General features: G+C 68.7%; 103 protein-coding genes, 3 tRNA genes and 3 pseudogenes (2 of these 109 running past the window's edge). 55 read left to right on the top strand and 54 right to left on the bottom strand.

Annotated elements, in window-relative coordinates; all coding sequences use genetic code 11:
* Positions 1-791 carry the 5' portion of an ABC transporter permease gene (locus tag SNA_RS02530; RefSeq protein ID WP_241779516.1) on the bottom strand. Its footprint begins 511 nt before the window's first position, so only the first 791 of its 1302 coding nucleotides appear in the window; the start codon lies at positions 789-791; its stop codon lies off the left edge, out of view.
* Between the two features lie 242 nt (positions 792-1033).
* Between SNA_RS02530 and SNA_RS02525 the strand changes: the two genes are divergently transcribed.
* Entirely contained in the window at positions 1034-1468 is a 435-nt protein-coding gene (locus tag SNA_RS02525) for a MarR family winged helix-turn-helix transcriptional regulator (RefSeq protein ID WP_030073773.1), read from the top strand.
* A gap of 193 nt (positions 1469-1661) precedes the next feature.
* On the opposite strand, the gene SNA_RS02520 is transcribed toward SNA_RS02525, so the two are convergent.
* On the bottom strand, positions 1662-2024 hold the full coding sequence (locus SNA_RS02520) for a winged helix-turn-helix transcriptional regulator (RefSeq protein ID WP_044362878.1): 363 nt from the start codon (positions 2022-2024) through the stop codon (positions 1662-1664).
* 133 nt (positions 2025-2157) lie between these two features.
* Between SNA_RS02520 and SNA_RS02515 the strand changes: the two genes are divergently transcribed.
* On the top strand, positions 2158-2808 hold the full coding sequence (locus SNA_RS02515; RefSeq protein WP_030073775.1) for an FMN-dependent NADH-azoreductase: 651 nt from the start codon (positions 2158-2160) through the stop codon (positions 2806-2808).
* Positions 2809-2973: 165 nt separating this feature from the next.
* Here the strand turns inward: SNA_RS02515 and SNA_RS02510 are convergent.
* Positions 2974-3348, bottom strand: a pseudogene (locus SNA_RS02510) (MFS transporter); the annotation flags it as partial.
* Between SNA_RS02510 and SNA_RS02505 the strand changes: the two are divergent.
* Positions 3324-4142 (top strand): annotated as a pseudogene (locus SNA_RS02505) (LysR family transcriptional regulator); the annotation flags it as partial. The pseudogenes SNA_RS02510 and SNA_RS02505 overlap by 25 nt on opposite strands.
* Positions 4143-4400: 258 nt before the next feature.
* On the opposite strand, the gene SNA_RS02500 reads toward SNA_RS02505, so the two are convergent.
* Positions 4401-4484, bottom strand: a tRNA-Leu gene (locus tag SNA_RS02500).
* Between the two features lie 565 nt (positions 4485-5049).
* Between SNA_RS02500 and SNA_RS02495 the strand changes: the two genes are divergently transcribed.
* The 6 genes from SNA_RS02495 (at position 5050) to pknB (ending at position 13111) form a co-directional block, all read left to right on the top strand.
* Positions 5050-5874, top strand: coding sequence for an FhaA domain-containing protein (locus tag SNA_RS02495; protein WP_030064411.1), 825 nt, complete (start codon positions 5050-5052; stop codon positions 5872-5874).
* A 10-nt stretch (positions 5875-5884) separates the two neighbouring features.
* Positions 5885-6409, top strand: a complete 525-nt coding sequence (locus SNA_RS02490) for an FHA domain-containing protein FhaB/FipA (protein ID WP_030064412.1) — start codon at positions 5885-5887, stop codon at positions 6407-6409.
* Between the two features lie 132 nt (positions 6410-6541).
* A complete protein-coding gene (locus SNA_RS02485) occupies positions 6542-8113 on the top strand; it encodes a PP2C family protein-serine/threonine phosphatase (RefSeq protein WP_030064413.1) in 1572 nt (523 codons plus the stop codon).
* A gap of 23 nt (positions 8114-8136) precedes the next feature.
* The gene (locus SNA_RS02480; RefSeq protein ID WP_030064414.1) at positions 8137-9534 is read left to right on the top strand and encodes an FtsW/RodA/SpoVE family cell cycle protein; all 1398 of its coding nucleotides are present in this window, start codon (positions 8137-8139) and stop codon (positions 9532-9534) included.
* On the top strand, positions 9531-11000 hold the full coding sequence (locus SNA_RS02475; RefSeq protein ID WP_044362874.1) for a peptidoglycan D,D-transpeptidase FtsI family protein: 1470 nt from the start codon (positions 9531-9533) through the stop codon (positions 10998-11000). The genes SNA_RS02480 and SNA_RS02475 overlap by 4 nt, the downstream gene beginning before the upstream one ends.
* A gap of 146 nt (positions 11001-11146) precedes the next feature.
* The gene (pknB, locus tag SNA_RS02470) at positions 11147-13111 is read left to right on the top strand and encodes a Stk1 family PASTA domain-containing Ser/Thr kinase (protein WP_030064415.1); all 1965 of its coding nucleotides are present in this window, start codon (positions 11147-11149) and stop codon (positions 13109-13111) included.
* Between the two features lie 117 nt (positions 13112-13228).
* On the opposite strand, the gene SNA_RS02465 is transcribed toward pknB, so the two are convergent.
* From SNA_RS02465 to SNA_RS02440, 6 genes are all read right to left on the bottom strand, one after another.
* Positions 13229-13978 carry a class E sortase gene (locus tag SNA_RS02465; protein WP_030064416.1) on the bottom strand — a complete coding sequence of 250 codons (750 nt, stop codon included), beginning with the start codon at positions 13976-13978 and terminating at the stop codon, positions 13229-13231.
* Positions 13979-14003: 25 nt separating this feature from the next.
* Positions 14004-15461, bottom strand: a complete 1458-nt coding sequence (locus SNA_RS02460; RefSeq protein ID WP_030064417.1) for a class E sortase — start codon at positions 15459-15461, stop codon at positions 14004-14006.
* A complete protein-coding gene (locus SNA_RS02455; protein WP_030064418.1) occupies positions 15458-16114 on the bottom strand; it encodes an aminodeoxychorismate/anthranilate synthase component II in 657 nt (218 codons plus the stop codon). Before SNA_RS02455 ends, SNA_RS02460 begins: the two co-directional genes overlap by 4 nt.
* A complete protein-coding gene (locus SNA_RS43080; protein WP_030064419.1) occupies positions 16111-16287 on the bottom strand; it encodes a hypothetical protein in 177 nt (58 codons plus the stop codon). The genes SNA_RS02455 and SNA_RS43080 overlap by 4 nt, the downstream gene beginning before the upstream one ends.
* An 81-nt stretch (positions 16288-16368) precedes the next feature.
* A complete protein-coding gene (locus SNA_RS02445; protein ID WP_030064420.1) occupies positions 16369-17079 on the bottom strand; it encodes a class E sortase in 711 nt (236 codons plus the stop codon).
* Positions 17080-17116: 37 nt separating this feature from the next.
* Positions 17117-17887, bottom strand: a complete 771-nt coding sequence (locus SNA_RS02440) for a DUF881 domain-containing protein (protein WP_030064421.1) — start codon at positions 17885-17887, stop codon at positions 17117-17119.
* Positions 17888-18068: 181 nt separating this feature from the next.
* Between SNA_RS02440 and crgA the strand changes: the two genes are divergently transcribed.
* On the top strand, positions 18069-18323 hold the full coding sequence (crgA, locus tag SNA_RS02435) for a cell division protein CrgA (RefSeq protein WP_030064422.1): 255 nt from the start codon (positions 18069-18071) through the stop codon (positions 18321-18323).
* A 308-nt stretch (positions 18324-18631) separates the two neighbouring features.
* On the opposite strand, the gene SNA_RS02430 is transcribed toward crgA, so the two are convergent.
* Together SNA_RS02430 and SNA_RS02425 are read right to left on the bottom strand one after the other, a co-directional pair.
* Complete coding sequence (locus SNA_RS02430) at positions 18632-19534, bottom strand: rhomboid family intramembrane serine protease (RefSeq protein WP_030064423.1); 903 nt, start codon at positions 19532-19534, stop codon at positions 18632-18634.
* 173 nt (positions 19535-19707) lie between these two features.
* The gene (locus SNA_RS02425) at positions 19708-20241 is read right to left on the bottom strand and encodes a peptidylprolyl isomerase (RefSeq protein WP_030064424.1); all 534 of its coding nucleotides are present in this window, start codon (positions 20239-20241) and stop codon (positions 19708-19710) included.
* A 338-nt stretch (positions 20242-20579) separates the two neighbouring features.
* On the opposite strand from SNA_RS02425, the gene SNA_RS02420 reads away from it, so the two are divergent.
* Positions 20580-21299: a DUF5324 family protein gene (locus SNA_RS02420; RefSeq protein ID WP_044362871.1), complete on the top strand. Its 720-nt coding sequence runs from the start codon at positions 20580-20582 to the stop codon at positions 21297-21299.
* Positions 21300-21615: 316 nt separating this feature from the next.
* Positions 21616-22227 carry a LysM peptidoglycan-binding domain-containing protein gene (locus SNA_RS02415; protein WP_030064427.1) on the top strand — a complete coding sequence of 204 codons (612 nt, stop codon included), beginning with the start codon at positions 21616-21618 and terminating at the stop codon, positions 22225-22227.
* A gap of 82 nt (positions 22228-22309) precedes the next feature.
* Here SNA_RS02415 and SNA_RS02410 read toward each other — a convergent pair.
* Positions 22310-22382 (bottom strand) — tRNA-Ala (locus tag SNA_RS02410).
* Positions 22383-22511: 129 nt separating this feature from the next.
* On the opposite strand from SNA_RS02410, the gene SNA_RS02405 reads away from it, so the two are divergent.
* Positions 22512-23060 carry a helix-turn-helix domain-containing protein gene (locus SNA_RS02405; RefSeq protein WP_030064428.1) on the top strand — a complete coding sequence of 183 codons (549 nt, stop codon included), beginning with the start codon at positions 22512-22514 and terminating at the stop codon, positions 23058-23060.
* 33 nt (positions 23061-23093) lie between these two features.
* Complete coding sequence (locus tag SNA_RS02400) at positions 23094-24485, top strand: serine/threonine-protein kinase (RefSeq protein ID WP_030064429.1); 1392 nt, start codon at positions 23094-23096, stop codon at positions 24483-24485.
* Positions 24486-24519: 34 nt separating this feature from the next.
* Here the strand turns inward: SNA_RS02400 and SNA_RS02395 are convergent, their stop codons facing one another.
* The 12 genes from SNA_RS02395 to dnaA all read right to left on the bottom strand — a co-directional run bounded on the left by SNA_RS02395 (position 24520) and on the right by dnaA (position 41260).
* Entirely contained in the window at positions 24520-25923 is a 1404-nt protein-coding gene (locus SNA_RS02395; protein WP_030064430.1) for a hypothetical protein, read from the bottom strand.
* The gene (locus SNA_RS02390) at positions 25917-27842 is read right to left on the bottom strand and encodes a vWA domain-containing protein (protein WP_052808862.1); all 1926 of its coding nucleotides are present in this window, start codon (positions 27840-27842) and stop codon (positions 25917-25919) included. Before SNA_RS02390 ends, SNA_RS02395 begins: the two co-directional genes overlap by 7 nt.
* Before the next feature lie 264 nt (positions 27843-28106).
* Positions 28107-28241, bottom strand: a complete 135-nt coding sequence (locus SNA_RS39080; protein WP_003958712.1) for a DLW-39 family protein — start codon at positions 28239-28241, stop codon at positions 28107-28109.
* A gap of 231 nt (positions 28242-28472) precedes the next feature.
* Positions 28473-28546 (bottom strand) — tRNA-Ile (locus tag SNA_RS02385).
* An 89-nt stretch (positions 28547-28635) separates the two neighbouring features.
* Positions 28636-29298, bottom strand: coding sequence for a DUF3566 domain-containing protein (locus SNA_RS02380; RefSeq protein WP_030064432.1), 663 nt, complete (start codon positions 29296-29298; stop codon positions 28636-28638).
* 15 nt (positions 29299-29313) lie between these two features.
* Positions 29314-31938 (bottom strand): DNA gyrase subunit A, encoded by a 2625-nt coding sequence (gyrA, locus tag SNA_RS02375; RefSeq protein ID WP_030064433.1) that lies wholly within the window; start codon positions 31936-31938, stop codon positions 29314-29316.
* 50 nt (positions 31939-31988) lie between these two features.
* Complete coding sequence (gene gyrB / locus SNA_RS02370; protein ID WP_420823451.1) at positions 31989-34019, bottom strand: DNA topoisomerase (ATP-hydrolyzing) subunit B; 2031 nt, start codon at positions 34017-34019, stop codon at positions 31989-31991.
* Positions 34020-34487: 468 nt separating this feature from the next.
* Entirely contained in the window at positions 34488-35021 is a 534-nt protein-coding gene (locus tag SNA_RS02365) for a DciA family protein (RefSeq protein WP_030064435.1), read from the bottom strand.
* Positions 35018-36154, bottom strand: coding sequence for a DNA replication/repair protein RecF (recF, locus tag SNA_RS02360; protein ID WP_030064436.1), 1137 nt, complete (start codon positions 36152-36154; stop codon positions 35018-35020). Before recF ends, SNA_RS02365 begins: the two co-directional genes overlap by 4 nt.
* Positions 36155-36195: 41 nt before the next feature.
* Complete coding sequence (gene gnd / locus SNA_RS02355; protein WP_030064437.1) at positions 36196-37074, bottom strand: phosphogluconate dehydrogenase (NAD(+)-dependent, decarboxylating); 879 nt, start codon at positions 37072-37074, stop codon at positions 36196-36198.
* Between the two features lie 180 nt (positions 37075-37254).
* Positions 37255-38385, bottom strand: a complete 1131-nt coding sequence (gene dnaN, locus SNA_RS02350) for a DNA polymerase III subunit beta (protein WP_030064438.1) — start codon at positions 38383-38385, stop codon at positions 37255-37257.
* A gap of 1012 nt (positions 38386-39397) precedes the next feature.
* Positions 39398-41260: a chromosomal replication initiator protein DnaA gene (gene dnaA / locus SNA_RS02345; protein WP_078969615.1), complete on the bottom strand. Its 1863-nt coding sequence runs from the start codon at positions 41258-41260 to the stop codon at positions 39398-39400.
* Between the two features lie 378 nt (positions 41261-41638).
* Here dnaA and rpmH point away from each other — a divergent pair, with 378 nt between their 5' ends.
* From rpmH to SNA_RS02300, 9 genes and pseudogenes are all read left to right on the top strand, one after another.
* Entirely contained in the window at positions 41639-41776 is a 138-nt protein-coding gene (gene rpmH / locus SNA_RS02340) for a 50S ribosomal protein L34 (RefSeq protein ID WP_003949374.1), read from the top strand.
* Between the two features lie 23 nt (positions 41777-41799).
* Positions 41800-42159 (top strand): annotated as a pseudogene (gene rnpA, locus SNA_RS02335) (ribonuclease P protein component); the annotation flags it as partial.
* 95 nt (positions 42160-42254) lie between these two features.
* Positions 42255-42572 (top strand): membrane protein insertion efficiency factor YidD, encoded by a 318-nt coding sequence (yidD, locus tag SNA_RS02330; protein ID WP_030064442.1) that lies wholly within the window; start codon positions 42255-42257, stop codon positions 42570-42572.
* 3 nt (positions 42573-42575) lie between these two features.
* Entirely contained in the window at positions 42576-43736 is a 1161-nt protein-coding gene (yidC, locus tag SNA_RS02325) for a membrane protein insertase YidC (protein ID WP_030064443.1), read from the top strand.
* A 14-nt stretch (positions 43737-43750) separates the two neighbouring features.
* Positions 43751-44257, top strand: a complete 507-nt coding sequence (locus tag SNA_RS02320; RefSeq protein WP_030064444.1) for a Jag family protein — start codon at positions 43751-43753, stop codon at positions 44255-44257.
* A gap of 140 nt (positions 44258-44397) precedes the next feature.
* Positions 44398-45114 carry a 16S rRNA (guanine(527)-N(7))-methyltransferase RsmG gene (gene rsmG, locus SNA_RS02315; protein ID WP_044362858.1) on the top strand — a complete coding sequence of 239 codons (717 nt, stop codon included), beginning with the start codon at positions 44398-44400 and terminating at the stop codon, positions 45112-45114.
* Between the two features lie 304 nt (positions 45115-45418).
* Positions 45419-46486: an AAA family ATPase gene (locus tag SNA_RS02310; RefSeq protein WP_078969614.1), complete on the top strand. Its 1068-nt coding sequence runs from the start codon at positions 45419-45421 to the stop codon at positions 46484-46486.
* Positions 46483-47583, top strand: coding sequence for a ParB/RepB/Spo0J family partition protein (locus SNA_RS02305; protein ID WP_078969613.1), 1101 nt, complete (start codon positions 46483-46485; stop codon positions 47581-47583). The genes SNA_RS02310 and SNA_RS02305 overlap by 4 nt, the downstream gene beginning before the upstream one ends.
* A 307-nt stretch (positions 47584-47890) precedes the next feature.
* Positions 47891-48508 (top strand): GNAT family N-acetyltransferase, encoded by a 618-nt coding sequence (locus SNA_RS02300; protein ID WP_030064448.1) that lies wholly within the window; start codon positions 47891-47893, stop codon positions 48506-48508.
* Between the two features lie 75 nt (positions 48509-48583).
* Here the strand turns inward: SNA_RS02300 and trxA are convergent, their stop codons facing one another.
* The 7 genes from trxA to SNA_RS02265 form a co-directional block, all read right to left on the bottom strand.
* On the bottom strand, positions 48584-48916 hold the full coding sequence (gene trxA / locus SNA_RS02295; protein ID WP_030064449.1) for a thioredoxin: 333 nt from the start codon (positions 48914-48916) through the stop codon (positions 48584-48586).
* Between the two features lie 49 nt (positions 48917-48965).
* Positions 48966-49940 (bottom strand): thioredoxin-disulfide reductase, encoded by a 975-nt coding sequence (gene trxB, locus SNA_RS02290; protein ID WP_030064450.1) that lies wholly within the window; start codon positions 49938-49940, stop codon positions 48966-48968.
* Between the two features lie 112 nt (positions 49941-50052).
* Positions 50053-51003 (bottom strand): anti-sigma factor family protein, encoded by a 951-nt coding sequence (locus SNA_RS02285; protein ID WP_044362841.1) that lies wholly within the window; start codon positions 51001-51003, stop codon positions 50053-50055.
* Positions 51000-51695 (bottom strand): RNA polymerase sigma factor SigM, encoded by a 696-nt coding sequence (gene sigM, locus SNA_RS02280; RefSeq protein WP_030064452.1) that lies wholly within the window; start codon positions 51693-51695, stop codon positions 51000-51002. Before sigM ends, SNA_RS02285 begins: the two co-directional genes overlap by 4 nt.
* 148 nt (positions 51696-51843) lie before the next feature.
* On the bottom strand, positions 51844-53565 hold the full coding sequence (locus SNA_RS02275) for a protein kinase family protein (protein WP_044362839.1): 1722 nt from the start codon (positions 53563-53565) through the stop codon (positions 51844-51846).
* Between the two features lie 107 nt (positions 53566-53672).
* Entirely contained in the window at positions 53673-55901 is a 2229-nt protein-coding gene (gene murJ / locus SNA_RS02270; RefSeq protein ID WP_030064454.1) for a murein biosynthesis integral membrane protein MurJ, read from the bottom strand.
* A 46-nt stretch (positions 55902-55947) separates the two neighbouring features.
* Entirely contained in the window at positions 55948-58260 is a 2313-nt protein-coding gene (locus tag SNA_RS02265) for a DUF6049 family protein (protein WP_030064455.1), read from the bottom strand.
* Between the two features lie 182 nt (positions 58261-58442).
* Here SNA_RS02265 and SNA_RS02260 point away from each other — a divergent pair, with 182 nt between their 5' ends.
* Positions 58443-59918 carry a CCA tRNA nucleotidyltransferase gene (locus SNA_RS02260; RefSeq protein ID WP_030064456.1) on the top strand — a complete coding sequence of 492 codons (1476 nt, stop codon included), beginning with the start codon at positions 58443-58445 and terminating at the stop codon, positions 59916-59918.
* Positions 59919-60050: 132 nt separating this feature from the next.
* On the opposite strand, the gene SNA_RS02255 is transcribed toward SNA_RS02260, so the two are convergent.
* From SNA_RS02255 to SNA_RS02245, 3 genes are all read right to left on the bottom strand, one after another.
* Positions 60051-61331: an MFS transporter gene (locus tag SNA_RS02255; RefSeq protein ID WP_030064457.1), complete on the bottom strand. Its 1281-nt coding sequence runs from the start codon at positions 61329-61331 to the stop codon at positions 60051-60053.
* Positions 61332-61408: 77 nt separating this feature from the next.
* A complete protein-coding gene (locus SNA_RS02250) occupies positions 61409-62491 on the bottom strand; it encodes an inositol-3-phosphate synthase (protein ID WP_030064458.1) in 1083 nt (360 codons plus the stop codon).
* Between the two features lie 47 nt (positions 62492-62538).
* Positions 62539-63213 (bottom strand): PadR family transcriptional regulator, encoded by a 675-nt coding sequence (locus SNA_RS02245; RefSeq protein WP_030064459.1) that lies wholly within the window; start codon positions 63211-63213, stop codon positions 62539-62541.
* Positions 63214-63574: 361 nt separating this feature from the next.
* On the opposite strand from SNA_RS02245, the gene SNA_RS02240 reads away from it, so the two are divergent.
* Together SNA_RS02240 and SNA_RS02235 are read left to right on the top strand one after the other, a co-directional pair.
* The gene (locus tag SNA_RS02240; protein ID WP_030064460.1) at positions 63575-66232 is read left to right on the top strand and encodes a transglycosylase domain-containing protein; all 2658 of its coding nucleotides are present in this window, start codon (positions 63575-63577) and stop codon (positions 66230-66232) included.
* Positions 66233-66362: 130 nt separating this feature from the next.
* A complete protein-coding gene (locus SNA_RS02235) occupies positions 66363-67853 on the top strand; it encodes a glycosyltransferase family 87 protein (protein ID WP_030064461.1) in 1491 nt (496 codons plus the stop codon).
* A 76-nt stretch (positions 67854-67929) separates the two neighbouring features.
* Here the strand turns inward: SNA_RS02235 and SNA_RS02230 are convergent, their stop codons facing one another.
* From SNA_RS02230 to SNA_RS02220, 3 genes are all read right to left on the bottom strand, one after another.
* Entirely contained in the window at positions 67930-68961 is a 1032-nt protein-coding gene (locus SNA_RS02230; protein ID WP_030064462.1) for an alanine racemase, read from the bottom strand.
* 77 nt (positions 68962-69038) lie between these two features.
* Complete coding sequence (locus SNA_RS02225; protein WP_030064463.1) at positions 69039-70160, bottom strand: lipid II:glycine glycyltransferase FemX; 1122 nt, start codon at positions 70158-70160, stop codon at positions 69039-69041.
* A gap of 138 nt (positions 70161-70298) precedes the next feature.
* Positions 70299-70616 (bottom strand): hypothetical protein, encoded by a 318-nt coding sequence (locus SNA_RS02220; protein ID WP_030064464.1) that lies wholly within the window; start codon positions 70614-70616, stop codon positions 70299-70301.
* A gap of 230 nt (positions 70617-70846) precedes the next feature.
* On the opposite strand from SNA_RS02220, the gene rpsF reads away from it, so the two are divergent.
* The 4 genes from rpsF to rplI all read left to right on the top strand — a co-directional run bounded on the left by rpsF (position 70847) and on the right by rplI (position 72639).
* Positions 70847-71137 (top strand): 30S ribosomal protein S6, encoded by a 291-nt coding sequence (rpsF, locus tag SNA_RS02215; RefSeq protein ID WP_003978891.1) that lies wholly within the window; start codon positions 70847-70849, stop codon positions 71135-71137.
* A gap of 82 nt (positions 71138-71219) precedes the next feature.
* Positions 71220-71810 (top strand): single-stranded DNA-binding protein, encoded by a 591-nt coding sequence (locus SNA_RS02210; RefSeq protein ID WP_044362836.1) that lies wholly within the window; start codon positions 71220-71222, stop codon positions 71808-71810.
* A gap of 127 nt (positions 71811-71937) precedes the next feature.
* Positions 71938-72174 carry a 30S ribosomal protein S18 gene (gene rpsR, locus SNA_RS02205; RefSeq protein WP_003978893.1) on the top strand — a complete coding sequence of 79 codons (237 nt, stop codon included), beginning with the start codon at positions 71938-71940 and terminating at the stop codon, positions 72172-72174.
* Positions 72175-72192: 18 nt separating this feature from the next.
* A complete protein-coding gene (gene rplI, locus SNA_RS02200; protein ID WP_030064466.1) occupies positions 72193-72639 on the top strand; it encodes a 50S ribosomal protein L9 in 447 nt (148 codons plus the stop codon).
* Positions 72640-72812: 173 nt separating this feature from the next.
* On the opposite strand, the gene SNA_RS02195 is transcribed toward rplI, so the two are convergent.
* Entirely contained in the window at positions 72813-73679 is an 867-nt protein-coding gene (locus SNA_RS02195) for a trypsin-like serine peptidase (RefSeq protein ID WP_044362822.1), read from the bottom strand.
* Between the two features lie 39 nt (positions 73680-73718).
* The gene (locus SNA_RS02190) at positions 73719-75056 is read right to left on the bottom strand and encodes an MATE family efflux transporter (RefSeq protein ID WP_030064467.1); all 1338 of its coding nucleotides are present in this window, start codon (positions 75054-75056) and stop codon (positions 73719-73721) included.
* A gap of 466 nt (positions 75057-75522) precedes the next feature.
* Between SNA_RS02190 and dnaB the strand changes: the two genes are divergently transcribed.
* Positions 75523-77973, top strand: a complete 2451-nt coding sequence (gene dnaB, locus SNA_RS02185) for a replicative DNA helicase (protein WP_044362820.1) — start codon at positions 75523-75525, stop codon at positions 77971-77973.
* A gap of 16 nt (positions 77974-77989) precedes the next feature.
* On the opposite strand, the gene def is transcribed toward dnaB, so the two are convergent.
* On the bottom strand, positions 77990-78652 hold the full coding sequence (gene def / locus SNA_RS02180; RefSeq protein WP_030064469.1) for a peptide deformylase: 663 nt from the start codon (positions 78650-78652) through the stop codon (positions 77990-77992).
* 115 nt (positions 78653-78767) lie between these two features.
* Between def and SNA_RS02175 the strand changes: the two genes are divergently transcribed.
* The 3 genes from SNA_RS02175 (at position 78768) to SNA_RS44940 (ending at position 80048) form a co-directional block, all read left to right on the top strand.
* Positions 78768-79349, top strand: coding sequence for a winged helix-turn-helix domain-containing protein (locus SNA_RS02175; protein WP_030064470.1), 582 nt, complete (start codon positions 78768-78770; stop codon positions 79347-79349).
* Positions 79350-79445: 96 nt separating this feature from the next.
* Positions 79446-79604: an alpha/beta fold hydrolase gene (locus SNA_RS44945; protein WP_338059796.1), complete on the top strand. Its 159-nt coding sequence runs from the start codon at positions 79446-79448 to the stop codon at positions 79602-79604.
* Positions 79605-79751: 147 nt separating this feature from the next.
* Positions 79752-80048, top strand: a complete 297-nt coding sequence (locus tag SNA_RS44940) for an alpha/beta fold hydrolase (RefSeq protein ID WP_051877180.1) — start codon at positions 79752-79754, stop codon at positions 80046-80048.
* Positions 80049-80199: 151 nt separating this feature from the next.
* Here the strand turns inward: SNA_RS44940 and SNA_RS02165 are convergent, their stop codons facing one another.
* Positions 80200-80493, bottom strand: a complete 294-nt coding sequence (locus SNA_RS02165) for a hypothetical protein (protein ID WP_420823450.1) — start codon at positions 80491-80493, stop codon at positions 80200-80202.
* Between the two features lie 817 nt (positions 80494-81310).
* On the opposite strand from SNA_RS02165, the gene SNA_RS02160 reads away from it, so the two are divergent.
* From SNA_RS02160 to SNA_RS02130, 7 genes are all read left to right on the top strand, one after another.
* Positions 81311-82597: a sensor histidine kinase gene (locus tag SNA_RS02160; RefSeq protein ID WP_044363116.1), complete on the top strand. Its 1287-nt coding sequence runs from the start codon at positions 81311-81313 to the stop codon at positions 82595-82597.
* Entirely contained in the window at positions 82594-83310 is a 717-nt protein-coding gene (locus SNA_RS02155; RefSeq protein ID WP_078969612.1) for a response regulator transcription factor, read from the top strand. Before SNA_RS02160 ends, SNA_RS02155 begins: the two co-directional genes overlap by 4 nt.
* An 82-nt stretch (positions 83311-83392) precedes the next feature.
* Positions 83393-84613: a DNA polymerase III subunit beta family protein gene (locus SNA_RS02150; protein ID WP_030064475.1), complete on the top strand. Its 1221-nt coding sequence runs from the start codon at positions 83393-83395 to the stop codon at positions 84611-84613.
* Positions 84606-85319, top strand: a complete 714-nt coding sequence (locus SNA_RS02145) for a tetratricopeptide repeat protein (protein ID WP_030064476.1) — start codon at positions 84606-84608, stop codon at positions 85317-85319. Before SNA_RS02150 ends, SNA_RS02145 begins: the two co-directional genes overlap by 8 nt.
* A gap of 323 nt (positions 85320-85642) precedes the next feature.
* Complete coding sequence (locus tag SNA_RS02140; protein ID WP_044363113.1) at positions 85643-87085, top strand: serine hydrolase domain-containing protein; 1443 nt, start codon at positions 85643-85645, stop codon at positions 87083-87085.
* Positions 87086-87224: 139 nt separating this feature from the next.
* Positions 87225-88364, top strand: coding sequence for a pyridoxal-phosphate-dependent aminotransferase family protein (locus SNA_RS02135; protein ID WP_037788899.1), 1140 nt, complete (start codon positions 87225-87227; stop codon positions 88362-88364).
* 225 nt (positions 88365-88589) lie between these two features.
* Positions 88590-89378, top strand: coding sequence for a TetR/AcrR family transcriptional regulator (locus tag SNA_RS02130; RefSeq protein WP_030064479.1), 789 nt, complete (start codon positions 88590-88592; stop codon positions 89376-89378).
* Positions 89379-89393: 15 nt separating this feature from the next.
* Here the strand turns inward: SNA_RS02130 and SNA_RS02125 are convergent, their stop codons facing one another.
* Both SNA_RS02125 and SNA_RS02120 read right to left on the bottom strand, forming a co-directional pair.
* The gene (locus SNA_RS02125) at positions 89394-89846 is read right to left on the bottom strand and encodes a GNAT family N-acetyltransferase (protein ID WP_030064480.1); all 453 of its coding nucleotides are present in this window, start codon (positions 89844-89846) and stop codon (positions 89394-89396) included.
* A 47-nt stretch (positions 89847-89893) separates the two neighbouring features.
* Positions 89894-90382, bottom strand: coding sequence for a MarR family winged helix-turn-helix transcriptional regulator (locus tag SNA_RS02120; protein WP_030064481.1), 489 nt, complete (start codon positions 90380-90382; stop codon positions 89894-89896).
* Between the two features lie 133 nt (positions 90383-90515).
* Here SNA_RS02120 and SNA_RS02115 point away from each other — a divergent pair, with 133 nt between their 5' ends.
* On the top strand, positions 90516-91751 hold the full coding sequence (locus SNA_RS02115; protein WP_044362800.1) for an MFS transporter: 1236 nt from the start codon (positions 90516-90518) through the stop codon (positions 91749-91751).
* A 93-nt stretch (positions 91752-91844) separates the two neighbouring features.
* Positions 91845-92294: a GlcG/HbpS family heme-binding protein gene (locus SNA_RS02110; protein WP_030064483.1), complete on the top strand. Its 450-nt coding sequence runs from the start codon at positions 91845-91847 to the stop codon at positions 92292-92294.
* Between the two features lie 12 nt (positions 92295-92306).
* Here SNA_RS02110 and SNA_RS02105 read toward each other — a convergent pair whose 3' ends face one another.
* The gene (locus SNA_RS02105) at positions 92307-92837 is read right to left on the bottom strand and encodes a hypothetical protein (RefSeq protein WP_044363110.1); all 531 of its coding nucleotides are present in this window, start codon (positions 92835-92837) and stop codon (positions 92307-92309) included.
* 155 nt (positions 92838-92992) lie between these two features.
* Here SNA_RS02105 and SNA_RS02100 point away from each other — a divergent pair, with 155 nt between their 5' ends.
* From SNA_RS02100 to SNA_RS02090, 3 genes are all read left to right on the top strand, one after another.
* Positions 92993-93628, top strand: coding sequence for an HAD family hydrolase (locus tag SNA_RS02100; RefSeq protein WP_030064486.1), 636 nt, complete (start codon positions 92993-92995; stop codon positions 93626-93628).
* A gap of 449 nt (positions 93629-94077) precedes the next feature.
* Positions 94078-95877 carry a globin domain-containing protein gene (locus SNA_RS02095; protein WP_044362798.1) on the top strand — a complete coding sequence of 600 codons (1800 nt, stop codon included), beginning with the start codon at positions 94078-94080 and terminating at the stop codon, positions 95875-95877.
* Positions 95878-95979: 102 nt separating this feature from the next.
* Entirely contained in the window at positions 95980-96801 is an 822-nt protein-coding gene (locus tag SNA_RS02090; protein ID WP_030064488.1) for a pyridoxamine 5'-phosphate oxidase family protein, read from the top strand.
* A 64-nt stretch (positions 96802-96865) separates the two neighbouring features.
* Here the strand turns inward: SNA_RS02090 and SNA_RS02085 are convergent, their stop codons facing one another.
* From SNA_RS02085 to SNA_RS02070, 4 genes are all read right to left on the bottom strand, one after another.
* Entirely contained in the window at positions 96866-97345 is a 480-nt protein-coding gene (locus SNA_RS02085) for an NUDIX domain-containing protein (RefSeq protein ID WP_030064489.1), read from the bottom strand.
* A 214-nt stretch (positions 97346-97559) separates the two neighbouring features.
* Complete coding sequence (locus SNA_RS02080; protein ID WP_030064490.1) at positions 97560-98687, bottom strand: cystathionine gamma-lyase; 1128 nt, start codon at positions 98685-98687, stop codon at positions 97560-97562.
* Complete coding sequence (locus SNA_RS02075; protein ID WP_044363108.1) at positions 98684-99181, bottom strand: low molecular weight protein-tyrosine-phosphatase; 498 nt, start codon at positions 99179-99181, stop codon at positions 98684-98686. The genes SNA_RS02080 and SNA_RS02075 overlap by 4 nt, the downstream gene beginning before the upstream one ends.
* Before the next feature lie 120 nt (positions 99182-99301).
* The gene (locus SNA_RS02070; RefSeq protein WP_030064492.1) at positions 99302-99679 is read right to left on the bottom strand and encodes a phage holin family protein; all 378 of its coding nucleotides are present in this window, start codon (positions 99677-99679) and stop codon (positions 99302-99304) included.
* Positions 99680-99728: 49 nt separating this feature from the next.
* On the opposite strand from SNA_RS02070, the gene SNA_RS02065 reads away from it, so the two are divergent.
* From SNA_RS02065 to SNA_RS02050, 4 genes are all read left to right on the top strand, one after another.
* Complete coding sequence (locus SNA_RS02065) at positions 99729-100046, top strand: cupin domain-containing protein (RefSeq protein ID WP_030064493.1); 318 nt, start codon at positions 99729-99731, stop codon at positions 100044-100046.
* A gap of 220 nt (positions 100047-100266) precedes the next feature.
* Complete coding sequence (locus tag SNA_RS02060) at positions 100267-100491, top strand: DUF5326 family protein (protein ID WP_030064494.1); 225 nt, start codon at positions 100267-100269, stop codon at positions 100489-100491.
* 295 nt (positions 100492-100786) lie between these two features.
* Positions 100787-101566, top strand: coding sequence for an IclR family transcriptional regulator (locus SNA_RS02055; RefSeq protein ID WP_030064495.1), 780 nt, complete (start codon positions 100787-100789; stop codon positions 101564-101566).
* A 104-nt stretch (positions 101567-101670) separates the two neighbouring features.
* Positions 101671-102093, top strand: coding sequence for an SsgA family sporulation/cell division regulator (locus SNA_RS02050; protein WP_030064496.1), 423 nt, complete (start codon positions 101671-101673; stop codon positions 102091-102093).
* Positions 102094-102186: 93 nt separating this feature from the next.
* Here the strand turns inward: SNA_RS02050 and SNA_RS02045 are convergent, their stop codons facing one another.
* Positions 102187-103539, bottom strand: coding sequence for a YibE/F family protein (locus tag SNA_RS02045; protein ID WP_030064497.1), 1353 nt, complete (start codon positions 103537-103539; stop codon positions 102187-102189).
* A gap of 264 nt (positions 103540-103803) precedes the next feature.
* Between SNA_RS02045 and thiC the strand changes: the two genes are divergently transcribed.
* On the top strand, positions 103804-105612 hold the full coding sequence (gene thiC, locus SNA_RS02040) for a phosphomethylpyrimidine synthase ThiC (RefSeq protein ID WP_030064498.1): 1809 nt from the start codon (positions 103804-103806) through the stop codon (positions 105610-105612).
* Positions 105613-105757: 145 nt separating this feature from the next.
* Here the strand turns inward: thiC and SNA_RS02035 are convergent, their stop codons facing one another.
* The 3 genes from SNA_RS02035 to SNA_RS02025 form a co-directional block, all read right to left on the bottom strand.
* On the bottom strand, positions 105758-106762 hold the full coding sequence (locus SNA_RS02035; protein ID WP_063752451.1) for a hypothetical protein: 1005 nt from the start codon (positions 106760-106762) through the stop codon (positions 105758-105760).
* 203 nt (positions 106763-106965) lie between these two features.
* A complete protein-coding gene (locus tag SNA_RS02030) occupies positions 106966-108006 on the bottom strand; it encodes a metallophosphoesterase (RefSeq protein ID WP_063752453.1) in 1041 nt (346 codons plus the stop codon).
* Positions 108007-108359: 353 nt separating this feature from the next.
* On the bottom strand, positions 108360-109460 hold the full coding sequence (locus tag SNA_RS02025; protein WP_044362795.1) for a LacI family DNA-binding transcriptional regulator: 1101 nt from the start codon (positions 109458-109460) through the stop codon (positions 108360-108362).
* A gap of 372 nt (positions 109461-109832) precedes the next feature.
* On the opposite strand from SNA_RS02025, the gene hisC reads away from it, so the two are divergent.
* Entirely contained in the window at positions 109833-110912 is a 1080-nt protein-coding gene (gene hisC, locus SNA_RS02020; RefSeq protein WP_030064502.1) for a histidinol-phosphate transaminase, read from the top strand.
* Positions 110913-111013: 101 nt separating this feature from the next.
* Here the strand turns inward: hisC and SNA_RS02015 are convergent, their stop codons facing one another.
* On the bottom strand, positions 111014-111382 hold the full coding sequence (locus tag SNA_RS02015; protein WP_030064503.1) for a cyclophilin-like fold protein: 369 nt from the start codon (positions 111380-111382) through the stop codon (positions 111014-111016).
* Between the two features lie 244 nt (positions 111383-111626).
* On the opposite strand from SNA_RS02015, the gene SNA_RS02010 reads away from it, so the two are divergent.
* The 3 genes in view from SNA_RS02010 to cydD are tightly spaced (at most 13 nt apart) and all read left to right on the top strand, a layout consistent with a single transcriptional unit that may run on beyond the window.
* The gene (locus SNA_RS02010; RefSeq protein ID WP_030064504.1) at positions 111627-113135 is read left to right on the top strand and encodes a cytochrome ubiquinol oxidase subunit I; all 1509 of its coding nucleotides are present in this window, start codon (positions 111627-111629) and stop codon (positions 113133-113135) included.
* Positions 113136-113144: 9 nt separating this feature from the next.
* Positions 113145-114194 carry a cytochrome d ubiquinol oxidase subunit II gene (cydB, locus tag SNA_RS02005; RefSeq protein WP_044362792.1) on the top strand — a complete coding sequence of 350 codons (1050 nt, stop codon included), beginning with the start codon at positions 113145-113147 and terminating at the stop codon, positions 114192-114194.
* A gap of 13 nt (positions 114195-114207) precedes the next feature.
* Positions 114208-114449 carry the 5' portion of a thiol reductant ABC exporter subunit CydD gene (gene cydD / locus SNA_RS02000; protein WP_037788889.1) on the top strand. The gene runs 3385 nt beyond the window's last position, so 242 of the gene's 3627 nt are visible here — the first part of the coding sequence; the start codon lies at positions 114208-114210; its stop codon lies beyond the right edge, outside the window.

Below are 114449 nucleotides of genomic sequence, written 5' to 3'. Positions count from 1 at the left end.
CCGATGGCACTGACCACGAACGACGTACCGACGGCCAGCGCTGCCCGCAGCCGCAGCGGCAGTACGGCCCCGGCACCGCCGATCACCGCGACCGAAGCGTACGAGCCGATGCTGATCGCGACCAGCAGAAAGAAGATGCCCTGCCCCGTCGGGTCGTCGTCAGCGGTCGGCGCCACGTCCGTGACCTTGAGCGGAAAGCCGTGCTGCGCCGCGATCGGGGTGAAGATCTTCTGCACCACGGACGCGCTGGTGTCGGAACCCGCAGTCGCCACCAGCAACTCGGGCCCCGACGCCCGCACATCACCGGCCCGGCCACCCGACTTGCCACCAGGTACACCGCTGGACGCGCCGCCGCCCGCCGCGCCCCCGGCATCCCCCGTCGCCTTGATCACATACGCACCGAAGATGTCCTGATGCTTGAGCTGGTCGACCGCGGCGGACCGGTCGCCGACCGTCCGTACCTCCAGATCGCCGCCCGCCTTGTCATTGATCGACTGCGCCAGCAGCTGCACACTCTGGCCCGACCCGACGATCGCGACGGGCAGATGATGCGGCGCAGGATCGGCGAACGCGCCCAGGTACGCCAGACCCATGCCGATGCACATCAGCAGCGGGGTGATCAGGTGCGTCAGGACGTGCCGCAGCCCGGCGGAATGGCCGGAGCGATGGGCACCGTGCCGCTCCGTACGGGCCGTACTGGCCGTACTGGCCGTACTGGCCGTACTGGCCGTACGAAGATCGGCGCTGCCAGGATCGCCGCGGCGGTGGTCGGGACGGGGGACCGGGCTCATGATGCAGGCCTTCTCAGCTGGTCGGTTGGGGTGATCGGCTCGTTGGTTCGTCGGCTCGTTGGTCAGTCGGGGCGGCTACGCAAACGGCGCGCATCGCTCCGCCGCACATCGCAGAACGCGCTCCAACGAGGGGGCGGCATCGCGCCTCAGAGAACCGGTCGCCGTACGCAACCCACACGAGTTGCTAAATACAACCATCGATTCACGTTGTACTATACAACTACTTCAGGAAAGGCAACCCCGTGCCCCATCGCGACACCTCCATCGAGACGATCCAGCAGGAGATGACCGCATTCGCCAGACGGGCCCGCGCGAGCGCCGCGCGGATGCACCCCGAGCTGTCGCTGGTCTCCTACACCCTGCTCGCACACCTCGACGACCAGCACGGATGCCGCGCCACGGACCTTGCCGCGCATTACCTCCTGGACAAATCCACGGTCAGCCGACAGATCGCCGCCCTGGAGAAGCTCGGCTTCGTCGAGCGCCGCGTGGATCCGGACGATCAACGCGTCCAGGTACTGCACCCGACGAAGAAAGGCGCCGAAGTACTCGCCAACGTCACCGCGAGCCGCCGCCAGGCATTTCACGAGCGACTGGCCGACTGGGACGGGGGCGACCTCGACCGCTTCGCCATGTACCTACAGCGCTACAACGCCGCCCAGGACCGCCTCGACTGAACAACGAAACCGGGGCGCACGGAGTACCGGAGCACACCGGAACACCCGAGAGCGCAGAACACCGGGGAGAGGGAAGCGGAAGACCGAGGAGAGGAAAACGCCACCAGCCAACCACCCACCAACCCACCGCGGACCAACCGCCGGCCCACCGGCAAACGCCCGCCCCCGCGCCAGCCCACCCGCACCCCACCCGCTACTTCCGAAACCGCTCCGGACACTGCCCGCCATCAGCGAGATACGTCTCCGCCCACCGGGACAGCTCCTTGAGCGCGGGCTCGATCCCCCGTCCGGCCTCCGTCAGCCGGTAGGACACGCGCAGCGGCGGGCCCTCGTCGACCTCGCGAACGACCAGGCCGGCGGCTGCCAGTTCCATGAGGCGGTCGGAGAGCATGCGCTCGCTGATCCCGGGGATCGCGCGCCGTAGATCGGCGAAATGGACCGGCCCGGGCATCAGGGTGGCGACGATCAGCCCCGTCCACCGCTTCCCGAACAGCTCGAAGACGCGCGTCATGCCGACGTCGACCTGTCTGCACATCGTCTCGCCGTGGTCCGCCATGCACCCAGGGTACCTTCCTCTTGTTGGCTGCTGCAGAAAAGTAAGCTCCTGTGCTATGAATAGTGACGTACGGAATTCAACGACCGTCACCGTGCCGGGCTTCATCCGGCCACGACCCGAAGGACCGATCCCCATGGCCACCCTTCTGCACATCGACACCTCCGTCTTCCCCGAGGGCGGCTCCGCCTCCCGCGCGGTCACCGCCGCCTTCCGCAAGACCTGGGAGGAGCAGCATCCCGATGGCACGGTCATCTACCGCGATCTGGGCACCGACCCGCTGCCGCACCTCGACGGCGTCGCCGCCTCCGCGGCCTTCTCCGACCCCGCGACGCACTCCCCCGAGCAGCAGACCGCCTTCGCGCTGCGCACCGGCCTCGCCGAGGAGCTGGAGCGCGCCGACGCGATCCTGATAGGCGCGCCGATGTACAACTTCACGATCCCCTCCACCCTGAAGGCATGGCTGGACCAGGTGATCATCATGGGCCGTACGTCGGGCGCCGAACCGTCCGCCAAGGGCACCCCGGTGACCGTCGTCGCCAGCCGCGGCGGTTCGTACGCGCCGGGCACGCCCCGTGAGGACTTCGAGTACGTGCAGAACTACCTGGAGGCCGTCCTGGGCGGTGGGCTCGGCCTGGAGGTCGACTTCATCGTGCCCGAGCTGACCATGGCTCCCGTGAACGAGGCGATGGCCGACCTGATCCCGAAGTACGAGGCCTCCCGCGACAAGGCCCTCGAGGACGCGTCGGCCAAGGCGAAGGCCCTCGTCGACCGCTTCACCGCCTGACGCCGCACCGGCCGCACCGGCCGCCCCGGCCGCCCCGGCCGCCCCGGGGTGAGGGCAAAGGCATCAGGCATGGCGCCTCCCGCCCTCACCCCACCCCCAGCACTTCCACACACAACGCATCCCACCACCCCTCAAACAGCAACCCGTCACCCCTCTCCGTCCCCCTCACCCCGGCGCTCTCCCCACCCCCACGGTCACCAGCGCCCCCACCGCAAGCACGCCGCCCAGCCCCATCACGCCGACGACGCCCCAGCCGTCCGCGGCCCGGCCGCCGGTCAGCGCGCCCAGGGCGATGGCCCCGTTGAACACCGCGACGAACAGCGCGGAAGCCGCCTCCCGGGCCTTCGGCGCCGCCGCCATCAGCCAGGTCTGCGTGCTGACCGAAACACCCCCGTAGGCCAGCCCCCATACGGCGACCACGAGCGCCGCCCCCGGCACCCCCGCGCCCCGCCCCACCAGCGGCAGCAACAACACCGCTCCCGCCAGCACCCCGCAGATCACCAGCAAGGTGACCCCTGGAGTCCCGGATAGGCGCCCGCCTGGTGGACCGCACCAGCCGCCGGGTGAGCCTGACCCCGCTGGGCGAGGAGTTCCGCAGGTCGCTGCGCCCCGCCTACGATTCCCTGCGCGCCACCGTCGAGTCCGCCCGTACGGCCGCCCGCGGCATCGAGGGCCGGCTGACGATCGGCTTCCAGGGCACCGCGGACGGCCCGATCATGCGAGCCATCGACGTCTTCCAAGCCCGTCATCCGGGCTGCCACACCGAAATCGTCGAGATCCCGCTGTGCGACCCCTTCGGCGCGCTGCGCAGCGGCGCGGTCGATGTGGCCGTCACGCTGCTGCCCGTGGCCGAGCCCGATCTCGTGCTCGGCCCGGTCTTCGCCGCCCAGCGGCAGACCCTGGCCCTGTCCGTACGCCACCCCCTGGCCGCCCGCTCCGGCCTCACCGCCGAGGACCTCGCCGCCCTCCCCCTCATCGCCCCGGCACCCGCCTACTGGCGCGAGGCCCACGCCCCAACCATCACCCCCGAGGGCCGTCCGATACCCGCCGGGCCCAGCGTCAGCACCCTCCAGGAGGGCCTCACCCTCGCCGCGGCCGGCCGCGGCGGCATGCTGCTGTGCCGCCCCACCGCCGACTATCACGGCCGCCGCGACATCACCTTTCTCCCCGTCACCGGCCTCCCGGACTCCGTCCTGGGCCTGGTCCACCACCCGTCCCGCGGCACCGCGCGCATCCGCGCCTTCCGCACGACTGTGACGGAAACCACGAACACCGGCGACCCCGCGAATGCCGATGACCCCACGAATACCGAAGCCGGCGCCTGTATGCCGTGAATGCGCCGGCCAATGCAGGAAGGAAACAGGAACACCCGGTCCGGGAACTACCAGGAAAAGCAAAAATGGCGGCAATACGGGATGCAATCCGCAGAACACAAGCCCGCGACCACCGCCCCGCGCCACACCACCCGGCCCCCAAACCGACCGACATCATCCACTCCGGCACCAAAGTGACAAACCCAACACCCCGGCCCCTCGCCGAACGCAAGAAACCCCCGGTCTCCGGATTTCTCCGGAGACCGGGGGTCTCATCTGTGCGCGAGGGGGGAGTTGAACCCCCACGCCCTTTCGGGCACTGGAACCTGAATCCAGCGCGTCTGCCTATTCCGCCACCCGCGCATGGGTGCTGCCGGTTGATTCTCTCACGAGATCCGGGGCCTTTCGGTCCGGGTCTTGCTGCGAGCGCCTGCCGACATCCAGAAGATTAGCACGGTGTTGAGGGTGCCTTCACATGCCTTTCCCCCGGTCGCCGCGCCGCGGCCGCCGCCGGGCCGGTGCGGGCTCTCACCCGGGCATTCGCCGTGGGCACCCACAAGGGGCCACACTCACCGTGTCGCGGAGCCGTGCTCGACTCCGCGGTGCCGTACGCCGTGTGCGCGGAGCCGTACGCCGCCCCGTGGCACCCGTACGCTGCCCGCCGTGACCGGAAGGGCGCACACCCCCGGCCGGTCCGAAGGCTGGACGGTTGCGGGACACTGTGTTGGGGGCACATCTACGATCGCAGTGCTTGAACACTGGGCATGGAGTCAGGCAAGGTCCGGGCAACCCTGTGAGGGGCGACACTCGTCTCCCAGGCGGGAAAGGGGAACCAGCCGATTTCCCGACGCGTGGATACGATCGGTAAGCAGTATCAGGACGACCCGATCAGGACGATCACGACGAAGACTGAGGAAGGAGGTGTCCCGTGGGAGTACTGAAGCGTTTCGAGCAACGTCTCGAAGGTCTCGTCAACGGCACCTTCGCCAAGGTGTTCAAGTCCGAGGTGCAGCCCGTCGAGATCGCCGGCGCGCTGCAGCGCGAGTGCGACAACAACGCCACCATCTGGAACCGCGACCGCACGGTCGTCCCCAATGACTTCATCGTGGAGCTGAGCGCTCCCGACTTCGAGCGGCTGAGCCCCTACAGCGGCCAGCTGGGCGATGAGCTGTCGGGCATGGTCCGCGACTATGCCAAGCAGCAGCGGTACACCTTCATGGGCGCGATCAAGGTCCATCTGGAGAAGGCCGACGATCTCGACACCGGCCTGTACCGCGTACGCAGCCGTACGCTCGCCGCCAGCTCCTCCCAGGAGCCCGCCGGACAGCGTGCCCCCTCGGCGCCGCCCCGTGGCCCCCAGCCCGGTGGCGGCCATGTGAGCGCGCCCCCCATGCCCGCGTCCCCGCCTTCCGGCGGCGCACCGCCCGTACCCCGTACGGCACCGCCCGGTGCAGGGCCGCAGCCCTATGCGCAGACCCGGCGCTGGATCGAGATCAACGGCACCCGTCACCAGATCTCGCGTCCGACGCTGGTGCTGGGCCGCAGCACCGACGCTGACGTGCGGATCGATGACCCGGGTGTGTCCCGGCGTCACTGTGAGATCCGGGTCGGAACGCCCCCCACGGTCCAGGATCTGGGTTCCACCAACGGCATCGTGGTGGACGGGCAGCACACCACTCACGCTAGTCTCCGCGACGGCTCGCGGATCGTCGTGGGCAGTACCACCATCGTTTACCGGCAAGCCGAAGGGTGAAGCGGGGGCAATGTCAGAGCTGACCCTCACGGTCATGCGGTTGGGTTTCCTCGCCGTACTGTGGCTGTTCGTCATCGTGGCCGTTCAGGTCATCCGCAGCGATCTGTTCGGCACCCGCGTCACACAGCGCGGGGCCGCCCGGCGCGGCGGGTCCGAAGCGCGTGCGCAGCGCCAGGCCGCGCCGCCCCAGCAGCAGCGCCGCCAGGACGGCGGGCGGGGCAACAACCGCCAGCGCCGCGGAGCGCCCACCAAGCTGGTGGTCTCCGAGGGCTCGCTGACCGGCACCACCGTCGCCCTCCAGGGCCAGACGATCTCGCTGGGCCGTGCCCACGACTCCACGATCGTGCTGGACGACGACTACGCCTCCAGCAGGCATGCCAGGATCTACCCGGACCGTGACGGCCAGTGGATCGTCGAGGATCTGGGTTCCACCAACGGCACGTATCTGGACCGGACCCGTCTGACGACCCCGACACCGATTCCCCTGGGAGCCCCGATCCGCATCGGCAAGACCGTCATCGAGCTGCGGAAGTAGTACGACAATGAGCGAGCGGAGCGAGCGAGCCGCGACGGTCCACTCGACGGACCCGGGTGTGCTCCCGACCGGAGGGTGGGCAGTGTGGCTCGAGGAGACCGGCTGTACCCCGAACCGACGGGTGAGGTGCGCATGAGTCTGTCACTGCGCTTCGCCGCCGGATCGCACAAGGGCATGATCCGCGAGGGCAATGAGGACTCCGGCTATGCCGGGCCGCGGCTGCTCGCCGTCGCGGACGGTATGGGCGGCCAGGCCGCCGGTGAGGTCGCCAGCTCCGAGGTGATCTCCAGCCTCGTCCAGCTCGACGACGACGTTCCGGGCTCGGACATCCTCACCTCGCTCGGCACCGCCGTGCAGCGGGCCAACGAGCAGCTGCGGGTCATGGTCGAGGAGGACGCCCAGCTCGAAGGCATGGGCACCACGCTCACCGCACTGCTGTGGACCGGTCAGCGGCTGGGCCTGGTGCACGTCGGCGACTCGCGGGCGTATCTGCTGCGCGACGGTGTGCTCACGCAGATCACCCAGGACCACACCTGGGTGCAGCGGCTGGTCGACGAGGGCCGGATCACCGAGGAAGAGGCCACCACCCATCCGCAGCGGTCGCTGCTGATGCGGGCGCTGGGCAGCGGTGATCACGTCGAGCCCGATCTGTCGATCCGCGAGGTGCGGGCCGGGGACCGGTATCTGATCTGCTCGGACGGGCTGTCCGGGGTCGTCAGCCATCAGACGCTGGAGGAGACCCTCGCCGGCTATCACGGGCCGCACGAGACGGTGCAGGAGCTGATCCAGCTCGCGCTGCGCGGCGGCGGGCCCGACAACATCACCTGCATCGTCGCCGACGTCCTGGACGTGGACGGCGCGGACACGATGGCCGGGCAGCTCAACGACACCCCGGTGATCGTCGGCGCCGTCGCCGAGAACCAGCACCAGCTCAGCGACCCCAGCACGCTCCAGACGCCGGCCGCCCGGGCCGCCGAGCTCGGCCGCCGCGACAGCGCCCAGGCCGCCCCCGGAGGCGCCTTCGGGCCGCCCGGCAGCGGTGGTCCGGACGTCGGGGGCCCGCCGCAGGGCTCCTTCGGCGCGTTCACCGACGAAGATTTCCTCAAGCCGCGGCGGCGCGGGAAGTGGCTCAAGCGGTCGCTGTTCATCGCGCTGGCGCTGGCCGTGGTCGGCGGCGGGCTCTACGGCGGTTACCGCTGGACGCAGACCCAGTACTTCGTCGGCGCCAACGGCAGTCACGTCGCGCTCTACCGCGGGATCAGCCAGGACCTGGCGTGGATCTCGCTGAACACCGTGGACGAGGACCACCCCGAGATCGAACTCAAGTACCTACCGCTGTACCAGCGCAACCAGGTCAAGGAGACGATCGCGGTCGACGACCGCACCCAGGCGAGCGAGAAGGTCACCGAGCTCGGCAAGCAGGCCAATGCCTGTCTGGCCAAGGAGCAGCGGGAGGCGGCCGCCGAGGAAGCGGCCCGTAACAAGGGCCGGAAACCGGGCGGCAAGACGGACGGCACCCCGAAGCCCGGGTCCACCGCGAAGCCCGGCTCCACCGCCAAGCCCGGCTCGGCCGACAAGGCCGCGAAGACGGGCAGCGCCGTACCCGGTGCGCTCTCCGCGTCCGCGACTCCCACACCCACCACCAGCCAAGCCCCCTCCGAGGAGCAGCAGGAACTGGAAAAGAAATGCAGCACCCAGCAGTGAGGGCGTAGGGGGCCGGACATCTCATGAGCAGTACCAACACCACCACCGTCGGCACCATCGGAGCCCCGAGCCGCCGCAACACCGAGCTGGCGATGCTTCTGTTCGCGGTGCTGATCCCGGTGTTCGCCTACGTCAACGTCGGTCTGGCGAAGGACGGTTCGGTGCCGGCCGGCGTGCTCGGGTATGCGCTGGGGCTGGGGCTGCTGGCCGGTGTCGCGCATCTGGTCGTCCGTAAGTGGGCGCCGTACGCCGACCCGCTGATGCTGCCCATCGCCACCCTGCTCAACGGCCTGGGCCTGGTCTTCATCTGGCGGCTCGACCAGGAGCCGGCGATCACCACCAAGCAGCTCGGCGGTGCGATGGCGCCGGGCCAGCTGATGTGGTCCACGCTCGGCGTGGGGCTCTTCCTGGCCGTTCTGGTGTTCCTCAAGGACCACCGCGTGTTGCAGCGCTACACCTATATCTCCATGGTCGTGGCGCTGGCGCTGCTGATCGCGCCGGTGTTCTTCCCGGCGCGCTTCGGTGCCCGCATCTGGATCACCATCCCGGGTATCGGCGGTCTTCAGCCCGGCGAGTTCGCCAAGATCATCATCGCGATCTTCTTCGCGGGCTATCTGATGGTGAAGCGGGATGCGCTGGCGCTGGCCAGCCGCCGTTTCATGGGCATGTATCTGCCGCGCGGGCGTGACCTCGGCCCGATCCTGGTGATCTGGGCGCTGAGCCTGATGATCCTGGTCTTCGAGACCGACCTGGGTACCTCGCTGCTGTTCTTCGGCCTGTTCGTCGTGATGCTGTACGTCGCGACCGAGCGCACCAGCTGGATCGTCTTCGGCCTGCTGCTCAGCGGGGGCGGCGCGGTCGCGGTGGCGACGTTCGAGTCGCACGTGCAGGTCCGGGTCCACAACTGGCTCAACCCCCTGGAGCTGGCCTCCAACGGCGGTGTCACCGAAACCGCGCAGTCGATGTACTCCTTCGGCTCCGGCGGCATCATGGGCTCCGGTCTCGGCCAGGGCTACTCGCGTCTGATCGGCGGTATCGCGCCCAAGAGCGACTACATTCTCGCCACCGTCGGCGAGGAGACCGGCCTGGCCGGCCTGATGGGCGTCCTACTGCTCTACGGCCTGCTGATCGAGCGGGGCATCCGTACGGCGCTGGCCGCCCGCGACCCGTTCGGCAAGCTGCTGGCGATCGGCCTGTCGGGCGCCTTCGCCCTCCAGGTCTTCGTCGTCGCCGGCGGTGTGACGGGCCTGATCCCGCTGACCGGTATGACCATGCCGTTCCTGGCCCAGGGTGGTTCGTCCGTGATCGCCAACTGGGCGCTGGTCGCGATCCTGCTGCGGATCAGCGACACCGCTCGTCGGCCCGCGCCGGCCCCCGCCCCGTCCACCGACGCCGAGATGACCCAGGTGGTCCGTCCGTGAACAAGCCACTGCGCCGGGTCGCGATCTTCTGCGGCCTGCTCGTCCTCGCTCTGCTGATCCGCGTCAACTGGGTGCAGTTCGTCCAGGGCGACCAGCTCAAGAACGACCCGCACAACCGCCGGGTCGCCATCGAGCGCTACAGCAAGCCGCGCGGCAACATCATCGTGGACGGCAAGGCCGTCACCGGCTCGACGATCACCGACAGCGGCGACTTCAAGTACAAGCGGACGTACAAGAACGGCAAGATGTGGGCGCCGGTCACCGGCTACGCCTCGCAGGCCTTCGACTCCAACCAGCTGGAGAAGCTGAACGACGGCATCCTCTCCGGCACCGACGACAAGCTCTTCTTCAGCCGTACGGTCGACATGTTCACCGGCGGCAAGCAGGCCGGCGGCAACGTCGTGACCACGCTGGATGCCAAGGCGCAGAAGGCCGCCTTCGAGGGGCTGGGCAACAAGAAGGGTGCGGTCGCCGCGATCAACCCGGAGACCGGCGCGATCCTGGCGCTGGCCAGCACCCCCTCGTACGACCCCTCGACGTTCGCGGGCAACAGCAACAAGGACGCCGAGGCGTTCAACGCGCTGCAGAAGAAGAACGACCCGGACGACCCGATGCTCAACCGGGCGCTGCGCCAGACCTACCCGCCCGGCTCCACCTTCAAGGTCGTCACCGCCTCGGCGGCCCTGGAGAACGGGCTGTACAACGACGTCGATGCCGACACCCGCTCGCCGCTGCCGTACACGCTGCCCGACACCTCGGGCATCGAGCTGAAGAACGAAGGCAACATCCCGTGTGAGAACGCCTCGCTGCGCAAGGCGCTGCGCTACTCCTGCAACACCGTCTTCGGCAAGATCAGCGCCGACCTCGGCAACAAGAAGATGAAGGCCGAGGCGGAGAAGTTCGGCTTCAACAACTCGAAGATCGATACTCCGGTCCGGGCCGCGGAGAGCATCTTCCCCACGGACAACCGGCCGCAGAACGCCATGGCGGGCATCGGCCAGGCCTCCAACCGCGCCACTCCGCTGCAGATGGCCATGATCGCCTCGGCGGTCGCCAACGGCGGCAAGCTGATGAAGCCGTACATGGTCGAGCAGCTGGAAGCCCCGAACCTCAACGTGGTCCAGCAGCACACCCCGCAGGTGATGAGCCACCCGCTGGCGCCGGAGAACGCGCAGAAGGTCCAGAGCATCATGGAGACCGTCGTCAAGGAGGGCACGGGAACCATGGCGCAGATCCCCGGCGTCATCGTCGGCGGCAAGACCGGTACGGCGCAGCACGGCGAGAACAACAAGGACAACCCGTACGCCTGGTTCATCTCGTACGCGAAGACCTCCAAGGGAACCCCCGTCGCGGTGGCCGTCGTCATTGAGGGATCCGACACACTCCGCAATGACATCGCAGGCGGCAAGCTCGCAGCTCCGATCGCCAAGAGCGTCATGGAGGCGGTCATCGAGAGCAACAAGTGATGCGGGCGGTGCCAATACCGGTCGGATATCAGGTTGCGGCAGCGACCCGGACCGGAACGGCGCGCCGGGTACGGTATGCCCGGACAGCACACCGCCGGACCACACACAGGTGCGGTCGGGACTGACGGAGAGGGCTGGAGAAGCTTATGGAAGAGCCGCGTCGCCTCGGCGGCCGGTACGAGCTGGGGTCGGTGCTCGGCCGCGGTGGCATGGCGGAGGTCTACCTCGCCCATGACACCCGCCTGGGCCGCACCGTCGCTGTGAAGACGCTGCGGGCCGACCTCGCCCGCGATCCGTCCTTCCAGGCCCGGTTCCGCCGTGAGGCCCAGTCGGCCGCCTCGCTGAACCATCCGTCGATCGTCGCGGTGTACGACACCGGCGAGGACTACGTCGACGGGGTCTCGATCCCGTACATCGTCATGGAGTACGTCGACGGTTCCACGCTGCGTGAGCTGCTGCACTCCGGACGCAAGCTGCTGCCCGAGCGTTCGCTGGAGATGACGACCGGCGTCCTGCAGGCGCTGGAGTACTCCCACCGCGCCGGCATCGTGCACCGTGACATCAAGCCGGCCAACGTCATGCTGACCCGCTCCGGCCAGGTCAAGGTCATGGACTTCGGTATCGCCCGGGCCATGGGCGATGCCGGGATGACCATGACGCAGACCGCAGCGGTCATCGGCACCGCGCAGTACCTCTCGCCCGAGCAGGCCAAGGGCGAGCAGGTCGACGCCCGCTCCGACCTGTACTCCACCGGCTGTCTGCTCTACGAGCTGCTCACCGTCCGGCCGCCGTTCGTCGGCGATTCGCCGGTCGCGGTGGCGTACCAGCACGTCCGCGAGGAGCCGCAGAAGCCCAGCAACTTCGATCCCGAGATCTCGCCGGAGATGGACGCGATCGTCCTGAAGGCGCTGGTCAAGGACCCGGACTACCGCTATCAGTCGGCCGACGAGATGCGCGCCGACATCGAGGCGGCGCTGGAGGGCCAGCCGGTCGCCGCGACCTCCGCGATGGGCGCGGGCGGCTTCGACCAGGACCAGCCGACCACGATGCTGCGTCCGCAGGACGGCGGCCCGAAGACGTCCATGCTTCCGCCGATGAACCCCGACGACGGGGGCTACGGCTATGACGACCGCGCCGACCGGCGTCGGGGCGGCCAGAAGAAGAGCCGTACCTCGACGATTCTGCTGGTCCTCGCGGCGGTGCTGGTGCTGGTCGGGGCGATCTTCATCGGCAAGGCGATGTTCACCGGTAGGGACGTCGGTGGCAAGGAGCCGCTGATCAACCTCGTCGGCAAGACGCTGGACGAGGCCAAGACGTACGGGCAGAACGGCAACTTCAAGGTCGCCGTGGGCGGCCGCAAGCCCTGCGACAACACCACGAAGCGCCATATCACCTCGCAGTCCCCGGCCGCCGGGGCGAAGATCAACAAGGACGACACGGTCACGGTCACGCTGTGTACGGGACCGGTCAAGGTACGGATCCCCGACGTGGGCGGCATCTCGTTCGAGAACGCGCAGAAGGATCTCGCGGACAAGGGCTTCCGCAACGTCGTTCCCAAGTACGAGGTGTCCGACCGCACGGCGGGCACCGTCATCCATCAGGACCCCCCGCCCCAGAGCAAGGCGGCCAAGGACACCAAGATCACGCTGACGGTCGCCCAGGAGAACCCGAAGGTGCCTGTCCCGGACGTTACGGGCCAGGACGTCGCGGCGGCCACGAACCAGCTGAAGGCCAATGGCTTCACCGTCACCACGACCGATCAGGAAGTCACCGACCCCAACCAGGTCGGCAAGGTGCTCAAGCAGGACCCCACCGGCAACAGCAAGGCCAAACCGAATTCGTCTGTCATGCTGACGGTCGGCAAGGCCCCGGCGCAGACGCCGGTTCCCAACGTCGTCGGCCAGAAGGTCAAGGACGCGAAGAAGACCCTCCAGCAGGCCGGCTTCAACAACATCCAGTTCCAAGGCCCGCAGGACGACAACGCCCAGGTGACCGAGCAGAACCCGCCGGCGGACCAGCCGTCCGACCCCAGCAACACCACCGTGATCCTTACGACCCAGGGCGGCGGCGGTAACGGCGGCTTCATCGGCGGGCCGTTCGGGGGGAATTAACAGCCCCCTCCGGCAGCGTCACAGCGTCGTACGACAAGGCCCCGGCAGCCCATGGAGGGCGGCCGGGGCTTCGTCGTCGGCGGCGGGCGGCGAGTCTGGGGGGGGGCGGGCCCCGGCCTAGCCGAGTTCCTTGGGCGGCGTGCGGTCCGCGTCGACCTTTTCGGTACGGACCAGCTCGCCCCAGACGATGTAGCGGTAATCCGAGGTGTAGACCGGCGTGCAGGTCGTCAGCGTGATGTAGCGGCCGGCCTTGTGCTTGCCGGACTCCTTGGGGATGTTGTCGAGCACATCCACGTTGTACTTCGAGGTCTGGTTGAGCACGGCGTAGACCTTGTAGATGTACCAGGTGTCCCGGGTCTCGAAGACGATCGGGTCGCCGTCCTTGAGCTTGTCGATGTTGTGGAACTTCGCTCCATGGCCGTCGCGGTGCGCGGCAAGGGTGAAGTTGCCCTTCTTGTCCTGCGGCAGCTCCGACTTGACCGGCTTGGTGTAGTAGCCGGCGACCCCCTCGTTGAGGATGTCGGTGTCGGTGCCCTTCTTGACCAGCACCTCGCCGTTGTCCATCGCCGGGACGTGCAGAAAGCCGATGCCGTCCTTGGTGTCCAGTTCGCCCGGGCCCTTGGGGCCGCTGTGGGGAACCTTCGCCCAGTGCTGGCGTACCGCGTCGCTCTGCTTGTGTGCCTCGCGGTCGGCGAGGACATTGGTCCACCACAGCGAGTAGACGACGAAGAGGGCCAGGATCAGTCCTGCCGTGATCAGCAGTTCACCGATGACGCTGACGACGGAGGCGGCGATCCGCCACCCGCGGCGCGGCTTCGGTGACGGCTCGGAGGGGTCGGTGTCCTCGTCATGTCCGGTCGCAGTCACCGTGTTATACCCCTCTTACGTCCGTTCAGCCGGTGAGCGCCGGCGGTTGGCCTTTGCTCCGCGGGCGCTCATCGACCATCTTGCCCCAGACGATCATCCGGAAGGTACTGGTGAACTCCGGAGTACAGGTCGTCAGCGTGATGTAGCGTCCAGGGCCGGTGAATCCGGAGCCGGGCGGCACCGGGCCGATCACGCTGGTGTTGCTCGGAGACGTCTGCGGGAGGACGCTCTCCATCTCGTACGTGTAGTACGCGCTCTGCGTCTCGACGACGATCTTGTCGCCCTTGGTGAGCCTGTTGATATAGCGGAACGGCTCGCCGTGGGTGTTGCGGTGGGCGGCCAGCGCGAAGTTGCCCTTCTTGTCCCAGGGCATGGCGGTCTTGATCCCGCTGCTCTTGTCGTAGTGGCCGACCATGCCGTGGTCGAGCACATTGTGCTTGTCGACGCCTTCCGCTATCGGCGCCTTCACATCGAGCTTCGGGATGTAGATGATGCCGAAGCGCTCGCCGACCGCGAGGTTCTTTTTCTCCCCGCCGCCCTTGTCCCACTCGTGCTGGAGGGTGGTGGCGGCGCCGCCCGCCTCCTCGCCGGCCATCACATTCGTCCACCACAGCTGGTAGGTGACGAAGAGCAGCATCAGTACGCCGAGGGTGATGAAGACCTCGCCCACGGCGCGGCTGACGATCAGGCTGAGGCTTTCCTTGGCGGCGCGTGCGGCGCGGCGGGCCTCCAGCCGGGAGGTGGGGGCGGGAGGCGGTTCGGCGGCGGCTTTGGCGGGCGTGGCGGCTTTGGCGGCGGAGGCCCCCGTACCGTGCCGGCCGCGTCTCCCGCCCCGCTTGGCGGCCTCCTGCGCGGCTTTGCGCCGGGCCGCCCGCCCTCCCGGGATCGGTGCCGCCGATGTTTCACGTGAAACAGTGTCGTCGGCCGATGTTTCACGTGAAACATCGGCGCGGTCGACGGTTTCACGTGAAACATCGCCGTCGTCGCGGTCCGCGTCCGCCTCTTTGGCCTGGCGCAGTGCCATGGTCTCGTCGTCCCGCTGCGACCCGGCGATCGTCTTGGCGATCGACTCGGCGGCCGCATAGGTCGCGTACGAGGGGACATAGCCGTGGTCGGAGTGCCGGGCGGGGCTCTGGGCCTGGGGGGCGCGTGGTTCCGTAGAGCTGTGCGGCCGGAACCAGGGCGAGCTCTCGCTCGGTGCGGGCCCTGCGCCCTCGCTCGCGGCATGCCGGCCCCGCCGCGAGGGTTGATCAAAAGGGCTGGGCGCCGGTGTCTGGGCGCGCTGAGGCGAAAGCCCGGGGAGCGGGTCGTTCAGCGGGTCGTCGAGCCGCCCTACAGCCTCCTCGAATGCATCGGGATCGCCGTACGGATCCGGCGGGTTGTACGGTTCCTGCGGCGCATGGGGCCGCTCGGACGCATACGGCTGCCCGGATTCGTACGGCTCATAGGGTCTCCCTTCACGCTCCGGGCGCAAGGGCGTCACGCGCCGGCCTTGCCGACCACCGGGGCAAGCCCCGCGGACCGCCCCAGGGCTCCCTCGTCGCCGCACTCCACCAGCCAGTTGGCCAGCATCTTGTGCCCCCACTCCGTGAGCACCGACTCGGGGTGGAACTGCACGCCCTCCACCGGGAGTTCGCGATGCCGCACGCCCATGATGATGCGTCCGCCGGGGGCGTCCTCGGCCTCCGTCCAGGCGGTGACGAGCAGTTCGTCGGGGACGGTGTCCGGCTCGATGGCCAGGGAGTGGTAGCGGGTGGCCGTGAAGGGGGAGGGCAGGCCGGAGAAGACCCCTGCGCCCTCGTGGGTGACGAGCGAGGTCTTGCCGTGCAGAAGCTCGGGGGCCCGGTCCACCACGCCGCCGTAGGCGACCGCCATCGATTGCATGCCCAGACAGACGCCGAACACCGGGACGCCGGTTTCCGCGCAGTGCCGGACCATGTCCACACACACGCCGGCCTGCTCGGGCGTGCCAGGACCGGGCGAAAGCAGAACGCCGTCGAACCCGTCCTGGGCATGCCGCGGCGCGACCTCGTCATTGCGCAGCACCTCGCACTCGGCACCGAGTTGGTAGAGGTACTGGACGAGGTTGAAGACAAAGCTGTCGTAGTTGTCGACGACGAGGATCCGTGCGGTCATCGGAGTGCCGCCATCCCTTCATTGACCGTGACGTCATTGAAGGGCAGCAGCGGCTCCGCCCACGGAAAGACGTACTGGAAGAGCACGAAGACGACCGCCAGCACCAGCGCCACTGAAATCAGCGCCTTCACCCATACGTTGCCCGGCAGATGCCGCCAGATCCAGCCGTACATGCGCTCGCTGTCCCCTTGCCGATGCCGATGACGTTGTCGATTGCCCCACCAGAGTAAGGGGCCGGAGGGGCCGCCGGTGGGTCAGCCGGTCAAAGCCGACGGCCTTCCCTGTGTGACGGGTTGGGTGGAATCCAGATGGGCCCAGGCGATCAGCCGGTGGCTGTGGCCCCATTCCGGTTCACAGGTGGTGAGGGTGAGATAGCGTCCCGGGCCGTTGTAGCCGGATTTCGCCGGTACCGGATCGATCACGCCGATGTCGCCGGGCAGCGTGGTGTAGGGGCGGTTGTCGATGCGGTAGGTGAACCAGGTCGTGCCGTCGGTGAGCACCACGGCGTCGCCGGGCCGCAGCCGTGGGAAGTCCTTGAAGGGGTCGCCGTAGGTGCGGCGGTGCCCGGCGACGGCGAAGTTGCCGGTCCGGCCGAGCCGCGCGGTGTGGTCGTAGTGGCCCAGGCCGCGCTGGAGGTCATTGGTCGCGGTGCCTTCGAGGACGGGCTTGGCCCAGTCCGCGCCGAACCGCGGGACGTACATCACCGCGAAGGAGGCGCCCTCCTTATAGGGGGCGGGAGGCTTGGGCTCGGTGGGCGCGGGGTCGCTGTCGTGGGCTGCGACCGGACCGGTCGACCACTGTTCCTGGAGCCTGCCGATCTCGTTGTCCATGGCGCTGTCGGCCCGTACGCCGGTCCAGAAGAGCAGGTAGACGACGAAGAGCACGATCAGTGCGCCGGCGGTGACACAGATTTCGCTGAGCGTCCGTACGATCCAGCGCACCGCGCTCCGGCTCCGCACCGTCATCCGGCCCCGCCCTTCCCGCCGCCCCGCGGCGCGCGGGCTACGGCTTCACAGGCTGTGCGTAGTGGAGGTCCACTGTGCCGGAGTAGCCGGGAAGAGTCACCGTCTCGTGCTGATCGACTTTCCAGCCCAGGCCGTAGGCGTTCACATACTGGAGATAGTTCTGGATGGCGGGCGAGGCGGTGAGCGCCCGGCCGAGGGCGGCGCGGTCGCCGACCGCGGTGATGGTGTACGGCGGGGAGTAGACCCGGCCCTGGAGGATCAGGGTGTTGCCGACGCAGCGCACGGCGCTGGTGGCGATCAGCCGCTGGTTCTTGACCTGGATGCCCTTGGCTCCGCCCTGCCACAGGGCGTTCACCACGGCCTGGAGGTCCTGCTGGTGGATGACCAGGTCGTTGGGCTGGGGTTCGGGAATGCCGGGGATCTTGGCGGTGGCGTCGGGCGGGGCGTCGGCGAGGGTGACGGTCAGGCCCGGGCCGGTCAGCGGTTTGGTGCCGGCGTTCTTCTCCAGGGCCTTGAGCTTGGCGTCCTCGGCCTGGGAGCTGCCGTTGTCGCGCTGGGCGAGGGCGTCGACACCCTGTCGAAGGGCGGCGTTGCGGTCGTCCTGGGCGCCGTTTTTGTGGCTGCGTTCCTGGATGAGGTCGGACAGGCGCAGCATGGAGTCGTCCGAGCGCAGATTGGTGCCGCGGGCGGTGTCGAAGCTGAGCCAGAACAGCAGGCCGGCGAGGCCGAAGACGGCGAGGGTCAGAATCCGTACCGGCCGCAGCCGGGGGCGGACGGGGCGACCTGGGGAGTTCGCGGAAGTGCTCAACGTACCCTTACTCCTTACGACGCCGCGGAAGCACTACGCTAACGGACGCCACGGGCGAGGAATCGCTGCCCACCGCTTCCTCTCCCGGCACCCCTTCCGTACCGTCCCCGCGCAGGTGGGGGCAGCCACCCGCTCGCGCCCTGCCGAGAGCGGGGGAGCAGCATCGACAGGAGTGTTCCTCGTGCCGAAGTCACGGATCCGCAAGAAGGACGACTTCACCCCGCCTCCGGCGAAGACCACGAATCTGAAGATGAATTCAGGCCGTGGCTGGGTGGCGCCTCTGATGCTGGCGATGTTCCTGATCGGGCTCGCCTGGATCGTGCTCTTCTATGTCTCCGAGGGCAGCCTGCCGATCCGGGCCCTCGGCAACTGGAACATCGTGTGCGGCTTCGGCTTCATCGCGGTGGGGTTCGGCGTCTCCACGCAGTGGAAGTAGCGCGGGCCCGGCGGTGGGCCGGATCCCGACGCGGCGTTGGCGGAGTGGCCCGGATGCCCGTCCGGCAACTCCTGCCCAAGGCCATCCACACGGTTATCCACAGGCGGGGAAAACTTCAGAAGATCTGTGGATAACCCTCGGGAGGTTGACGCCGGTGTGATCGGCGACGACCGGCCCCCACCGCTACCATCCCCCGTCCCGACTGGGGAAACGCAGGTCAGCCGGGCACCGTACGGGCGTTCCCCACAGCTTGCACAAGATCGGCCACGCATTGTGGACAACCTGGCGCGGTGGGCTTGTGACGGACCTCAGCCCACCAGCTGAAGGGTCCGTACCCACACCACCGCGACGATCGCCAGCAGCGCCACCGCGCAGGTCGCGGCCTGCACCAGATTCCGGCGTCCCCGTGGGGCATGGACCATGCCGTACGCGACCGCGGCGCCCACGACCAGGCCGCCGATGTGCGCCTGCCAGGAAATGTTCGGCCAGGTGAAGGTGAAGACCAGATTGAGGCCGAGCAGGATCAGCACCGGCTTCATGTCGTAGCGCAGGCGGCGCATCAGGACGGCGGTGGCACCCAGCAGCCCGAAGATAGCGCCGGAGGCGCCCAGCGAGAATCCGGCCGGATTGGCGACCAGATACGTCAGGGCGCTCCCGCCGAGCCCGGACAGCATGTACAGGGCGGTGAACCGCAGCCGGCCGAGCGCCGCCTCCAGGGGCGGACCCAGCCACCACAGGGAAAGCATGTTGAAGGCGATGTGCGGGATCTCCTGGTGCAGGAACATCGCGGTCACCAGGCGGTACCACTCGCCCTCGGCGACCCCCTGGGGCAGATAGCCGGGAGGGGTGCGGCCGAGCATGCCCAGTTCGCTCAGCAGCCGGGGCCCCTCGGCCTGCACCGCGATGAAGACCGCGATATTGAGGCCCATCAGGATCAGGGTGATCAGCCGCGGATTGGCGGCGATGGCGCCGCCCGCGAGGGTGCGCGGCGCGGTCGCGGTCGCCGAGCGTCCGGTGCCGCCACCGCTACGTACACAGTCCGGGCAGTGGAACCCGACCGAGGCGCTGACCATGCAGTCCGGGCAGATCGGCTTCTCGCAGCGGGTGCAGTGGATGCCGGTCGTGCGGTCCGGATGGCGGTAGCACGCCGGCAGGCCCTCGCCGCCCCGGGCGTCCTTCGGCTCCTGTGGGCTGCCTGGCACCTGGTCCATCGGTCCCCTCGTCGTCTTCTCGGCCTGAGCGCGTCGGCGCGCCGCCTCTCGCGCCCTTCGCCCGACCCACCGCCCCAGTCGTGCTTCGCGCCCCGCCTGATGTACGACCGGGCGGGGCGCAATGGTTCCCCGAGCGGGACGCTATCGGTCCGGGCTCGGGCCGCGGGACTCGCTCAGCCTTCGCGGGACTCGATGACGACCGTCTCGATGACGACGTCGTTCACCGGACGGTCGGTCCGCGGGTTGGTCTGGGCGGCGGCGATGGCGTCCACGACCTTCTTGCCGGCGTCGTTGCTGACCTCGCCGAAGATGGTGTGCTTGCCGGTCAGCCATGCGGTCGGCGACACGGTGATGAAGAACTGCGAGCCGTTGGTGCCCGGGCCGGCGTTGGCCATGGCCAGCAGGTACGGCTTGTTGAAGGCCAGGTCGGGGTGGAACTCGTCGCCGAACTCGTAGCCCGGGCCACCGGTGCCGTTGCCCAGCGGGTCACCGCCCTGGATCATGAAACCGCTGATCACGCGGTGGAAGACCGTGCCGTCGTACAGCCGGTCCGTGGACTTCTTGCCGGTTGCCGGGTGAGTCCACTCGCGCTCACCGTTGGCGAGCTCGACGAAGTTCTTGACCGTCTTGGGGGCATGGTTCGGCAGAAGCCGAATCTCGATGTCGCCCTGGTTGGTCTTCAGGGTGGCGTAGAGCTGTTCAGCCACGATCTACCTTCCATAAGTCTTCACTGGCGGTTACCGATCCTCGCACGAACCCTGCTCGCCGTCGCCCGACCACCACCTCCGGGCAGCCTTCGTACTGATTTCTTGCCGCTGCTCCCGTTTCGGCGCGATGTGACGGACCTGTGCAACCGGGCGCGCGAGGGCGCAAACCGTGGCATTGTCGTCACAAGGCTCCGGAAGGTCCCCCATGCCCCGGATGCCCGCTCGTACATGCTGTACGACAGGTGAGCGGGCATGATCTCCAACCGGGCGGACAGGCGACACAACAGATATGGGGACCGCCCCACAGCCCCGGACACGCCACCGAGGAGGAGGATCCCGTGACCCGCAAGGACAGCGTGCGCGCCGCGACCGGTACGGCGAAGGACAGCGTGCGGCACGCCGCGGAGGTGGTGGCTCCGTATGCCGGTACGGCGAAGGATGCCGCCGTGCATTACGCACACGAGGCCCGTACCCGTATGGGCCCGAAGGTGGCCGAGGCCGCGCACCAGGCCCGTGCGCAGTACGAGGCACATCTCCACCCGCGCCTGGAGCACGCCCGCGAGGCGCTGCCGCCCAAGGTGGACGCCGCGGCCTGCCGTGCCGCCGGCCGGACCCGCAAGGCCGCCCGGCATGCGGCCGAGTACACCGCGCCGCGGCTGGAGCACGCGGTGAGCAGCGCCCGCGCGGCCGCCGAGCCGGTGCGCGAGGAGGCCGTGGCCCGGGGCACCGCCGCGCTCGCGGCGCTGCGCGGCCAGGTGACGGCCGCCGAGATCGCCAGGCTCCAGAAGAAGCAGCACCGCCGCGCCTGCGCCGGCAAGGTCGCCAAGCGGCTGGCGGTGTTGGGCGCCGTGGTGGGCGGCGCGATCGCCGCCTGGAAGTGGTGGGACAAGCAGGCCAACCCGGACTGGCTGGTCGAGCCGCCGGCTCCCACCGAGGTCGGCGAGCGCGGCCGCCTGGGCGCCGTCGACGGCAGCGAGGGCGCCTCCCTCGACCCCGAGGTCCAGGCCAAGCAGGACGAGGACGAGGCCGACGAGCGCGGCGGCGGCACCTCCGCCTGACGCCCCGCACCTCTCGACGGGCCGTGCCCGCCCACCCCGCAACGGGGCGGCGGGCACGGCCCGTTGGCGTCTTCCGTAGTCCCCGGGGCTCAGGCGACACGGCCGCCGCCGGGCCTTCGCCGGGGCCTCCGGTGCGGCCCTGCCCGCACAACATGACGCTGCGTCACGACCCGCGCGTCCAACCGAGTGAAACACGCGCCTTCACGGACACCAAGCGTGCTGAAAAGCATATTGGCGGGTTACCTCGTGCCTGCCCATCGGTCGTGGTGTGCACTGCTCCACGGCCGCTGTCGGAGCACAGCGGAGGAGTACCGTCATGTCGTCGCGTTTCGTCAAACGGTCCGTCGAAGCGATCCTTCCCGTACTGATCGTGCTGCTGAGCGCCCCTGGCCTCGCCACCCGGGCCATCGCAGCGGCCGCACCGCCAACGGCACCGGCGGACACCGACTGGGAGGCGATCGCCGCCTGCGAGAGCAGCGGCCGCTGGCACATCAACACCGGCAACGGCTACCACGGCGGTCTCCAGATCGCCCCCACCACCTGGCGGGCCTACGGCGGCGAGCGCTACGCCCCGCGCGCCGACCTCGCCTCCCGGTGGCAGCAGATCGCGGTCGGCGAGCGCATCGTCGAGGACCGCGGGCTGGCGCCCTGGCCGAACTGCGGCCACTACGGCCTGTCCGGCTCTGACGAGTCCGACAACGGCGCAACGGTCACCCACCGCCATCCGTCGGCGCCCCACCACTCACGCCCGTCGCACCGGCGCAGCGGCCGCCACTACGTCGTGCAAGAGGGCGACTGTCTCTCGTCCATCGCGCACCACCGGCGCATTCCCGGCGGCGCCCGGGCCCTGTACGAGATGAACAGGCGGACCCTCGGCACGGGCCCCGACCACATCTACCCGGGACAGCGGCTGCACCTGCACCGGTGACAGCAGCGGGCGCCCGGACGCCATTGAGCGCACGAAAATGCCCTCTGACCTGTGTTTTCACAGATCAGAGGGCATCGGGCGGTGGAGCCTAGGGGAGTCGAACCCCTGACATCTGCCATGCAAAGACAGCGCTCTACCAACTGAGCTAAGGCCCCTTTCGCGGACCAGGGTACCTGGTACCCGGCCGCTTTCCCGACCGGGTATCGCCGCACCCGGCCACTCTCCGTAGGATGCTTCGCGAGATTCGCGGCAGCGAAGCGCGATCGGGGAGACAGGGGAGACGCATGGACGCAGCACAGCAGGAAGCCACCGCGCGAGCCCGGGAGCTTCAGCGCAGTTGGTACGGGGAGCCTCTGGGTGCGCTGTTCCGCCGTCTCATCGAGGATCTGGGCCTCAACCAGGCCCGGCTCGCCGCCGTACTGGGGCTGTCCGCCCCGATGCTGTCGCAGCTGATGAGCGGGCAGCGCGCCAAGATAGGCAACCCGGCCGTGGTGCAGCGTGTCCAGGCGCTGCAGGAACTGGCCGGGCAGGTCGCGGACGGCAGCGTCAGCGCTGCCGAGGCCACCAACCGGATGGAAGAGATCAAGAAGACGGCCGGCGGTTCGGTGCTCAACAACACCACGCAGCAGACGTCGTCGACGGGGGCCACCACCGTGCGGCGGGTGGTGCGGGAAATTCAGTCGCTGCTGCGGTCGGTTTCCGACGCCGGCGACATCATCGATGCGGCGAACTCCCTCGCCGCCACTCACCCCGAACTGGCAGAGTTCCTCAGGGTCTACGGTGCGGGCCGCACCGCGGACGCGGTGGCGCACTACGAGGCGCACCAGAGCTAGCCACAGCGGAACGCGGAAGCGGAACGGGGCCTCATGGGTGAGATCTTCGCCGGCCGGTACGAGCTGGTCGACCCGATCGGACGAGGCGGCGTCGGCGCCGTCTGGCGCGCCTGGGACCACCGGCGGCGCCGCTATGTCGCGGCCAAGGTCCTGCAGCAGAGCGACGCCCACACCCTGCTGCGCTTCGTACGGGAACAGGCGATGCGGATCGATCATCCGCATGTACTGGCCCCGGCGAGCTGGGCGGCGGACGACGACAAAGTGCTCTTCACCATGGATCTGGTGCACGGCGGCTCGCTGGCGCATCTGATCGGCGACTACGGCCCGCTGCCGCCCCGGTTCGTGTGCATCCTGCTGGACCAGCTGCTGGCCGGGCTGACGGCGGTGCACGCGGAGGGCGTGGTGCATCGCGACATCAAGCCGGCGAACGTCCTGCTGGAGGCCACCGGCACCGGCCGTCCCCATCTGCGTCTGTCGGACTTCGGCATCGCGATGCGCAAGGGCGAACCACGGCTGACCGAGACCAACTATGTGGTGGGGACGCCCGGTTACTTCGCACCGGAGCAGATGCTGGGCGCCGAACCGGACTTCCCGGCGGATCTGTTCGCGGTCGGTCTGGTCGCGCTGTATCTGATCACCGGCACCAAGCCCGATGCCGAAGCGCTGGTCCGGCACTTCGTCGAGCACGGCATCCCGCATGCCCCCGAGGACGTACCGGAGCCTCTGTGGCAGGTGCTGGCCGGTCTGCTGCACCCGGATCCCGACTCACGGTTCAAGACAGCCACGGGGGCACGCAAGGCGGTGCTGTCGGCGGCCGAGCTGCTGCCGGAGGCGACGATCGAGGACGAGGTCGTCGAGGTCTTCGACCACATCGGGCCGCTGCCCGGCGGGTTCGGGCCCAAGGGACCGCTCGCCTCCCAGGGTGCGTCCGCGGCGGCAGCCGCCGGGGGCTCGCTGTCGGACACCGGAAGCTTTCAGCTCGCGCCGCCGGTTTCACGTGAAACATCGTCGTCGGTTTCACGTGAAACATCGTCCCCGCCGCAGCCGGGCACCCCGCCGACACCGACGCCCACGCCCCCGCCGAGCGGCCCTCCCGGCGCCATGCCCCCCGGTTATGCGCCCTCCGGCCATACGCCTACGGGCCCTGCCGTGCCCGCCCCGCCGACCACGCCGCCACCGGCACCGATGCCGTCGTACGAGCCGACGGCAGCCATCCGGCCGGAGGTCGCGGCGACCCGGCCGTACACGGTAGGTCCGCATCCGGTGCCCGCCCCGGCGACGCCCGCTGCGGGCGTCCCAGCCGGGATGCGGCCCGCTCCGGTACCGGAAAGACGGCCGGGACCGCCCGCGAAGGTGGCGGTCCCGGTGCTGATCGTCGCGCTGCTGTGCATAGCGGTGGGCATCTGGGCGCTGGCCGTCTCCTGACGGTGCGCCACACCGGCCCCGCCGCGAGCCCCTTTCAGCCCTGGGGCGGCCCGAACTGCTGGCTGCCGCCGCCCTGTTGGTGCTGTCGCGGCTGCGTCGGCTGCTGGGCCTCGTAGGAGAGCGAACCGGCCGTCCCCGGTGTCCCCGGCACCGCTGCGGCGCCGACGGCCTTCCGCCGGGCCACCAGCGTCCAGGCGCCCAGTCCCGTCAGCAGCACCACACCGGTGCCGATCCCTGCGTAGGCGACCACGCGCAGAGTGCCGCTCTCGGCCTCCTGCGGGCCGGATGCCGTCCCCCCGTCGGGATCGGTATCGGTGAACCCGGGGGCGGGCCCGGCGTAGGTGGGCCCGGCCTTCGCGGCTCCCTTCACGTCCACCCGCAGGGTCAGGTCGGTGCCCTTGGGGAAGTACGACCTGGCCTCGGCGTTCAGGGTGACCTCGAGGTAGTACCAGCCCGGGAACCGCATCGCCTTGGCCGATTCGGTGATGCCGAAGCGGTTTGCGTAGTCAACGGGAGCGGTGAACTCCTTGGCTTGGGCCCCCTTGCCCTCGTACATCACGAAGTTGTCGCTGATGACGACGCCGCGTGCGGGATTGAAGACATTCAGACCGAGCGCGTTCGCGACAAATCTGGTGGTGCCGGGCTTGGCGGAGTTCGGCAGATCCGCGGTGAGGTTGAGCCGCTGGCCCCATGTGACCGGCACCCGGTAGAAGCGGGTCTCCCCGGGCATGATCCGGTCCCGCCAGACACCGGTGTCGACCCGGCCCGCATCGTTGAAGCCCGTGCCGCCCCGGACCTGGCGCTTGTCCGTGTCGGTACGCGGCGGAGGGGTCGTGGTGCGGAAGCCGTCGGTGCGCGGAGCGGTGGGAGCGGTGCCCTTGATCGGGGGCTCCTGGACGTAGCCCAGTTCGATCGGCCATTCGGCGGGCCCTGACGTGGGTGATCCCTCGCGGGTGACCACGACGTAGTACAGACCTGCCGCCTTGCACTGCGTCCCCGTGCCCCCGATGTCACGGCTGGCGTAATCGCCGATCGGATAGGCCGTACCGCCGGCATGGAAGGACTGCGTACGCTCCGCACTACAGGTACTGCCGTTGGCGTCCTGGACCTTGACGGTCAGTCTGTCCTTGTACTCCTCGACCTTGGTGCCGGGCTTGGGCGCGGCCACCACCGAGAAATAGGCGCTGGACTTGGCGTCGAGCTTGACCTCGTAGACCTTCTGCTCATTGCGCCCGATGCGGTCGGTGTGCAGGCCCGGCTCGAGCCGTGGCGCCTCGTCGGTGCCGGGCCTACCGGTGATCGGGGTGGCGCCCGGCGCCGTCTCGTAGGCGGGTACGTCCGCTGCGGAGGCCACCCCCACGGTGCCCGGCAGGAGGGCCACCATGACGAGCGCCGCCGCCGCGGCAATCCCTGTGTGCGCACCGCGCCGTGTCACCACGCCCCACCCCTCGTCGCATCCGAATCGACGTCGTGGGGCCGTGGCTTCCTGCGGGCCCGCAGGAGGGCGAACCCGAGTCCGGCCAGCAGCAGTACGCCGATGCCGCCGAAGACGGCCGCGACCACCGGGCCGGCCGCCCATCCCTGCTCGCCGTCCAGCCTGCCGTCCGCCGAGGATCCGGTGCCGTCCGCCGCGCTCTCGGCGACGGGGGCACCGGCCTGCGGGCCCGCCTTCGCCTTGCCCAGTACGGCGACCCGCAGCACCACACCGATCTGCGCGCTCCGGGCGATCTCGGATGCGCGGGCGCTCAGCGTCACGGCGATATAGAAATTTCCCTTGTCGTGGACCGGAATGACGTTGGGGCCGCTCTCGTAGCGGTTGGTCCAGGCGACCGGGACCGTTCCCATGCTGAGCGAGGCCGGCTGTCCGGTGTAGGGGACTTGCGGGGAGAACTCCCCGGTGCCGCTGCCGACCGGTGCCCGTGCGGGGGTGTACACCTGGGTGCCGCCGTAGGCGAGGGCCGCGGTGTGACCCTCGAGCGTGGGCTCATTGGCGAATTGCACGTCATAGCGCAGCTGCTGGCCCCAGCCGACCGGCACCTTGTACCAAAGGGTCTGCGAGGGAACGATCTTGTCCCGCCAAACGCCCTGGGTCAGGGCACGGGCGTCGTTGAAGCCGGTGCCGCCGGTGACGGGCTTGGGAGGGCTGGTGGGCACCGGAGCGGCCTTGCCGCCCGCCCCGTACTCCGGCTCCGACTGCGCGGGCGTGACGCCCTTCTTCAGCGGATGTTCCACGTGAAACATCACCTCGAGCGGCCAGCGCGAGGCATCCGAATCCTTGGCGGCCTTGCGCTCGACGACGAACCAGTAACGGCCCGCCTTGTCGCAGCCGGATCTGCCGTTCTCCGAGGGAATGCGGCTGAGGCCGGAGGTGAGCGGGGTGGCGCCTTGCCGCTGTCCGAACAGCTCGTGGGTGGAGTCGCAGGTGCTGTCGATGCCGTAGTCGATCTCGGTGTGCAGGGAGTCGAGAAGACCGACCGCCGCGCCGGGCTGAGGCACCACCGTCGCCGAGAAGTCAGCCGTGGAGGACGCATTCAGATCGACGGCGTAATAGCGCTTCTCGTTCGGCCCGATGCTGTCGAGGTACTGCCCCTCAGGGATGCCGGGCGCATTCGATTTGGTGGGCGTGCCGCGGACCTTCGTACCCTTGAACCGGTAGCCGTCGGCGGAGAGTTGGCCGGCCCGCTGGAGCTGGCGGGCGAGCGCCGTGGCGTCGGGAGCGTCGAAGTACTGCCCGTTGCCGGACTTGGCGATGCACTCCAGCTGCTGCCGGGCCCGGCCGGCGACCTCGAAGCCGATGGCGTCGATGTGCAGATCGACGTGGGCCTTGGCGAGTTGGGCGGCGACCGTACAGGGCGGCGGCGTCTGGCAGTTGTCCTCGCCGTCGGAGATCAGCAGGATCGTGCGCTTGCCGATCGATCCGCTGGAGGGCTTGGGCAGGTCCTGGGCGGCCTTGGTGAGGGACAGTCCGATCGGGGTGTCCCCTTTGGGCCGGACGCCGTTGACGGCGCGTACGAGGCCCGTCCGGTCGAGGGAAGCGACGGGCTGGGCGAGCCGGGTGTCGTCGCAACCGTGGGGCTTGTCGGCGCCGTAGACCCGGAGTCCGGTCGGATAGCCGGCGGGCAGCGCGCCGACCACCGTGCCGACGGCCTTACGGGCGGCGGCGATCCGGGTGCCACCGGAGCCGTCCTTCTCGGCCATGGAGCCGGAGGAGTCCAGCACCATCACCATGCCGGTGCCCTCGGCGGGCGGGCCGGCCGGTGCCGCCACCGCCGGCATTGTGTGCAGCGGCACGGCGACCAGCGCCAGCAGCAGCCCGCCGAGCAACGCCACCGCCCCCCTGCGGCGTCGTCGTGCCATGTCCCTCGTCCCCCTCGCGTACCGCCGTGTGCCGCGCGTTTCTTCCCGCACATCAACGCATCCGCGCACCCGCACGTCAACGCACGCCGAGAAGGCACATACGTCAGCTTTGCTAGTGCAAGTTAGTAATGTGCTAACGCAAATTCAAGGAGTCGGCGTCACGGCAGTGCCACAACGCCGGATCCCCTGACACACGGACCACGACGCACGGAACCCCGGCCACCCAAGGGCAACCGGGGTCCGTACCTGCTGTGCGTTGTGGTCTCACACACCCGAACCTGCGGGCACGGAGTCGGTCGCCTCCGTCCACAGATCCTGCTCGGCGCGATCCGCCTGGATCTGGCGGTACACGAGGAGCCCGCCGATGGCGGCCAGTGCGACCAGGAGAAGCTTCTTCACCGCGCGACCTCGTCTTTCGTTGACGTAGGGGACCTATGTCGGCCGATGATACACACCGACCGATACCGATCGGTTATCTCTGCCGAGCCCGGCTACACCCGGCGTTCTGACCTCGCAGGAGGCCCAACTTCCGCTTCCGGTACGGCGAATCGGCCCGGCGCCCCGGAGGGCATTCGTCCCCGCAACGCATCGGCCCGGCCGGAGAGATCTCCGGCCGGGCCGAGTGTGCAGTGCGGCTACCAGGACTTGAACCTGGGGCCTCTTCCTTATCAGGGAAGCGCTCTAACCGTCTGAGCTATAGCCGCGCGTTCGCTGCACCGAAAGATTAGCGCACTTCAGAGGCGTTCCCAAAATCGGTTCGGCAGGGCCCCCGACGGACCCCTCACCAGGGCCGTCACTCGTCCTCGGCGAGGGTGAGCTCCACCCCGCCCACGAAGCCCGCGGACAGGTTGTAGATGAACGCCCCCAGCGTCGCCAGCGCGGTCGCCAGCACCACATCGATCACCGCGATGATCGAGGTGAACAGCAGCACCCGCGGAAGCGACAAAAACGCCTGGAGATCAAAACCGCCGCCCTCGCCCGAGCCGGTCGCCTCGCTGATCGTGCTGCCGACGGTGGAGAAGACGCCCATCGCGTTCATCACCATCCACAGCACCGAGACGGCCACGACGGTGCAGATGCCCAGTGCGATGGACAGCAGGAAGCTGACCTTCATCACCGACCAGGGATCGGCGCGCGCCACCCTCAGCCGGGCCTTGCGGGTGCGCGGGACCGTACCGGCGCCCGTGCGGGGCTTGCGCACGGCCTGGGCGCCACCGGTGCGGTAGGCCTGCGGAGGCTGGTAGGGCTGGCTCTGGCCGCCCTGAGCGGCCGGCTGGGGCTCTGGTTGCGGCTGACGCGTATCGGGCACGGTTCCCCCCTGGTTGGAGCCCTCGTCTCGGGGACCTTCGGACGCGGCGAAGCCACGGGCGCCGTCCTTTGTCACGGTCGCGGGTCCGGACGAGGAGTCCTTGCCGACTCCCGGTCCGCCCGCCGTAGCGCCCGTGGCTCCACTCACGCCCTGCTCCTCGTGCTACTCCGCCGCGGGCTCCTCGCCCCCGGCCGCCGTCGGTCCGGCTTCCGTGGCCACCTCGGCCGCCTCGGGGACAACGTCCCCGTCGACCTCCTCGGCCTCGCGCCCGGCCTCGGCGTTCCGTGCGATGCCGACCACGGCATCTCGCTTGCCCAGGTTGATCAGTTGGACGCCCATGGTGTCACGGCCCGTCTCGCGGACCTCGTTGACCCGCGTACGAATCACGCCACCGCCCAGGGTGATCGCGAGGATCTCATCGGTCCCCTCGACCACCAGGGCGCCGACCAGCGAACCCCGGTCCTCCACGATCTTGGCGGCCTTGATGCCGAGGCCGCCGCGGCCCTGGACGCGGTACTCGTCCACCGCGGTCCGCTTGGCATAGCCGCCGTCCGTGGCGGTGAAGACGAACGTACCCTCGCGCACGACATTCAGCGAGAGCAACTGATCGCCCTCCCGGAAGCTCATGCCCTTCACACCGGAGGTGGCCCGGCCCATCGGCCGCAGCGCGTCGTCGGTCGCGGTGAAGCGGATCGACTGCGCCTTCTTGCTGATCAGCAGCAGATCGTCGGTGTCGGAGACCAGCTCGGCGCCGATCAGCTCGTCGTCGCTGCCGTCCTCCTGCTCGCGCAGGTTGATCGCGATCACACCGCCGGAGCGGGGCGAGTCGTAGTCCTTGAGCGGCGTCTTCTTCACCAGACCGGCCTTGGTGGCGAGCACCAGGTACGGCGCGGCCTCGTAGTCGCGGATCGCCAGGATCTGCGCGATCTGCTCGTCCGGCTGGAAGGCGAGCAGGTTGGCCACGTGCTGACCGCGCGCATCGCGGCCCGCGTCCGGCAGCTCGTACGCCTTCGCGCGGTAGACCCGGCCCTTGTTCGTGAAGAACAGCAGCCAGTGGTGGGTGGTCGAGACGAAGAAGTGGTCGACGATGTCGTCTTCCTTGAGCTTCGTGCCCCGCACGCCCTTGCCGCCGCGCTTCTGCGAGCGGTAGTCGTCGGTCTTGGTGCGCTTCACATAGCCGCCACGGGTGATCGTGACGACGATGTCCTCCTCGGCGATCAGGTCCTCGATGGACATGTCGCCCTCGAAGGGCACCAGCTTGGAGCGCCGGTCGTCGCCGAACTTCTCGACGATCGCGGCCAGTTCCTCGCTGATGATCTGGCGCTGGCGCTCCGGCGAGGCCAGGATCGCGTTGTACTCGTTGATCTTGCGCTGCAACTCGTCGTGCTCGGCGGTGATCTTCTGGCGCTCCAGGGCGGCCAGCCGGCGCAGCTGCATCTCCAGGATCGCGTTCGCCTGGATCTCGTCGATGGTCAGCAGGCCCATCAGGCCCTCGCGCGCCACGTCGACCGTCTCGCTGCGCCGGATCAGCGCGATGACCTCGTCGATCGCGTCCAGCGCCTTGAGCAGACCGCGCAGGATGTGTGCCCGCTCCTCGGCCTTGCGCAGCCGGAACTTCGTCCGGCGGACGATGACCTCGACCTGGTGGGTGACCCAGTTACGGATGAACGCGTCCAGCGAGAGCGTGCGCGGCACCCCGTCGACCAGGGCGAGCATGTTCGCGCCGAAGTTGGTCTGCAGGTCGGTGTGCTTGTAGAGGTTGTTGAGAACGACCTTGGCGACCGCATCCCGCTTCAGGACGATCACGAGGCGCTGGCCGGTGCGCGAGGAGGTCTCGTCGCGGACGTCCGCGATACCGCCGACCTTGCCGTCCTTGACCAGGTCGGCGATCTTCTGCGCGAGGTTGTCCGGGTTGACCTGGTACGGGAGCTCGGTGACCACCAGGCACTGGCGGTTCTGGATCTCCTCGACCGCCACCACCGCGCGCATCGTGATCGAGCCGCGGCCGGTGCGGTAGGCCTCCTCGATGCCCTTGCGGCCCACCACCAGCGCACCGGTGGGGAAGTCGGGGCCCTTGATGCGCTCGATCAGCGCTTCCAGCAGCTCCTCGTGGGATGCCTCCGGGTGCTCCAGCGCCCACTGGGCACCGGCCGCGACCTCGCGCAGGTTGTGCGGCGGGATGTTCGTGGCCATACCGACCGCGATACCGGCCGAGCCGTTGATCAGGAGGTTGGGGAAGCGGGACGGCAGAACCGTCGGCTCCTGGTTACGGCCGTCGTAGTTGTCCTGGAAGTCGACGGTCTCCTCGTCGATGTCCCGGAGCATCTCCATGGACAGCGACTTCATCTTGCACTCGGTGTACCGCATGGCCGCGGCCGGGTCGTTGCCCGGGGAGCCGAAGTTGCCGTTGGAGTCCACCAGCGGCATCCGCATCGACCAGGGCTGCGCCAGACGCACGAGCGCGTCGTAGATCGAGGAGTCGCCGTGCGGGTGGTACGTACCCATGACGTCGCCGACGACGCGGGCGCACTTGTAGAAGCCCTTCTCGGGGCGGTAGCCGCCGTCGTACATCGCGTACAGGACGCGGCGGTGGACGGGCTTGAGGCCGTCCCGGACGTCCGGCAGCGCACGCGAGACGATGACGGACATCGCGTAGTCGAGGTAGGAGCGCTGCATCTCCGTCTCGAGCCCGACGGGCTCGACGCGCATGCCCACGCCTTCGATGGTGGCGGGCGCGCCCTCGGCGGTCACACCGTCCGGGGTCACAGGGGGGTTCTCGTCGGCCATTGCTGTTCAAAGTCCTTTCGAGCGGCGGCTGTGGTGAGGGCCGACCGGGCTCAGATGTCGAGGAAGCGGACGTCCTTGGCGTTGCGCTGGATGAAGGAGCGGCGTGCCTCCACGTCCTCACCCATCAGCACCGAGAACAGGTCGTCCGCGCGGGCCGCGTCGTCCAGCGAGACCTGGCCGAGGACACGGTGATCGGCGTCCATGGTGGTCACCCGCAGCTCCTCGGCGTTCATCTCACCGAGACCCTTGAACCGCTGGACCGAGTCGTCCCTGATGCGCTTGCCGTTCTGCTTGCCGAGCTCGATCAGATGGTCGCGCTCCGGATCCGAGTAGGCGTACTCGAAGTCGTCCCGGCCCCACTTGATCTTGTACAGCGGCGGGCGGGAGAGGTAGACGTGCCCGGCTTCGACCAGCGGCCGCATGAACCGGAAGAGGAAGGTCAGCAGCAGGGTGTTGATGTGCTGGCCGTCGACATCGGCGTCCGCCATCAAGATGATCTTGTGATAGCGGAGCTTCGAGATGTCGAAGTCCTCGTGCACGCCCGTGCCGAAAGCCGAGATCAGCGCCTGGACCTCGTTGTTCTGCAGGATCTTGTCGACCCGGGCCTTCTCGACGTTGAGGATCTTGCCGCGGATCGGGAGGATCGCCTGGTACTGCGGGTTACGGCCGGATTTGGCCGAGCCGCCGGCGGAGTCACCCTCGACGATGAAGATCTCGCACTTCTCGGGGTCGTTGGACTGGCAGTCGCTCAGCTTGCCCGGCAGCGATGCGGTCTCCAGCAGGCCCTTACGGCGGGTCAGATCGCGCGCCTTGCGGGCGGCGACGCGGGCGGTAGCCGCCTGGATGCCCTTGCGGATGATGTCCGCGGCCTCGTTGGGGTTGCGGTCCAGCCAGTCCGTGAGGTGCTCGTGGACGACCTTCTGAACGAAGGTCTTGGCCTCGGTGTTGCCCAGCTTGGTCTTGGTCTGGCCCTCGAACTGCGGCTCGCCGAGCTTGACCGAGATGATCGCCGTCAGACCCTCGCGGATGTCCTCGCCCGTGAGGTTGTCGTCCTTCTCCCGCAGCAGCTTCTTGTCGCGCGCATAGCGGTTGATCAGGCCCGTCAGCGCCGCCCGGAAGCCCTCTTCGTGGGTGCCGCCCTCGTGGGTGTGGATGGTGTTCGCGAAGCTGTAGACACCCTCGCTGTACTGGGTGTTCCACTGCATGGCGAGCTCGACCGAGAGCATCCGCTCCTTGTCCTCGGCCTCCACCGCGATCACCGTCGGATGCACCAGCTCGCCCTTGCGCGAGTTGAGGTACTTCACGAAGTCGACGATGCCGCCCTCGTAGTGGTAGCGGACGGAGAGCGGGTTGCCGTCCTCGTCCACATGGTCCGGGCGCTCGTCGCGCAGCGCGATCGAGAGGCCCTTGTTGAGGAACGCCATCTCCTGGAAGCGGCGGGAGAGCGTCTCGAAGCTGTACGTGGTGGTCTCGAAGATGTCGCCGTCGGCCCAGAAGGTCACCGAGGTGCCGGATCCCTCCGTCGCCTCGTGCTTGGCGAGCGGGGCGGTCGGCACACCGAGCTTGTACTCCTGCGTCCAGCGGTAGCCGTCCGTGCGGACCTCGACCGCCACCCGCTGCGACAGTGCGTTCACGACGGAGACACCCACGCCGTGCAGACCACCGGAGACCGCGTAGCCGCCGCCGCCGAACTTGCCGCCGGCGTGCAGCACCGTCATCACGACCTCGACGGCCGGCTTGTTCTCCGACGGCACGATACCGACCGGGATACCGCGGCCGTTGTCGACGACGCGGACGCCGCCGTCGGCGAGGATCGTCACGTCGATCGTGTCGGCGTGACCGGCCATCGCCTCGTCAACGGAGTTGTCGACGACCTCCTGCACGAGGTGGTGCAGACCGCGCTCGCCGGTCGAGCCGATGTACATGCCGGGGCGCTTACGGACCGCGTCCAGTCCTTCGAGGACGGTGATCGCGCTGGCGTCGTACGACTTCTCCACGGAGGAGTCGCCCATGGCGCCGGCAGGAACCCCCTCTTCATTAGCAGCCGTGTTGTTCTCGTTGAGGTCGCCGGAGTCGGCCACGAAGCGCCCTTTCTGGCACAGCACGAGCCGTTTCCGCGCCTGCGGGGCACCCCCAGAAAAGACAGGCGAGAACGGCTGCGTCGTTCGACATGTTCCGCGAGTGGGCGGGATTGCCACCAGTCTACCGTTAGCGCTGACACTCATGGGGGTTTGCAGGCACCTGAGTCGTCATGTGCCGCCCTGAACTGACGTCCGCCGACTCCCCATATTCGACAAGGGGCCTCAGGACGCTCACGCGGGCACTCAGCGCTTCCGACTGTCAACCGCCGGCTACCGTGAGCGGCGTCTCAGGCACCCCATGCGCGGACAGGCGTCGCACGGGGCGCGAGGCCCGCGCCGTTGTCGATGTTTCACGTGAAACATCGGTCGGCGCGGCGGGGTGGCAAGGCCGGGCACGGCGATGTTTCACGTGAAACATCGCCCGCTGCCCGCGGTCGGGGCCTTGGCGTAGGGCCTCGGCGCAGGTGTCTAGCCGTAGGTGTCGCCGGGGCCCTTGCTGCCGGGCGCCCGCAGCGCCCCGTACCGCCGGGCCGGGCCGCCGGGCCCCAGCACCTTGATCACCTTTACGGTCCCCTGGCCCAGGTCCTCGTTGAGCCGACGCACCAGCTGGGGGGCGAGCAGCCGCAGCTGCGTCGCCCACGCCGTGGAGTCACACTGCACGGTCAGCACCCGGGCGTCCTCGTCGTACCGCTGCGGCTCACAGTGCTGTGCGACCTCGGGCCCGACCAGCTGCGGCCAGCGCCCCATGACCCCGCCGACCGCCGCCGGGGTTTCCCAGCCGCGTTCCGTGATCAGCCGGTTGATCGCCGCACCCAGGGGCAGCGGATCACGGCCGTCCGCCCGCGCACCCGACCGCAGCCCGCCACGGCGGGCCTGCTTCTTCTGCTGCGCGGCCGCGCCCCGGGCCCGTGCCTGTTCCTTGGCGGCCACCAGCGCCTGCCGGGCCAGGTCTACTCCGGACAGCTCGGGAGGCTTGGGCCGGTCGGGAAGTTCCGCGCTCACAAGGTCACCTTTTCCACGGCGCCGCCGGACACCGCATAGCGCGCTCCGACCAGCACCCCCGGCACATCGTCGTCCACCGCGGCCGTCACCAGCACCTGCTCGCCCGGCGCCACCAGCTCCGCCAGCCGCTCCCGCCGCCGGGCGTCCAGCTCCGCGAAAACGTCATCGAGGACGAGGACCGGCTCATTTCCCTCGGCCCGCAGGAGGTCGTACGAGGCCAGCCGCAGCGCCAGCGCGTACGACCAGGACTCGCCGTGACTGGCGTAGCCCTTCGCCGGGAGCTCTCCCAGCTTCAGCACCAGATCGTCGCGATGGGGGCCGATGAGCGTCACCCCGCGCTCGATCTCGCTCTTACGAGCCTCGCCCAGGGCCGCCAGCAGCACGCCGTACAGCTCCTCGCGGCTGGAGGCGCCGGCCATCGCCTCGCCCGCCGAACCGCGGTACTCGAGCGCCAGCGGCCCGCCGCCGGGTGCCAGCTGCTCATACGCCTTGTCCGCCAGCGGCTGCACCGTGGCGATCAGGTCCAGCCGCTGCGCCAGCAGCTCGGCGCCCGCACGGGCCAGATGCTGGTCCCATACATCCAGCGTCGACAGGTCCATCTGCCGACCGCCGTGCCGGCGCGCCAGCGCCGCCGTCTTCAGCAGAGTGTTGCGCTGCTTGAGGACACGGTCGTAGTCGGAGCGCACGCCCGCCATCCGCGGCGAGCGCGCCGTGATCAACTCGTCCAGGAACCGGCGGCGCTCGCCGGGGTCGCCCTTGACCAGGGCCAGATCCTCCGGCGCGAACAGCACCGTCCGTACGATGCCCAGCACATCCCGCGGTCTGACCTGCGAGGAGCGGTTGATCCTGGCGCGGTTGGCCTTGCCCGGGTTGAGCTCCAGCTCCACCAGCTGCTGCCGCTCGCCCTGGACGACCGCGGCGCGGATGATCGCGCGTTCGGCGCCCATCCGTACCAGCGGCGCATCGGAGGAGACCCGGTGGCTGCCGAGCGTCGCCAGATATCCGACGGCCTCGACGAGATTGGTCTTGCCCTGGCCGTTGGGGCCCACAAAAGCCGTGACGCCCGGGTCGAGCGGAACCTCGACCCGGGCGTACGAGCGGAAGTCGGCGAGCGAGAGATGCGTAACGTGCATGACGTGGTGCGACGACCTCCCCCGGCTGCGGGTGTTGCGGGTTACTTCTTGCTCTCGACCGCGTGGCCACCGAACTGGTTGCGCAGCGCGGCGATCATCTTCATCTGCGGGGAGTCGTCCTGGCGGGAGGCGAACCGCGCGAAGAGCGAGGCCGTGATCGCGGGCAGCGGCACGGCGTTGTCGATCGCGGCCTCGACGGTCCAGCGGCCTTCACCGGAATCGGCGGCGTAGCCGCGCAGCTTCTCCAGGTGCTCGTCGTCGTCGAGAGCGTTGACGGCCAGGTCCAGCAGCCAGGAACGGATGACCGTGCCCTCCTGCCAGGAGCGGAAGATCTCGCGCACGTCCGTGACGGAGTCGACCTTCTCCAGCAGCTCCCAGCCCTCGGCGAAGGCCTGCATCATCGCGTACTCGATGCCGTTGTGGACCATCTTGGCGAAGTGGCCGGCGCCGACCTTGCCGGCGTGCACCGAGCCGAACTCGCCCTCGGGCTTGAGGGCGTCGAAGACCGGCTGCACCTTGGCGACGTCGTCCGCCGCGCCGCCGTACATCAGCGCATAGCCGTTCTCCAGGCCCCACACGCCGCCGGAGACACCGCAGTCGACGAAGCCGATGCCCTTGGCCTTGAGCTCCTCGGCGTGCTTCTCGTCGTCGGTCCAGCGGGAGTTGCCGCCGTCCACGACGATGTCGCCGGGCGAGAGCAGCTCGGCCAGTTCGTCGATCGTCGACTGGGTGGCGGCACCGGCCGGCACCATGACCCAGACGACCCGCGGACCCTTGAGCTTGTCCACAAGCTCCTTGAGGCTGTCGACATCAGCCAGGTCCGGGTTGCGGTCGTATCCGACGACGGTGTGGCCGGCGCGGCGAATGCGCTCGCGCATATTGCCGCCCATCTTGCCGAGACCGACGAGACCGAGCTCCATCAGAGACCCTCTTTGCACGTAGTCGTTCGTTCGTACCCGGGTCCGAGCCTACGCCCGCGACCGCGTGCACAGCTGTGGGCTCAGGCGCTCATCGGGGGCTTGTCGGCCGGACGCCGCAAGGGCTCCGATGAGCGGCCGAGCGCTCTACGGGACTGCCGTCAGCGGCCGGCCCCGGCCGCATCAGCCGCTCAGCCGCACCGGCATGATCAGGTACTTGTAGGCGTCGTCCGCCTCGGCGTCCTTGGCGGGACGGCCGCTCAGCAGGGCGGGCTTGGTGGAGGTCGTGAACGACAGCTGCGCCACCGGCGAGTCGATGGCCGACAGGCCCTCCAGGAGGAAACCGGGGTTGAAGGCGATCGAGATGTCGTCGCCGTCCAGATCCGAGTCGACCCTCTCCACAGCCTGTGCATCGTCGCTGGAGCCGGCCTCCAGGATGAGCACACCCTGTTCGAAGCTCAGCCGCACCGGGGTGTTCCGCTCGGCCACCAGCGCCACACGCTTGACCGCCTCGACGAACGGCGCGGTCTCGATCACGGCGACGGAGTTGAACTCGGTCGGGAACAGCGTGCGGTACTTGGGCAGGTCACCCTCGAGCAGCCGGGTGGTCGTACGGCGCCCGGCGCCCTCGAAGCCGATCAGCCCCTCGCCCGCACCAGAGCCCGAGAGCGCCAGCGTGACGGTGTCGCCGCTGCTCAGCGACTTGGCGGTGTCCAGCAGCGTCTTGGCCGGGACCAGCGCGACGGCGGAGGCATCCGGGCTCTCGGGCTTCCACAGGAACTCACGGACCGCGAAGCGGTAGCGGTCGGTGGAGGCCAGCGTGACGGTGTCGCCCTCGATCTCGATCCGTACGCCGGTGAGCACCGGCAGCGTGTCGTCACGGCCGGCGGCGATGGCCACCTGGGCGGCGGCAGCGGCGAAGACCTCACCGGGGACGGTGCCGGTGGCGGTGGGCATCGTCGGCAGGGACGGGTACTCCTCCACAGGCAGGGTGTGGAGGGTGAAGCGCGAGGAGCCGCAGACGACGGTGACTCGTACACCGTCTGTGGAGATCTCCACCGGGCGGTTGGGGAGCGCCCGGCAGATGTCGGCGAGCAGCCGACCGGAGACGAGAACGGTGCCCTCCTCCTCGACCTCGGCGTCCACCGAGACCCGCGCCGAGACCTCGTAGTCGAAGCCGGAGAGGCTCAGTGCGCCGTCCTCCGCCTTCAGCAGGAGGCCCGCGAGGACGGGCACCGGCGGACGGGCCGGGAGGCTCTTGGCCGCCCAGGCCACTGCCTCCGCGAGTACATCGCGCTCCACCCGGATCTTCACCGGAAACCGCCTCCTGCTGTTGCTGGCTTCTACGCCCTGCTGGATCTCGTCATCGGCTGGGTTGCCGGAGACCAGTCTGACGCACACCGCTGACAGTCGGCGCTGCTCGGGGTCAAGTCGACTCGGCCCGGCTCGGGCGCTCGGCGGCCAAGTTGTGCACAGCCCCCGCTTTCAAGCGAAGTCCCCGGTAGATATCCGTGGTCGTAGTAGTAGGGCCTGTGGAAACCGTGGACAACTTCCTTTGCGCAGGTCAGCGCGGCATTTTTGTCCACCGGCCCTGTGGGCGGCGGCCGTGGATAAGCGGGCGGTTCTGTGGACCGCCGAAAGTTCTGCACACCCCATGCACAGGGGACGGGCAGTTCTCCCCAGTGCCATCCCCAGCTTTACCCCGGTTCCCCACAGCCCAACCAGCCAACTTGATGTGACGGCTTTCACTCGGCCCGGTGAGCGGCGGTGTCGGGTTGCCGAACAGTGGACAGTGGTGTGGAGAAGCTGGGGATCACTGGGGACAACACCGCTTCTCCTGTGGGCAGCCGGTGGACAAGTCGCGCGCCTCGCTGTGGACGAAATCTTTGTCCACAGTCTGTGGATTGCGGTTGACCACAAATCCACACCCGCCTGACCTCCCCCGATGCCTCGTCAGGCCGCCGCCCTGTGGATTCCCCAGGGATAACTTTCCTCTCCCCAGGGTGTGGAGGGAAGATTCTTGCCCAATCTGTGGAGAGAGGCCGTGACCCGGTGCGGAATCGAACACGGCCGGCGCGCTCCACAGGTTTGGGATGAGGGCGAAGGGTGCGGGAGCGGCGTACCGGAGCGGCTTCAGACGGGCTCGCATGCGGCTCGTCGTCGTCCACGGAGCGCCCCGCGGGCGCTGGGCCGGCGGCCCGTACCGCGACATGCCCGTACGACGAGACCCCCGGACGAGGCGAGCCCCGGACGACGAAGGGCGCTCCGGAAAGCACATCTCCGGAGCGCCCTGAAAGCGCCTGTGGCCGCTTGCCGCGGCCGGCGATCAGCCGTTCTTGATGCGATTGGTCAGCTCGGTGACCTGGTTGTAGATCGAGCGCCGCTCGGCCATCAGCGCGCGGATCTTGCGGTCGGCGTGCATCACGGTCGTATGGTCCCGCCCGCCGAACTGCGCGCCGATCTTCGGAAGCGACAGATCGGTCAGCTCACGGCACAGATACATGGCGATCTGGCGGGCGGTGACCAGTACCCGGCTGCGCGAGGAGCCGCACAGGTCGTCGACGGTCAGCCCGAAGTAGTCGGCGGTGGATGCCATGATCGCGGTGGCGGTGATCTCCGGTGCCGCGTCCTCGCCTCCGGGGATCAGATCCTTGAGGACGATCTCGGTCAGCCCCAGGTCCACCGGCTGCCGGTTGAGCGAGGCGAACGCCGTGACGCGGATCAGCGCGCCCTCCAGCTCACGGATGTTCCGCGAGATCCGCGAGGCGATGAACTCCAGCACCTCCGGCGGCGCGTTGAGCTGCTCCTGCACCGCTTTCTTACGGAGGATCGCGATCCTCGTCTCCAGCTCGGGCGGCTGGACGTCGGTGATCAGGCCCCACTCGAAGCGATTGCGCAGCCGGTCCTCCAGGGTGACCAGCTGCTTGGGCGGCCGGTCCGAGGACAGCACGATCTGCTTGTTGGCGTTGTGCAGCGTGTTGAAGGTGTGGAAGAACTCCTCCTGCGTCGACTCCTTGCTCGCCAGGAACTGGATGTCGTCGACCAGCAGGATGTCCATGTCGCGGTAGCGCTTGCGGAACGCGTCCGCCTTGCCGTCGCGGATGGAGTTGATGAACTCGTTGGTGAACTCCTCCGAGCTCACATACCGCACCCGGGTCCCCGGATACAGGCTCCGCGCGTAGTGCCCGATGGCGTGCAGCAGATGGGTCTTGCCCAAACCGGATTCGCCGTAGATGAACAGCGGGTTGTACGCCTTGGCCGGCGCCTCGGCGACCGCGACCGCTGCGGCGTGCGCAAAGCGGTTGGAGGCACCGATGACGAAGGTGTCGAAGAGGTACTTCGGGTTCAGCCGCGCGGTGGGCTCCCCGGGGCCGGTCGCCGGCGCCGGCTGCGCGGCGAGTGGGCCGGGGGCACCGCTGGGCGCGGGCAGCGAGGGGCCGCCGGACCGGCCGGGCGGCTGGTGCTCGGCCGGGTCGCGGCGCGGCGAGCGGTAGTCGTTCTGCTGGTGGGAGGGGGGCCCGGAGGCGTACGGCTCGCGCCAGGGCTCCGGGGACGGGTCGCGGTCGGGGAAGCCGCCGAGCGGCTGCTGCTGCCAGCCGTAGTCGTCGCGGGGGCCGGGGCCGCCGCCCATCGTGGTGGGGTGCTGCGGCCAGGCGCCGGGCTCGTGCCGGGGCTGCTGGTAGTCGGGGTAGGAGGGCCGGACGGTGGGCAGATCGTCGCCCTGGTGCCCGTAGCCCTGCCGGGTTTCGTGCCGCGTCTCGTGCCGGTTGTCGTGCCGGTTGTCGTAGCCGTCGTAGGCGTCATGCTGCGGCTGCGCCTGATGGGACGGCTGGTGCGAGGGCTGTGGGTGCTGCTGGGAGTACGGCTGCTGCGGCGCCGGGGACGAGGGGGGCGCGGACGGGGCCGGCGGCTCCTCGGAGGAGTTGTCAACGGTGATCGCGATCCGGATCTGCCGCCCGCACTCGTGGGTGAGCGCCTTCCCGATCAGCGGTCCGAGCCGCCCTTCGAGCACGCCCTTGGCGAATTCATTGGGGACGGCGAGCAGTGCGGTGTCGGCGACCAGCGCCAGCGGCTGGGTGCGCTTGAGCCAGTCCTGGTCCTTGGGCTTGAGGCCGTCGGCCTCGGCACGCAGGAGGTGGTCGAGTACGCGCGGCCACACTGCGGCAAGATCGGCAGGGACTTCAGCCACAAGGCACGCTCTCTCACAGTCCCACGAATGTGTGATTCTCAGGACGGGCGGGAAGGAATCGGAGTTCAGCAACGGTAGTCAGGCCGGGCCTGCGGATTCAAGTTGTTGTCCACAGGCTGTGCATAGTGTGTCCTGACAAGGGCCCGCGTAGGGGCGCCCAGAGCCGGTTTGACCGGATGGCGCAGCCGCGCGTACCGTGACCAGGTCGAGTTGTCGATGGCTGCTGCCGCCTGCCTCCGATGGGCAAAGATCGCGCTCTGGGCGATCGTGAAGCGGTGCACTTGGGCGTTGCGAGCTACTCGTGGGCGCACGGTGACAGCCATGGACGCCCCACATCCTGTCTCGCCCTGAGACAACAAGCATTCCTGGAGTCCCCGAGTGAGCAAGCGCACCTTCCAGCCGAACAACCGCCGTCGTGCGAAGACCCACGGCTTCCGTCTGCGCATGCGGACCCGTGCCGGCCGCGCGATCCTCGCGTCCCGCCGTGGCAAGGGTCGCGCCCGCCTGTCGGCCTGAGCAGCCTGACCTAGGTCCATGACGTGCTGCCTACCGAGCATCGGCTGAGGCGGCGCGAGGACTTTGCGACCGCGGTACGCCGGGGACGCAGGGCCGGGCGCCCGCTCCTTGTCGTGCATTTTCGTAGCGGTGCAACGGACCCGCACGCGTCGGGGGAACGTGTTCCCCCGACGCGTGCGGGTTTCGTCGTGAGCAAGGCCGTTGGCGTCGCTGTCGTACGCAACAAGGTCAAGCGGAGGCTTCGTCACCTCATGCGTGATCGGCTCGACCGGCTGCCCGCCGGTAGCCTGGTTGTCGTACGGGCCCTGCCCGGCGCGGGTGCTGCGGAGCACGATCAGCTGGCCCGCGACCTGGACGCCGCTCTCGAGCGGCTGCTGGGAGGGGTGCCGAAAGGCTGCAATCCCACCGGGGCCACGACCGGCGGCGGCTACGCCGCGGGCCCCCGGAACCCCGGACGGGACCCGGGAGGGAGCGCACAGTGAAGTACCCGCTGCTGCTTTTGATCAAGATCTACCAGTGGACCATCAGCCCCCTGCTGGGCCCGGTCTGCAAGTACTACCCGTCGTGCTCGCACTATGGCTACACGGCCATCGACCGGCACGGCGCGGTGAAAGGGACTGCGCTGACCGCCTGGCGCATCCTGCGCTGCAACCCGTGGTCGCTCGGTGGCGTCGACCACGTCCCTCCCCGGAAGCGTCCGGTCTGGCATCAGCGGCTGAGGAGCCGTCTGGGCGGGACTGTCGTCCATGACCCCGCCGCCCAGCCCGAGACTCAGCCCAACGCCCAAGGAGCCTGATTCGTGGACACGATCCTGAATCCTCTCTATTACGCCGTTTCCTGGATCATCGTCCAGTTCCACTCGTTCTTCAGCCTGATCTTTAACCCGAACAGTGGCGCGGCGTGGGGTCTGTCCATCGTCTCGCTGGTGGTGCTGATCCGTATCTGCCTGATCCCGCTCTTCGTGAAGCAGATCAAGGCGACGCGGAACATGCAGGCGCTGCAGCCGAAGATGAAGGCGATCCAGGAGCGCTACAAGAGCGACAAGCAGCGCCAGTCCGAAGAGATGATGAAGCTCTACAAGGAGACGGGCACCAACCCGCTCTCGAGCTGTCTCCCGATTCTGGCGCAGTCGCCGTTCTTCATCTCGCTGTACCAGGTCCTCAGCCACATCGCGAACGGCAAGACGGTCGGTGTCATCGACCAGACGCTGCTGCAGAGCGCGCAGAAGGCGCACATCTTCGGTGCTCCTCTGGCGGCGAAGTTCATGGACACCGCGGCGAAGATCGAGAGCCTGGGGGCTTCGGTCACCAACGTCCGCGTCGTCACGGTCATCATGATCATCATGATGTCGGCGTCGCAGTTCTACACGCAGCGCCAGCTGATGACGAAGAACGTCGACCTCACGGTGAAGACGCCGTTCATGCAGCAGCAGAAGATGCTGATGTACGTCTTCCCGATCATGTTCGCCGTCTTCGGTATCAACTTCCCCGTCGGTGTTCTCGTCTACTGGCTGACCACCAACGTGTGGACCATGGGCCAGCAGATGTTCGTCATCCGCCGGAACCCCACTCCGGGCAGCCGGGCCTTCAACGAGCGCCAGGAGCGGCTGCGGGCCAAGGGCAAGGTGGTCGAGGACCCCGCCGAGGTCGCCGCGAAGCAGGCCGCCGAGGAGGCGCGCCAGAACCGCCAGCAGCCCAAGCGTCAGCCCAAGGCCAAGCGTCAGCACTCCGCGCCCGCCGCCGACGGAACCTCGCAGAACCGTACGCGGGCGGGGTCGGCGGACGGTGCCTCGTCGGGCCAGGGTGCCGCGAAGAAGCCGTCGCTGGAGAAGAAGGCCGCGCAGGAGGGCACGGAGCAGGGCGGCGCGTCCGCGAAGGGCTCCTCCGCCGCCGGGTCCCGTAACACCAAGTCCGGACAGCGCAAGGGCCAGCAGCGCCCCAAGCACCCGTCCAAGAAGTAAGAAGGAGTCCTTTCGTGACGGACACGACCCCTGGCACCAAGGGCACCGACACCCTGACCCGCCTCGAGCAGGAAGGCGAGATCGCGGCCGACTACCTCGAGGGTCTGCTGGACATCGCCGACCTCGACGGCGATATCGACATGGACGTCGAGGCCGACCGTGCCGCGGTGTCGATCATCAGCGATGCGACCAGCCGCGATCTGCAGAAGCTGGTGGGCCGTGACGGTGAGGTGCTGGAGGCGCTGCAGGAGCTGACCCGGCTGGCCGTGCACCGCGAGACCGGTGACCGCAGCCGTCTGATGCTGGACATCGCCGGGTTCCGTGCGCGCAAGCGCGAGCAGCTCACGCAGATCGGTGCGAAGGCGGCGGAGGAGGCCAAGGGCACCGGTAAGCCGGTCAAGCTCGACCCGATGACGCCGTTCGAGCGCAAGGTCGTGCATGACGCGGTGGCCGCGGCCGGGCTGCGCAGCGAGTCCGAGGGCGAGGAGCCGCAGCGCCGAGTGGTCGTCCTCCCGGCCTGACCTTTCAGCGCTTCGTTTGTCTTTGGCCCCGTCTGCTCGCAGACGGGGCCAAATGTTGTCAGCGATCTGTGCTATTCCGGGCCCTGGGGCATATCCCTGGGTCCCGGCAGAACAAACAGTCCAGAGGAAGGGCGGTTCCCGTGACGGAGGCAGCAGCGGAGCTTCCTCCTGCGCCGAAGGCAGCGCAGGAGGTATTCGGTGAGCTCTTTCCGGAGGCTGTGCGGTACGGCGAACTGCTCGCCGACGCGGGGGTGACGCGGGGGCTCATCGGCCCGCGCGAGGTGCCGCGGCTGTGGGAGCGGCATCTGCTGAACTGTGCGGTGCTCTCCGAGGTGGTTCCGGAGGGTGTCTCGGTCTGCGATGTGGGATCGGGGGCCGGGCTGCCCGGGATCCCGCTGGCGCTGGTGCGCCCGGATCTGAAGATCACGCTGCTGGAGCCGCTGCTGCGCCGTACGACGTTCCTTGAGGAGGTCGTCGAGCTGCTCGGACTGGATCATGTGACGGTGGTGCGGGGCCGGGCCGAAGAGGTCATGGGCAAGATCCCACAGGTGCATGTGGTGACGGCACGGGCCGTGGCACCGCTCGACCGGCTGGCGGGGGGGGGTGTGCCGCTGCTGCGGCCCTACGGCGAGATGCTGGCGCTCAAGGGCGATGCGGCGGAGGAGGAACTCAAGGGCGCCCGGGCCGCGCTGAGCAAGCTCGGTGTGGTGGAGACGTCGGTGGTCCATGTGGGCGAGGGCATTGTGGATCCGCCGTCGACGGTGGTGCGGGTCGAGGTCGGTGAGAGCCCGGGCGGGGTGCGCTTTGCCGCCAAGCGGGCGAAGGCCGCCCGTGCATCAAGGGGTCGCCGCCGCTGACCCCCGCTGCGGGAGATTCCCAGGCCGGCATGCCGCTACGGGAGATTCCTCCATGAGCCATCAATTGGGGCGAATTCCATAAACGCCATCAAAAGAGCATAAGACGGAGTGTCGCGGCTTAATCGGGCGCGGCGCTGGCATCGTGTTTCACGTGAAACATCGTTCTCTGCTGCAAGGGATCATCGACCGTGGCCGTGCGGCCGCCGCGCCGCGTGGCCGGAAACCCACAAGGGGTACGGAAGTATCCACAGAAGCGGGTTTGTCCACAGGAGAACGGACCTCACTGGTTCACGACGCCGAAAGCATGGCAGGCTCTGCTCATTGCGAGCCTGATGTCGAGGAGAGTGAATCCTTGCGGTCCGACGCCAACATCGCGGGACCGATGACCGATCCGGTCCCCGGTCCCCGTAACGAGTCGTTCGGGGACGATGTTTCACGTGAAACACCGCCCCCGATGGACGACACCCCGATCGGTCGTGCAGCTCAGCTTGCGGTGGAGGCAATCGGCCGCACGGGAGGGCTGCCACGACCCGAGCAGACGCGGGTCATGGTGGTCGCCAACCAGAAGGGCGGGGTCGGCAAGACCACGACCACGGTGAATCTGGCGGCCTCCCTGGCCCTCCACGGGGCACGGGTTCTGGTGATCGACCTCGATCCCCAGGGCAATGCCTCGACGGCACTGGGGATCGACCATCACGCCGAGGTGCCGTCGATCTATGACGTGCTGGTGGACAGCAAGCCGCTGTCCGACGTGGTGCAGCCGGTGATGGATGTGGAGGGCCTGTTCTGTGCGCCTGCCACGATCGACCTGGCCGGTGCGGAGATCGAGCTGGTCTCTCTCGTAGCGCGGGAGAGCCGGCTGGACCGAGCCATCAAGGCATATGAGCAGCCGCTGGACTACATCCTTATCGACTGCCCGCCCTCGCTGGGGCTGCTGACCGTGAATGCTCTGGTCGCCGGCGCCGAGGTGCTCATCCCGATTCAGTGTGAGTACTACGCGCTGGAGGGCCTGGGACAGCTGCTGCGGAATGTCGATCTGGTGCGGGGACACCTCAATCCCAAGCTCCATGTCTCGACGATTCTGCTCACCATGTACGACGGGCGTACCCGACTGGCCTCTCAGGTCGCCGATGAGGTGCGCAGCCACTTCGGCAGTGAGGTGCTCCGTACGAGCATCCCCCGCTCGGTGCGTATCTCCGAGGCGCCCAGTTATGGGCAGACGGTGCTCACCTATGACCCGGGGTCCAGCGGTTCACTCTCGTATCTCGAAGCGGCCAAAGAGATCGCCTTGCGCGGGGTTTCTCAGGCCGATGGTCAGGGCCTCGCGGTCAACTATGAAGGTCAGCACAGCATGTCGGAGGGGACTCAGTGAGCGAACGACGTAGAGGGCTGGGCCGTGGGCTCGGTGCGCTGATCCCCGCGGCACCGCAGAGCACGGACAACGCCGGGCCTGCGGTGGGCCGGGGGGCGACGTCACCGTCGGCCGTACCGGTACTGACACCGGATCGGGGAGTGGCGGCCGCCAAGGTTGCCGCTCTTCCGACGAACAATGTTTCACGTGAAACACAGGCACCGGCCGAGCCGGAGACGGTGCCTCAGGGCGTGTCAGAGGTCGCGGGCGCGTACTTCGCCGAGGTGCCGCTGGACGCGATCACGCCGAACCCGCGTCAGCCGCGGAAGGTGTTCAACGACGAGGAGCTCGCCGAGCTGGTCATCTCCATCAAGGAGGTGGGTCTGCTTCAGCCGGTGGTGGTCCGGCAGACCGTGCCGGAGAACTATGAGCTCATCATGGGTGAGCGCCGCTGGCGGGCGTGCCGCGAGGCGGGGCTGGAGAAGGTTCCTGCCATCGTCCGCGCCACGGAAGACGGCAAGATGCTGCTCGATGCGCTTCTGGAGAATCTGCATCGGGCGCAGCTCAATCCACTGGAAGAGGCAGCCGCCTACGACCAGCTGCTGAAGGACTTCTCCTGCACCCATGACGAGCTGGCGGACCGGATCGGCCGGTCACGGTCGCAGGTCACCAACACCCTGCGGCTTCTGAAGCTGGCGCCGGCGGTTCAGAGCAGGCTTGCGGCAGGCGTGCTCTCCGCGGGGCATGCACGCGCCCTGCTCACCGTGGAGGACCACGAGGAGCAGGAGCACCTCGCCAGCCGCACGGTGCGAGAGGGGCTGTCGGTGCGCAGCCTCGAGGAGATCGTGAAGTTGCTGGCGGCCGACCCGAAGAGCGCGGCCAAGACCAAGAAGCCGCGTGCGGGTACTCGTGTGTCCCCTGCGCTCACCGGTCTTGCCACCCGGCTGTCCGACCGCTTCGAAACGCGGGTGAAGGTCGACCTCGGCCAGAAGAAGGGAAAGATCGTCGTCGAGTTCGCCTCGATAGACGATCTGGAGCGCATTCTCGGCACCCTGGCTCCGGATGAGGGTCCGGTGCTGGGCAAGTCGCTCGCCGAGGAGAGCGACGACAAGGAATGAGCTGACGGGTTCGGCTCCCGGGCGGGCCGTGTTCCGGAGTCCATACCGGAACACGGCCCGCCCTTTGCGCTCCGTCGGTACCCGTGCCCGTAAAGGGTGGATACGATGCGATCGGGTATGGCACGCATCCACATGGAGAGACCTCACAAAGAGGAGAGGCCATGCGATCAGTGAGCCGCACCGGACTGTTGGCAGCGGGGTTCGGCCTTGCTGCCGTCGGAGGGTTCGTCGGCGGTCTGCTCAGGGAGCAGGCGGCGCTGACGGCACTGCGCGGTGCGGCAGGCGAGGGAAGTGAGGACCTGGCTTCATGGGCCGTCGGCTCGTACCGCTCACGCTCGACAACCTTCCGGATCTCCCCAAGCGCTGCCGCTCCTGTGTCTTCTGGGAGCTCGACCCCGTCAGCGGCGAAGCCGCAGTAAAGACGGGCCGGCCCGAGCTGGAGAAGGAAGCCTGGATCTCGGCGGTTCTTCTGGAGTGGGGGTCCTGCGGGCGGGTGGTCTATGTCGACGACGTCCCGGTCGGCTTTGTGATGTACGCCCCGCCGGCCTATGTGCCCCGGTCCATGGCCTTTCCCACCAGTCCGGTGTCGGCGGATGCGGTGCAGTTGCTCACGGCGTGGCTGACGCCTGGTTATCAAGGGCAGGGGCTGGGCCGGGTGATGGTGCAGACGGTTGCCAAGGACCTCATCCAGCGCGGGTTCAAGGCCATCGAAGCCTTCGGCGATGCCCGTTGGACCGAGCCGGCCTGTGTGCTGCCCGCCGACCATCTCCTCGCGGTGGGCTTCAAGACCGTACGCCCCCATCCGCGCTATCCGCGGCTGCGCCTTGAGCTGCGGGCCACCATCTCGTGGAAGGAAGACGTAGAGCTTGCCCTCGACCGCTTGCTGGGAGCCGTACAGAAGGAACCCGCGTTGAGGCCGCTGTAGTACGCGGCGGAACAGACATTGGGCCCGTCCCCGGGAGGGGGCGGGCCCAATGTTTCACGTGAAACGTTGACGCGATTACTTGGCGACGAGGAAGTCCACCAGCTCGCGCTCGATCCCGGCCTTCGGCTTGGCGCCGACGATGGTCTTCACGACCTCGCCGTTCTGGTAGACGTTCATGGTCGGGATGGACATGACGCCGTACTTGGCGGTGGTCGCTGGGTTCTCGTCCGTGTTCAGCTTGGCGATGACGATCTCGTCGTGCTCGGCGGCAATGGCCTCCAAGGACGGAGCGATCTGGCGGCACGGGCCGCACCAGGTGGCCCAGAAGTCCACGAGTACGGGCTTGTCGCTCTTGAGGACGACCTCTTCGAAGTTGTCGTCCGTCACGGTCACCGTGGCGCCGGCCATGGCAATCTCCTTAGTGGGTGGGTGGTGAAAAGCTGGGGGGTGGCGAGGGTCAGGCGGAGGCGGTCTTGTCCGGCTCGGCCGTGGCCTCTCCGTCCGTCAGCGCCGCGAGGAACCGCTCGGCGTCGAGGGCGGCAGCACACCCCGTGCCGGCCGCGGTGATCGCCTGGCGGTAGGTGTGGTCGACGACGTCACCGGCGGCGAAGACGCCTGCCAGGTTCGTCCGGGTGCTGGGCGCCTCGACCTTGAGGTAGCCCTCGTCGTCCAGGTTCAGCTGGCCCTTGAAGAGCTCGGTCCGCGGGTCGTGGCCGATCGCGATGAACAGACCGGTCACCGGGAGCTCGGAGGTCTCGCCGGTCTTGACATTGCGCAGCGTCAGGCCGGTGAGCTTGTTCTCACCGTGGACCTCGCCGACCTCGCTGTCCCACACAAACTTGATCTTCGGGTCGGCGAAGGCACGATCCTGCATCGCCTTGCTGGCGCGCAGGACGTCGCGGCGGTGGACGACGGTGACGGAGTTGGCGAAGCGGGAGAGGAAGGTGGCCTCTTCCATCGCGGTGTCGCCGCCGCCGATGACGGCGATGTCCTGGCCCTTGAAGAAGAACCCGTCGCAGGTCGCGCACCACGAGACGCCACGGCCGGACAGCTCGTCCTCACGAGGCAGCCCGAGCTTGCGGTGCTGGGAGCCGGTGGCGACGATGACGGCCTTCGCCCGGTGCACGTTCCCGGCAGTGTCGGTGACGGTCTTGATCTCCTCCGAGAGATCGACAGCGACGATGTCGTCCGGCACGAGCTCGGCACCGAAGCGCTCGGCCTGGGCGCGCATGTTGTCCATGAGGTCCGGCCCCATGATGCCCTCGCGGAAACCGGGGAAGTTCTCCACGTCGGTGGTGTTCATCAGCGCGCCGCCGGCGGTGACGGCACCTTCGAAGATCAGCGGCTTCAGGGACGCGCGGGCGGTGTAGAGCGCTGCGGTGTAGCCCGCGGGCCCGGAGCCGATGATGATCACGTTGCGGACGTCGCTCACGGGTGTCTTCCTTGTCTCTGCCGACTGCTTGCTGGGGCTGGGAACTCTCATCCCACCCAACGGATCCTACGGGGCGTGCATTCCCGGGGTGTCGCAGAGCACGTTCCGTTGTTCAGTCTCGCTGGTACGAGTGGGTCAGCAGAACCTTGCCGGGGACCGGAGGTGTGGCCGAGACACACGAGGACGACACCACATAGGCGGAGACGCGTGACGGGTCGGACGAATTCGGCAGCACGACGAGATAGGCGTCCTTGCCGTTGTAGGTGTTGTGGCTGGAGGCGAGCGGCATTTCCGTACGGCCGATGCCTTGGCGCACACACGAGGGGACAGTGTCGCCATGGCCCCGTAGCGGCGTCTCGGGAGAGCTGCGGGTACCGACCTCCGGGGATTTGTGCGGCTGCCGTGCCGCAAGCAGGCTGTGCACATGCGCTCCGAGGGACGCGGAGGTGAGGGCCGCGCCGCCGGAGCCCTGCTCGGGGGACGAGCTCGCGTGCTGCCGCATGGTCGTCGGAGAGCCGTCTGTGGCAGCGTTCTGAAGGAGGAGACCGCCCATGCCGAGGGCTGCCGCGGCCGCCGTACCGAGCAGGATCCGGGGCCAGCGCCGTGCCCGCGGGGACCGGCTGCCCGGCGTCCGCCGACCAGGTCCGGAGGAGCGTCGAGGGTGCCCCGCCGGTCGGTCCGAGAGCGCGCCGCGTGTGGGCGATTCCACATCGGTTTCACGTGAAACCGAGGCGGCGGCGGCCCATGTTTCACGTGAAACATGGGCCGATGTTTCACGTGAAACAAGAGTCCCCGTGGCGGGCGAGGTGGAGTCCAGCAGCGCCTCGGCTGCGAGAGCGGCGTCGATGCGGCCGGCGACATCGGCGGGCATCCTCGCCGGACCGGGGAGCGTGCCGAGCAGCCCGCGGATCTCCTCCAGGGACGCACAGACGTCTGCGCAGAGCGGACAGCCGACGAGATGGTCGCGGAGTTCTGTGGTGCGGGGCGGGGGCAGAAGTCCGTCTGTGAGGTCGGAGATCTCGGAGACCTCCGGGTGCTCACCAGAGCCGGTCGTCGATGTCACGCCCGCCCACCTCCGCCCTTCACCGCACCTGTGTCGTTCGGTCCTGTCGTCGGTGGGACGGATGTCCCCTGCGCCCGGTTCCTTCCCCCGCTCATGGGTCGGCTATCCCCGTCGTCGGCGCGCAGATGGGTGACCAAGGGGAGAAGCCGAGCACGGCCCCGTGCGCAGCGGCTCTTCACCGTCCCCGTCGGGATCCCGAGGATCGCGGCGGCCTCGGCGACCGGATAGCCCTGCATATCGACGAGAACAAGAGCGGCGCGCTGCTCTTCGGGAAGCGTGCGCAGCGCACCGAGCAACTGCCGGTACAGATCCTGCCGCTCGGCGGGGACGGCAGCGGACTCCTGGGGTTCGAGGAGCTGTTCCAGCCGCTCGGTCTCGGCGACGGGCGAGGTGCGCCGGGAGGCAGCCTTGCGGGCCCGGTCCAGGCAGGCGTTCACCGTGATGCGGTGCAGCCACGTCGTGACGGCGGACTGCCCTCGGAAGGTGTGGGCCGCGCGATACGCGGAGACCAGAGCGTCCTGGACGGCGTCGGCGGCCTCTTCCCGATCGCCGAGAGTGCGCAATGCCACGGCCCAGAGCCGGTCGCGGTGCCGTCGGACGATCTCCCCGAACGCGTCGGGGTCGCCCTTCACATGCAGGGCGAGGAGATCGGCGTCGGTTGGTGTCGAAGCCTCGTCGCTGTCGGTGGACACGGGCCCCCCGGCCGTAGCTGCCTGATCTCGGACCCCATTGAAGCCCGCCAGGTCAGGAAAGTAAATGCCGATGAATTCGGGGCCCCGGCCGTTCCATCCGGCCGGGGCCCCGCGCAATTTTTGGACAGCCGGTACGTCTGCCGACGGCTCAGCTCGTGAAGGAAACCTCCGTCACGGCCTGCTTGAAGCCGGGATCGCTGTACTCATCCCGAGGCGAGTACGGCATCGCGGTGATCCACACCAGGACGTAGCGCGCTTTCGCCGGCTTCTTCAGCTTGACCTCCGCCGTCGTCTGCGATGTCTGTGTCGTGCCGAGCTTCTGCATGGAACTCAGCGGCTCCGACGGCGAGAGCGAGTTGGCCGCGTACAACGTCACGGTGGTGTGAGGGCCGCCGTAGTGCAGACCGATCGACGCGCTGCTTATGCCTTGCTTCGAGCCGAGGTCGTAGACGAGTCCGACGCCCTCCTTGAAGACCGGATTCAGGTCCGGGCCGTCCTTGAAGCTCTTGCTGCGCCAGTAGGTGTTGGGGTTTCCGTCGTAAGTGGCCTGGACCTGGTCGACGTGCTGCGGTTTGCCGTCCGGGTAGTACTCTCCGGCGTTTTGGATCTTGATCGGTTTGCTGACCGGCTTCTTGTCCTTGCTGCCGGTCGTCTGCGAGCTGCCCGGATCCTCCTTGTCGCCCTCCAGCTTGAGCAGGGTGTCCGCCAGCTGCCAGCTGCCCAGTCCCAGTGCCGTGATGAGCAGAGCGGAGACGGACCACTTCAGTGCCTTGCCGGTACGGCTCTGCAGTGGGGGCGGTGGGGTGGGAATGGCCTGCGTCGGCCGTCCGGACTGACCGTTGTGGGCCGGTGACTGACGGTAGGTTCCCTGCTGGTATCCGGTGCGCTGGTAGGGCGGCGGCGTGTTGAAGGCCGTCTCCGGCGGTCGGATGCGAGGCATCGCCGCAACAGCCTTGGCCAGCTCCTCCGGCGTGGTGCAGGGTTGTTCCTGGCGGGAGGCCGTGGCGCCGTCGTTGACGAGCGCGCGCATGGCGAGCTCGGACAGGCCGCGATGGACTCCTGCCCGCACCTGATCGGGCGGGATCAGCCCGACGCCCTTGGGTAGGCCGGTGAGGCCGTAGGCGTCGTTGTCGTAGGGCCAGCGCTGGGTCAGGGCGGCGTACAGCAGTGCGCCGATCGCCTCGGTGTCCGTGCGCTGGGGGTGGTCACAGGTGATGCCGCGCAGTGCGGCCATGACGGCCAGGCCGCGGATGCGGTACTGGCCGGACTCCGTGCGCAGCACCGAACCGGGAGTGATCCGCAAATGCGCCAGACCCTCGCGGTGCGCGGCGGCCATGGCCTGGGAGACCTGGCTGACGAGCTGGTAGGCGTCGTGCGCTTCGAGCGGGCCGTTCGCGAGGACGGTCGTGAGCTCGATGGCGTCCGGCAGCCATTCGTGGACGACGTAGACGAGGTCGTTCTCCTCGACGGCGTCGAGGACCTGGACGAACCGGGGATCGCCGAGGAGCGCAGAGGAGCGGGCCGCCGACAGCACCGGACGGGCCCGGGGATGGTCGGCGGGCAGGATGTGCACGCCGACCGCTCTGCGCAGCTTTTCGTCGACCGCGCGCCAGCTGCTGAATCCGTCCAGACGGGTGACGCACTCCTCGAGGCGGTAACGTCTGGCGAGCTTGTGGCCGCTGTGCAGATCCGGTGGCTGGGCCTCGGCAGCCGCGGCACCGATCTCGTCGGTGCGGGCGGTGTCCTTTTCCCCGCCGGATACCTTTTCGGCCTCCGCTCCGTCGTCCGTGGCCTGACCCGCCTTGCCGGTCAGCGGCTCCTCACCGCTCGTGTCGGCCACGTCGACGGCAGCCGTGCTCCGTTCCGCCACCGTCGTTCCTGCCTCCCCATCCGTTGCAGGCTCAATGAGCCACGACAATTGTGCCCACAGTCCGCCACTATGCACGACACACGGTGGCGGTCGATGGTTGTACCCGGTCAGCGCCCGAGCTTGGCGCGGACCATTCCGACCAGGGCATTCAGCTCCTGGATCCGCATCTTGCGGGCGGCCGTGTAGAAGACCGCCAGAAGTGCGGCGCTGCCGCCGACGAGGGCGGCGAGCGAGCCGGTGACCCCGCTGCCCAGTGCCTGCATGATGCCGTAGACCACGGCCCCGGAGACCACTGTCGCCGGGACGCTGGCACCGGCCAGCCGCGCGTAGGTGCGCACGACATGGGCGGTGTCGAGGTCGCCGCCCATCCGCTTGCTCAGGCGGCGCCAGGCCACACCGACGCCGATGATGTACGCCAGGCCGTAGGAGGCCGCCATGCCGATGACCGCCCAGCGCGCGGGGAGGACCAGGAAGCAGAGGGCGGAGGCGACGGCGTTGACCGCGGCGACGATCACCGTGTTGTAGAAGGGGGTGCGGGTGTCCTCGTACGCGTAGAAGGCGCGCAGGACGACGTACTGCACCGAGAACGGGATCAGCCCGACACCGAAGGCCATCAGCATGTAGCCCATCGGGACCCCGGCGCCGGACGAGCCGTAGACCAGCGTGCACAGCGGGACGCCGAGGGCGAGGAAGCCGAACGCGATCGGGACGATGGCGACGGCGGAGGTGCGCAGGCCCTGGGACATGTCGTCGCGGACGGCGCCGGTGTCACCGTCATGTGCGGAGCGGGCCAGGCGCGGCAGCAGCGCCGCCATGACGGAGACGGTGATGATCGCCTGCGGCATGTTCCAGATCAGCTGGGCGCTGGCGTAGGAGATGAAGCCGTTGCCCGGGTGGCCCTGCTGGGCGGCGGTGTTGCCGGCCCAGGTGGAGAGCTGGGTGACGACGAGGACGCCCGCCTGGTTGGCGAGAACGAACAGCACCGTCCACTTGGCGAGCTTGGCGGCCTTGCCCAGGCCCTGGCCGCGCCAGTCGAAGCGCAGCTGGAGCTTGAAGTCGGCATCACGCAGATACGGGATCATCGCCAGGGCCTGGACGACGAGCCCGAGGAGGGTGCCGATACCCAGCAGCCGGATGCCCTCGGAGGGGATGGTCGTCACGCCGATGTGGGACGTCTTGGCCGAACCGTAGACCCAGATGAACAGGCCGAAGGTGGCGATCATGACGATGTTGTTGAGGACCGGGGTCCACATCATCGCGCCGAAACGGCCGCGGGCGTTGAGGATCTGCCCCATGACGACGTGCAGACCCATGAAGAAGATCGTCGGCAGGCAGTAGCGGGTGAAGGCGACGGCCACCTCGTTGGCCGCCGGATCCCGGGAGATGTCGAGGGAGACCAGCTTCACCAGCAGCGGCGCGGCGACCACGGCCAGTACGGTCAGCCCCCCGAGCAGGACCATCACGAGGGTGAGGAGGCGGTTGGCGTACGCCTCGCCGCCGTCGTCGTCCTCCTTCATCGCGCGGACCAGTTGCGGGACGAAGACGGAGTTCAGGCCGCCACCGATGGTGAGGATGTAGATCATCGTCGGCAGCTGGTAGGCCACCTGCCAGGAGTCGCCTAGGACTGCGCCGCCGAGCGCCGCGACGATCAGTGCCGAGCGGATGAATCCGGTGAGCCGGGAGACCATCGTGCCGGCGGCCATCACGGCGCTGGACTTCAGCAGTCCTGAGGCCTTGCCGCCGGACTGCTTGCCGGCCGCCTCGGGGGCGGGCTCCGGTGTCGCCGCGGGCTGCTGGGGTACGGGCTCCTGTCCCGGCGCAGGCACTCCCCCGGCCGCGGCGGGCACGGCCGGAGCCGCTGCGGGGTGCTGGGGTTCGTACGGCTGCTGGTCCCGGAAGAGATGCGCAAAGGCATCGGACTCCGGACGCTCGTCGGAGGCGTGGGTGATCAGGTCGTCGACGCCCACGAACTGCGGCGTAGGGGTGTCGTCATACGGCAGCTCGCCGGTGCGGGCCTCCTGCGCGGACGGCGGAGGCGAGGTCCAGAACTGTGGATCGGGGGTGTGCCGGGCGACGGGCTGCTGAGGGTGGAGCGGCTGCGTGGCGTCGTCCGGAGGCGGCGGGGGGTGCGCGGCGCGGTCGTACGGCGTCTCCACGGCCGGGCCCGGCGCCGTCGGGTGCTGCGTGTGGGGCCGGTCGTTGCGGTAGACGTCCCGGACATGAGGGTCCTGGGCGTACGGGCCGGGAGCTGCGGGCACCTGGGGCGGCGCAGGGACCGGCCCAGCGGGGTCGCCATGGGCGTCCCGGCTGCGGTCACCGTCATACGGCGCGTTCATCGCTGCCCCATCTCATCCGTCGCGGGCCATCCGGCCCCGCCATCTATCAACGGTCCACTTTCTCACCTGAGCCGGACTGGTCGGTGTTTTCCGAACCGGTGTCCGGCGCGGGGTCACTCGGCTGCTCGGGCTCGTTGCCGTCCGTGCCGCCGGTGTCGCCGTCCGTGCCTTCGTCGCCGTCCGGACCTTCGCCGTCGGGCCCCTCCTCGGCGGGCGCTGCGGCCATCCGCTTGCGCTGAAGGTAGATCCGTACCCCCGCGAGGACCAGCAGCAGCACACCGCCGGCGATGACGAGCATCACCGTCGCGGTGATCTCGGTGACGTTCACCTGGAACGTCATCGGCTCACCGTAGGGCTTTCCGTCCGCCGTGTAGAGCTGGGCGGTCACCCAGGCACGACCGTTGGCGTTCGCCGTGGTGTCGAACTTGAACGACTGACTGTGCCCGCCATCCACCTTGATCTGCTGTGACACCCCCACGTCCAGCCGGTTGGGCTGGGACGAGGTGAGCTTGAGCGTCATGCCCTCGACGCCCTGGACCAGGTTGTTCTGCACCGTCACCGGGATCGTCGCGCTGCGCCCGGAAAGTGTCGCATCCGACTTCTGGATCAGATGGACCTTCTTGGTCAGGCTGTCGAGGTAGCTGCGGACGGAGTTGCCGAAAGCCTTGGCACCGGTGGCGTCGCCCCGCCACTCGGTCGACGTCTCCCGCATCAGCGCGGTGCTGAACGCGGGCACCACACGCTCCGGCTGGGCCAGGATCACCTGGTAGTCGTCGAGCGCGGCCTGGGTTTCCTGCACTTTGCGGAAGGCTTCGGCGGGGAGTTCTTCCCTGCGCAGCGAGCCGGGGTAGGCGCCGGCGCTCGGTACGACGCGGGTTGCCGTGGGGTCGGGCTTGGCGTCGGCGGCGTCGCCGAGGTCCAGCGGCTGCGTCCAGCGTCCCGAGTCCTCCAGATCCCGAAGCGCGGTGGCCATGGCGTGGGCCTGGGCTGCCGAGGGCGTGCGCTGCGGTGCGACGACGATGCTGCGCTGCCGGTCCGGGGCCTGGAGGTTGATCATCTGGGTCTGGGCGAGAAACTGCTGGACCGCCCGGGAGGCGTTGTCCGCCTTCGACATATCGCCCTCGAACGCCCGGGAGAGCCGTGCGTCCGCGACGACAGCGGTGTTGCCGCCGCCGATGGGCCGGGCCGCCGTCGGGGTGTAGGGCAGCCCTCCGGTCTCGCGCAGGCTGTCGCTGCGGGTGATGACGTTGTGCGCACCGGCCGAGGTGGCGACATCCACGATGGAGGAGTCGATGGCACCGTCTACGGGCCAGGCGAAGTCCGTACGCGGGGTGACGCCCAGCACCGTGTCCACGGTCTTGGCGGCGAGGTCGGTGGCCGGGCCGAGGTGGCTCAGTGCGCTGGGGACGCTCTTGCCGTGGTGGGCGAGCGAGGCGAGGTCGGGGTCGGCGAACGGCAGCGCGACGACCTCGTGGGTGTTGGCCACCTTCTGCAGATCGTTCAGCCACTGCTTGGCGACGGCCTGGTTCGTGCCCAAGGGGCCGTCCGGGCCGCCGACCTTGTACGTCCTGGTCATCGCGTCGACGCTGGCGAGCAGGTCGGGATCGATGACAAAGGTCACCGGCAGGTTCTTGGCCAGCGCCACCATCTGCTGCAGCCGGCCGCCGGGCGCGAGCTGCGCGGCGAGGTCGTCATTGCGGAAGACCGGCGTCTGCGCGGCGTCGGTCTCGGCGGTGAGCTGGGTGGACGAGATCAGCGGCCACAGGTAGGTGAGCTGCGTCTTCTTGCCGGCGTCTCCGTTCTGCCACGGCAGGAAGGTCCGGTCGATGCCCAGGACCCGGTCGTAAGGCGCGGCCTGGGTACGCCCTGACACCGAGACACCGATCTGATACACACCGTCATCGCCCAGGTCGAGGTCCTTCACCGGCACACTGAGTGAGAAGGGACGACTGGCCCCGGGATCCAGCCTGTCGAGCTTCTCCTTGTGGCCCTTGACCTCCGGCCCGTCGACCCCCGGCACATATCCACCGCGCTGGGACGCGGCGTCGAGGGAGCTGCGGCCGCTGAGAGATGAGCCACGGTGCAGGCCGACGTGCGCCTCGGTAACCGTGCTGTTGCCGTCGTTGGTCAGCGTTCCGGAGACCGTGACGGTGTCCGTCTTTGTGGGAGCGGACGGCGTCATCGACTCGATGGTGACATCGACCGCACGGGAGCCCGACGGAGCGGCCTGGGCGGAGGGGGCCTGAGGCGTCATGAGCAGCCCCGCGAGCAGGGGTGTTCCGGTGACCAGTGCCACGGTCCTGCGCAGCCATCGGCCGCGCGGCCGTTCAGTCCCCTGGAACCCTGCCGCCTCGGCCACGCGCTCGCCCGTCCCTCGTCGTCGTCAGTGGTCGTCGGAATGTGCGTCCACGAATGGTAACGAGGCCCGCTGTGTCGTAGTGCCGGGGAGTGCTCCACATGATCGCCGGGGTAACGGCCTGATATCGCGTCCCCTTATTAAGGTGACGCTTCCTCCAGCGCGGCCACGTACCCTGTTCTGTTGTGCCGAACGCCAACAATGACTTCCCCGCCCCGCCGGCCGAGCAGACGCCGCAGTCGACGAACGCGCTGAACCACGTCCAGCGCCGTGCCGTGAGCGAGCTGCTGCGGGTCTCCCCCGTTGCGGACGACCTGGCCCGCCGATTCCAGGAGTCCGGGTTCACCCTCGCCCTGGTCGGCGGTTCGGTACGGGATGCGCTGCTCGGCAGGCTCGGTAACGATCTGGACTTCACCACCGATGCCCGCCCCGAGGACATCCTGAAGATCGTCCGGCCGTGGGCGGATGCGCTGTGGGAGGTCGGCATCGCCTTTGGCACGGTCGGCTGCAAGAAGGGCTCGTTCGACATCGAGATCACCACCTACCGCTCCGAGGCGTACGACCGCACCTCGCGCAAGCCTGAGGTGTCCTACGGCGACTCCATTGAGGACGACCTGGTCCGCCGCGACTTCACGGTGAACGCCATGGCGGTGCTGCTGCCGCAGAAGGAGTTCGTCGACCCGCACAACGGGCTGGAGGACCTGGCGGCCCGTGTTCTGAGGACGCCGGGGACGCCGGAGGAGTCGTTCTCCGACGACCCCCTGCGGATGATGCGCGCGGCGCGCTTCGCCGCTCAGCTGGACTTCGAGGTCGCCCCCGAGGTGGTGGCCGCGATGAAGGCGATGTCGGAGCGGATCGAGATCGTCTCCGCGGAGCGCGTACGCGACGAGCTGAACAAGCTGATCCTGGGCCCGTACCCGCGCAAGGGGCTGCGGCTGCTCGTCGATTCGGGGCTGGCGGACCGGGTGCTGCCCGAGCTGCCCGCGCTGCAGCTGGAGAGTGACGAGCATCACCGTCACAAGGACGTCTATGAGCACTCGCTGACCGTCCTGGAGCAGGCCATCGACCTTGAGGAAGACGGGCCGGATCTGGTGCTGCGGCTGGCGGCCCTGCTGCATGACATCGGCAAGCCCAAGACACGGCGTTTCGAGTCGGACGGCCGGGTCTCCTTCCACCACCACGAGGTGGTGGGGGCAAAGATGACCAAGAAGCGCATGACGGCGCTGAAGTACTCCAACGACATGATCAAGGACGTCTCGCGTCTGGTGGAGTTGCATCTCCGTTTCCACGGATACGGGACGGGCGAGTGGACGGACTCGGCGGTGCGCCGCTACGTACGGGACGCCGGACCGCAGCTGAAGCGACTGCACAAGCTGACGCGGTCGGACTGCACCACCCGTAACAAGCGCAAGGCCAACGCCCTGTCGCGTGCATACGACGGACTGGAGGAGCGCATCGCGCGGCTTCAGGAGCAGGAAGAGCTGGAGGCGATCCGTCCGGACCTGGACGGTAACGAGATCATGCAGATCCTGGGGATCGCTCCCGGCCCGGAGGTCGGCAATGCCTACAAGCAGATGCTGGAGCTCAGGCTGGAGCGCGGACCCATGGACCGTGAGGCGGCGGTTGCCGCTCTGAAGGAGTGGTGGGCCGCTCAGAGCTGATGTTTCACGTGAAACATCAGCGGAGACGCCGCAATGTTTCACGTGAAACATGGGGCGATGTTTCACGTGAAACATCGCCCCGTTCGGCACCGGTAGGTGTGCCGCCGATGCGGAGCCCGCGGCGTGGGCCCCTTATCGGCGGCGGCGCAGCGCCGATCGCCACCCGGAGCGAGCCAGTGCTGCGGCGACGAGCGCATAGAGAACGGTCACCACCACAAGCAGCACCACGGACCGTCCGCTGGGGGGCAGCATGAGCGCCGCGACCGCAGCCGCGCCGACGAAGGCAACGTTGAACAGCACGTCGTAGATGGCGAAGACCCGGCCGCGGAAGGCGTCATCCACCGAGGACTGCACCACGGTGTCCGTGGAGATCTTGGTTCCCTGTGTGGTGAGGCCGAGCAGGAAGGCGGCAGTCAGCATTGGCTCGGGGGCGAAGAACAGCCCGAGGCTTGGTATGAGCACGGCTCCCATGGCGGCGCAGCCGGCGATCCATCCGAACGGGCCGAGCCGCTCCACCATCCAGGGAGTGACGAGGGCGGCTGCGAAAAAGCCCACTCCGGACACCAGGAGGGTGATCCCGAGCAGAGCCAGGCCATGAGATTCGGTGGTGGCCCAGGAATAGCGGCACAGCATCAGAACCGTGACTGTCAGAGCTCCGTAGCAGAAGCGGATCAAGGTCATTGCCGCCAGGGCGTGCGCCGGTGTGCGCCGCTCCCGGAGATGACGCAGCCCCTCCACCAGTCCGCGCACGGTGCTCAACAAGGCTTCCCGCACGTGAGGTTGGAGCCGGGAAGGATCGGGTCCGAGCAATTCGGGTGTCATCCGCAGGGCGGTGAGTGCGGACCAGAAATAGAGCGCCGAGGCAAGCAGTACCACGAACGCATCCACCTGCGAGCCTGCGAGCCGGACGGCGAATGCGAGCCCCCCGCCGGCCGTTGCGGCCAGTGTTCCGGCAGTGGGGGCAATGGAGTTGGCCATCACCAGCTGCTGTTCACCGTCGACCACACGAGGCAACGAGGCCGAAATGCCGGCCAGAACAAAGCGGTTCACGGCCATCACGGAGAGGGCCGAGACGTAGAAGAGCCAGTCGGGCACATGGGCGACGATCAGCGCGGCGGTCGCTGCGGCGAGCAGGGTGCGCAGCAGATTTCCGTACAGCAGGACCTGGCGGCGGCGCCAGCGGTCGAGCAGTACTCCGGTGAACGGCCCGAGAAGGGAGTAGGGCAGCAGCAAGACGGCCAGGGCAGACGCGATGGCCTCGGGCGACGTCTGCTTCTCGGGGGAGAAGACGACATATGTGGCGAGTGCGACCTGGAAGGCGCCGTCGGCGGCTTGGGACAGCAGCCGCACGGCAAGAAGGGACCGAAAGTCGCGGAGCCGGAGTAACACGCGGAGATCCCGCACTGCATGCATGGCGCACAGCCTCACACAGCCCGCAGGCCCCCGGGGGGAATTCCCAGGGGCCTGCAAAGGAGGGTGCGGCGAACGTCTTAGCGCTCGTCCTCGCCCCGGATGAACTTCTCGACGTTCTCGCGTGCCTCGTCGTCGAAGTACTGCACCGGCGGCGACTTCATGAAGTACGAGGACGCGGAGAGGATCGGGCCACCGATGCCCCGGTCCTTCGCGATCTTCGCGGCGCGCAGGGCGTCGATGATGACACCGGCGGAGTTCGGGGAGTCCCAGACCTCGAGCTTGTACTCCAGGTTCAGCGGGACGTCACCGAAGGCGCGGCCCTCGAGGCGGACGTAGGCCCACTTGCGGTCGTCCAGCCAGGCCACATAGTCGGACGGGCCGATGTGGACGTTGTCCTCGCCCAGCTCGCGGTCCCTGATCTGGGAGGTGACGGCCTGCGTCTTGGAGATCTTCTTGGACTCCAGCCGGTCACGTTCGAGCATGTTCTTGAAGTCCATGTTGCCGCCGACGTTCAGCTGCATCGTGCGGTCCAGGACGACGCCCCGGTCCTCGAAGAGCTTGGCCATCACACGGTGCGTGATGGTCGCGCCGACCTGCGACTTGATGTCGTCACCGACGATCGGGACGCCGGCCTCGGTGAACTTGTCCGCCCACTCCTTGGTACCGGCGATGAAGACCGGGAGGGCGTTGACGAACGCGACCTTGGCGTCGATGGCGCACTGGGCGTAGTACTTGGCGGCGTCCTCGGAGCCGACAGGGAGGTAGCAGACCAGAACGTCGACCTGCTTGTCCTTGAGGACCTGGACGATGTCGACCGGGGCCTCGGCGGACTCCTCGATGGTCTGGCGGTAGTACTTGCCCAGACCGTCGAGGGTGTGACCGCGCTGGACCGTCACGCCGGCGTTCGGCACATCGCAGATCTTGATGGTGTTGTTCTCGCTGGCGCCGATGGCGTCCGAGAGGTCGAGGCCGACCTTCTTGGCGTCGACATCGAAGGCCGCCACGAACTCGATGTCACGCACGTGGTAGTCCCCGAACTGCACGTGCATGAGGCCGGGCACGCGGCTCTTCGGGTCGGCGTCCTTGTAGTACTCGACGCCCTGTACCAGCGAGGCGGCGCAGTTGCCCACGCCGACGATGGCTACGCGAACCGAACCCATTCCGGTTGCTCCCTGTGTTCTCGATGAGGACCTGGCACCGCAGGGCCTCATGTGGTGGTGTCATCGGACGGATCCGGCCGGGAACCACCCCGGTGCCGGGGCAGGCCGTCCGCATCTTCTGACTTCTTGTCCTGCGCTGCGGGATCCGGTGCGCGCTGATCGCGCCCGGTGCGCTCACTCTCGATGAGCTCGTTCAACCAACGGACTTCGCGTTCCACGGATTCCATGCCGTGGCGCTGCAGTTCGAGGGTGTAGTCGTCCAGCCGCTCACGGGTCCTGGCCAGGGAGGTGCGCATCTTCTCGAGGCGTTCCTCCAGCCGGCTGCGGCGGCCTTCCAGCACGCGCATCCGAACGTCCCGCGACGTCTGACCGAAGAATGCGAAGCGGACGCCGAAGTGCTCGTCCTCCCATGCATCCGGTCCGGAGTGGGCGAGCAGTTCCTCGAAGTGCTCTTTGCCCGCTGCGGTCAATCGGTAGACGATTTTCGCCCGGCGCCCCGTCAGTGCCGCAGCGGGCACGCCCTCCGTGGCATCGCCCGTCTCCTCGACGAGCCAGCCGTTCGCGACCAGTGCCTTGAGGCAGGGGTAGAGGGTGCCGTAGCTGAACGCACGGAAGACCCCGAGCGAGGTGTTGAGCCGTTTTCGCAGCTCATAGCCGTGCATCGGAGACTCACGAAGCAGACCGAGGACGGCGAACTCGAGGATGCCGGAACGTCTGCTCACCCTCCGCCTCCTTGGTCTGGCGCGTTCTTTATCTCGTGCTGATGTATCGACTCGATACATCCAGACGATAGAACGGTGCCCCGTGTGGAACAAGCGGGGGCACGGTGAACGGCATCACATCACCAAATCGCTCTAGCCAACCTGACTGATTTGGAGTGAATTTCAACGCTGGGCAGGTTTTGGCCATGCGTAGTCTGTGCGCCATGCAGACTGCCGGGAACCGTGGGCCGATAACTGGCGTCCCCGTCCTCGGTGTAATGCGGCCCGCACCGCAGGAGCGGGCCGTGCATCGGGGGGACCTGAAGACAACTGCCGCCTTCAGGCGACGAGAAAGTGCGCCTGCCCGAGGAGTAATCGTTCCATGAGCGAGCACCGTCGCAAACCGCCACAGCCGCAGGGTGGCGGACGTGCCGCGGCCCGACGTGCCGCGCAGCAGTCATCGGGGCGCCGTGGCGCGCCCTCACGGGACTCCGCTGCCGGTCCTCCGCCCACCTCGAACCCGCATGGTCAGGAGCGGCCGTACGGCGGACGCGCCGAGGCCCGACGTGCCGCGCAGCGCGGCGGCCGACGACGGTCGGCCGACCCCGCGGAGATGGAGGCCGGCGGTGGCTCCGGCGGCCGTGGTGGCGGAGGTCGTCGCGGTGGTGGCGGAAAAGGTCCCGAGGGAGGTCGAGGGCGCGGCCCGGGCAACGGAAGGCCCGGCAAGAAGCGCTGGATCAACTACCCGCGTGCCAACCGCAGCGGATGGCGCCGCTTCGTGCCGTCCTGGAAGCAGGTGGCGAGCATCTGCGTCGGCTTCGCCGGCCTGATCGTCGGGGCGGCCGGCGTCGCGCTCGCAGTGGTGACCGTTCCCGACGAAAATAATGCGGCCAAGGCCCAGAACAACGTTTATCTCTGGTCCGATGGCTCGGTCATGGCGCGCGATGGTGAGACAAACCGCCAGAACATCACCATAAATGAGATCCCCAAGTCCATGCAGGATGCGGTGATCTCCGCGGAGAACGCGTCATTCCGTACTGACTCGGGTGTCGACCCCATGGGCATCGCCCGTGCCCTGTTCAACATGGCCAGGGGTGGTGAGACCCAGGGCGGGTCGACCATCACTCAGCAGTACGTCAAGAACGCCATGCTGAGCCAGGAGCAGACCATTGATCGAAAGTTCAAGGAGCTGTTCATCTCGATCAAGGTCGGCTGGCAGGTGGACAAGGACAAGATCCTTCAGGGGTATCTGAACACCAGCTACTACGGTCGCGGCGCCTACGGCATCCAGGCGGCGGCCCAGGCGTACTACGACAAGGATGCAAGCAAGCTCCAACCGTACGAGAGCGCCTTCCTGGCCGCCGTGCTCAAGGGCGCCAACCTGTACGACCCGGCAGGCGGAGTGGGCCCGAACGCCACCCGGCAGCAGAACACCCAGCGTGCCGAGGCGCGGTGGGCCTGGATCCTCGGTCGTATGGTCGCCAACCATCACCTGTCCAAAGCGGATCACGACAAGTACCTGAAGCACGGGTTCCCGATGCCCAAGCAGCCGAAGCCGGTTGCCAGTAAGGGCGGGCAGATCGGCTACTTGATGGACACGGCGAAGAAGTACGTGCTGAGGCATGCCGCCGATATGAGCGAGGCACGGTTCGACAAGGGTGGCTACACCATCCATACGACCTTCGACAGGAAGAAGACGGCCGAACTCGCGGCCGCGGTGAAGAAGGTCGACAAGCGGTACATCGACCCGAAGAAGCGGAGCAAGGACAAGTACGTCCAGTTCGGTGGTGCTTCCGTGGTGCCGGGAGACGGCAAGATCGTTGCGCTCTATGGCGGCGAGGGTTATGACAAGGGGCACTTCAGCAACAACGCCGACACCTACGGCGTGCCGGTCGGCTCGACGTGGAAGCCGTTTGTGCTGGCCGCAGCGATGAAGGGCGGCACCAGCCACAGTAACTATCAGCCGATCTCACAGGACAGCCGTTACGACGGAAATGACCATCTCAAGGTGAAGAAGGCAGATGGGACATTCGTCCTGAAGCGGGATAATTCCCCGTTCTATCAGGAGAACGAGAGTGCCCACCGCTGGGGCTACATCTCGTTGACCAAGGCGATGGAGCAGTCCGTCAATACCCCGTTCGTCCAGCTCGCCATGGATGTCGGCATGGCCAACGTCAAGGACATGGCGCACCGGGCGGGTATCTCGGAGGAGAGCTTCGACAAGCACCTCAACCCGTCCTTCGCGCTGGGAACCTCCACGCCGAGCGCGATCCGGATGGCGGACGCCTATGCGACCTTCGCCAACTCGGGGACGCAGTTCGAGCCGTACTCGGTGTCCGAGCTGAAGTTCAGGGGCGAGGACAAGGCTGGTTTCGACAGGCCGAAGCCGCAGCTGGCGATGTCCCCTGCGATCGCCGACAACGTGACCAGCGTGCTGCAGAACGTGGTCAAGAACGGTACGGGTAAGCAAGCCAGCCGTCTGCCGATGCCGGCCGCGGGCAAGACCGGTACCACTGACCAGAACAAGTCGGCATGGTTCGTCGGCTACACCAGGCAGCTGTCCACGGCCATCACGATGTTCCGCGAGGACGCTCAGAATCCGCGTCAGCTGTCCATGAACGGCGTAGGCGGTTTCGACTCGATCCACGGTGGTGCGCTGCCCACCGAGGTATGGACCGAGTACATGTTGCAGGCGATGAACGGTGTCACGCCCCAGACGTTCCCGACTCCTGTGCCCATCGGCACCGAAGTGGACGAGCCCGGAATGCCCTCCCCGACGCCGACCCCCACGCCGTCGCAGCAGCCGTCGGACTCCCCGTCCGCGACGCCCAGTGACTCGGCTTCCCCCAGCGGCTCGCCGAGCCCGAGCCCGAGCGACACCTGCTCCAAGTGGGACATCGGGTGCAGCAGCGGTGGTACGAGTACCGGCGGCACCACCGGCGGACCCGGCGGTGCCACCGGAGGCGATACAGGCAGTCCGACGCCCGATCCCAGCGGCGGCGGCCTCTTCGGTGGTCCCGGTGGGGGACGGAAGAAATGATCGCCCCGTGTTTCACGTGAAACACGGTCCATGTTTCACGTGAAACATGGATCCGCGAAGCCCCCGACCCGGGATGACCGGGCGGGGGCTTCGCCCCATTCGGCCAAGGGCCGTACGGCAGGATGGGGCCATGACGAGCGTGGGACGGGATGAGCCTGTACGGCCGACGAAGCGGGATGAGGTAGCGGCCGCCGGGAGCGAGCTGATCGGAGGCCCGATCGGCCGACGGGCGCTGCTCGGAACGAGCTGGCTGACGCCGGTTCGCCTCATCGCGCTGGTCGCCATCGGGATGTTCGCGCTCGGGATGGTGCAGAAGCTGCCCTGCTACAACGGCGGATGGTTCTTCGGGGCCACGGCACAGTACGCCCACGCTTGTTACTCCGACATCCCCCATCTCTACGTGGGACGGGGTTTCGCCGATGGACTCATCCCGTATTTCCAGCGGCTGCCCGGCGACATGGAGTATCTCGAGTACCCCGTACTGACCGGGCTCTTCATGGAGGTCGCCTCATGGATGACGCCGCACCCGGAGACGATCCAGGACCGCGTATCCAGTGAGCAGATCTACTGGCTGGTCAATGCCGGGATGCTGATGGCGTGCGCCGCCGTCATGGCGGTCTGCGTGGCCCGCACCCATCGCCGCCGTCCCTGGGACGGTCTGCTGGTTGCCCTGGCACCGGCCTTCGCGCTCACCGCCACCATCAACTGGGACCTGCTCGCGGTCGCCCTGACGGCCGCGGGGATGCTGATGTGGTCGCGCAGCCGCCCTCTGACGGCCGGAGTCCTGATCGGCCTGGCGACCGCGGCGAAGCTGTACCCCGTGCTGTTGCTGGGGCCGCTCCTGGTGCTTTGCTGGCGCGCCGGAGCCTGGCGGGCGTACGGCAGGGCCCTGAGCGGTGCCGTGGCGGCCTGGCTCGTGGTGAATCTGCCGGTCATGATCGCGCACGATGCGACGGGATTCCATATCCGGGAAGGCTGGGCGAAGTTCTACACCTTCAGCCAGGAACGGCCGGTCGACTTCGGTTCGCTGTGGCTGCTGATCTCGCAGCGCACCGGGAATCCCCTGGAGAACGCGAATGTCTACGCCACGCTGCTGATGATCGTCGGCTGTGGCGTCATCGGGCTGCTGACCCTCTACGCGCCGCGCCGGCCACGCTTCGCGCAGCTCGCCTTTCTCGTCGTGGCGCTGTTCATCCTCACCAACAAGGTCTACTCACCGCAGTACGTCCTGTGGCTGATCCCGCTCGCCGTGCTGGCCCGTCCGCGCTGGCGGGACTTCCTGATCTGGCAGGGCTGCGAGGTCATGTACTACCTGGGGATCTGGATGTACCTCGCCTACACCAGCGACGGTGAGAAGCATCAGGGTCTGCCGCCCGAGGGCTATCAGCTCGCGATCGTGCTGCACCTGCTCGGCACGCTCTACCTGTGCGCGGTGGTCGTACGGGACATCCTGATGCCGGAGCGCGATGTGGTGCGCAGGGACGGGGACGATGATCCCTCCGGCGGTGTCCTGGACCGGGCAACCGATGTGTTCGTGCTCGGCCAGGCAGCCACTTCGCCACGGCATGCGGCGCACTTCGAAGGGGCGCCGATGGTGCGCTGGGGTGCGGTACGGAAGTGAGCCGACGGATATACGCGGGGCCCGGTGCCGCAGAGCAGGTCTGCGGCACCGGGCCCTTGGCGTGACAGAGGCGGGATCAGCGGTCCACGAGGCGGTCGTACTGGGTGGTGGTGTGCCGCAGGTGAGCCACCAGTTCCTCGCCGACCTGGGGCTCGGGGGCATCCCCCGGCACGAAGAGGATGGACACCTGCATATGCGGCGGTTCGGCGAACCAGCGCTGCTTACCGCCCCATACATACGGCGACAGATTGCGGTTGACGGTGGCCAGGCCGGCCCGTGCCACGCCCTTGGCCCGGGGCATCACACCGTGCAGCGCCTTGGGGGACTCCAGACCGACGCCGTGCGAGGTGCCGCCTGCGACCACGACCAAGTAGCCGTCGGAGGTCGCCTTCTGCTGCCGGTATCCAAAACGCTCCCCCTTGGCGATCCGGGTCACGTCGAGTACCGCGCCGCGGTACTCCGTGGCCTCGTGGTCGCCGAGCCACAGCCGCGTGCCGATCCGGGCACGGAAGTGGGTCTGCGGGAACTGCTGCTGGAGCCGGGCGAGGTCCTGGGCCTTGAGGTGGCTCACGAACATGGTGTGCAGCGGGAGGCGGGCGGCGCGCAGCCGGTCCATCCAGCCGATGACCTCCTCGACCGCGTCGGACCCGTCGGTGCGGTCCAGCGGCAGGTGGATCGCAAACCCTTCGAGCCGGACGTCCTCGATGGCCGCGGCCAGCTTCGGCAGGTCCTCTGCCTTGACGCCGTGCCGCTTCATGCTGCTCATGACCTCGATGACGACCCGGGCACCGACCAGGCCGCCCACCCCCTCGACCGAGGAGACCGAACGGATCGCCCGGTCCGGCAGCGGCACCGGCTCCTCGCCGTGCCGGAACGGGGTCAGGACGAGCAGATCGCCGCTGAAGAAGTCCTTGATGCGGGCCGCTTCATAGGTCGTACCGACCGCGAGGATGTCGGACCCGAGGCGGGTGGCCTCCTCCGCCAGACGCTCATGACCGAAGCCGTAACCGTTGCCTTTGCAGACCGGGACGAGCCCGGGGAACTGCTGGAGCACGCTCTGCTGGTGTGCCCGCCAGCGCGCGGTGTCGACGTAAAGAGTGAGCGCCATGCCGGGCCCGGGACCTTTCTCGTAGCTGGGTGAATCAGGGTACGAACGGTGCGGTGGAGCTGTCGGCCGTGCGCAGGCTATCCGCGGTGCGTCATATAGAAGTCGAACGCCTTCTGCATCAGCTTGTTGAGCGGGAAGTCCCACTCGCCGAGGTACTCCGCCGCCTGCCCACCGGTGCCGACCTTGAACTGGATCAGGCCGAAGAGATGGTCGTTCTCGTCCAGGGAGTCGCTGATGCCGCGAAGGTCGTAGACCGAGGCGCCGAGCTTGTAGGCGTCCTGCAGCATCCGCCACTGCATCGCGTTGGAGGGACGGACCTCACGGCCGATGTTGTCGGAGGCACCGTAGGAGTACCAGACGTGACCGCCGACGACCAGCATGGTGGCGGCGGAGAGGTTCACGCCGTCGTGCCGCGCGAAGTACAGGCGCATGCGGTTGGGGTCCTCGGTGTTGAGGGCCGTCCACATACGCTGGAAGTAGCCGAGCGGCCGCGGCCGGAAGCGGTCGCGCTCCGCGGTGATCTCGTACAGCCGCTGCCATTCGGCAAGGTCGTCGTAGCCGCCCTCGACGACCTCGACGCCGGCCTTCTCGGCCTTCTTGATGTTGCGGCGCCACAGCTGGTTGAAGCCCTTGTGGACCTCCTCCAGGCTGCGCTCGGCGAGCGGCACCTGGAAGACATAGCGGGGCTGGACATCGGCGAAGCCGGCACCGCCGTCCTCACCCTGCTGCCAGCCCATCCGGCGCAGCTGGTCGGCGACCTCGAAGGCGCGCGGCTCGATGTGCGTGGCCTCGACGTCCCGCAGACGCTTGACGTCCTGGTTCTGGATGCCCGACTTGATCGCCGCGGCGTCCCAGCGCCGGATGATCACCGGCGGGCCCATCTTCACGGTGAAGGCACCCTGCTGCTTGAGGTGCGCGAGCATCGGCTGCAGCCAGTCCTGAAGATTCGGTGCGTACCAGTTGATGACCGGGCCCTCGGGGAGGTAGGCGAGGTAGCGCTTGACCCGGGGCACCTGGCGGTAGAGAACGAGGCCGGCGCCGACCAGCTCACCGGCCGCGTCGAACCAGCCCAGGCTTTCCGCACGCCATTCGGCCTTGACGTCGGCCCAGGCAGGAACCTGCATGTGGCTGGCCGCGGGCAGGCTCTGGATGTATGCCAGATGCTGCTCTCGACTGATGGTCCTCAGGGTCAGGCTCATGCGGGGCGCTCCTCGGCTGGTGTGTCCCCATTGTCAGGGCTCCGGCTCTCGCGCCGAAGCCTACTGTGACCGGGGAGCGCCCCGACTGGGCCGTACGGCCACGGGCGCCGTACGGCCTGATCCAGTTACTGAGCTGGGCTAACCGATGACGCCGCCGTAGAGGCCGCCATGGGCCAGGCCGAGGTAGAAGCCGAAGGCCGCCGCCCCGAGCCCGATGATCAACAGGAAGCGTTCACCCGTCGTCGACGAGATGAACTGGCCCCACAGTCCGGTGCCGATTCCCACCAGGCCCGCCCAGGAGCTGACCAGGTGCAGGCTCGGGGAAAAGGTGGTGAGGGCGGCGATCGCGCCGAGGACGAGGGTCACGATGGCGAGAGTGTTCTCGACGGGATGCGCCTCACCGTCGCTGTTGAGCAGCGAGATCAGGCTGCGCTGGGTCCTTACTGCCTGTGCCATGCGGCACCTCCGATGACAGGGCGGCGCACTGTAACGCCGCTCACACCCGTTGTGTTCCAGGTTGAGGGGTGTGCCGCTCGGATTTCAACCGGAAGGCCGGAGGCAGGTACTCTGTACAGTCTGCGCCCATGTCTGTCCGGATACTCCGGCCGGACCCGGTGCGGAACGCATCATGACCCTCCTGCCACGGAACGACCGTGGCCGCTGAGTCCAAAGGAGGTGGGTTCTACATGCGTCACTACGAGGTGATGGTCATCCTCGACCCCGATCTCGAGGAGCGCGCTGTCTCCCCGCTGATCGAGAACTTCCTCTCCGTCGTCCGTGAGGGCAACGGAAAGGTCGAGAAGGTCGACACCTGGGGCCGTCGTCGTCTCTCGTACGAGATCAACAAGAAGCCCGAGGGCATCTACTCGGTCATCGACCTGCAGGCCGAGCCTGCGGTCGTCAAGGAGCTCGACCGTCAGATGAACCTGAACGAGTCGGTCCTCCGGACCAAGGTCCTCCGTCCCGAGACCCACTGAGCGCGCAAGCGTCCAGCGGTATCCGGGTTCGAGTAGCAGCAACACCAGCAGCCAGCAGCACACCCGCCGAGAGGTTCCCCTAATGGCAGGCGAGACCGTCATCACGGTTGTCGGCAATCTTGTCGACGACCCCGAGCTGCGCTTCACCCCGTCCGGTGCGGCGGTCGCGAAGTTCCGCGTCGCGTCCACTCCCCGTACCTTCGACCGCCAGACCAATGAGTGGAAGGACGGCGAGAGCCTGTTCCTGACCTGCTCGGTGTGGCGCCAGGCGGCGGAGAACGTCGCCGAGTCCCTGACGCGGGGTACCCGCGTGGTCGTGCAGGGCCGCCTCAAGCAGCGGTCCTACGAGGACCGCGAGGGCGTGAAGCGCACGGTCTACGAGCTCGACGTCGAGGAAGTGGGCGCGAGCCTGAAGAACGCCACGGCCAAGATCACCAAGACCAGCGGTCGCGGTGGCCAGGGCGGCGGCTTCGGCGGCGGCCAGCAGGGCGGTGGCCAGGGTGGCGGCGGCTGGGGCGGCGGCCCCGGCGGCGGTCAGCAGGGCGGCGGCGGTACTCCCGCCGACGACCCGTGGGCCACGGGTGCTCCTGCCGGCGGCGGCCAGCAGGGTGGCGGCGGCGGTGGCTGGGGCGGCGGCTCCGGCGGCGGCTACTCGGACGAGCCGCCCTTCTAGGTCCATACAGCCAGTTCTTCCGCCATGTTTCACGTGAAACACGATGTTTCACGTGAAACATCGCCGGGAGCGGCCGGGGGCCTTGAGGGCGTCAGCACACACTTCTTGAACTCACTGGAGAGAGACAATGGCGAAGCCGCCTGCTCGCAAGCCTAAGAAGAAGGTTTGCGTGTTCTGCAAGGAGAAGATCTCCTACGTCGACTACAAGGACACGAACCTGCTGCGGAAGTTCATCTCCGACCGCGGCAAGATCCGTGCCCGCCGAGTCACCGGCAACTGCACTCAGCACCAGCGTGACGTCGCCACGGCCGTGAAGAACAGCCGTGAGATGGCGCTGCTGCCCTACACGTCCACCGCGCGATAAGGGAAGGGTGACCGACAGATGAAGATCATCCTCACCCACGAGGTCTCCGGCCTCGGCACCGCCGGCGACGTTGTTGACGTCAAGGACGGGTACGCCCGTAACTACCTGGTCCCGCGTGGTTTCGCGATCCGCTGGACCAAGGGTGGCGAGAAGGACGTCGAGCAGATCCGCCGCGGTCGCAAGATCCGCGAGATCGCCACGATCGAGCAGGCCAACGAGGTCAAGGGCCAGCTCGAGGGCGTCAACGTGAAGCTGGCCGTCCGCGCCGGCGACGCGGGCCGCCTGTTCGGTTCCGTCACCCCGGCCGACGTCGCCTCGGCGATCAAGGCTGCCGGTGGTCCGGACGTCGACAAGCGTCGTGTCGAGCTCGGTTCGCCGATCAAGACCCTGGGCGCGCACCAGGTGTCCGTGCGTCTGCACGCCGACGTCGTTGCGAAGCTCGGCGTCGAGGTCGTCGCCGCGTAATCGCAGCACCACGCTGAAGGGCCGTACCCCCTCGCAGGGGTACGGCCCTTCAGCGCTTTCCGGGGTGCCCTCGGACGGAGCCCGGCCGATATGCGGCACCCCAGCCGATGCCGGACCTCGCCCGAGGGCCCGGACTCAGTGCATGGCCGCGCATCCGTGCACGTCGTGAGCGGTCAGTCCACGTCCTGCGCCTGCTTGTACAGGTCGGCGACATCGTCGTCGAAGTATGCGGCGTAGGAGACATCGTCCTCGTCACCGCCGCCCTCGTGGCCGCCCAGGACGCCGATGACCGTGCCGGTGTGGCTGGTGGGGTCGTAGTCGGCCAGCCAGGGGCTGCCGCTGGTGCCGCCCTCGAAGTCGGTGCACTGGATGCGCATTTGGGTGTCGCTGAACTTCGTGGTGCGGTTCTGGCAGGAAATGGGGGTCTCGCGGCTGGTGGGATACCCGGTGATCTTGACCTCGTTGTCGTAGCCGCGGTCGATACCCAGGGTGTTGCCGCCCAGCACGTCCTGGATCTGCTTGCCGTTCTTCTTGTCGAGGATCAGGAAGGCGACATCGAGGTCCTCGTCCTGCGACTTGGCCCAACGGTCGTCCACGACCACCTTCTTGACCTTCCACAGGCCGGTGGGTCCATCGCCGTCGCGGTAGTCGGGGGCGAAGACCAGGTCGTTGACCGTGGTTCCGGCGTCGGCGTCGTAGGCGCAGTGTGCCGCGGTGATCAGCATGTTGCGGCCCGGGCTCTGGACGACGCTCGCGGTGCAGAAGTGGGCGCCGTGGTCGTTCTTTTCGAAGACCGCGCCGACCCGGGCGTTCTGCTCGGTTCTGCGCGGGGTGTAGGCATTGCCGTCATCGGCCGGTGCCGTTGCGGCCGGGTCCTGGTCGCGGGGGTCTTCGCCCGGCTCACCGGACTTGCCGAAACTGCTGCGGCCGACCGTGGGGGTATGGGTATCGGCTTCTTCCGTGGCGTAGCCCACCACAGCGGCTGCCACGAGGACGATGAACGTCAGAGGCAGGACGGATTTCCTGGCGAGCGCGCGCACAGGGCCATTATCGACAGCCACTCGCGGTTACGGGACAGTTCAGCGGGAGGCTCCGGTCACAATCCACCGGCCCGAGCGGCTGCGCAGCCAGAGTGTCAGCATACGCACGGTCATCATCAGGGCCATCGCCCACCACAGCGCCACCAGACCGCCGTTGAGAGCGGGGACGGCCAGCGCCACCGGCGCGAACAGAGCGAGCGTCACCACCATCGCCCCGGCGAGGTACCGGCCGTCGCCCGCGCCCATCAGGACGCCGTCGAGGATGAAGACGATGCCGGAGACCGGCTGGGTGACCGCGATGACCAGGAGCGTATCCATCAGGGGGCGATGGACCGAGGGGTCGGTGGTGAACAGGGGAATGAACAGCGGACGGGCGAGCGCGACCAGTACCCCGAGGACCAGTCCGGAAGCCAGGCCCCACTGGACCATGCGGCGGCAGGCGGCCCGGGCGCCGTCGCGGTCGCCCGCACCGAGATAGCGCCCGATGATGGCCTGGCCGGCTATGGCTATCGCGTCCAGGGCGAAAGCCAGCAGCTGCCAGAGCGTGAGCACGATCTGATGGGCGGCGATCTCGGCGTCGCCGAGCCGGGCGGCGACCGCGGTGGCGATCATCAGCACCGCGCGCAGCGAGAGGGTACGCACCAGCAGTGGGACGCCGGCCTGTGCACAGGCGCGTATCCCCGCAGCGTCGGGGCGCAGGGAGGCGCCGTTGCGCCGGGCGCCGCGGATGACGACGGAGAGGTAGGCGGCGGCCATGGCGCCCTGGGCGATGACGGTGCCCCAGGCGGAGCCGGCGATGCCGAGGCCGGCGCCGTAGACCAGGCCGGCGTTGAGAGCGGCATTGGCGGAGAAGCCGCCGATGGCGACGTACAGCGGAGTCCTGGTGTCCTGGAGGCCGCGCAGTACGCCGGTGGCGGCCAGGACGACGAGCATCGCGGGGATGCCGAGCGCACTGATGCGAAGGTAGGTGGTGGCGTACGGGGCGGCGGTACCGGATGCGCCGAAGGCGTCGACGAGCCACGGGGCGCCGGGCAGTACGGCCGCGATGACCGCGGCGCCGAGGAGGAGGGCGAGCCAGATACCGTCCATGCCCTGACGGATGGCGCCGGAGAGATCCCCGGCGCCGACCCGGCGGGCGACCGCTGCGGTGGTGGCATAGGCGAGAAAGACGAAGACGGAGACGGCGGTGGTCAGCAGTGCGGCGGCGACACCGAGGCCGGCCAGCTGGGGGGTGCCGAGGTGGCCGACGACGGCGCTGTCGACCATGACGAAGAGCGGTTCCGCGACGAGTGAGCCGAAGGCGGGCAGGGCCAGTGCGACGATCTCGCGGTCATGGCGGCGGAGGGCGTGCCGTGGCGTCGCGGGAGCCAGTGTCATGCGGGCAATCTAATCTTCCACAGGTAAGAGATGCAACCGTACAGTGATCCTTACTTTCCGCTGTGTGGAGCCCTCGTGGCCGCGAGGTTTGCCGTGATCTTGAACAGGTCACGGAAGTTTTTCTCCCCCACAGCCTATGGATGAGGAAGTTGCAGGTCAGGGGCTTACGGGCGGCCTGATTGTGTGCTTGTCCACAATGGTTTCCCCCGGCTCGTGCACAGGATCGCGGGACTTCTCCACAGCTGGAGGCCCGTCATCCACACAGCCTGTGGATAACCAGATTGGCGGACGGTGCCCGCGGGCCTACCGTGGTCCGGCGCCCGCCGCCCGTTTCCGGCCTGAGACAACGTCCGAACTCGACGCGCCGTAACCAGGAGTCGGGCGTCTCGATTGTCAGAGCTGTGCCGTAAGAAAGAAGCGCACAGCAAGGTCCGCGTCGCGGACGGGAGGAGGTGCCGGGGTGAGCATGCCCGAGCCCATGGACGACCCTTGGGCGGACTCCGGTCCCGGCGACCGGCTGCCGGCCCCCCGCTCCCGCCAAGGCGAAGGCAAGGGCCGCGGCCGAGGCGACCGCCCCGCCCGCGACGACGACGGCGGCTCCTGGTCGGGCGGCTTCGAGCGGGTCCCCCCGCAGGATCTGGACGCGGAGCAGTCGGTGCTCGGCGGCATGCTGCTGTCCAAGGACGCCATCGCCGATGTCGTCGAGGTCCTCAAGGGCGAGGACTTCTACCGCCCGGCCCATGAGCTGGTCTTCCAGGCGATTCTCGATCTCTACGCCAAGGGCGAGCCGGCCGATCCGATCACCATCGCCGCGGAGCTGACCAAGCGCGGCGAGATCGGCCGGGTCGGCGGCGCCTCGTATCTGCACACCCTCGTCCAGTCCGTCCCGACGGCCGCCAACGCCGAGTACTACGCCGAGATCGTCCACGAGCGCGCTGTGCTGCGCCGGCTCGTCGAGGCCGGCACCCGCATCACGCAGATGGGATACGCGGCGGACGGCGACGTCGACGAGATCGTCAACAGCGCCCAGGCGGAGATCTACGCCGTCACCGAGCAGCGGACCAGCGAGGACTATCTGCCGCTCGGCGACATCATGGAAGGCGCTCTCGACGAGATCGAGGCGATCGGCTCGCGCCAGGGCCAGATGACGGGCGTGCCCACCGGCTTCACCGACCTCGATTCCCTCACCAACGGCCTGCACCCGGGCCAGATGATCGTGATCGCGGCGCGTCCCGCCATGGGTAAGGCCCTCGCGCTCGACACCCCGCTGCCCACCCCTACGGGCTGGACCACCATGGGCGAGGTACGGCCCGGTGACTCGCTGCTCGATGCCGCGGGGAGGCCGACGCGTGTGGTGGCTGCCACCGAGGTGATGACGGGGCGGCCCTGCTACGAGATGACGTTCGACGACGGCACCACCGTCATCGCCGACGCGGATCACCAGTGGCTCACCGACACCCGGGCCTCTCGTCCGGTGGCCCGGGCCGCCGCAGCGGGCGACGGCCACGGCCCGCGCACCCTCGCTTCGGTCAGAACGACCAAGGAAATCGCCGCGACGCTGCACTGCCCGACGGCAGACGACCGCCCGAACCACAGCGTGGAGAACGCAGCCCCGCTCGAACTCCCGCATCGGGAGCTGCCGGTGGCGCCGTATGCACTTGGCGTATGGCTCGGCACCGACGGCCACGGCGAGACTGCGGGGCGCACCGCGGCCGGGGGGCACGGCGAGGCGGCGGGGCTCGCCCCGGCGGACGTGGAGCCGATGGGCCTCCTGGAGAACAAGCACATCCCCCAGGAGTATCTGCGCGGCTCCGTTCCCCAGCGGACGGAGCTCCTCAAGGGTCTGCTGGACGCCGGCGGCACGGTCACCGCGAGCGGATCGGTGCAGTTCATGGCCACCAACGAGGCTCTGGCCGAAGGAATTCACGAGCTGGTGGTGGGCCTCGGCCGGCGCTGTGGCATGCGTACCGAGGCAGTCGTCAACCCGGCCGACGGGCGCGCCGACGAGCCCTCCACCGCCTACGTCCTCACCTTCACCCCGCCCGACGACGTCTTCGGACCGGAGCGGAAACGGCCCGGGCACACAGAGGACAACCGTCCCGAGAACCCCACGCGTCGCTTCATCACCGCCGTCCGGGAGATCGAGAGCGTCCCGGTCCGCTGCGTCCAGGTGGACAACCCGGATCACCTGTACCTGGCTACGACGTCGATGGTCCCCACCCACAACTCGACCCTCGCCCTCGACTTCGCCCGCGCCGCCTCGATCAAGAGCAACCTCCCCAGCGTGATCTTCTCGCTGGAAATGGGTCGCAACGAGATCGCGATGCGACTGCTGTCCGCCGAGGCGCGGGTGGCGCTGCATCACATGCGGTCCGGGAGCATGACGGACGAGGACTGGACGAGACTGGCGCGCCGGATGCCGGATGTCTCGGCCGCGCCGTTGTACATCGACGACTCACCGAACCTCTCGATGATGGAGATCCGCGCCAAGTGCCGTCGGCTCAAACAGCGCAACGATCTGAAGCTGGTCGTCATCGACTATCTCCAGCTGATGCAGTCCGGCGGCTCCAAACGGGCCGAGAGCCGTCAGCAGGAGGTCTCGGACATGTCCCGTAACCTCAAGCTGCTGGCGAAGGAGCTGGAGCTCCCGGTCATCGCGCTCTCCCAGCTCAACCGTGGCCCCGAGCAGCGTACGGACAAGAAGCCGATGGTCTCCGACCTGCGCGAATCCGGATCGATCGAGCAGGACGCGGACATGGTCATCCTGCTGCACCGCGAGGACGCCTACGAGAAGGAGTCCCCACGCGCGGGCGAGGCCGACCTGATCGTGGCGAAGCACCGTAACGGTCCCACGGCGACGATCACCGTGGCGTTCCAGGGGCACTATTCGCGGTTTGTGGACATGGCGCAGACGTGAGCGGAACCGCCGCGTCTCACCGGCCCAAACCGGCTGCCTTGACCGCGCGTTGCGCGAAGACGTCCTCACGGTGGTCGTCCATCTGCCGCAATGCGTCCTTGCGGTCCCGCTTGGAGAGCCGGTCGAGATAGGTGTGGCCGACGAGGTGATCGGTCTCGTGCTGAAGACACCGGGCGAAGTAACCCGTGCCCTCGATGACGAGCGGTCTGCCATCCCGGTCGGATCCGCGGACGACGGCGCGATCGGTGCGGGGGACCGCCATGGCGGCACCGGGCACGGACAGGCAGCCCTCGACGTCGTCAATGAGTCGCCGATTGCCTGGATCGGGCAGGTCCAGAACCGGGTTGATGATGTGGCCGACGTGCCGGATCCCCTCGTCGTCCGGGCAGTCATAGACGAACAGCCGCAGGTCAACGCCAACCTGATTGGCAGCCAGGCCCGCACCGTCGGCCACGTACATGGTCAGGAACATGTCGTCGATCAACGCCGACAACTCCGGACTTCCGAACTCGGTCACCTCCCGGCACGGACGGCTCAGCACCTCCTCACCCACCACCGTGACCCTGCGAACCGACCCCCGTTCCGCCTCCGGTGGCAAAGCCGGATACGAGTCGACGGGGCGGCCCTGCACACGGACTCGCCGGTCGATGGGACGGGACCGTTCGCGATGAACAGACACAGCTGTCTCCCCTTTTGCGTATGTACGCCACAGATGCCACGGAGGTCACCGCGGCTGATGTGTCAGCCGGCACCACTGCTTGCCAAGAGCTTTGCAAAGTAGCAGACTTTGCAAAGTGACTGTAGATGACCTCAACGCGAGGGATGATGACCGGGCAGCCGGCACCGGCGAGAAATTGCGCGAGCATGAAGTCCGCACAGCCCTGCTGGACCTGCTCGCCGAAGTCGGCGCCGTCACGGCGACCGAAGCCGCTTCCCGGCTGGGCTACAGCTCTGGTCTCTGCTCCTTTCATCTACGGCAGCTCGCACGTCACGGATACATCGAAGAGGCCCCGCACAGCGGGGGCCGCGCACGCCCCTGGCGGCTGAAGCAGCACACCCCCGCTGCCGACGGGCCCGCGGAGGAGCAGTTCGGCGACTTGGCCCGTGGGCTGGAGGACGAAAGCTGGCAGCGATGGCTGACCCAGCGAGGTGAAGCACCGTCCGAATGGAGGCACGACGAAGCCTTCAGCGCTGTCGCCTATCTGACGCCTGATGAGATGAGCGGGGTCGCGGATGTGATCCGACGGGCGCTCGCGCCCTACCGGGACCGCGAACAACGTCCCCTGGCCCGGCCCGACGGCGCGCTACCGGTGGCCCTCATCACCCGACTGTTTCCCTTGCTTCCCCATACAGCCGGCGACGAAGGCCAGGACTGAGTGCCCGTCAGTCGTTTCGGCGCTCGATTGAGGGCACGTCACGAAGCTGGAAATAGTGGATATCTGACGCAGCATGAGACCGACAGAGTGGTCGGCGTGGAGCAACCCACCTGGCGCTGCATGAGCGTCGACGGTCGTCGCCTGTCCTTCCTCGACCACGGCGGCCATGGCCAGCCGCTGCTCGCGCTGCACGGCCACTTCAGGACGCGCGGACTTGCGCCGCGTTGGCGCATGCTCTCTCCGGATGGCGGGTGATCGGTCTCGACCAGCGGGGACACGGGTCTTCGGCGCGGGCGGCGGACTACTTGCGGGACGGCTACGTCGGAGGGCCTGTCCTGGCCGGAACGGGCGCCCACCCGAGAAGCGCTGGTCACAGGACTGGCGGGATCGGCCCGCTACCTCATGCATGCCATCCGTGAGTACCCCGACGGCTGGGGCCTCGCCGTCCGTCCGAAGGACATGGTCGCCTCACAGCAACTGCTCAACGGGGACCACTGGGACGAGTGGCTGTCCAGCGACGGCCCCGCACTCCTGATCCACGGCGCGCGGAGTGAGGTCCTCAGCTCGCCGTGCGCCAGGGCCATGGCGGAGCGGCGTCCCCGTACCCGGATCGTTGAGCTGGCAACCGGGCACACCGTTCACGAGAGCGATCCGGCCGGGTTCGCGGCCGCGGTGCGGAACTTTCTCGGTGCGTTGTGACCCATATGCACGGGCCGTCCGCGTCCGGATGCGTGCGTACCTGCCGCGCTCGCGCCCGGTTCCTGCAGAAGGGCGGAAGGGCCACGGTGCCGAGCATGTGGCTCGGACACCGGGGCCCTTCCGTTACCTATACCTACGCGACTGCCGGTGCTCACCAACCGCCGTTGCAGCCCATGCTCGAGCCCACGCCCATGGCCTGGCCACCTGCGGAACCCTCGCCGTTGAGCGCGTTGCCGAGCAGGCCGTTGAGGATCCCGATCTGGTCGAGAACGGCGACGTTGAGGTCGTGCGACCGGCACATGCCGCCGCCGCCGCGGGCGGCATTGGCGGTGCCGGCACCGAGGAAGCTGACACTGCCGAGAACGGCGACCACGACGGCGGCCTTGCGAAGGTTGTGCATTTTTTCCTCCATGAGTTGAACGGATGCGATCTGCGATAGATCCACTTCGTACGGTTACCGGGAAGCTAATACGAAAATCATCACTTCGCTCATCGGCGCTGGCATACGGGTTCCCCCGCTGGTCCGCCCGTGGCACGGCGGGCGTGGAGCCGCTCTCCGGGAGGGCATCCCGCACCGACCGGCGAGAGCGAGCGTGGGCAGTAGCAGGGTCTCGAGGTCCTCATACCGCCACCTGGGCCTAGTGATTGACGGGGGAACAGGAAAGGCGCCGTGGTGATTGCGGCGTGGGGCAAGGTGTCGGCTTCAAGGCCGTCGGTGCACAGATGAAGCCGGGTGAGAACGGTCTCTTGGAAAAGGAACGAGGTGCGGTCGGCGTAAAGCCGCCGCTAGATGTATCTGGTCCAGTTGAATTTCTTGCGGGGTTACGCGCGCCTGGAAGGGCACTGCCGTTCATGCGGGAAACCAAGGCGTGTGTGGGCTGTTCAACGGCAGGGGGCGGGGTGCCGCCGGCTGGTACGGGGCCTGGTAGAGGGCAGCTGCTTGGTGGATCGGTCGCCCGGCCGGCCGCGGATAATTCGGGGCCGAGATGAGTGATCGGCAGTCAGAATTCCCTTTCCCGAGGGAAAGGGAAGGGTCGTCGCTATTTGTCGGCCTCTTTTCGGTATGGAGTCCTCGCAAGGGTTACCGAAGTGAGGGGGCATGAGGTTTTCGGCGCTCGTCATACGGGCCGTCAGCTTTCCCCGTCGGCACGCACATCGGCATGATGTGGGGCTTCCCAACCCCCCTGAGTCACTGGGCCGTTCTGGCTCTTTCGGGTGAGGTGTGCCGAACGGCCGACTGCCATGATCGGACCGTGCGCAGCATGGATCGCCCGCCCTTCGGCAGGGCAGTGAAACGAGGTGTGACGGCCTGGGGGCATGCGCTCCTCGGCGCGATGCTCGGTGTGGTGCCGGTGGTGACGGGGCTGTTGTTCGCGTCCCCGGGTTGGCCGACGGCGCTGCGCATTGCGGGCTTCACGCTCGCGTGTGCGGTGGTGATCGTGGCCATGGCCTGCCCCCGCGGGGCACGCCGGAGAAGCGTGCGGCTGACGAACCGTCTGCTGGGAACCGATCTGCCCGTTCCGCTGGAGCCGGCGTCGGGGGAAGTCTCGCCGAGCCCGTGGGTGAACCGGCTTCGTACGGCGGCATGGCTGGTGCCGCATATGGCGCTGGGCGGGCTGGTGACCGGGCTGACGGGGCTGTTGCTGTTCAGCGCCATGATGTTCGTGGCGGTGTGGCTCGGCGGCGGGGGCGTGGTCGACAACTTTGGGCTGACCCTCAGGGTGCGTTCCGGGATGCCCGGCCTGTGGGCGGTGGCCGCGGCCGTCGGCTGTCTGATGGCGATGGTCGCCGTCTGCGCCGGTGCGGCCGCCGCACTCCGACTGCTCGCACCGGTCTTCCTCGACCATCGTCCGGCGGAACGGCTGGCCGCCGTCGAGGAGCAGATGCGCCGTCTGGCCCAGCGCAACCGGCTGGCGCAGGAGCTGCACGACTCGATCGGCCACACCCTGACGGCATCGACCATCCAGGCTGCGGTGGCAGGTGAGTTGATGGAGCGTGACCCGGACGCAGCACGCCGGGCCCTCCGCAGCATCGAAGAGACCTCCCGGGTCGCGATGGACGACCTCGACCAGGTGCTCGGCGTCTTGCGGGAGGAACGGTCGCCCCGCACGCCGCAGCTCACCCTCAGCGATCTCGACCCCCTGGTGGAGCGGGTGCGGCGGGCCGGCGCCGAGGTGAGCGTCACCACCCGTGGCGCACTGGAGCGGATACCGGCCACCGCCTCTCGGGAGGCGTACCGGATCGTCCAGGAGGGCCTGACCAATGCGCTGCGGTACGGAACGAAGGCGGGCATCGCTTTGCACGTCAGGGCTCAGGACGACTGGCTGACGCTGGAACTCATCAACCCCGTGGCTGTGGAGGGCATCGGATTCCGGTCGCGCAAGCTACGCGGCGAGGGGCACGGTCTGGCCGGTATCGAGGAGCGGGTGCGGCTGTTGCGCGGTGAGGTGTCCGCCGGGAGGACGGGGAGCCACGGCGGCGACGGGGCGGGGCAGGGCGCCACATGCTGGCGTCTCGCGGCGCGCATTCCGCTACGGTCGGCGCCATGAGCACTGCTCCTCCCGCGAACGCCGCCCAGGACACTCCGGTCAGGGCCCCGGACACGCGGGTGAGCGTGCTCATCGCCGACGACGAGGAACTCACCCGTACCGGGCTGCGGGTATTGCTTGCCTCCAAACCCGACCTCGATGTCATCGGCGAGGCCACCGATGGTGCGGAGGTGCTCCCGCTGGCCGTGCGGCTGCGCCCGGACGTCGTGCTGATGGATGTTCGGATGCCCCGGCTGGACGGGATCGAGGCCACCCGGCGGTTGCGGTCGGAGCTCGCCGATCCACCCAAGATCGTCGTGATCACCACCTTCGAGAACGACGAGTACGTCTACGACGCGCTGCAGGCCGGAGCCAGCGGATTCGTTCTCAAGCGCGCTCCGTCCCAGCAGATCGCGCAGGCCATCCGGCTGGTCGCCACCAGCGATTCCGTACTCTTTCCCGAGGCCGTGCGGAGGTTGGCGTCGGGCCGGCCGGTGCGCCGCGATGCCGCCCGCAAGCTGGCCGCGCTCACCCAGCGCGAGACCCACGTTCTGCGGTGGATGGCGAAGGGGCTGACGAACCAGGAAATCTCCGTCGAGCTGACCGTGAGCCTGGAGACCGTGAAGACCCATGTCGGCAATGTGCTGGCCAAGCTCGGCGCGCAGAACCGCACCCAGGCGGTGATCCTGGCGTATGAGACGGGGCTGGTCGGGACCGGGGCGACGGGGTTGTAGGCGGGTGCCTCAAAGGACCTTCCGCATCGCCCGCCGCGAGGGCTTTGACCTTCACGTGGCTTGAAGCCCGACAATCCGGCTCATGGACGAGGACGAACTGTTGGGCATCGGCGCATTTGCGCGGCGGGTGGGGCTGGCGCCGAGCGCGTTGCGGTTCTACGACGACTGCGGTGTGCTGCGGCCGGCCCGCGTGGATGAGGCGACGGGCTACCGGTACTACGGGGCGGATCAGGCGGGCCGGGGGGTGCGGCTGCGGCGACTGCGGGCGGCGGGGCTTCCGCTGGTGGATGTCGCGGTGGTGCTCGACGGACCGCGAGATGCGGCGCAAGGGGTGCTGCGGGCGCACCTGGAGCGGACCCGGCGTACCGCGGACGAGGCCCGGGCGGTGGTGGAGGAGTTTCTGCGGGAGGCGACGGGCGATGCTGCGACCCGCTGGGCACGGGCACGGGTCGATGGGGCCGAACTCGCCGCCGCAGTAAGGCAGGTGGCGTCCGCCGTTGCGTCGGGGGCGGAGCGCGATGCGTTTCCGGTGCTGGGGTGTGTGCTGCTCGAACTCGTCGACGGCGAGGTGCGGTTGGTGGCAACGGACCGCTATCGGCTCGCGGTGCGGGTGCTGCGGGCCGCGGATTTCGAGGGCGGCGCGGGCAAGACGCTGATCGGCGCGGAGCAGGCACACGGGCTGGCGGAGTGGGCCCTGCGGCAGATGGCGGTCGAGGTGGAATGCGGGGTGCCGGCGGCTCCCATGCAGGATGCGGCATCGGCGCCGGATGCGGCGGTGTTGCGGCTTCGGGGAGCTGCGGAGGGGGAGTACTGGGAGGCGTCACAGGCACGGATCCAGGGGCAGGACCAGGACGCCGAGGCATTCCCTGACTATCGGTCGATGCTGGAGGGACTGGAGGCCGGACGGTACCGGATCATCGTCGACCGGGTCGGGCTGCGGGACGCGGCCGCCGGACGAGGCGAGGTGATGTCCCTCGCTATGGACTCGGAGGACAGCGGCGAACCGCAACTCGAGGTGACGGGCGGGGAGAGGCCCCCCATTCGGCTGCGAGCGGTGTTTCACGTGAAACATCGGGCCATGTTTCACGTGAAACATGGGGCGGTGCCGCGGATCTCCTTTGCTCCGGCGGTGCTGGTACCGGCGCTGGAGGCCGGTGTGGGGCCCGATGTGCTGCTGGAAATCTCCGCAGCGGACCAGGCGGTGGTGGTCCGCTCCGCCGATCAGGGGAGTTTCACGACGCTGGTGATGCCGGTGAGCGAGCGGGCGTGTGGCACTGGGCATGCGGAGCGTGCCGATGACTGACGAGAGAGGAAGAGGAATAGACCCCGAACTGCCGGTCGTACGGCTGTGCGTGGCGGGAATGCAGGCCGAGGCGGACGGGCGCGCCGAAGCGGCGTACGAGTTCTTTCGGCAGGCATGGAACGCGGCCGGGGATGACTACGAGGCATGCATTGCCGCGCACTACCTTGCACGCCAGCAATCCTCGCCGGAGGAGACGCTCCGCTGGAACCAGGAGTGTCTGGACCGGGCCGACCGGGTGGCGGACGAGCGGGTGCAGGCGTTCTACCCGTCGCTGTATCTGAACATGGGCCGGGCGTACCAGGAGCTGGGCCAATCGGCGCTGGCACACCAGCACTTCGTACGAGCCGCCGAGCGGGTGGGTGAGCTTCCCGACGGGCAGTACGGCGACTGGAACCGGTTCGCCATTGCGGAAGGGCTACGGAACACGGCGGCAGAGGCCCCGACGGGCGGAACCGTGGCCGGCTCCGCGGCGCCTCTTGCGCCAGCGATCGATACGAGCATCCGTGAGCTGCAGTCGCGGTGGTGTGCGCGGGGCGATCTCATGGCACTGGGGCTGACGCTGCCGGCCTTTCTCGGATATCTGGGGACGGACGAGGATCGGCTGCGGCTGCGCACCGCGCTGCACATGCTGCATGCCGCGCGCAGGCTGCCCCAGGACGAGCAAACGGCGCTCGGGGCGCTGCTCGGGGCGGCCGCCCTGGGCTGACGAGGCCCCGGTCCGGGCTCCGAAGCCCTCGCGCGAGGGCCGAGGATCGCGAGAGGGTGATCCACGATGGGCAGCAGCCCCACCCGCGATCAGCCCCGCAACAGGGCCGGCCACATCAACAGAGCCCGCCACATCAGCAAAGTCAGCCGCATCGGCCGTCATTGAGGAGCGCCATGACCACCGCCGCGTCCGCCGAGTCCACTCAGTCCCCGACCGAGGAGCCGAAGGTCCACGACACCGTGGCCCAGGGCTCAGCGGCCCAGAGCTCTGTGGCACAAGAGAACGAGGCCCTGCCCGAACCGCGAGCCGGTGAGCCGGGGCCGATGGCCGGAGGGCCGGGGACGGTCGACACCGGCGAGGCCTATACCGAGCTGCTGCCGGAGACCCGGCGGGCGCTGCTGCGCCGGCTGGCGGTCGGACAGGCCGAGGGACGAGCGCCCTCGATGATGGGCGCGGTGGTCCGCGGTGGACGGACCGTATGGACGGGGGCCCGGACATCGGTGCCGAGCGAGGTGCCGCACGGCGCGGTGCAGTACCGGATCGGTTCGCTCACCAAGACCTTCGTCGCGGTGATGGTGCTGCGGCTACGAGACGAGGGTCTGCTGGAACTGGAGGACCGGGCCGGCACGCATCTGGAGGGGACGCCGGTGCCCCATGCCACGATCGCTCAACTGCTGGCACACAGCTCGGGGCTTGCCGCGGAGGCGCGTGGCCCGTGGTGGGAACGGACCGCCGGCGAGCTGCGCCCCGAGCCGGCCGATCTCTTCGGCGACCGGCCGCAGCGTCTTCCGGCCGGACGGCGGCATCACTACTCCAATCCCGGCTACGCCCTGCTCGGCGCGCTCGTGGAACGGCTCAGGGACGGCGAGCCCTGGGGCGAGGTGCTGCGGCGCGAGGTACTGGAACCGCTGGGCATGGCGTGTACGACGCTGCACCCGCAGATGCCGCATGCGGGTGGCTGGGCAGTGCACCCGTGGGCCGATGCGCTGCTGCCGGAACCGGCCGAGGACACGGGGCTGATGGGACCGGCGGGCCAGCTGTGGTCCACGCTGGAGGACCTGTGCCGGTGGGCGGCGTTCCTCCTGCGTGGCGACGAACGCGTGCTCAGCGCTGCCGCCCTGGCCGAGATGCGGGCCCCGGCAGTCCCGCCCGAGGGGCGGGAATGGGAGGCGGGCTACGGCCTGGGGCTCCAGCTCGTACGGACGCCGCCACAGCGGACGGCCAACGGCGAGGACGCCTCGGGCGGGCGCATGCTGGCCGGGCACACCGGCTCCATGCCGGGTTTCCTGGCGGCCCTGTGGATGGACGCCGAGGCGGACGTCGCCGGGATTGCGCTGGCCAACTGCACCTCGGGGCCCGCGGTCGGCGCCATCGCGGCCGACCTTCTGGAGATCGTCGCCGACCGTGAACCGCGCATTCCGGAGCCCTGGCGCCCTCTGGCGGGCCCCCTCGACAAGGACCTGCTGGCGCTGACCGGGCCGTGGTACTGGGGCGCCCGACCGTTCGTGGTGCGGCTGACCGAGGGGCGCGGGCTGGAGCTGACACCCCTGTCGGGCGCCGGGCGCGGTTCGCGCTTCCGACCGGAGACGGACGGCAGCTGGAGGGGCCTGGACGGCTACTACGCGGGCGAGACGCTGCGGGCGGTGCGTGCGGAGGACGGCTCGGTCAGCCACCTGGACCTGGGGACCTTCGTCTTCACCCGCGGTCCGTACGAGCCCGCCGGGCCGGTACCGGGCGGTGTCGATGCGGAGGGCTGGCGGGTCTGAACGGCGTGGCCCGGCCCCGAAGGGAGGCCCCGGGCCCGTACGGCAGGGGTGTTCGGGAGCGGACGTACAGTCGGACGAGATGTCAAGAAGCCGCACCGGAGCGCGCGGCTCGCTACCGCTGGAAGGCCCTGTGACTGCCGTGTCTGACCCGACCGCGAACCCTGCCGCCCCGGACCTGCTCGACCTGCCGCCGCTCACCGCAGCGCATTTCGCACGGATCGAGGACAAAGTCGCCGCATTGATGGGTACCCGCTGCGATGTGGTGGCGATGCAGGGCGAGGCGCTACTGCCGCTGGAGGCCTGCATCCGCTCGGCCGTACGGCCCGGCAGCACCGCACTCAACATCATCACCGGTCCCTACGGCGAGACCTTCGGCGGCTGGCTGCGCTCGTGCGGCGCCGAAGTCATCACCCTCACCGCGCCGTTCACCGGTGCGGTGAGCCCCCGTCAGGTAGCGGACGCGTTGCGCGAGCACCCCGAGATCGACTTCGTCAGCCTGGTGCACGCCGAGGCCGCGACGGGCAACACCAACCCGGTCGCCGAGATCGGTGCCGTGGTGCGCGAGCACGGGGCGCTGCTGATGCTCGATGCGGTCGCCTCGGTCGGCGCCGAGCCGCTGCGTACCGATGGCTGGGGCGTGGACCTGTGTGTGATCGGCGGGCAGAAGGCGCTGGCCGGGCCGGCCGGGGTGTCCGTGGCGTCGGTCAGCGCCCGGGCCTGGCAGCGGATCACGGCCAATGAGCAGGCCCCGCGACGTTCGTACCTCTCGCTGCGGGACTGGAAGGAGCGCTGGATCGACGGCGGCCGCACGGTTCTGCCGCATGCCCCGGCGCAGCTGGAGATGCTCGCCTTGGAGCAGGCGGTGGACCGTATCGAGGCCGAGGGGCTGGACGCCGTCATCGCGAGGCACCGGGCCGCGGTCGCGGCGGTCCGGGCAGGCGTGCGGGTGCTGGGCGGACTGGTGCCGTATGTGGTCCGGGACGAGGACGCGGCGCCGGCCGCGACCACGTTGCGCGCACCGCAGGGCGTGGATGCCCGCGAGGTGGTGTCCGCCGCGCTCGCCGTCGATGGGTCGGTGCCGGTGCAGGCCGCCGCGGGCGCGCTGGCCAAGGAGATGATCCGGGTGAACCACTACGGCCGGGCCGCGGACCGGGGTGTGGTGCTGGCCTCGCTGGTGGCGCTGGCCGGCGGCCTGCGGGCGCTGAGCGCGGAGGTGGACGAGGCCGCTGCCGTCGGGGCGGCGGCAGCGGCGTGGGACGAGGTCGTTGCCGCTCGCTGAGGGCGTCGACGGGTGCCGGCGTCTGTCCGAACCGGCTGAGGCGATGGGTGGGTCTTGTTTCACGTGAAACAAGACCCACCTTTTTTGCGTGCGGGCGAGTTCGCCCCGGCCCGGGGGCGGCCCTCCAGGCCCCCCTTCCGGCCCTCTCCTAGAATCGGAACGAACGGCCCGGTTGTTTTCCGGGCAGATCCCGAGAGGGATCCGGCGGTCTCGGGAGGCTTACGGATGGCGAGCGGCGGATCGGTACCTTCACGCGCGGATGCCCGCCGCAACCGTGTGCTGGTGCTCCAGGCGGCCCGATCTGCCTTCGAGGAACAGGGGTTGGGGGTGCCGCTCGGTGAGATCGCACGGCGCGCCGGCGTGGGAGCCGGGACCGTGTATCGCCATTTCCCTTCCAAAGAAGCCCTGTTCAGGGCCTCGATCGTGGACCGGATACAGCTTTTCACCGATACGGCACGGGACTTGGCCGATGCCGAGGACCCGGGTGGGGTGTTCTTTCGCTTTCTGTCGTCGGTCGTCCGGCTCGCCGCCCGGAACAAGGCGCTGTGCGATGCACTGGAGGCATCGGGCCAGGCGGATACGGAGATGCCGCCGGGGCCAGAGCGGGACTTCGCGGCGGCCCTCGGAGTGCTTCTGGTGCGCGCCCAACAGGCGGGCGCCGTAAGGCCGGACATCGACCTCGGCGATGTCCGTGCGGTGATGGTCGGGTGCATGTCGATGGAGCGACAGCGGTCCGGTGACGGGGCGGCGACGGCAGCACCGGGCCGGATGACGGCGCTGATGTGCGACGGGCTGCGGGCCGGCCGCACCGTAACGAAACTGCCAACGGTGGCGGCCGAACGTAACGAAATCCGATGCGAGGTGTGCGCCGGGCCGGTGGCGGCGGCCCGAACCGGTCGGCCGCCGCGCTACTGCGGTGCCGCCTGCCGGCAGAAGGCACACCGGGCACGAGAGCGGACCCGTCGCGACAAGGGTGCGCGACGGTCACCGGCGGCCGACGGGCAAGGCGCCTGACGCGCCCGCCTGCCCCTAGAGGATGCGCTTGAAGCCCAGGTGGGAGGCCTCGAAGCCGAGGCGCTCGTAGAAGCGGTGGGCGTCGACACGGCTGGCGTCGGACGTCAGCTGTACCAGAACGCAGCCGCGCGCCCGGGATTCCTCGATCGCCCATTCGATGAGCTGGGTGCCCAGGCCGCTGCCCCGCTCGTCGGCGTGGATCCGTACGGCCTCGATCAGCGAGCGAGCGGCGCCGCGGCGGGAGAGTCCGGGGAGGACGGTGAGCTGGAGCGTGCCGACCGTACGTCCAGCGCGGACCGCGACGGCCAGGTACTGCTGCGGATCGGCGGCGATCGCCTTGTATGCGGAGCGGTACGGAGCCAGATCATCCGGGGACTCGCGGGTGGCGCCCAGTGGGTCGTCGGCCAGCATCGCGACGATGTCGGGCAGATCGGCCTCGGTCGCGCGGCGTATCTCGATATCGCTCATGCGCCGGACTCTATGTGGGGCCCAAGGCGGCGGGGGCCGTATCCGCGCTACTCCGAGGGCGCGAGCGTCTCCACGGCTGTGACCAGGGGCGCCAGCTCGGGGCGCTGCGCGGCGTCCTGGAGAGCCTCGCGCAGTGCGGTGTCGTGCGTCGGCCGGGCCTCCGCCAGGAGGCCGAGGCCGTCCGGCGTGACGTTGGTGTAGATGCCGCGCCGGTCGTCCGGGCACAGATAGCGCTCCAGCAGTCCGCGCTCCTCGAGGCGGGTGACCAGCCGGGTGGTGGCGCTCTGGCTGAGGACCACGGCGTCCGCCACCTGGTGCATCCGCAGATGGCCGCCCGGCCCGCTGTGCTGCTCGCTGAGCACGTTGATGACCGAGAACTCGCGGACGCTGAGGTCGTGCTGGGCCTGGAGCGCCCGCTCGATGTGCGACTCGATGCGGCCGTGGAGCGCGGAGAGGGCGCACCAGCCCTGGGCGAGCCCACTGCCGGGCGCCCCCTCGGCCGCTGCCTGCGGCGTTGCGTGCGTCTGCTGCGTCATCGGAGACCTCCTCATGGGTCGTACGAACCAGGATAGGACACCGCCGCAATATCCCGCGCTTGCAATTAAAGAGCGTCTGCAATTATTGTGGACGCTCGTAACCGACGGACGCAATCTTTCGAAGGGATCCGTCATGCCTCTCGCACTCCTGGCCCTCGCCATCGGTGCCTTCGGGATCGGAACGACCGAGTTCGCGGTCATGGGCCTGCTGCCCGACATGGCGGAGAGCTTCGGTGTCTCCATCCCGCTCGCCGGCTATGCGACCACTCTCTATGCCATGGGCGTGGTGGCCGGTGCACCGCTGATGACCGCGCTCGGCACGCGGTTCACGCGCAAACAGATGCTGACGCTGCTGATGGGCCTGTTCATCGTGGGCAACCTGCTCACGGGCCTTGCGCCCGGCTTCGGCCTGATGCTGGTGGGGCGGATCGTTGCCGCCTTCACGCACGGCGCGTTCTTCGGCATCGGGGCCCTGGTGGCCGCCGACCTCGTCGCGCCCGACAAGCGTGCCACCGCCATTTCGATGATGTTCAGCGGACTGACCGTCGCCAATGTCGTGGGCGTCCCGGCGGGCACCCTGCTCGCCCAGCAGTTCGGCTGGCGGGTGACGTTCTACGCCATCGCCGGGCTCGGCGTGCTCGCCCTGCTGGGCGTCGTTCTGCTCCTGCCCGCACAGCGGGCAAAAGCGGCCGCGCGCCTCGGCAGCGAACTCGCGGTCTTCCGTAACCCGCAGGTCGGCCTCGCCATGCTGATGACGATCCTCGGCTTCGGCGGTGTCTTCGCGGCCGTCACGTACCTCGCCTCGATGATGACCGAGGTCACCGGCTTTGCCCCGTCCTCGGTGATCTGGCTGACGGCCGTCTTCGGCCTCGGCATGGTGGGCGGAAACCTGGTCTCCGGCCGCTTCACCGACCGCGCCATGATGCCGATGCTCTACGTGGCGCTGACCGGTCTGGCGCTGGTGCTGGCCGCATTCGTCTTCACGGCGCACAACAAGGCCGCCGCCACTGTCACCATCGCCCTGATCGGCTTCTTCGGCTTCGCGACCGTACCGCCGTTGCAGAAGCGGGTGATGGACCAGGCCGCTGCCGCCCCCACCCTTGCCTCGGCGGGCAATATCGCCGCCTTCAACTTCGGCAATGCGCTCGCCGCTTGGCTCGGCGGACTCGTCATATCGGCCCGCCTCGGCTACACCGCGACCAACTGGGTCGGCGCGCTGATGACCATCGCGGCGCTCGGTGTCGCGGTCTTCGCCTCCGCCCTGGAACGGCGTACGGCGCGCCGTGGCCGCGTGGTGGCCGGCGGTGGGTCCGCCGCGGTCGCCGAGGAGCCGGTATCGCCGGTGACCGAGCAGCCGGTTGCTCACTAGGCCGCTCAACCGGCGAAAGCCGTCAGGACTCCTGAAGCCACCGCAATTGCCTGAACTGCCCCGATCGCCCCCATCGTTCAAGGAACACACCTCATGAGCACCACCGCCCCGACCATCCCCTCCCCGCTCACCGTCCGCCCCCTCACCACCCATGACGCCGATGTGCTCGTCCGGGCCGCCGCACGGGCCGCCGATGACCTCGGTGTACGGGGCAGCATCACCGTGCTGGACGCCGGCGGTCACCTCCTGGGCTTCCGGCGCGACGACCGGGCCGTGCTGATCTCCGGGGAGACCAGCACCCGCAAGGCGTACACCGCGCTCCAGTTGGATGCGCCGACAGCCGACGTCGTCGATCTCGTACGGCCCGACGGGCTCTTCCACACGCTGCCCACCGCGCTGGACCGGCCGCTTCTCTTCATCGCGGGCGGAGTGCCGCTCCACCGGGACGGTCGGCTGATCGGCGCGATAGGAGCCGGCGGTGGCACTCCCGAGCAGGACCACCGGATCGCCACCGCGGCGCTCACGGAAGCGGAGCTCGTCTGACGGCGGGCGGCTTCAGCGAGCCCGACCATGTGCCTGGGCCGACTGCGACCGCCCCCGGTGGCGCAGTCGGCGGCCGCGTCGGGTCGGCCCCCAGGGCTTGAGTACGGAGATGGCCGTGAGGAAGAAGTACGTGGCCGTGGCGACGGCCGGTGCGACGAGAAGGCCGATGTCAGGCGCCGGGGAGCCCGCGGCGGCCTGTGCGGCAAGACGGTTGATGCCCGGGCGCAGCGCGAAGACCGACAGCAGCACGGTGCTGAGGGTGAGCCAGAACTTGACGCGGACCCAGTGGTGGCGGGCCAGCCCCCAGGCCGTACCGAGAGACAGCACCAGCCCGCTGACGAGCGAACCCAGCGCCACCGGCGGGACCAGCCAGTCGCCGAAGATCTTCATCGCCCGATAGGCGGCCGCCGCGGTATCGGGGGCCGCGGTGTACCCGGTGATGCTCAGCGCGAGCAGCCCGAGCGTGAGCCCGAGCCAGCCGACGGAGACGGCGACATGGACGACGAGGACGGCCCGGCGGGCGCGGCGGCTGAGGTGCGGCATGCCTCCCACGGTGGCGGGCCGGGCCGCGCGGTACATCTGACGGCGGGAGTATCCGCGTCTACGCGGCGGTGAGTACGGGGTCGTGCGATACGCCCCCGCCCGCGTGGTGCGCCCGGCCGGTGTGCGCCGCGCACCGCCGACGTACCCTCCCCGGCATGACCAAGCTGCATCTGTTCGACATGGACGGGACCCTCCTGTACGGGTCCGCGGCCGCCGTCGAGATCTCCCGGCAGCTCGGGCTGGAGCGGGAGATCGCCGAGCTGGAGCGCGGGTTTGTGGACGGTGAGCTGACACCGGTGCGGTTCGCGCAGCTGGCGGCCGACCTCTGGGCCGCCGAGCTGACCGAACCTCATCTCGCGGCGGCCTTCGACAACGCTCCCTGGCTGGCCGGGATACGGGAGGTATGGGCGGAAATCCGCGCACGTGGCGAACGGTGCGCGGTGATTTCTCTCTCCCCGGACTTCTTCGTTTCCCGCCTGCTGACCTGGGGCGTCGATGCGGCACACGGTTCGCGCTGGCCCGCGGTGCCGATCCGGCAGCCGGTGGAGCCCGACGGCATCCTCACCACGGCCGCGAAGGTGCGGATCGCAGATGAACTCTGTGTGGAGTACGGGCTGACCCGCGCCGACTGCGTGGCATACGGCGACTCGATGTCGGACACGGACCTGTTCGCGGTGGTTGGGGCGTCGGTAGCCGTGAATGCGGATCATCATGTCCGTGACGTCGCCTCATATGCGTATGTGGGGCGTGATCTGCGCGAGGCCTATGAACTGGCGCGTACTGGCCAGTAATTCGGACCTTTCTACGGCGGCATTCGTCTGTGATATGTACGGAAAACGCGCTCTGTGGGGAGTGTCACTGTTATCGAAGGGGGCGCGCGGAGTGCTCCCGGATCAGGGCTTGTAGTTTCAACCGGTGCCGGTATGGTCGACTCCGGCTTGGCGGGGGTGAGGGCTTCCGCGGGCGTGCCGGGGGCGGGCAAGCCCACCAGAGTACCGGCGCAGCGGCCCGCAACGACCGAACTTCCGGCTATTTGTCCGATGTGTTGGGTCGGAGTGGCAGGCTGCCGAGTCGTGTCCGCGTCGATGGTCGCGGCCAAGCGAGGCTTGTCCGCTTTGGAGGGTGTTGCCGGAATAGCTTGAGTGGATTAAGAATTCCAGGGCAGGGCGGGGGAATTCCGGGCAGTTCCGATCAACGGAAGTGCGAAGACAACCGAAAGACGTTCGAGGCGAGGCAGACCATGGACGCTCCGACCACCACATCGGCCGATAACGGCTCTTCTGGCGGCAGCAGTGGCAATTGGGGTTGGTTCACTCCGCCGTCGAAGAAGTCTTCCGATACGCAGCGCGACCAGCAGCAAAGCCAGGATGATCAGGGCGGTACCGGCGATCAGGACGCCGCCGACGGTCAGGAGGGGCAGGGCCGGGAGCGGATACCCAGCCGGCCGGTCAACCCGATCAGGCCGGTGGGCACCGCCGCAGAGCGCGAGCGCGTACCGGAACCGCGGCAGGAGCCACAGCCGCGCCAGGCGCCTCAACCGAGCCAGGAAGCCCAGCCCTCCCAGGGAGACTGGACACCGCGGGAGTCCCTGCCGCAGCGCAACTCCCCGCTGAGCCAGGAATCGCCGCTGCACCGGGAGCCCCGGCCGTACCAGGAGCCCGAGCCCGTCCACGAGTCGGTTCACGCCACAGGAGTCGGTAGCGGCCCCACGCCCGCCGCCGCACCGGCAGCCGAGCCGGCCCCCCGCCCCTTCTTCACTCCCCCGGAACGCCAGGCCGAGCGCCAGGCGGAACACCGGTCCGAGCCCCAGGCCGACCGCGAGTCCGCCGTACGCCGCCCCGTCGCCGCAGAACCCACCCTGGGCGCGGTGGAAGCGGCCGCCTCCGCCGCCCCCTCGGCCTCACCCGATGCCCTTCTCATCCGGCAGACCATGGCCGAGATCGAGCCGGTGGCCGACAAGGTCACCTCGTACTTCTACGCGCTGCTCTTCGTCCGGCACCCCGATCTGCGGGCGCTGTTCCCGGCTTCGATGGACACTCAGCGCGACCGGCTCTTCAAGGCGCTGCTCACCGCCGCCAAGCATGTCGACGACGCCGACATCCTCACGGACTACCTCACGCACCTCGGCCGTGGACACCGGAAATACGGCACCCTGCCCGACCACTACCCCGCCGTCGGTGAATGCCTGCTCAGCGCGCTCTCGCGCTATGCAACCTCCAGCTGGAGCCAGGAGGCCGAGGAAGCCTGGGTGCGCGCGTACACCGCGATCTCGCAGATCATGATCGATGCGGCCGCCGAGGACGAGGCGGTGGCCCCCGCCTGGTGGCAGGCCGAGGTGATCTCGCACGAGCTGCGGACCCCGGACATCGCGGTGGTGACGGTCCGCCCCGACCAGCCGTACCCGTTCCTCGCCGGCCAGTACACCAGCCTGGAAACCCCCTGGTGGCCACGGGTATGGCGGCATTACTCGTTTGCCTCGGCGCCGCGTTCGGACGGCCTGCTGTCGTTCCACGTCAAGGCGGTCCCGGCGGGCTGGGTCTCCAATGCGATGGTGCACCGTGCCCGCCCCGGCGACGTCATCCGCCTGGGCGCCCCGGGCGGCTCGATGACCGTCGACCACAGCACCCGCAACGGCATGCTGTGTGTCGGCGGCGGCACCGGCATCGCGCCGATCAAGGCGCTGATCGAGGACGTCGCCCAGCGCGGCGTCCGGCGTCCCGTCGATGTCTTCTACGGCGCCCGCAGCGACCACGACCTCTACGACATCGACACCATGCTGCGCCTGGAGCAGGAGCACCCCTGGCTCCAGGTCCGCCCGGTCGTCGCGAACGGCCCGACGGCCCGCGGCGGGGCGAGCACCGTCACCGGCCAACTCCCGGACGCGGTACGCAAGTACGGCCCGTTCCCGGAATACGACGCCTACCTTTCGGGGCCGCCCGGAATGATCCGCAGGGGTGTGGACGCGTTGGTGGGGGTCGGCATCCCCTCCGGCCGCATCCGGCATGACTCCATTGAAGAGCTGGTCTCGACAGGAGATTGAGGTCAGGAGATTGAGGTCGTGACAGCACAGGGTGAATTCGGTCGGACTGGGGACGAACGGGACGCGGCGTGGGGGCGTCCCGGGAGCGACGGCGAGCACTTGGTGCAGCAGAGGCTCGGCACGACCCGGCGCGCCGACCGCTTCTACGAGGACCAGGTCCTCGACCATCTCAACGGCCGGATGCAGGAATTCGTGGCCAGGCAGGAGATGTTTTTCCTGGCCACGGCCGACCGGTACGGCGAATGCGACTCCACCTTCCGCGCCGGTCCGCCCGGGTTTGTCCGGGTGCTGGACGAGCGGTTGCTGGCCTACCCGGAATACCGGGGCAATGGCGTCATGGCCTCCATCGGCAATATCTCGGAGAATCCGCGGCTGGGCATCTTGATGATCGACTTCACCCGGGACCGCATCGGGCTGCACATCAACGGCCGGGCGCGGGTGGTACTCGACGAGGAGATGCGGGCCGCCCACCCCGATCTGCCGGTCGATCCGGTACCCGGGCGACGCGCGCAGCTATGGGTGGCGGTCGAGATCGAGGAGGCGTACATCCACTGCGCCAAACACATTCCGCATCTGCAGAAGATCCCGGCACGGGAGCGCGGAGCGCGGGCCTGGGGCACCGACGACTTCAAGCGCAAGGGCGGCGACTTCTTCGGTGCGGCGGCGGAGGCCGCGGACCGTGCGCCTTTCCGGCGCGCGGAGCGCAAGGACGAGCACCGGGACGGGGTGGGCGGTTACGAGCGGAGCGAAGCGAGCTACGAGCGGCGCGGAGACGCCCCTGAGGGGGCGGCCGGGCCCAGGCGGCGCAGCTTTGGCGAGCAGCTCAATGAGGAGTTTCTCGACCGGGTCGAGCAGGTACTCGCCCGGGCACAGCCACGGCGCCCCGTCGAGGAGGAACCGGAGTTCCGTGGCTGGTTCGCCTGACGGACCGGCGCCGAGGAACCACGGCGGGGCCGCCGCCGCGCTTGGGCAGGGGCCCCGGGACCTTTCAACCCAGGTCCGGGGCGTGCATCGCCCGCACGCCCTCGATGTTCCCGTCGAGGTAGTGCCGCAGTGACAGCGGTACGACCTCGACGGAGGCGATCCCGACACGGGTGAAGGGCACCCGCACAACCTCGTAATCCCCGCACGGCTCCTCCACCTCGGGGCCGTGCCGGCGGGAGAGGTCCATCGAGTCCAGTCGGCAGACGAAGAAGTGCTGCACCTTCACACCGTCCACCCCGCCCTCGCTGAAGTGCTCGACGGTGTCGACGAAAACCGGCACTACGTCCTTGACCTTCGCCCCCAGCTCTTCGTCCAGCTCGCGGTGGAGGGCGTCGACGACGGTGGCATCCCCGGACTCGACGCCGCCGCCCGGGGTGATCCAGTACGGAGCGCGGCCCGGTTTGGTGCGCTTGATCAGGACGAGGTCCGCTCCATCGAGCAGGATCGCGCGGGCGGTGCGTTTGACGACTGGCCGTACGGTCATAGGTGACAGATCCCGCAGTCATGGGCGGCCGAAACCCGAGCTCGATGACGGGACGGCCGTCGAACGCTACGGACGGACCGGCCGCTGTGGCGTCATGGGACACCGCCATGCGCTCAACTGGCCTTGGCGTAGCCGTAGTTTCACGTGAAACATCGCCGGGGCTTGGTTTCACGTGAAACATCGCGGGCGGTTGGAGGCGAGGGGGCCCCGTCGGCTATGTCCGCCGCGCCGCATCCAGCGCACGCATGACGTCCGCGATCAGATCCTCCGGATCCTCGATCCCGACCGAGAACCGGATGAACCCCTCCGGCACGGCATCGCCGCCCCAGCGGGCGCGCCGTTCGGCCGTCGACCGTACGCCGCCGAAGCTGGTTGCTTCGTCCACCAGGGTCAGTGCGGCCAGGAACCGCTCCGCATGGTCCTTGTCGGGCAGTGCGAAGGAGACCACGGAGCCGAAGCGGCCGGGGCGCATCTGCGCGACGGCGAGCCGGTGGGCGGGGTCGGAGGGCAGACCGGGGTGGCGCAGGCCGGTGATCTCGGGGCGGGCGGCCAGTGCCTCGGCGAGCGCCAGCGCGCCGGCCGACTGCTGGCGGACGCGGAGCGCAAGGGTGGCGAGCGAGCGGTGCGCGAGCCAGCTCTCCATCGGGCCGGGAATCGCGCCGACCGTCTTGCGCCACAGGCGAACGCCGTCGGCGAGCGCGGCGTCGCGGGTGCTGGCGTAGCCCAGCAGGATGTCGCCATGGCCGGTCAGCGCCTTGGTGCCGCTGGCGACCGAGAAGTCGGCGCCGAGGTCCAGCGGGCGCTGGCCGAGCGGGGTGGCGAGGGTGTTGTCGACGGCGACCAGGGCGCCGCGGGCGTGCGCGGCGTCGGCCAGCCGCCGGATGTCGCAGACGTCGAGCCCGGGGTTGGAGGGCGTCTCGATCCACAGCAGCCGGGCACCCTCCAGCACATCGAGCTGGGCATCGTGCGCGGTCGGGGCCGTACGGACCTCGACGCCGTAGCTCTCCAGGCGGCTGCGGACGGCAGGGAGCAGCTGGTAGCCGTCGTTGGGCAGGATGACCGCGTCGCCGGAGCGCAGCTGGGAGAAGAGGACGGCAGCGATTGCCGCCATGCCGGAGGCGAAGGCGACGGTGTGTGCGGGCTGTTCCGGCGATTCGAGTTCGCCGATGGCCTGTTCCAGGAGGGACCAGGTCGGGTTGGCGTCGCGGCCGTAGGTGTAGGGGCCGGTGGCATCGCCGGGAAGGTGGAAATGGGCCGCGAAGACCGGCCCGGGGAGGGATGGCTCGTGGGCCGCGGGCTCGGGAAGCCCGGACCGAACGACGCGGGTGCCGTCGTCCGTCATGCGTGCTCCTTCGGGCCGGTGCCGAGGCCGGCGTCTGCGGGCTCGCCGGAGACCGCGGCGCGCACCGCTTCCAGGAGGCCGTCGCTTGCCTTCTCGATCATCTCCAGGCATTCCTCGAAGCCGTCGAATCCGCCGTAGTACGGATCCGGTACGTCGAGCCCATCGAGTCCGGGCTGTCCGGAGGACACGGCGTCGGCGGCGTATGAGCGCAGCAGCCGGACCTTTGCGGCGTCCTCGGCGGTGGGGGCCAGGCGGCGCAGGGCGCGCAGATGACCGGAGTCGAGCGCGATCACCAGATCGCGGTCGGCGAACCAGGAGGCCTGGAACTGCCGGGCGGTGTGGGCGGTGCCGTAGCCGCCCGCGCGCAGTACGGCGACCGTGCGCGGGTCGGCTCCGTCACCCTCGTGCCAGCCGCCGGTGCCCGCACTGTCGACCTCGACCAGGCCGTCGAGCCCTTCGTCCGCGATACGGGAGCGGAAGACGGACTCGGCCATCGGCGAGCGGCATATGTTGCCGGTGCAGACGAAGCAGATGCGGAACGGGGCTTTCACGGGGCAGTCCTTGTGGGGGGGCGGTCGGGTTGTCGTCGAAGGGGGTGGAGGTCGGAGGGTTGGTCAGTCGTCCTCGGGGAGAACCATGTGCATCGCCCAGGCGACGATGGAGACGATCAGGCCGCCCAATACCGCGGTCCCGAAGCCGGTCACGTGGAAGGCCAGGCCGAATTTGCCTGCGACGAAGGACGTCAGCAGGAGCATCAGTGCGTTGACGACCAGGGTGATCAGGCCGAGCGTGAGGATGAACAGGGGGAGGGACAGCAGCTTCACCACCGGCTTGACGATGAAGTTGACCAACCCGAAGATCAGCGCGACGAGGACCAGCGTGAGTATCTTGCGGCCGGTGTTCTCGCCGGTGAGCGTGATGTCCTTGAGCAGCCAGATGGCCACGGCAAGCGCCGCGGCGTTGGCGATCGTCTTGACCAGAAAATGCTTCATGGTGAGATCGTCGCAGACGACTCCGAAATTCTTTAGGGGTGCGAACGGCATGAAGGCCTTCAGACTGGATGAGCTGGAAGCGGAGCGGGCGGCGAACGACGGCGCCTATCTGCAGTTCCTCCGGGAGCGCAACATGTCGGTCGGGCTGTACGCGCTGGATGCCGGCAGCGCCGATCCGCAGCAGCCGCACGCCCAGGACGAGGTGTATCTGGTGGTCAGTGGCCGGGCGGCGATCACCGTCGGGACGGAGACGCAGTCCGTGGCACGCGGCAGTGTGGTCTATGTGCCGGCCGGGGTGACCCATAAGTTCCACCACATCAGCGAGGACCTGAGGGTCATGGTGGTCTTTTCTCCGCCTGAGAGCTGAGGCCGCGACCCCGAACCCGTAAGGGTCGGATCAGGGATGTATCAGGGATGCGCAGCCCCCACGGCCGCCATCGGCGCCCTAGCATCGGTGGTGAAGGGGAACCGGAGACGCGATGCGTCGGATACGCGGCGTGCGGACGGTGCCATGAAGCGGCGGTCGATGACGTAACAGCCGATGACGCGAGACCGACCGAGACCGACAGAGAAAGCAGGGCAGTGCAGTGGCTGGTAAGGGGATAATCGCAGGGCTTCCGTGGTGGGTCACCTGGGTCGTGGTGCCCGTCGTCCTGATCGTGGTGTTCGGCGGAATGATCGCCACGGCGGTCGGGTTTCTGATCGGCCTGCTGTTCAAGATCCTTGTAGCGGCGGCGCTGATCGCCGGAGTGATCTATCTCGTGCGAAGGTTCAGCGGATCCTCATCGTCCTCCTCGAAGGGCGACTGGTAGACCTTCGGCGACCGGCCGAGGGCAAGCACCCGCTGACCCGGCCGACGCTGTACGGCAGCCACCCGGTCTCCGTCCCACTCCGCCCGACGACGCCCCGCTCCGGCCCTGGAGCGGGGCGTCGTTCGTCGTCGGACCCGGCCGCCGCGTTCTGCCGGCCGCCGCCGATTGCCGCGTGGGCCAGGTGAGTTAACTCCTCGGCCTTTCGCCGTACCGGCCCGGCCGCCCCGGCTAGAGTGCGCAGCGCAGGCGTCTTCCGGATGATGACGTTCCGGAAGACAGCGGGTCCGGGGGGCTGATGTTGGCAGTAGGAAACGACGAATCCGCTTCGCACCCCACCCTGATCGGATCGGTGCAGCGCGCCCTCCGGCTGCTGGAGGCGGTCGGCGCGCACGCCGACGGGGCACCCGCCAAGCAACTCGCCCGGGAAACCGGTCTGCCGCTCCCGACGACGTACCACCTGCTGCGGACCCTGACCCACGAGGGCTATCTGCGCCGGGAGAACGGTCTTTTCGTCTTCGGCGAAGCGGCCGAGGCCATCGGGCAGGCCGGGGCGCGGCGCCGACGGCGCACCCATATCGCCGAGGCGTTGGCCATGGCGGGCCGCGAGCTGCGGGCCGCCGTCTACTTCGCCGTCTACCGGGAGGGTGAGGTGGATGTGGTGGCCGTCACCGACGATCCGGAACGCCCACCGGTCGAGGAGTGGGTGGATTTCCGTGCCACCGCCCATGCCCATGCCATAGGCCAGTGTCTGCTCGCGCAGCTCGACGAAGAAGCGAGGAAGGAACATCTCGCGCGCTATCCCGTGCAGTCCATGACGCCGTTCTCGGTGCGGACCGAAGACGATCTGCTGCATCGTCTGGACACGGTGCGTCGCGGCCATGTCGCCTATGAACAACAGGAATATGCCTTGGGCACGGTGTGCGCCGCCATTCCCGTACAGGTCGGTTCGGCGGCCGCCGCGCTGGCGGTATCGCTCCCCATCCATGAACTGCATCGATTGCGTACCGTTACAGACCAACTACGATCAATGGCGGAGGCGACACTAACGACACTCGCGTTCTCTATCAGTATCTGAAAACTCACTCCTTGTGATCTGCTTGCACGTGACAGACGATGGCGTCAATAGGGCTTGTGGGGATGTTTCCCGGCCATCTCCGATCAATTGCGGGGCAGTGGTTGATGACCGACACAGTTCAGGCAGAAGTGATCATGAGTTTCCTCGTTTCCGAGGAGCTCGCGTTCCGGATCCCGGTGCAGCTGGATTTCGACATCGCCGATCCGTATGCCGTCCGTTTCACCTTTGATCTCCCTGGCGATATGCCCGTGACCTGGGTCTTCAGCCGCGAGTTGCTGCTGGACGGGCTCAGTGCGCCGTCCGGCGAGGGGGATGTGCGCATCGAGCCGGCGTCCGAGGAGCATCTCGGCGAGGTCTTCATCAGTCTCCAAGTGGGCGCCGAAGGAGCCCTGTTCCGGGCCGGTGTGCCGCCGCTGGTCGCCTTCCTGGACCGTACGGACCGGCTGGTGCCGCTCGGCGAGGAAGAGGTGCACGACACCCTGGAGGCCGTACTCGACCGGATCCTCACGGAGGCGCCGGCCGGCTGACCCGGGCCCGGCTCGGCCGCCGGTCCCCGCCGTCACCGCCCGCGCGCTCACCGCACGGCACTCATCGCACGCCGCAGTCGCCGTCCACCGGATTCACCGCTTACGGCGCCTGCCACGCGAGCCGCGCCGCCCGGACCTGCCACCCGCGGCGGCCGGCGAGGCGCCCGAAGAGGGCACCGGCACGCCCTGCTCCCGGCGGTCCGCGGAGACCACCAGGGCCGCCAGCAGCGTCGTCAGCGGCACCGATGCGACCAGCCCGATACTGCCCACCAGCGTGCGCACGATCTCCTCCGAGACCACCTCGCTGGTGGCGACCGTGCCGACGCTGCTCTGAGCGATCGAGAACAGCAGGAGAAGCGGCAGCGCCGCGCCGGCATAGGCCAGTACGAGGGTGTTCACGACGGACGCGATGTGATCCCGTCCGATCCGCATGGCCGCGCCGTACAGCTTGCGCCAACTCGCCGCCGGATCCGCCTCCTTGAGCTCCCACACCGCTGCGGTCTGAGTCACCGTCACATCGTCGAGCACGCCCAGGGAGCCGATGATGATCCCCGCCAGCAGCAGCCCCCGGATCTCGATGTTGGGATAAAGGCTGTGCACCAGCCCGGTCGTGTCGTCCGTATTGCCGGTCAGCAGCGCCCAACCGGTGAACACCGAGCCCAGCAGGCCGATCAGCAGCAGTGACGCGAGAGTGCCGAGCACCGCCACCGACGTACGGGCAGTTGGGCCATGGCACATATAGAGCGCGATCAGCATGATCGCGCTGCCGCCGACCACCGCCACCACCAGCGGGTTCGCCCCGTGGAGGATGGCCGGGAGGATGAAGAGGGTCAGCACCACAAAGCTCGCCAGCAGCGCGACCAGCGCCAGTACCCCGCGCAGTCGGCCCACCATCACCACCGCCAGGGCGAAGACGGCGGCCAGCACCCACATCGGGAACGTCCGGTCGACATCGCTCACCGCATACTGGAGATCCTTCGGGGCCTTGGGGGAATACGACACCACCACGCCCTGGCCCGTCGTGTAGTGCCGCAAGGCATCCGGTGTCACCACCGTCCGGAAGGTCCGCCCGGCGTTCCTTCCCGTCGTGACCTTGATGGTCGCCTGCTCGCAGTTCTTGCTCTTCGCCGCTCCTGCGGCCGGCGGCTGCCCCGGTGACCCCGGCCCCGGTGGCTGCTGCTCGGCATGCACGTCCGCACAGTTCACCTCCGCCACCTTGATCACGCGTGCCTGCTCCGTGGGCTGGTCGAAGCCGACCCCGGACGGCTTGTGCGGCGGTGCGCCGCCGGGCCACAGCACGACCAGACCGGCCACCACCGCGACGGCGAACGGGATCAGGACCGCGGCGATGACCTTGCGCAGATGGCGCGAGACGGGCGCGGCCGGCCCATGGCCGTGGGCATGCGCATGCGCTGAGGCAGGGTGGTGGTGCTCGGTACGGCTCACGGTCCGATCATTGCAACAACTCAGGGGGCCTGATCGCAACCATCAGGGACCTCGCCCAAGAACTCCCGGGGCCCCCTGTTCACCTCGCCGCATCGGCCGCTACCGTGGTGGGACCTTTGCAATCGCGGGAGCTCGGAGCACCGGGCTGAGAGGGCGCTGACCTTCGTCCCAGCATGTTTCACGTGAAACATCGCCGGACGGAAGCCGCTGCGTCGACCGCCGAACCTGTTACCGGGTAATGCCGGCGTAGGGAGTTGGGTCTTTATGGCTCTGCAGGATGCACGCACGCCTGAAAACGCTCAGAACGGCGGCCAGGACGCTGCCGCCGACGGCAGCCGGCCGGAGATCGGCTGGCATAAGGGCTATGTGTCCGGTTCGCGGCCCGATGTCCGGGTCCCGGTCCGGAAGGTGCACCTCACCAACGGCAAGGACGTCACGCTCTACGACACGTCCGGGCCGTACACCGATCCGAATGTCGACACCGATGTCCGCCGTGGGCTGGCGCCGCTGCGGGAGAACTGGATCATCACCCGCGGCGACACCGAGGAGTACGCGGGCCGGCCCATGCGGCCGGAAGACGACGGCCTCAAGCACACCTCACCGCGCGGCGGCCTCAAGAACCTCGACGCGGTCTTCCCCGGCCGCCCGCGCCAGCCGCGCCGTGGCCGGGGCGGCGCCGCGGTGACCCAACTCGCCTACGCCCGGCGCGGCGAGATCACCGCGGAGATGGAGTACGTCGCCCTCCGCGAGAACGTCAGCCCGGAGTTCGTACGGGACGAGATCGCGGCGGGCCGCGCCGTGCTGCCGGCCAACGTCAACCACCCGGAGATCGAGCCGATGATCATCGGCAAGAACTTCCTGGTGAAGGTCAACGCCAACATCGGCAACTCCGCGGTCACCTCCTCCATCGAGGAGGAAGTCGAGAAGATGACCTGGGCGACCCGCTGGGGCGCCGACACGGTCATGGACCTCTCCACCGGCCGTAACATCCACACCACCCGCGAGTGGGTGCTGCGCAACTCCCCCGTTCCCATCGGCACCGTTCCTCTCTACCAGGCCCTGGAGAAGGTCGACGGCAAGGCCGAGGAGCTGACCTGGGAGATCTACAAGGACACGGTCATCGAGCAGGCCGAACAGGGCGTCGACTACATGACGGTGCACGCCGGCGTGCTGCTCCGCTATGTCCCCCTCACGGCCCGTCGCAAGACCGGCATCGTCTCCCGCGGCGGCTCGATCATGGCCGCCTGGTGTCTTGCGCACCATCAGGAGTCGTTCCTCTACACCCACTTCGAGGAACTCTGCGAGATCCTCGCCTCCTACGACGTCACCTATTCGCTCGGCGACGGCCTGCGCCCCGGCTCCATCGCGGACGCCAACGACGAGGCCCAGTTCGCGGAGCTGAAGACGCTCGGTGAGCTGAACACCATCGCCAAGCGGCACGGCGTGCAGACCATGATCGAGGGCCCGGGCCATGTCCCGATGCACAAGATCAAGGAGAACATCGACCTCCAGCAGGAGATCTGCGAGGAGGCGCCGTTCTACACGCTCGGCCCGCTGACCACGGACATTGCGCCCGCCTACGACCACATCACCTCCGGTATCGGCGCCGCGATGATCGCTTGGTGGGGCACCGCGATGCTCTGCTACGTCACGCCCAAGGAGCACCTCGGCCTGCCGGACCGCGACGACGTCAAGACCGGCGTCATCACCTACAAGATCGCGGCCCATGCGGCGGACCTCGCCAAGGGGCACCCGGGCGCCCAGGACTGGGACGACGCCCTCTCCGACGCCCGCTTCGAGTTCCGCTGGGAGGACCAGTTCAACCTGGCCCTCGACCCGGTCACCGCCCGTGCCTTCCACGACGAGACGCTGCCCGCCGAACCGGCGAAGACGGCCCACTTCTGCTCTATGTGTGGTCCGAAGTTCTGCTCGATGAAGATCAGCCGGAGCATCACCGAGCAGTTCGGCGGCGAAGCGGGCAAGACGCCCGAGGAGATCGAGGCCGGAATGCTGGAGAAGTCGAAGGAGTTCGCGGCCAGCGGGAACCGGGTGTATCTGCCGATGGCGGACTGACACGCGGAGACATACGCGAGCCTGCGTGCATCGCGGACCAGCGCCACCCCGTGCACCGGCGCCGCTCCGGGGCGAAATGCCCGTCGGACGGCGCCGGTTCGCGTACGGGCGGAGGGGCTGTCAGCGACGGCCGTAGCGGCCCGCCCTACTCCGACGCCCCTCCACCGGAGCCCGATCCCGATCCCGAACCTGACCCCGCTCCAGGCCCCGCACCCGATCCCCCGTACTCCGGACTGGTGAAGTCCGGGCTGGAATAGCGCGGACGGGAGGGCGATCCCGAAGAACCGCTGTCCCGGCTCGAGAAGGCGGGGCGGGAGTAGCCGAGGGTGGGGATGCGGTTCTCGGGAGCGGGGGCCGGGCGGGGGACGTAATCGGCGGGGTCGGCGCTGGGGTCGGTGTCGGCGAGGGCTTCGCTGAGGAAGGGCAGGAGACCGCGTTCGAGGAGGGCGTGGCGCCAGGCGTCGTGGGCGTGGTCGAGGTCCAAGGCGAGGGCTTCGTCCGCTCTGGAGGCGCGGGACGCAGTCGAACCGTTGCGCAGGGCCGTGACGACGAGACCGGCCATCGCCACCAGCGCGCCCGCCGCCGTCAGCACGGCGAAAATCCAGCCGACGCTGATCAGCGGCCGGGCCATGGAGGCGTCCGGGCCGACGGCGCGCAGAACATAACCGATGAGGAGAAAGAGCACGGCGGCGATGCCGGCGAGGACCGGGACCAGAACGGCGCTCATGGCGGCAAGCCCGGCGCCGGCACTCTCCGCGGTCTCGCCCAGGGCCGTCACCTCGCCGGTGCCGGTGCCGGCGTCGGTGCCCGACGCCGCGACGGAGCCCGTGCCGGTGGCCGAACCTGTCGCCCCCTCGGACGCCGCATCCCCGTCCACGGCCGCCGCCCTGCCCGGGGACGGCGCCGCCGCCGGTGCCCGCAGAGCGGCGCGCAGCTGGACATAGCGCTGGTATTCGGCCGTCGCACAGGCGGCGATGGCGGTGGTGGCGCTGAGGGCCATGGTGCGCAACTGCTCGGCGCTCAGGTGCTTTCCGGTGCCGGAGGCGAGGCCGTCCGGGCCCTCTCCGGCAGTGCGCAGAGCCTCATCGAGGAGCCGCGCGAATTCCGCGCGGTCCTCGTTCAGCAGGTGCGGAGCGCTGTTCATGTGCATCCCCCGATGCTCCGTAGGGCCGTACGGGCCGGCTGGGCCGGGCAGTGGGCGGAAACGGAGGAGAGCCTGCTACGGATAGCCCGATGGTAGAGCGCCTCCGGCACACGGTGACAGTGAGTTTGCGGAAATTGAGCAATGCCGCGACCGGAATCCACCGCAATCCGGAGCCTGACGGTCCGGTGCACAGCCGCCCCGGGGTACGTTCAGCCCGCCAGGGGGAGTTGGCAGACCAGCAGTTTTCCGGCCATGGTGACGCCGCCGTCCATCGCGATGGCGAGTCCGTCGGCATAGACATGCGGCCCGTCTACGGCGGCGCTCTCGCCCTCGCCGTCCTCCGTGCCGACCTCGCCCAGCAGATACGGGATCGGGCTGTGGCCGTGGACGACGCGCTCGCCGCCGTAGGCGTGCAGGAGTTCGCGTACGGCCTGCGAGCCGTCCTCGTCGCGGAAGGCGAAGCGCTTGGTGAACTTGCGGAACAGATCCCAGACTTCGTCGGCGTCGCTGCGGGTCAGGACATCGTGGACGGTGTCGTTGACGGCCTCGATGGAGTCGCCGTATTCGAGATAGGCGGTGGTGTCGGAGTGCACGAGCAGATGCCCGTCCTCCTCCATCACGGCGTCCAGGCGGGCCATCCACTGGAGGTGGTGGTCCTCCAGGCGGTCCATGTCGGACTTCTGGCCGCCGTTGAGGAGCCAGGCGGCCTGGAAGGAGGCGGTGCCGGCGCCGGACTGCACGGGAGTGTCGCCGAACCGCTTGGCGCCCAGCAGCAGGAGTTCGTGGTTGCCCATCAGGGCCTTGCAGTAGCCGCCGGCCGCCGCGGCCTCGGCGGAGAGCTGCATCACCAGGTCGATGACGCCGATACCGTCCGGGCCGCGGTCGGTGAAGTCGCCGAGGAACCACAGGCGGGCGTTGCCGGCCGCCCAGTGGCCGTCGGCGTCGATCAGCCCTTCGGCGCCGAGCGCCTCGCACAGCTCGTCGTAATAGCCGTGGACGTCGCCGACGACGTACAGGGGGCCCATGCCCTCCGGTACGTCCTGGTCGGCCGCGGTCTCGGTGGCCGGCAGGAAGTCGGCGGCCGGGCGGTCGATGAGGGTGTCCGTGCGGCCCGCGCCGATGACCGGCAGGTCGCGGGCGGTCGGGGAGTACTCCTCGGGCAGCTCGACCGGAGCGGCGGGGGTCGGCACCAGCGGAGGTGCGGTCGGGGGGCCGGCGGGCAGATGCACCGGCGGGCCGGCCGGCGGCATCGGCGGCGGTCCCGCGGGCGCACCGGAATGCGGTCCGGGCGGCACAGGAGATGCCGGAGTTTGTCCCGCCATGGTCCACACCATGGGTCCCTGACTGGCCCCCTGAGTCATCGACCCCTCCACCGTCGCGCCGCCGTGCACCTCTCGGACCTTGCCTGGTCGACGGCGGTCCGCGGTGTCGTGCGCCCATCATAGGAATGCCGGTCGCAGGTTGTGACGCACCCGGGGGTGATCAATCCGCCGTAGCCCGGCGTTCACGGCGGATTTCTCCCGGGATCGCCCTGTTTTTTCCTCAGCGAACGAGGTGCGTGAGCGGCGATGTTACGTGTGAATCATCATGGGACGGCGGCGGCTCACGCGCCGGCCGGTCCGCGCGGGGGATTGATGGCGGTCCGCGCCGAGCGTCGCTGGGACGAGGTCCGCACGATCAGATCGGTCGGTATCACCTGTTCGATGGGCCGGTCGTCGTCGAGCCCTTCGATGGCGTCGATGAGGATCTGGACGACGGCCGTGCCGATACGCCGCGGCTTGAGCGACAGAGTGGTGATGGGCGGCTCGGTGGTGGCGTACACGGTGGACTCGCTGCAGCAGACCAGCAGCAGATCCTCGGGGACGCGCAGTCCGTAGCGCCGGGCGGCGGCGAGCAGGTCGGTGCCGTTGGGGTCGAAGAGGCCGTAGACGGCATCGGGCCGGTCGGGGCGGGCCAGCAGCCGGTCGGCGGCGACGGCGCCCGCGCACGGATCGTGCGCCGGGTAGGACTCGTAGACCGGATCCTGGCCCACCCGCTCGCACCAGCTCAGATACGCGGTGGTGGAGAGCCGGGTATAGGTGTCGGTGGTGTTGCCCGTCAGCAGGCCGATGCGGCGGGCTCCTGCGTCGGCGAGGTGGTCGAGCAGGCCGAGCACCGCCGCTTCGTGGTCATTGTCGACCCAGCCGGTGACGGGCAGTGCGCCGCCGGGGCGGCCGTCGGAGACGACGGGGATGCCGTGCCGGACGAGTTCGGTGACCACGGGGTCGCCGTCGGCGGGGTCGATGACCACGGTGCCGTCCAGCGCGACGTTGGACCACACGTCGTGGCGGGAGGTCGCGGGCAGGATGACCAGCGCATAGCCGCGGGCCAGCGCCGCGGAGGTGGCGGCTCGGGCCATCTCGGCGAAATATGCGAATTCGGTGAAGGTGAAAGGTTCATCCCCGTACGTGGTCACGGTCAGACCGAGCAGTCCTGACTTGCCGGTACGGAGGGTGCGGGCGGCGGCGGAGGGGCGATAGCCCAGCCGCTCGGCCACCTCGCGGACATGGCTACGGGTGGCATCCGGAAGCCGGCCCTTGCCGTTGAGCGCGTCGGAGACAGTCGTGATGGATACTCCGGCTGCGGCGGCCACGTCCCGGATGCCCGCCCGTCCCAGCCGGCGACCGGTCGACCGGCTCACCTGGTGCTTCCCTGCTGCTGTCATGGCGAGCCGATAGTAGGGCTCGGCAGGGCCGATCGCGGGAGCCTTCCACGGCTTCTTAAAAGGTACGTTTCTGCATGGTGACTAGGCATCAATCTCCTTTGAAATAAAGGTAGTTGAGGGCCATTGCGATCATAGATAGAGATTCCGGCCGTCCCTGCCTGGTCATCGGTCCAGGTCTCGAAGAGGTCTCAAGTCACCTTCACGGGGGATGCGCGCCAGGGCGCAAACCACCGGCGCGCAATCGGACGGGGAGCGCTCGGTGGGGCCAGTGCGCGGGGTGGAACGGAGGATGCGGGGGCTGCCGCCCGGCGGGGCAATCCTCATAAGGTGTGCAGTATTGGAGTCGAGCGGGACGGTCGAGGAGGACCTGCGGTGAGCGAGAAGACCCCGAAGCTGCGTGCTGCGCTGGACGGCATCCCCACCTACAAGCCGGGCCGGCCCGCGGCGGCCGACGGTCCCGCGGCCTACAAGCTGTCCTCCAACGAGAACCCCTATCCGCCGCTGCCGGGCGTCCTGGAGAGCGCGGTGACCGCGGCCGGGTCCTTCAACCGCTACCCGGACATGGCATGTAAGGGCCTGATGGCGGAGCTGGCAGAGCGTTTCTCGGTGCCGCTGTCGCATCTGGCGACGGGGACCGGCTCGGTGGGCGTGGCCCAGCAGCTGGTGCAGTCGACGGCCGGACCCGGCGATGGAGTGATCTACGCCTGGCGCTCGTTCGAGGCGTACCCGATCGTCACGCAGGTCTCCGGGGCCACTCCCGTCCAGGTGCCCCTGACCTCCGGTGAGGTGCACGATCTGGACGCGATGCTCGCCGCGGTCACCGACCGGACCCGGCTGATTTTCGTCTGCAACCCCAACAATCCCACCGGCACCGTCGTACGCCGCGCAGAGCTGGAGGCATTCCTGGACCGGGTGCCGGGCGATGTCCTGGTGGTACTGGACGAGGCGTACCGCGAATTCATCCGCGACGAGCAGGTGCCGGACGGCATCGAGCTCTACCGTGACCGGCCCAATGTGTGTGTGCTGCGGACCTTCTCCAAGGCGTACGGTCTGGCGGGGCTGCGGGTCGGGTTCGCGGTGGCACACGAGCCGGTGGCCGCGGCGCTGCGCAAGACGGCGGTGCCGTTCGGGGTGAGCCAGCTGGCGCAGGAGGCGGCGGTGGCGTCGCTGCGCAGCGAGGCGGCGCTGCTGGAGCGGGTCGATGCGCTGGTGGCCGAGCGGGCGCGGGTGGTCGAGGGGCTGACCGGACAGGGGTGGACGGTTGCCGAGACGCAGGCCAACTTCGTCTGGCTGCGGCTGGGGGACCGTACCGTCGACTTCGCGGCGGCGTGTGAGCGCGCCGGGGTGGTGGTGCGGCCGTTCCCCGGTGAGGGAGTGCGGGTGACCATCGGCGAGAGCGCGGCGATGGATCTGTTCCTGCAGGCGGCGGCGGAGTTCCGCAAGGCGCTGTAAGGCGTTGCGGACGCTGTCGAGGCTTTCGTAAGGAGTTGCGCCGAGGGCGCGCTGGGGCCGTGGGTCGGGTGACCCGCGGCCCTCACGCTTGGGCGGGGGTCTCAGGCCTTGTGCACATGAATCGCGTCGCCGCCGCGGACGGTGGCCAGGACGCGCGGGTCGCCGTCGAGGCGGCCGAGCACATTGCACGGCGAGGCGAGCCGGGACTCCTCCCCGTGGGATATCGGCGTGGGGCCGTAGGGCAGCGCGAGCGCGTTGCCCTCGGTCCAGAAGGCGACGGTGCCGGGCTCGACGACCTGGCGGGCGTCGGCCTCCAGCGTGGGGGTGAGCCCGGTGTCGAAGTAGACCTCTTCGCCCCAGGTATGGGCGGTGCCGTCGATCGGCAGCGCCGCGAGCAGCGCCGCGGCGGTCGGGGTGTCGTCGAGGGTTGCGGTGGTGTGCCCTGCCGGCCAGGAGATACGGATCTTCATGGCGACGAATTCAACAATATGTTGAAGGGTGAGGGAAGGGTGCCGCAGTAAGCCCGGGATAAGGATTCGCATGCCATGGATTCCGGCGTGACGGTGGTCACGTACCCCCCTTATCGAAGGGTGTAGAGCCATGAGTAATAATGCTTGTGAATGTGAACGCGTTCACAAGCTCACCCGGACTGTGTCGGTACGCAGACGCACAAGGGACATGCCGTCCTGCACGGCGACGTAAGGAGGAAGCGACGTGGAACTGGCGCTGGCGCCAGAGACTCTGGCGCGATGGCAATTCGGCATCACCACCGTCTACCACTTCCTGTTCGTCCCCCTGACGATCTCTCTCGCCGCTCTGGTGGCCGGACTGGAGACCGCATGGGTGCGGACCGCGAAGCAGAAGTACCTCAAGGCGACCAAGTTCTGGGGCAAGCTCTTCCTGATCAACATCGCGATGGGCGTCGTCACCGGCATCGTCCAGGAGTTCCAGTTCGGGATGAACTGGTCCGACTATTCGCGGTTCGTCGGCGACATCTTCGGTGCCCCGCTCGCCTTCGAGGCGCTGATCGCGTTCTTCTTCGAGTCCACCTTCATCGGCCTGTGGATCTTCGGCTGGGACAAGCTCCCCAAGAAGATCCACTGCCTGTGCATATGGATGGTCTCGATCGGCACCATCCTCTCCGCGTACTTCATCCTCGCCGCCAACTCCTGGATGCAGCACCCGGTCGGCTACCGGTACAACGCCCACACCGGCCGCGCCGAGCTCACCGACTTCCTCAAGGTGCTCACCCAGGACACCACCCTGGTCGTCGCCTTCCACACGCTGACCGCCGCCTTCCTGACCGGTGCCGCCTTCATGGTCGGCATCTCCGCGTACCACCTGATGCGCAAGAAGCACATCAAGGTGATGCGGACATCGCTGCGCCTGGGCCTGGTCACCCTGGTCATCGCCGGACTGCTCACCGCCATCAGCGGTGACGAGCTCGGCAAGGTCATGTTCAAGCAGCAGCCGATGAAGATGGCCGCAGCCGAGGCGCTGTGGGACAAGGAGGAGCCGGCCCCGTTCTCCGTCTTCGCCTACGGCGATGTGGAAAAGGGCCACAACACGGTCGCCATCGAGGTGCCCGGCCTGCTCTCCTTCCTCGCGCACAGCGACTTCAGCTCGCCGGTCCCGGGCATCAACGACGTCAACAAGGCCGAGCAGCAGAAGTTCGGCCCCGGTGACTACCGGCCCAACATCCCGGTCGCCTACTGGGGCTTCCGCTGGATGATCGGCTTCGGTATGTCGTCGTTCGCCCTCGGGCTGGCCGGCCTCTGGCTGACCCGCAAGAAGTTCTGGCTGGCCCCGAGGCTGCGTACCGGGGACGAGGAACCACCCCGGCTCGCACTCACCAAGAACAGAGAACTGGGCCCGCGCCTGACCAAGTGGTACTGGTCGCTCGCCTTCGTCACCCTCGGCTTCCCGCTGATCGCCAACTCCTGGGGCTGGGTCTTCACCGAGATGGGCCGCCAGCCCTGGGTCGTCTACGGCGTCCTGCGCACCTCCGACGCCGTGTCGCCGGGCGTCTCTCAGGGCGAGGTGATCACCTCGATGGCCGTCTTCACCGCGCTCTACGCGATCCTCGCCGTGATCGAGGTCAGGCTGCTGGTGAAGTACGTCAAGGCCGGCCCCCAGGAGCTGACCGATTCCGACCTCAACCCGCCCACCAGGATCGGCGGCGACCCCGCGGACGCCGACCGGCCCATGGCCTTCTCGTACTAGGAGGCGACAGTGCAACTCCATGACATCTGGTTCGTCCTCATCGCGTTCCTGTGGACCGGGTACTTCTTCCTCGAAGGATTCGACTTCGGAATCGGCGTGCTCACCAAGCTCCTCGCCCGGGACCGCAGCGAGAAGCGCGTCCTGATCAACACCATCGGCCCGGTCTGGGACGGCAACGAGGTATGGCTGCTCAGCGCGGCCGGTGCCACCTTCGCCGCCTTCCCCGAGTGGTACGCCACGCTCTTCTCCGGCTTCTACCTGCCGCTGCTGCTCATCCTGGTCTGCCTGATCGTGCGCGGTGTCGCCTTCGAGTACCGCGCCAAGCGGGCCGAGGAGTCGTGGCAGCGCAACTGGGAGACCGCGATCTTCTGGACCTCGCTGCTGCCCGCCGTGCTGTGGGGCATCGCGTTCGGCAACATCGTGCACGGTGTGAAGATCGACGCGCACAAGGAGTACGTCGGCGGCGTCCTCGACCTGCTCAACCCATACGCGATCCTGGGTGGCCTGACGACCCTGACGCTGTTCACCTTCCACGGCGCGGTGTTCGCCTCGCTCAAGACGGTGGGCGACATCCGCGAGCGGGCGCGCAGGATGGCGACCGTCCTCGGGCTGCTCGCGGCCATGGTCGCGGTCGCCTTCCTGGCCTGGACCCAGGCCGACAGGGGAGACGGCACCAGCCTGATCGTCATGATCGTCGCGGTGGTCGCGCTCGTCGCGGCGCTGGTCGCCAACCGGTTCGGCCGCGAGGGATGGGCGTTCGCGTTCTCCGGGATCACCATCGCGGCCGCGGTCGCCATGCTGTTCCTCACGCTGTTCCCGAACGTCATGCCGTCGACGCTGCACGAGAGCTGGAGCCTTACGGTCACCAACGCCTCGTCCAGCCCCTACACCCTGAAGATCATGACCTGGTGCGCCGGGATCGCCGCACCCATCGTGATGCTCTACCAGGGGTGGACGTACTGGGTCTTCCGCAAGCGGATCGGCACTCAGCACCTCGCCGAGCCCCATGTCCCCGGCGCCACCGGCGCCGACACCCACACTCCGACGCCCGCCAGCTGACGGGAGGTTTCACGTGAAACCGATCGACCCGCGCCTGCTCCGCCACGCCCGCGCCACCCGGCTGTTCCTCGTCGCGGTGGTGGCCCTCGGGCTGGCCGGAGCGGGGCTGGTCATCGGCCAGGCGATGCTGATCGCCGAGATCGTGGTCGGCGCCTTCCAGCACGGCCGCGGTCTCGGCGCCCTGACCACCCCCATCGCGCTGCTCGCCGCGGTCTCCGCGGGCCGCGGGCTGGTGTCCTGGCTCACCGAACTGGC

This window comes from Streptomyces natalensis ATCC 27448 (assembly GCF_000935125.1).
Taxonomy (GTDB): domain Bacteria; phylum Actinomycetota; class Actinomycetes; order Streptomycetales; family Streptomycetaceae; genus Streptomyces; species Streptomyces natalensis.
This window is presented reverse-complemented; position numbering and strand designations above follow the sequence as displayed.

What these genes read in the sequence shown, in the direction of transcription:
- SNA_RS02100 (WP_030064486.1), top strand. Translation starts at nt 92,993, where the DNA reads ATGACCAAGCTGCATCTGTTCGACATGGACGGGACCCTCCTGTACGGG.
- SNA_RS02190 (WP_030064467.1), bottom strand. Translation starts at nt 75,056, where the DNA reads ATGACACTGGCTCCCGCGACGCCACGGCACGCCCTCCGCCGCCATGAC.
- SNA_RS02030 (WP_063752453.1), bottom strand. Translation starts at nt 108,006, where the DNA reads ATGCCGCCGGCCGGCCCGCCGGTGCATCTGCCCGCCGGCCCCCCGACC.
- SNA_RS02145 (WP_030064476.1), top strand. Translation starts at nt 84,606, where the DNA reads ATGACTGACGAGAGAGGAAGAGGAATAGACCCCGAACTGCCGGTCGTA.
- SNA_RS02390 (WP_052808862.1), bottom strand. Translation starts at nt 27,842, where the DNA reads ATGGCACGACGACGCCGCAGGGGGGCGGTGGCGTTGCTCGGCGGGCTG.
- SNA_RS02035 (WP_063752451.1), bottom strand. Translation starts at nt 106,762, where the DNA reads ATGCACATGAACAGCGCTCCGCACCTGCTGAACGAGGACCGCGCGGAA.
- SNA_RS02115 (WP_044362800.1), top strand. Translation starts at nt 90,516, where the DNA reads ATGCCTCTCGCACTCCTGGCCCTCGCCATCGGTGCCTTCGGGATCGGA.
- thiC (WP_030064498.1), top strand. Translation starts at nt 103,804, where the DNA reads ATGGCTCTGCAGGATGCACGCACGCCTGAAAACGCTCAGAACGGCGGC.
- SNA_RS02455 (WP_030064418.1), bottom strand. Translation starts at nt 16,114, where the DNA reads ATGACCGCACGGATCCTCGTCGTCGACAACTACGACAGCTTTGTCTTC.
- SNA_RS02240 (WP_030064460.1), top strand. Translation starts at nt 63,575, where the DNA reads ATGAGCGAGCACCGTCGCAAACCGCCACAGCCGCAGGGTGGCGGACGT.
- SNA_RS02490 (WP_030064412.1), top strand. Translation starts at nt 5,885, where the DNA reads ATGTCAGAGCTGACCCTCACGGTCATGCGGTTGGGTTTCCTCGCCGTA.
- SNA_RS02430 (WP_030064423.1), bottom strand. Translation starts at nt 19,534, where the DNA reads ATGGACCAGGTGCCAGGCAGCCCACAGGAGCCGAAGGACGCCCGGGGC.
- gyrA (WP_030064433.1), bottom strand. Translation starts at nt 31,938, where the DNA reads ATGGCCGACGAGAACCCCCCTGTGACCCCGGACGGTGTGACCGCCGAG.
- rpsR (WP_003978893.1), top strand. Translation starts at nt 71,938, where the DNA reads ATGGCGAAGCCGCCTGCTCGCAAGCCTAAGAAGAAGGTTTGCGTGTTC.
- SNA_RS02230 (WP_030064462.1), bottom strand. Translation starts at nt 68,961, where the DNA reads ATGGCGCTCACTCTTTACGTCGACACCGCGCGCTGGCGGGCACACCAG.
- SNA_RS02025 (WP_044362795.1), bottom strand. Translation starts at nt 109,460, where the DNA reads ATGACAGCAGCAGGGAAGCACCAGGTGAGCCGGTCGACCGGTCGCCGG.
- SNA_RS02065 (WP_030064493.1), top strand. Translation starts at nt 99,729, where the DNA reads ATGAAGGCCTTCAGACTGGATGAGCTGGAAGCGGAGCGGGCGGCGAAC.
- SNA_RS02235 (WP_030064461.1), top strand. Translation starts at nt 66,363, where the DNA reads ATGACGAGCGTGGGACGGGATGAGCCTGTACGGCCGACGAAGCGGGAT.
- SNA_RS02415 (WP_030064427.1), top strand. Translation starts at nt 21,616, where the DNA reads ATGTCGTCGCGTTTCGTCAAACGGTCCGTCGAAGCGATCCTTCCCGTA.
- murJ (WP_030064454.1), bottom strand. Translation starts at nt 55,901, where the DNA reads ATGAACGCGCCGTATGACGGTGACCGCAGCCGGGACGCCCATGGCGAC.
- SNA_RS02140 (WP_044363113.1), top strand. Translation starts at nt 85,643, where the DNA reads ATGGCCGGAGGGCCGGGGACGGTCGACACCGGCGAGGCCTATACCGAG.
- SNA_RS02405 (WP_030064428.1), top strand. Translation starts at nt 22,512, where the DNA reads ATGGACGCAGCACAGCAGGAAGCCACCGCGCGAGCCCGGGAGCTTCAG.
- SNA_RS02485 (WP_030064413.1), top strand. Translation starts at nt 6,542, where the DNA reads ATGAGTCTGTCACTGCGCTTCGCCGCCGGATCGCACAAGGGCATGATC.
- SNA_RS02210 (WP_044362836.1), top strand. Translation starts at nt 71,220, where the DNA reads ATGGCAGGCGAGACCGTCATCACGGTTGTCGGCAATCTTGTCGACGAC.
- SNA_RS02445 (WP_030064420.1), bottom strand. Translation starts at nt 17,079, where the DNA reads ATGACGGTGCGGAGCCGGAGCGCGGTGCGCTGGATCGTACGGACGCTC.
- SNA_RS02310 (WP_078969614.1), top strand. Translation starts at nt 45,419, where the DNA reads ATGGCAGGCTCTGCTCATTGCGAGCCTGATGTCGAGGAGAGTGAATCC.
- SNA_RS02080 (WP_030064490.1), bottom strand. Translation starts at nt 98,687, where the DNA reads ATGACGGACGACGGCACCCGCGTCGTTCGGTCCGGGCTTCCCGAGCCC.
- SNA_RS02150 (WP_030064475.1), top strand. Translation starts at nt 83,393, where the DNA reads ATGGACGAGGACGAACTGTTGGGCATCGGCGCATTTGCGCGGCGGGTG.
- dnaB (WP_044362820.1), top strand. Translation starts at nt 75,523, where the DNA reads ATGCCCGAGCCCATGGACGACCCTTGGGCGGACTCCGGTCCCGGCGAC.
- SNA_RS02255 (WP_030064457.1), bottom strand. Translation starts at nt 61,331, where the DNA reads ATGCATGCAGTGCGGGATCTCCGCGTGTTACTCCGGCTCCGCGACTTT.
- SNA_RS02300 (WP_030064448.1), top strand. Translation starts at nt 47,891, where the DNA reads ATGGGCCGTCGGCTCGTACCGCTCACGCTCGACAACCTTCCGGATCTC.
- rplI (WP_030064466.1), top strand. Translation starts at nt 72,193, where the DNA reads ATGAAGATCATCCTCACCCACGAGGTCTCCGGCCTCGGCACCGCCGGC.
- pknB (WP_030064415.1), top strand. Translation starts at nt 11,147, where the DNA reads ATGGAAGAGCCGCGTCGCCTCGGCGGCCGGTACGAGCTGGGGTCGGTG.
- SNA_RS02120 (WP_030064481.1), bottom strand. Translation starts at nt 90,382, where the DNA reads ATGACGCAGCAGACGCACGCAACGCCGCAGGCAGCGGCCGAGGGGGCG.
- SNA_RS02075 (WP_044363108.1), bottom strand. Translation starts at nt 99,181, where the DNA reads ATGGCCGAGTCCGTCTTCCGCTCCCGTATCGCGGACGAAGGGCTCGAC.
- SNA_RS02250 (WP_030064458.1), bottom strand. Translation starts at nt 62,491, where the DNA reads ATGGGTTCGGTTCGCGTAGCCATCGTCGGCGTGGGCAACTGCGCCGCC.
- SNA_RS02085 (WP_030064489.1), bottom strand. Translation starts at nt 97,345, where the DNA reads ATGACCGTACGGCCAGTCGTCAAACGCACCGCCCGCGCGATCCTGCTC.
- SNA_RS02130 (WP_030064479.1), top strand. Translation starts at nt 88,590, where the DNA reads ATGGCGAGCGGCGGATCGGTACCTTCACGCGCGGATGCCCGCCGCAAC.
- rpsF (WP_003978891.1), top strand. Translation starts at nt 70,847, where the DNA reads ATGCGTCACTACGAGGTGATGGTCATCCTCGACCCCGATCTCGAGGAG.
- SNA_RS02050 (WP_030064496.1), top strand. Translation starts at nt 101,671, where the DNA reads ATGACCGACACAGTTCAGGCAGAAGTGATCATGAGTTTCCTCGTTTCC.
- SNA_RS02125 (WP_030064480.1), bottom strand. Translation starts at nt 89,846, where the DNA reads ATGAGCGATATCGAGATACGCCGCGCGACCGAGGCCGATCTGCCCGAC.
- gnd (WP_030064437.1), bottom strand. Translation starts at nt 37,074, where the DNA reads ATGGAGCTCGGTCTCGTCGGTCTCGGCAAGATGGGCGGCAATATGCGC.
- SNA_RS02110 (WP_030064483.1), top strand. Translation starts at nt 91,845, where the DNA reads ATGAGCACCACCGCCCCGACCATCCCCTCCCCGCTCACCGTCCGCCCC.
- recF (WP_030064436.1), bottom strand. Translation starts at nt 36,154, where the DNA reads ATGCACGTTACGCATCTCTCGCTCGCCGACTTCCGCTCGTACGCCCGG.
- SNA_RS02220 (WP_030064464.1), bottom strand. Translation starts at nt 70,616, where the DNA reads ATGGCACAGGCAGTAAGGACCCAGCGCAGCCTGATCTCGCTGCTCAAC.
- trxA (WP_030064449.1), bottom strand. Translation starts at nt 48,916, where the DNA reads ATGGCCGGCGCCACGGTGACCGTGACGGACGACAACTTCGAAGAGGTC.
- SNA_RS02225 (WP_030064463.1), bottom strand. Translation starts at nt 70,160, where the DNA reads ATGAGCCTGACCCTGAGGACCATCAGTCGAGAGCAGCATCTGGCATAC.
- SNA_RS02105 (WP_044363110.1), bottom strand. Translation starts at nt 92,837, where the DNA reads ATGCCGCACCTCAGCCGCCGCGCCCGCCGGGCCGTCCTCGTCGTCCAT.
- SNA_RS43080 (WP_030064419.1), bottom strand. Translation starts at nt 16,287, where the DNA reads ATGTACGGCTGGATCTGGCGGCATCTGCCGGGCAACGTATGGGTGAAG.
- SNA_RS02515 (WP_030073775.1), top strand. Translation starts at nt 2,158, where the DNA reads ATGGCCACCCTTCTGCACATCGACACCTCCGTCTTCCCCGAGGGCGGC.
- SNA_RS02070 (WP_030064492.1), bottom strand. Translation starts at nt 99,679, where the DNA reads ATGAAGCATTTTCTGGTCAAGACGATCGCCAACGCCGCGGCGCTTGCC.
- SNA_RS02155 (WP_078969612.1), top strand. Translation starts at nt 82,594, where the DNA reads ATGAGCACTGCTCCTCCCGCGAACGCCGCCCAGGACACTCCGGTCAGG.
- SNA_RS44940 (WP_051877180.1), top strand. Translation starts at nt 79,752, where the DNA reads ATGCATGCCATCCGTGAGTACCCCGACGGCTGGGGCCTCGCCGTCCGT.
- SNA_RS02015 (WP_030064503.1), bottom strand. Translation starts at nt 111,382, where the DNA reads ATGAAGATCCGTATCTCCTGGCCGGCAGGGCACACCACCGCAACCCTC.
- SNA_RS02160 (WP_044363116.1), top strand. Translation starts at nt 81,311, where the DNA reads ATGGATCGCCCGCCCTTCGGCAGGGCAGTGAAACGAGGTGTGACGGCC.
- SNA_RS02520 (WP_044362878.1), bottom strand. Translation starts at nt 2,024, where the DNA reads ATGGCGGACCACGGCGAGACGATGTGCAGACAGGTCGACGTCGGCATG.
- SNA_RS02400 (WP_030064429.1), top strand. Translation starts at nt 23,094, where the DNA reads ATGGGTGAGATCTTCGCCGGCCGGTACGAGCTGGTCGACCCGATCGGA.
- SNA_RS02095 (WP_044362798.1), top strand. Translation starts at nt 94,078, where the DNA reads ATGGACGCTCCGACCACCACATCGGCCGATAACGGCTCTTCTGGCGGC.
- SNA_RS02055 (WP_030064495.1), top strand. Translation starts at nt 100,787, where the DNA reads ATGTTGGCAGTAGGAAACGACGAATCCGCTTCGCACCCCACCCTGATC.
- SNA_RS02480 (WP_030064414.1), top strand. Translation starts at nt 8,137, where the DNA reads ATGAGCAGTACCAACACCACCACCGTCGGCACCATCGGAGCCCCGAGC.